Origin of the sequence: Streptomyces galbus (assembly GCF_005280195.1) — a bacterium.
In the GTDB taxonomy this organism is placed as follows: Bacteria; Actinomycetota; Actinomycetes; order Streptomycetales; family Streptomycetaceae; genus Streptomyces; species Streptomyces galbus.
The window spans coordinates 340584-452837 of sequence record NZ_SZPR01000008.1 but is presented as its reverse complement, the minus strand read 5'-3'; the positions used below and the strand labels follow the sequence as shown (position 1 = coordinate 452837).

105 protein-coding genes and 2 pseudogenes (2 of these 107 running past the window's edge) are annotated in these 112254 nt (G+C 74.8%); 54 read left to right on the top strand and 53 right to left on the bottom strand.

Annotated elements, in window-relative coordinates; all coding sequences use genetic code 11:
• The 4 genes in view from E4U92_RS06465 to E4U92_RS06450 are tightly spaced (at most 14 nt apart) and all read right to left on the bottom strand, a layout consistent with a single transcriptional unit that may run on beyond the window.
• A protein-coding gene (locus E4U92_RS06465) for an aldo/keto reductase family protein (protein ID WP_137299271.1) crosses the window boundary here: on the bottom strand, positions 1-53 show its 5' portion. It extends 949 nt beyond the left edge of the window; only the first 53 of its 1002 coding nucleotides appear in the window; it begins with the start codon at positions 51-53; its stop codon lies off the left edge, out of view.
• Between the two features lie 13 nt (positions 54-66).
• Positions 67-696 (bottom strand): 2OG-Fe(II) oxygenase, encoded by a 630-nt coding sequence (locus tag E4U92_RS06460; RefSeq protein WP_137299270.1) that lies wholly within the window; start codon positions 694-696, stop codon positions 67-69.
• A gap of 14 nt (positions 697-710) precedes the next feature.
• Positions 711-2357 (bottom strand): MBL fold metallo-hydrolase, encoded by a 1647-nt coding sequence (locus tag E4U92_RS06455; protein WP_137299269.1) that lies wholly within the window; start codon positions 2355-2357, stop codon positions 711-713.
• Positions 2354-3328, bottom strand: coding sequence for a class I SAM-dependent methyltransferase (locus E4U92_RS06450; RefSeq protein WP_137299268.1), 975 nt, complete (start codon positions 3326-3328; stop codon positions 2354-2356). The genes E4U92_RS06455 and E4U92_RS06450 overlap by 4 nt, the downstream gene beginning before the upstream one ends.
• 144 nt (positions 3329-3472) lie before the next feature.
• On the opposite strand from E4U92_RS06450, the gene E4U92_RS06445 reads away from it, so the two are divergent.
• Positions 3473-4036 (top strand): histidine phosphatase family protein, encoded by a 564-nt coding sequence (locus E4U92_RS06445; RefSeq protein WP_168725049.1) that lies wholly within the window; start codon positions 3473-3475, stop codon positions 4034-4036.
• Positions 4037-4136: 100 nt separating this feature from the next.
• Here the strand turns inward: E4U92_RS06445 and E4U92_RS06440 are convergent, their stop codons facing one another.
• The 12 genes from E4U92_RS06440 to E4U92_RS06395 all read right to left on the bottom strand — a co-directional run bounded on the left by E4U92_RS06440 (position 4137) and on the right by E4U92_RS06395 (position 16471).
• The gene (locus E4U92_RS06440) at positions 4137-5303 is read right to left on the bottom strand and encodes a phosphotransferase (protein WP_137299266.1); all 1167 of its coding nucleotides are present in this window, start codon (positions 5301-5303) and stop codon (positions 4137-4139) included.
• Positions 5304-5314: 11 nt separating this feature from the next.
• On the bottom strand, positions 5315-6295 hold the full coding sequence (locus tag E4U92_RS06435; protein WP_168725048.1) for an aKG-HExxH-type peptide beta-hydroxylase: 981 nt from the start codon (positions 6293-6295) through the stop codon (positions 5315-5317).
• A 29-nt stretch (positions 6296-6324) separates the two neighbouring features.
• Positions 6325-7287 (bottom strand): hypothetical protein, encoded by a 963-nt coding sequence (locus tag E4U92_RS35805; RefSeq protein ID WP_168725047.1) that lies wholly within the window; start codon positions 7285-7287, stop codon positions 6325-6327.
• A gap of 13 nt (positions 7288-7300) precedes the next feature.
• The gene (locus E4U92_RS06430) at positions 7301-8455 is read right to left on the bottom strand and encodes a radical SAM protein (protein ID WP_137299264.1); all 1155 of its coding nucleotides are present in this window, start codon (positions 8453-8455) and stop codon (positions 7301-7303) included.
• Positions 8456-8560: 105 nt separating this feature from the next.
• Complete coding sequence (locus tag E4U92_RS06425; RefSeq protein WP_137299263.1) at positions 8561-9553, bottom strand: NAD-dependent epimerase/dehydratase family protein; 993 nt, start codon at positions 9551-9553, stop codon at positions 8561-8563.
• 90 nt (positions 9554-9643) lie between these two features.
• Positions 9644-10681, bottom strand: a complete 1038-nt coding sequence (locus tag E4U92_RS06420) for a phosphotransferase family protein (protein WP_137299262.1) — start codon at positions 10679-10681, stop codon at positions 9644-9646.
• Entirely contained in the window at positions 10659-11813 is a 1155-nt protein-coding gene (locus E4U92_RS06415) for a hypothetical protein (protein WP_137299261.1), read from the bottom strand. Before E4U92_RS06415 ends, E4U92_RS06420 begins: the two co-directional genes overlap by 23 nt.
• Positions 11810-12694, bottom strand: a complete 885-nt coding sequence (locus E4U92_RS06410) for a glycosyltransferase family 2 protein (RefSeq protein ID WP_137299260.1) — start codon at positions 12692-12694, stop codon at positions 11810-11812. Before E4U92_RS06410 ends, E4U92_RS06415 begins: the two co-directional genes overlap by 4 nt.
• Complete coding sequence (locus E4U92_RS06405; RefSeq protein WP_168725046.1) at positions 12691-13359, bottom strand: AAA family ATPase; 669 nt, start codon at positions 13357-13359, stop codon at positions 12691-12693. The genes E4U92_RS06410 and E4U92_RS06405 overlap by 4 nt, the downstream gene beginning before the upstream one ends.
• A gap of 26 nt (positions 13360-13385) precedes the next feature.
• Positions 13386-14750, bottom strand: a complete 1365-nt coding sequence (locus E4U92_RS06400; protein ID WP_137299258.1) for a protoporphyrinogen/coproporphyrinogen oxidase — start codon at positions 14748-14750, stop codon at positions 13386-13388.
• 112 nt (positions 14751-14862) lie between these two features.
• The gene (locus E4U92_RS35800; RefSeq protein WP_168725045.1) at positions 14863-15018 is read right to left on the bottom strand and encodes a hypothetical protein; all 156 of its coding nucleotides are present in this window, start codon (positions 15016-15018) and stop codon (positions 14863-14865) included.
• Between the two features lie 193 nt (positions 15019-15211).
• Positions 15212-16471 (bottom strand): nucleotide sugar dehydrogenase, encoded by a 1260-nt coding sequence (locus tag E4U92_RS06395; protein WP_206666465.1) that lies wholly within the window; start codon positions 16469-16471, stop codon positions 15212-15214.
• A gap of 265 nt (positions 16472-16736) precedes the next feature.
• On the opposite strand from E4U92_RS06395, the gene E4U92_RS06390 reads away from it, so the two are divergent.
• On the top strand, positions 16737-17417 hold the full coding sequence (locus E4U92_RS06390; RefSeq protein WP_137299257.1) for a hypothetical protein: 681 nt from the start codon (positions 16737-16739) through the stop codon (positions 17415-17417).
• Here E4U92_RS06390 and E4U92_RS06385 read toward each other — a convergent pair.
• Genes E4U92_RS06385 through E4U92_RS06365 form a run of 5 tightly spaced genes read right to left on the bottom strand, consistent with a single transcriptional unit; the run spans position 17411 to position 21965 of the window.
• A complete protein-coding gene (locus E4U92_RS06385; RefSeq protein ID WP_137299256.1) occupies positions 17411-18211 on the bottom strand; it encodes an ABC transporter permease in 801 nt (266 codons plus the stop codon). The genes E4U92_RS06390 and E4U92_RS06385 overlap by 7 nt on opposite strands.
• A 7-nt stretch (positions 18212-18218) precedes the next feature.
• Positions 18219-18986 carry an ABC transporter permease gene (locus tag E4U92_RS06380; protein ID WP_137299255.1) on the bottom strand — a complete coding sequence of 256 codons (768 nt, stop codon included), beginning with the start codon at positions 18984-18986 and terminating at the stop codon, positions 18219-18221.
• Entirely contained in the window at positions 18986-20008 is a 1023-nt protein-coding gene (locus E4U92_RS06375) for an ABC transporter ATP-binding protein (protein WP_137299254.1), read from the bottom strand. The genes E4U92_RS06380 and E4U92_RS06375 overlap by 1 nt, the downstream gene beginning before the upstream one ends.
• Positions 20002-20790 carry a hypothetical protein gene (locus E4U92_RS06370; protein ID WP_137299253.1) on the bottom strand — a complete coding sequence of 263 codons (789 nt, stop codon included), beginning with the start codon at positions 20788-20790 and terminating at the stop codon, positions 20002-20004. The genes E4U92_RS06375 and E4U92_RS06370 overlap by 7 nt, the downstream gene beginning before the upstream one ends.
• Positions 20787-21965 (bottom strand): M16 family metallopeptidase, encoded by a 1179-nt coding sequence (locus E4U92_RS06365; RefSeq protein ID WP_137299252.1) that lies wholly within the window; start codon positions 21963-21965, stop codon positions 20787-20789. The genes E4U92_RS06370 and E4U92_RS06365 overlap by 4 nt, the downstream gene beginning before the upstream one ends.
• A 393-nt stretch (positions 21966-22358) precedes the next feature.
• Here E4U92_RS06365 and E4U92_RS06360 point away from each other — a divergent pair, with 393 nt between their 5' ends.
• On the top strand, positions 22359-23414 hold the full coding sequence (locus E4U92_RS06360; RefSeq protein WP_137299251.1) for a nucleotidyltransferase family protein: 1056 nt from the start codon (positions 22359-22361) through the stop codon (positions 23412-23414).
• A 31-nt stretch (positions 23415-23445) separates the two neighbouring features.
• Positions 23446-24399, top strand: a complete 954-nt coding sequence (locus tag E4U92_RS06355; RefSeq protein WP_137299250.1) for a JmjC domain-containing protein — start codon at positions 23446-23448, stop codon at positions 24397-24399.
• Between the two features lie 21 nt (positions 24400-24420).
• Here the strand turns inward: E4U92_RS06355 and E4U92_RS06350 are convergent, their stop codons facing one another.
• Positions 24421-25656 carry an ROK family protein gene (locus E4U92_RS06350; RefSeq protein WP_137299249.1) on the bottom strand — a complete coding sequence of 412 codons (1236 nt, stop codon included), beginning with the start codon at positions 25654-25656 and terminating at the stop codon, positions 24421-24423.
• A 137-nt stretch (positions 25657-25793) separates the two neighbouring features.
• Positions 25794-27038 carry an FAD-binding protein gene (locus E4U92_RS06345; protein ID WP_137299248.1) on the bottom strand — a complete coding sequence of 415 codons (1245 nt, stop codon included), beginning with the start codon at positions 27036-27038 and terminating at the stop codon, positions 25794-25796.
• Positions 27039-27281: 243 nt separating this feature from the next.
• Here E4U92_RS06345 and E4U92_RS06340 point away from each other — a divergent pair, with 243 nt between their 5' ends.
• The 8 genes from E4U92_RS06340 (at position 27282) to E4U92_RS06305 (ending at position 37098) form a co-directional block, all read left to right on the top strand.
• Entirely contained in the window at positions 27282-28175 is an 894-nt protein-coding gene (locus tag E4U92_RS06340; protein WP_137299247.1) for an alkaline phosphatase family protein, read from the top strand.
• 5 nt (positions 28176-28180) lie between these two features.
• Entirely contained in the window at positions 28181-29476 is a 1296-nt protein-coding gene (locus E4U92_RS06335) for an MFS transporter (RefSeq protein ID WP_137299246.1), read from the top strand.
• Complete coding sequence (locus tag E4U92_RS06330) at positions 29473-30495, top strand: TolB family protein (RefSeq protein WP_137299245.1); 1023 nt, start codon at positions 29473-29475, stop codon at positions 30493-30495. The genes E4U92_RS06335 and E4U92_RS06330 overlap by 4 nt, the downstream gene beginning before the upstream one ends.
• Positions 30496-30602: 107 nt before the next feature.
• Positions 30603-31958, top strand: a complete 1356-nt coding sequence (locus tag E4U92_RS06325) for a radical SAM protein (RefSeq protein WP_137299244.1) — start codon at positions 30603-30605, stop codon at positions 31956-31958.
• Positions 31959-32253: 295 nt separating this feature from the next.
• On the top strand, positions 32254-33747 hold the full coding sequence (locus E4U92_RS06320) for a cellulose-binding domain-containing protein (RefSeq protein WP_137299243.1): 1494 nt from the start codon (positions 32254-32256) through the stop codon (positions 33745-33747).
• Positions 33748-34052: 305 nt separating this feature from the next.
• Positions 34053-35120: a ribosome small subunit-dependent GTPase A gene (rsgA, locus tag E4U92_RS06315; RefSeq protein ID WP_373311462.1), complete on the top strand. Its 1068-nt coding sequence runs from the start codon at positions 34053-34055 to the stop codon at positions 35118-35120.
• 77 nt (positions 35121-35197) lie between these two features.
• A complete protein-coding gene (locus tag E4U92_RS06310; protein ID WP_168725044.1) occupies positions 35198-36598 on the top strand; it encodes a DNA-3-methyladenine glycosylase 2 family protein in 1401 nt (466 codons plus the stop codon).
• Positions 36598-37098, top strand: coding sequence for a methylated-DNA--[protein]-cysteine S-methyltransferase (locus E4U92_RS06305; RefSeq protein ID WP_137299240.1), 501 nt, complete (start codon positions 36598-36600; stop codon positions 37096-37098). The genes E4U92_RS06310 and E4U92_RS06305 overlap by 1 nt, the downstream gene beginning before the upstream one ends.
• Here the strand turns inward: E4U92_RS06305 and E4U92_RS06300 are convergent.
• The 3 genes from E4U92_RS06300 to E4U92_RS06290 all read right to left on the bottom strand — a co-directional run bounded on the left by E4U92_RS06300 (position 37095) and on the right by E4U92_RS06290 (position 39140).
• Positions 37095-37469, bottom strand: coding sequence for a PPOX class F420-dependent oxidoreductase (locus tag E4U92_RS06300; protein ID WP_137299239.1), 375 nt, complete (start codon positions 37467-37469; stop codon positions 37095-37097). The genes E4U92_RS06305 and E4U92_RS06300 overlap by 4 nt on opposite strands.
• Before the next feature lie 148 nt (positions 37470-37617).
• Complete coding sequence (locus tag E4U92_RS06295) at positions 37618-38100, bottom strand: DUF456 domain-containing protein (RefSeq protein ID WP_137299238.1); 483 nt, start codon at positions 38098-38100, stop codon at positions 37618-37620.
• A 53-nt stretch (positions 38101-38153) separates the two neighbouring features.
• Positions 38154-39140, bottom strand: a complete 987-nt coding sequence (locus E4U92_RS06290; protein WP_137299237.1) for a TrmB family transcriptional regulator — start codon at positions 39138-39140, stop codon at positions 38154-38156.
• 1169 nt (positions 39141-40309) lie between these two features.
• On the opposite strand from E4U92_RS06290, the pseudogene E4U92_RS06285 reads away from it, so the two are divergent.
• From E4U92_RS06285 to E4U92_RS06275, 3 genes and pseudogenes are all read left to right on the top strand, one after another.
• Positions 40310-41638: pseudogene (locus E4U92_RS06285) on the top strand (protein phosphatase 2C domain-containing protein); the annotation flags it as partial.
• A gap of 57 nt (positions 41639-41695) precedes the next feature.
• A complete protein-coding gene (locus E4U92_RS06280; protein WP_137299235.1) occupies positions 41696-43438 on the top strand; it encodes a pyruvate dehydrogenase in 1743 nt (580 codons plus the stop codon).
• Positions 43439-43736: 298 nt separating this feature from the next.
• Entirely contained in the window at positions 43737-44234 is a 498-nt protein-coding gene (locus tag E4U92_RS06275; protein WP_137299512.1) for an ATP-binding protein, read from the top strand.
• 116 nt (positions 44235-44350) lie between these two features.
• On the opposite strand, the gene E4U92_RS06270 is transcribed toward E4U92_RS06275, so the two are convergent.
• On the bottom strand, positions 44351-45388 hold the full coding sequence (locus E4U92_RS06270; RefSeq protein ID WP_137299234.1) for a DUF2637 domain-containing protein: 1038 nt from the start codon (positions 45386-45388) through the stop codon (positions 44351-44353).
• Positions 45389-45703: 315 nt separating this feature from the next.
• Positions 45704-46579 (bottom strand): (2Fe-2S)-binding protein, encoded by an 876-nt coding sequence (locus E4U92_RS06265; protein ID WP_137299233.1) that lies wholly within the window; start codon positions 46577-46579, stop codon positions 45704-45706.
• Positions 46580-46741: 162 nt separating this feature from the next.
• Here E4U92_RS06265 and E4U92_RS06260 point away from each other — a divergent pair, with 162 nt between their 5' ends.
• The 3 genes from E4U92_RS06260 (at position 46742) to E4U92_RS06250 (ending at position 48886) form a co-directional block, all read left to right on the top strand.
• Entirely contained in the window at positions 46742-47608 is an 867-nt protein-coding gene (locus E4U92_RS06260) for a GntR family transcriptional regulator (protein WP_137299232.1), read from the top strand.
• A gap of 290 nt (positions 47609-47898) precedes the next feature.
• Positions 47899-48540, top strand: a complete 642-nt coding sequence (locus tag E4U92_RS06255; RefSeq protein ID WP_229861956.1) for a DUF6461 domain-containing protein — start codon at positions 47899-47901, stop codon at positions 48538-48540.
• Between the two features lie 40 nt (positions 48541-48580).
• Positions 48581-48886 carry a hypothetical protein gene (locus tag E4U92_RS06250; RefSeq protein WP_137299231.1) on the top strand — a complete coding sequence of 102 codons (306 nt, stop codon included), beginning with the start codon at positions 48581-48583 and terminating at the stop codon, positions 48884-48886.
• Positions 48887-48944: 58 nt separating this feature from the next.
• Here E4U92_RS06250 and E4U92_RS06245 read toward each other — a convergent pair whose 3' ends face one another.
• Positions 48945-49733, bottom strand: coding sequence for a hypothetical protein (locus E4U92_RS06245; protein ID WP_137299230.1), 789 nt, complete (start codon positions 49731-49733; stop codon positions 48945-48947).
• A 167-nt stretch (positions 49734-49900) separates the two neighbouring features.
• Positions 49901-51604, bottom strand: a complete 1704-nt coding sequence (locus E4U92_RS06240; RefSeq protein WP_137299229.1) for a PucR family transcriptional regulator — start codon at positions 51602-51604, stop codon at positions 49901-49903.
• Positions 51605-51980: 376 nt separating this feature from the next.
• Here E4U92_RS06240 and E4U92_RS06230 point away from each other — a divergent pair, with 376 nt between their 5' ends.
• The 5 genes from E4U92_RS06230 to E4U92_RS06210 all read left to right on the top strand — a co-directional run bounded on the left by E4U92_RS06230 (position 51981) and on the right by E4U92_RS06210 (position 58675).
• Complete coding sequence (locus tag E4U92_RS06230; protein WP_137299227.1) at positions 51981-52874, top strand: FAD binding domain-containing protein; 894 nt, start codon at positions 51981-51983, stop codon at positions 52872-52874.
• Positions 52874-53458: a (2Fe-2S)-binding protein gene (locus E4U92_RS06225; protein ID WP_137299226.1), complete on the top strand. Its 585-nt coding sequence runs from the start codon at positions 52874-52876 to the stop codon at positions 53456-53458. Before E4U92_RS06230 ends, E4U92_RS06225 begins: the two co-directional genes overlap by 1 nt.
• A 1-nt stretch (position 53459) precedes the next feature.
• On the top strand, positions 53460-55856 hold the full coding sequence (locus tag E4U92_RS06220) for a xanthine dehydrogenase family protein molybdopterin-binding subunit (protein WP_137299225.1): 2397 nt from the start codon (positions 53460-53462) through the stop codon (positions 55854-55856).
• 162 nt (positions 55857-56018) lie between these two features.
• A complete protein-coding gene (locus E4U92_RS06215) occupies positions 56019-57476 on the top strand; it encodes an NCS2 family permease (protein ID WP_137299224.1) in 1458 nt (485 codons plus the stop codon).
• Between the two features lie 47 nt (positions 57477-57523).
• Positions 57524-58675 carry an XdhC family protein gene (locus tag E4U92_RS06210; RefSeq protein ID WP_137299223.1) on the top strand — a complete coding sequence of 384 codons (1152 nt, stop codon included), beginning with the start codon at positions 57524-57526 and terminating at the stop codon, positions 58673-58675.
• Between the two features lie 42 nt (positions 58676-58717).
• On the opposite strand, the gene E4U92_RS06205 is transcribed toward E4U92_RS06210, so the two are convergent.
• Together E4U92_RS06205 and E4U92_RS06200 are read right to left on the bottom strand one after the other, a co-directional pair.
• Complete coding sequence (locus E4U92_RS06205; protein WP_137299222.1) at positions 58718-59158, bottom strand: SRPBCC family protein; 441 nt, start codon at positions 59156-59158, stop codon at positions 58718-58720.
• Positions 59159-59240: 82 nt separating this feature from the next.
• Complete coding sequence (locus tag E4U92_RS06200) at positions 59241-60023, bottom strand: polysaccharide deacetylase family protein (RefSeq protein WP_137299221.1); 783 nt, start codon at positions 60021-60023, stop codon at positions 59241-59243.
• 129 nt (positions 60024-60152) lie between these two features.
• Between E4U92_RS06200 and E4U92_RS06195 the strand changes: the two genes are divergently transcribed.
• The 12 genes from E4U92_RS06195 (at position 60153) to E4U92_RS06140 (ending at position 72589) form a co-directional block, all read left to right on the top strand.
• Entirely contained in the window at positions 60153-61115 is a 963-nt protein-coding gene (locus E4U92_RS06195) for an NAD-dependent epimerase/dehydratase family protein (protein ID WP_168725043.1), read from the top strand.
• A gap of 231 nt (positions 61116-61346) precedes the next feature.
• Positions 61347-63071, top strand: a complete 1725-nt coding sequence (locus tag E4U92_RS06190) for a carbamoyltransferase family protein (protein ID WP_137299219.1) — start codon at positions 61347-61349, stop codon at positions 63069-63071.
• Positions 63068-64072: a glycosyltransferase family 2 protein gene (locus E4U92_RS06185; protein WP_137299218.1), complete on the top strand. Its 1005-nt coding sequence runs from the start codon at positions 63068-63070 to the stop codon at positions 64070-64072. The genes E4U92_RS06190 and E4U92_RS06185 overlap by 4 nt, the downstream gene beginning before the upstream one ends.
• Complete coding sequence (locus tag E4U92_RS06180) at positions 64069-64683, top strand: D-glycero-alpha-D-manno-heptose-1,7-bisphosphate 7-phosphatase (protein WP_137299217.1); 615 nt, start codon at positions 64069-64071, stop codon at positions 64681-64683. Before E4U92_RS06185 ends, E4U92_RS06180 begins: the two co-directional genes overlap by 4 nt.
• Positions 64680-65666 (top strand): glycosyltransferase family 9 protein, encoded by a 987-nt coding sequence (locus tag E4U92_RS06175; protein ID WP_137299216.1) that lies wholly within the window; start codon positions 64680-64682, stop codon positions 65664-65666. The genes E4U92_RS06180 and E4U92_RS06175 overlap by 4 nt, the downstream gene beginning before the upstream one ends.
• Positions 65663-66595 (top strand): glycosyltransferase, encoded by a 933-nt coding sequence (locus tag E4U92_RS06170; protein WP_137299215.1) that lies wholly within the window; start codon positions 65663-65665, stop codon positions 66593-66595. The genes E4U92_RS06175 and E4U92_RS06170 overlap by 4 nt, the downstream gene beginning before the upstream one ends.
• On the top strand, positions 66592-67818 hold the full coding sequence (locus tag E4U92_RS06165; RefSeq protein ID WP_137299214.1) for a glycosyltransferase: 1227 nt from the start codon (positions 66592-66594) through the stop codon (positions 67816-67818). Before E4U92_RS06170 ends, E4U92_RS06165 begins: the two co-directional genes overlap by 4 nt.
• The gene (locus E4U92_RS06160; protein WP_137299213.1) at positions 67818-68402 is read left to right on the top strand and encodes a D-sedoheptulose-7-phosphate isomerase; all 585 of its coding nucleotides are present in this window, start codon (positions 67818-67820) and stop codon (positions 68400-68402) included. Before E4U92_RS06165 ends, E4U92_RS06160 begins: the two co-directional genes overlap by 1 nt.
• Positions 68403-68461: 59 nt before the next feature.
• Entirely contained in the window at positions 68462-69889 is a 1428-nt protein-coding gene (gene rfaE2, locus E4U92_RS06155; RefSeq protein ID WP_137299212.1) for a D-glycero-beta-D-manno-heptose 1-phosphate adenylyltransferase, read from the top strand.
• Positions 69886-70824 (top strand): glycosyltransferase family 9 protein, encoded by a 939-nt coding sequence (locus E4U92_RS06150; RefSeq protein WP_308433282.1) that lies wholly within the window; start codon positions 69886-69888, stop codon positions 70822-70824. Before rfaE2 ends, E4U92_RS06150 begins: the two co-directional genes overlap by 4 nt.
• Positions 70821-71696, top strand: coding sequence for a glycosyltransferase family 2 protein (locus E4U92_RS06145; protein WP_137299211.1), 876 nt, complete (start codon positions 70821-70823; stop codon positions 71694-71696). The genes E4U92_RS06150 and E4U92_RS06145 overlap by 4 nt, the downstream gene beginning before the upstream one ends.
• Positions 71693-72589, top strand: a complete 897-nt coding sequence (locus E4U92_RS06140) for a glycosyltransferase family 2 protein (RefSeq protein WP_137299210.1) — start codon at positions 71693-71695, stop codon at positions 72587-72589. The genes E4U92_RS06145 and E4U92_RS06140 overlap by 4 nt, the downstream gene beginning before the upstream one ends.
• Positions 72590-72635: 46 nt before the next feature.
• On the opposite strand, the gene E4U92_RS06135 is transcribed toward E4U92_RS06140, so the two are convergent.
• The 5 genes from E4U92_RS06135 to E4U92_RS06115 all read right to left on the bottom strand — a co-directional run bounded on the left by E4U92_RS06135 (position 72636) and on the right by E4U92_RS06115 (position 76507).
• Complete coding sequence (locus E4U92_RS06135) at positions 72636-72962, bottom strand: DUF3040 domain-containing protein (RefSeq protein ID WP_137299209.1); 327 nt, start codon at positions 72960-72962, stop codon at positions 72636-72638.
• A 63-nt stretch (positions 72963-73025) separates the two neighbouring features.
• The gene (locus E4U92_RS06130; protein ID WP_168725042.1) at positions 73026-73940 is read right to left on the bottom strand and encodes a polysaccharide pyruvyl transferase family protein; all 915 of its coding nucleotides are present in this window, start codon (positions 73938-73940) and stop codon (positions 73026-73028) included.
• A gap of 72 nt (positions 73941-74012) precedes the next feature.
• The gene (locus E4U92_RS06125) at positions 74013-74651 is read right to left on the bottom strand and encodes a DedA family protein (protein WP_137299208.1); all 639 of its coding nucleotides are present in this window, start codon (positions 74649-74651) and stop codon (positions 74013-74015) included.
• Between the two features lie 196 nt (positions 74652-74847).
• Positions 74848-75645, bottom strand: coding sequence for an SAM-dependent methyltransferase (locus E4U92_RS06120; protein WP_137299207.1), 798 nt, complete (start codon positions 75643-75645; stop codon positions 74848-74850).
• A gap of 103 nt (positions 75646-75748) precedes the next feature.
• The gene (locus tag E4U92_RS06115) at positions 75749-76507 is read right to left on the bottom strand and encodes a helix-turn-helix transcriptional regulator (RefSeq protein ID WP_229861958.1); all 759 of its coding nucleotides are present in this window, start codon (positions 76505-76507) and stop codon (positions 75749-75751) included.
• Between the two features lie 126 nt (positions 76508-76633).
• Between E4U92_RS06115 and E4U92_RS06110 the strand changes: the two genes are divergently transcribed.
• The 3 genes from E4U92_RS06110 to E4U92_RS06100 all read left to right on the top strand — a co-directional run bounded on the left by E4U92_RS06110 (position 76634) and on the right by E4U92_RS06100 (position 78703).
• Entirely contained in the window at positions 76634-77176 is a 543-nt protein-coding gene (locus E4U92_RS06110) for a DUF2231 domain-containing protein (RefSeq protein ID WP_137299206.1), read from the top strand.
• 35 nt (positions 77177-77211) lie between these two features.
• Complete coding sequence (locus E4U92_RS06105) at positions 77212-77634, top strand: hypothetical protein (protein ID WP_137299205.1); 423 nt, start codon at positions 77212-77214, stop codon at positions 77632-77634.
• 181 nt (positions 77635-77815) lie between these two features.
• Positions 77816-78703: an NAD(P)-dependent oxidoreductase gene (locus tag E4U92_RS06100; protein WP_137299204.1), complete on the top strand. Its 888-nt coding sequence runs from the start codon at positions 77816-77818 to the stop codon at positions 78701-78703.
• Between the two features lie 33 nt (positions 78704-78736).
• Here the strand turns inward: E4U92_RS06100 and E4U92_RS06095 are convergent, their stop codons facing one another.
• A complete protein-coding gene (locus tag E4U92_RS06095; RefSeq protein ID WP_137299203.1) occupies positions 78737-79579 on the bottom strand; it encodes a helix-turn-helix transcriptional regulator in 843 nt (280 codons plus the stop codon).
• Positions 79580-79796: 217 nt separating this feature from the next.
• On the opposite strand from E4U92_RS06095, the gene E4U92_RS06090 reads away from it, so the two are divergent.
• Positions 79797-80744 carry an SDR family oxidoreductase gene (locus E4U92_RS06090; RefSeq protein WP_137299202.1) on the top strand — a complete coding sequence of 316 codons (948 nt, stop codon included), beginning with the start codon at positions 79797-79799 and terminating at the stop codon, positions 80742-80744.
• Between the two features lie 10 nt (positions 80745-80754).
• Here the strand turns inward: E4U92_RS06090 and E4U92_RS06085 are convergent, their stop codons facing one another.
• The 3 genes from E4U92_RS06085 to E4U92_RS06075 all read right to left on the bottom strand — a co-directional run bounded on the left by E4U92_RS06085 (position 80755) and on the right by E4U92_RS06075 (position 85408).
• Positions 80755-81906: a magnesium and cobalt transport protein CorA gene (locus E4U92_RS06085; RefSeq protein ID WP_229861960.1), complete on the bottom strand. Its 1152-nt coding sequence runs from the start codon at positions 81904-81906 to the stop codon at positions 80755-80757.
• Between the two features lie 224 nt (positions 81907-82130).
• Positions 82131-83738 carry an AMP-binding protein gene (locus E4U92_RS06080; RefSeq protein WP_190046382.1) on the bottom strand — a complete coding sequence of 536 codons (1608 nt, stop codon included), beginning with the start codon at positions 83736-83738 and terminating at the stop codon, positions 82131-82133.
• Positions 83735-85408, bottom strand: coding sequence for an AMP-binding protein (locus tag E4U92_RS06075; RefSeq protein ID WP_137299201.1), 1674 nt, complete (start codon positions 85406-85408; stop codon positions 83735-83737). Before E4U92_RS06075 ends, E4U92_RS06080 begins: the two co-directional genes overlap by 4 nt.
• Before the next feature lie 209 nt (positions 85409-85617).
• Between E4U92_RS06075 and E4U92_RS06070 the strand changes: the two genes are divergently transcribed.
• The 3 genes and pseudogenes from E4U92_RS06070 to E4U92_RS06060 all read left to right on the top strand — a co-directional run.
• Positions 85618-86457 (top strand): helix-turn-helix transcriptional regulator, encoded by an 840-nt coding sequence (locus E4U92_RS06070; RefSeq protein WP_168725041.1) that lies wholly within the window; start codon positions 85618-85620, stop codon positions 86455-86457.
• A gap of 140 nt (positions 86458-86597) precedes the next feature.
• Positions 86598-89426: a helix-turn-helix transcriptional regulator gene (locus E4U92_RS06065; RefSeq protein WP_137299200.1), complete on the top strand. Its 2829-nt coding sequence runs from the start codon at positions 86598-86600 to the stop codon at positions 89424-89426.
• Positions 89427-89579: 153 nt separating this feature from the next.
• A pseudogene (locus E4U92_RS06060) lies at positions 89580-89720 on the top strand (trypsin-like serine protease); the annotation flags it as partial.
• 141 nt (positions 89721-89861) lie between these two features.
• Here E4U92_RS06060 and E4U92_RS06055 read toward each other — a convergent pair.
• Together E4U92_RS06055 and E4U92_RS06050 are read right to left on the bottom strand one after the other, a co-directional pair.
• A complete protein-coding gene (locus tag E4U92_RS06055; RefSeq protein WP_137299199.1) occupies positions 89862-90968 on the bottom strand; it encodes a winged helix DNA-binding domain-containing protein in 1107 nt (368 codons plus the stop codon).
• A gap of 77 nt (positions 90969-91045) precedes the next feature.
• Complete coding sequence (locus E4U92_RS06050; protein ID WP_137299198.1) at positions 91046-91756, bottom strand: hypothetical protein; 711 nt, start codon at positions 91754-91756, stop codon at positions 91046-91048.
• Between the two features lie 203 nt (positions 91757-91959).
• Here E4U92_RS06050 and gcl point away from each other — a divergent pair, with 203 nt between their 5' ends.
• Entirely contained in the window at positions 91960-93744 is a 1785-nt protein-coding gene (gene gcl / locus E4U92_RS06045; RefSeq protein WP_137299197.1) for a glyoxylate carboligase, read from the top strand.
• Positions 93745-94001: 257 nt separating this feature from the next.
• Here gcl and E4U92_RS06040 read toward each other — a convergent pair whose 3' ends face one another.
• The 3 genes from E4U92_RS06040 to E4U92_RS06030 form a co-directional block, all read right to left on the bottom strand.
• A complete protein-coding gene (locus tag E4U92_RS06040; RefSeq protein WP_210720167.1) occupies positions 94002-94265 on the bottom strand; it encodes a hypothetical protein in 264 nt (87 codons plus the stop codon).
• A gap of 567 nt (positions 94266-94832) precedes the next feature.
• On the bottom strand, positions 94833-95747 hold the full coding sequence (locus tag E4U92_RS06035; protein WP_137299196.1) for a 2-hydroxy-3-oxopropionate reductase: 915 nt from the start codon (positions 95745-95747) through the stop codon (positions 94833-94835).
• Between the two features lie 84 nt (positions 95748-95831).
• Positions 95832-96671, bottom strand: a complete 840-nt coding sequence (locus E4U92_RS06030) for a TIM barrel protein (protein ID WP_137299195.1) — start codon at positions 96669-96671, stop codon at positions 95832-95834.
• Between the two features lie 153 nt (positions 96672-96824).
• Between E4U92_RS06030 and E4U92_RS06025 the strand changes: the two genes are divergently transcribed.
• From E4U92_RS06025 to E4U92_RS05995, 7 genes are all read left to right on the top strand, one after another.
• On the top strand, positions 96825-97073 hold the full coding sequence (locus tag E4U92_RS06025) for a YkoF family thiamine-binding protein (protein ID WP_137299194.1): 249 nt from the start codon (positions 96825-96827) through the stop codon (positions 97071-97073).
• Entirely contained in the window at positions 97070-97438 is a 369-nt protein-coding gene (locus E4U92_RS06020) for a helix-turn-helix domain-containing protein (protein WP_137299193.1), read from the top strand. The genes E4U92_RS06025 and E4U92_RS06020 overlap by 4 nt, the downstream gene beginning before the upstream one ends.
• 157 nt (positions 97439-97595) lie before the next feature.
• Positions 97596-98108 carry a 2-oxo-4-hydroxy-4-carboxy-5-ureidoimidazoline decarboxylase gene (uraD, locus tag E4U92_RS06015; protein WP_137299192.1) on the top strand — a complete coding sequence of 171 codons (513 nt, stop codon included), beginning with the start codon at positions 97596-97598 and terminating at the stop codon, positions 98106-98108.
• A gap of 4 nt (positions 98109-98112) precedes the next feature.
• Positions 98113-98517, top strand: a complete 405-nt coding sequence (gene uraH, locus E4U92_RS06010) for a hydroxyisourate hydrolase (protein ID WP_137299191.1) — start codon at positions 98113-98115, stop codon at positions 98515-98517.
• 4 nt (positions 98518-98521) lie between these two features.
• Positions 98522-99454 (top strand): factor-independent urate hydroxylase, encoded by a 933-nt coding sequence (gene pucL / locus E4U92_RS06005; RefSeq protein WP_137299190.1) that lies wholly within the window; start codon positions 98522-98524, stop codon positions 99452-99454.
• 137 nt (positions 99455-99591) lie between these two features.
• Positions 99592-100971 carry an 8-oxoguanine deaminase gene (locus tag E4U92_RS06000; RefSeq protein WP_137299189.1) on the top strand — a complete coding sequence of 460 codons (1380 nt, stop codon included), beginning with the start codon at positions 99592-99594 and terminating at the stop codon, positions 100969-100971.
• A 282-nt stretch (positions 100972-101253) separates the two neighbouring features.
• A complete protein-coding gene (locus E4U92_RS05995) occupies positions 101254-102615 on the top strand; it encodes a nucleobase:cation symporter-2 family protein (protein WP_137299503.1) in 1362 nt (453 codons plus the stop codon).
• 36 nt (positions 102616-102651) lie between these two features.
• Here the strand turns inward: E4U92_RS05995 and E4U92_RS05990 are convergent, their stop codons facing one another.
• Positions 102652-103452 carry an AraC family transcriptional regulator gene (locus E4U92_RS05990; RefSeq protein WP_137299188.1) on the bottom strand — a complete coding sequence of 267 codons (801 nt, stop codon included), beginning with the start codon at positions 103450-103452 and terminating at the stop codon, positions 102652-102654.
• 95 nt (positions 103453-103547) lie between these two features.
• Here E4U92_RS05990 and E4U92_RS05985 point away from each other — a divergent pair, with 95 nt between their 5' ends.
• The gene (locus E4U92_RS05985; protein ID WP_137299187.1) at positions 103548-104399 is read left to right on the top strand and encodes an NAD(P)H-binding protein; all 852 of its coding nucleotides are present in this window, start codon (positions 103548-103550) and stop codon (positions 104397-104399) included.
• A 30-nt stretch (positions 104400-104429) separates the two neighbouring features.
• On the opposite strand, the gene E4U92_RS05980 is transcribed toward E4U92_RS05985, so the two are convergent.
• Positions 104430-105869: an MFS transporter gene (locus tag E4U92_RS05980; RefSeq protein WP_137299186.1), complete on the bottom strand. Its 1440-nt coding sequence runs from the start codon at positions 105867-105869 to the stop codon at positions 104430-104432.
• A gap of 110 nt (positions 105870-105979) precedes the next feature.
• Between E4U92_RS05980 and E4U92_RS05975 the strand changes: the two genes are divergently transcribed.
• Together E4U92_RS05975 and E4U92_RS05970 are read left to right on the top strand one after the other, a co-directional pair.
• Positions 105980-106390: a winged helix-turn-helix transcriptional regulator gene (locus E4U92_RS05975; protein ID WP_137299185.1), complete on the top strand. Its 411-nt coding sequence runs from the start codon at positions 105980-105982 to the stop codon at positions 106388-106390.
• Between the two features lie 41 nt (positions 106391-106431).
• Positions 106432-106767: a hypothetical protein gene (locus tag E4U92_RS05970; protein WP_137299184.1), complete on the top strand. Its 336-nt coding sequence runs from the start codon at positions 106432-106434 to the stop codon at positions 106765-106767.
• 27 nt (positions 106768-106794) lie between these two features.
• On the opposite strand, the gene E4U92_RS05965 is transcribed toward E4U92_RS05970, so the two are convergent.
• The 3 genes from E4U92_RS05965 to E4U92_RS05955 all read right to left on the bottom strand — a co-directional run bounded on the left by E4U92_RS05965 (position 106795) and on the right by E4U92_RS05955 (position 109414).
• Complete coding sequence (locus E4U92_RS05965; RefSeq protein ID WP_137299183.1) at positions 106795-107439, bottom strand: hypothetical protein; 645 nt, start codon at positions 107437-107439, stop codon at positions 106795-106797.
• A 146-nt stretch (positions 107440-107585) separates the two neighbouring features.
• Positions 107586-108185, bottom strand: a complete 600-nt coding sequence (locus E4U92_RS05960; RefSeq protein ID WP_137299182.1) for a histidine phosphatase family protein — start codon at positions 108183-108185, stop codon at positions 107586-107588.
• A gap of 20 nt (positions 108186-108205) precedes the next feature.
• A complete protein-coding gene (locus E4U92_RS05955; RefSeq protein ID WP_137299181.1) occupies positions 108206-109414 on the bottom strand; it encodes a pyridoxal phosphate-dependent aminotransferase in 1209 nt (402 codons plus the stop codon).
• Positions 109415-109495: 81 nt separating this feature from the next.
• On the opposite strand from E4U92_RS05955, the gene E4U92_RS05950 reads away from it, so the two are divergent.
• Positions 109496-110122, top strand: coding sequence for a winged helix-turn-helix transcriptional regulator (locus E4U92_RS05950; RefSeq protein WP_137299180.1), 627 nt, complete (start codon positions 109496-109498; stop codon positions 110120-110122).
• Positions 110123-110231: 109 nt separating this feature from the next.
• On the opposite strand, the gene E4U92_RS05945 is transcribed toward E4U92_RS05950, so the two are convergent.
• Both E4U92_RS05945 and E4U92_RS05940 read right to left on the bottom strand, forming a co-directional pair.
• Complete coding sequence (locus E4U92_RS05945; protein WP_137299179.1) at positions 110232-111041, bottom strand: hypothetical protein; 810 nt, start codon at positions 111039-111041, stop codon at positions 110232-110234.
• Positions 111041-112254, bottom strand: partial view of a VWA domain-containing protein gene (locus tag E4U92_RS05940; RefSeq protein WP_137299178.1) — the 3' portion only. The gene runs 49 nt beyond the window's last position; the window shows 1214 of its 1263 coding nt (coding positions 50-1263); the start codon falls outside the window, past its right edge — the gene reads right to left on this strand; the stop codon is at positions 111041-111043. Before E4U92_RS05940 ends, E4U92_RS05945 begins: the two co-directional genes overlap by 1 nt.

The following is a 112254-nucleotide window of genomic DNA, read 5'->3' as shown; positions in this document are numbered from 1 at the left end:
TACACCAGCTCGCTGACGTGCAGACCGCTTCGGCCCAGCCTGCGGTGCCTCACCTCGTGCCCTCCCTCACGCCGCGCCGTCCGCCGCCGGGTCGGTCCAGAAGTGCACGGTCACGGTCCTGCGCAGGACCGGCGACGGGGCCCGCAGCAGGGACACGCCGTGCAGCGAACGGGACGTCGTCTCGATGAGGACGCTGCGGTTGAAGGACGGCATGATCCGGGCCGGGGCCGCGCCGTCGACCGGTTCACCCAGTTCCAGCCAGCCGCCGTCCTCCGGGCGCCAGCCCTCGGTGAGGTAGGTGAACAGCGAGTAACGGCGCAGCCGCCCGGTCTCCGGGTGCCGGTTGGAGCCCACGTGCGCGTGGTGCACGGCGCCGTGACCGGCGAGCCGGTAGCTGCCCCAGTCGCCCTCCGGTTCCGTGTGCAGCCCCTCCACCCCGGTCACCTCGCCGAGGAAGGCGGCGAGGTCGTCGCCGAGCAGGGCCTCGCACAGGTCCCGCAGCGCCGGTCCGGCCAGGTGCCGGTCCTGGGAGTGCCAGCGGGGGATGCCCGGCTTCGCCGTCATCACAGAGGTGTCCGGGTAGGCGTCCGCGGCGGCGCGCAGGGCGTCGGCGGGAAGGATGCCGTCCCACACGTAGTGGGGGAAGGGGTCGGCACGGAAGCAGGGCTCGTGGGCCGCGTCCAACTGCCGTCGCATGGCCGCATAGTCGATCACTGGTGTGCCTGCCTTTCTCGGGGACGCCGCGGGGCGTCCGTCGGGGCGTGTGCCGGGATGTCCGTCGGGCCGTCGGCGTGCGCCGCCGGTGCGGACGGCTGGATGCCGAGCCGTGCCCGGCCGTTGGCGCAGGCGCCGTCCGGCAGGGCGAACCGCCAGCCGTGCTGGGGGCAGACCACCGCGCCCAGCTCAGGGTCGTAGTCCCCCGGGCCGAGCCGCGCGCCCAGGTGGGGGCAGACGTCGGACACGCGGTACGTTCCGTCCGGCGTCCGCAGGGTGAACGTGCCGGCGGGACGCTCGCCGCCCTGGGCCGTCCGCCGCACGTATGCCGCGAGATCGTCGGGATCGCTGCACCGCAGCACCGACATGAGTTCCTCGTTGTACGCGCCGACGCCGGGCCGCCAGGCGGTGAAGCGGAACGAGAAGAAGAACTCCTCCCAGCTCATCCCGCCCCCCAGGATCTCCGGCAGGTACCGCGACGACAGGGTGAAGCGGTAGTCGTGCGCGTCGGTCTCCGGCCCGGTGCCCTCGCGTACCTCCAGCGAGCGGAAGTCGACGAGCCAGAAGCCGCCCCCCGCGCCGCGCACGTCGAAGGCGGCGACGGCGTCGACGGCCCGGCACAGGCTCTCCCCGGCCGCGAACAGTGCCTCGAAGTGGGTGGCGAAAGCGTCGTAGAGGCCGTGCCGCGGCTCGGGGTGTCCGGCGACCACCCCGGCGATGGCGGGAGCGCGTCTGCGGCCGTAGTCCGCGAGGTAGGGCGCGAGGTCCTCCCAGTCGAACCCCTGCCGGATCTCCGGGTCGGCGGTCAACCGGCCCGTGGCCACGTCGAGTTCGTCGCCCGGCAGCGGCGCCACGGTGCGCAGCGCCAGGTCCGGGTGCTCGCGGCGCAGCCACGCGAGCAGTTCGGGCGGTGTGGTGAACACCGAGGACTCGGCGAAGAAGTGCGGAGCGAGCTCCGGATCGAGCAGGGCCGGCGGCCCGGCGAACGCCACGGCGCTGCGCGGAGCGAGGGCCTGCATGTAACGGGCCCACCGGCGCATGGAGTTGGCCTTCTTGCGCCGGGCCGCCGCCACCTGTTCGGCGGCGGGGAAGGAGTAGGCGAACGGGAACCAGGTGGCGCCGGAGAACTGCGCCAGGACGACGTCGATGCGGGGATGGAGCCGGCGGACGGTCCGCAACTGGTCGCGGTCCACCTGGCAGTCGTTGAGGTTGACGACCACCTGGCCGGTGACGGTGTCCTCGATGACCAGCGCCGAGTCCTGGTGCCGGGGCGTGGGGGAGTGGATCAGACGCAGCCGGAGCGGTCCGGCCCGGAAGACCTCCTGGTCGCCGAGGAGGACGGGCGCCGGGCCGCGCAGCGTGCGGACCAGCCGCTTCCAGGTCGGCAGCGGGTAGTCGGGCATCAGCAGCGTGACGGACGGGTCGAGCGCGTCGAGCACCTCGGTGTCGAAGTGGTCCTGGTGGTCGTGCGACACGTACACGTGGGTCGCCCCGTCCACCAGCGGGGCGCAGGAGCTGTTGTCGGGCAACTGGTGCCAGCCCGACAGGAAGGCGCCCTTCTCGGAGAACCACGGGTCGCAGACCAGCTTCACTCCGTCGGCCTCCACGAGGGCACCGGCGTGCCCGAGGAACGTGATCTTCATGGGCGCCTCCAGGGAAGGGTGCGGTGGTCGGTGCGCTGCTTGCGGGCCACGACGAGGTGCCGCGCGAGGTTGGGATCGTCGGATCCGGCGAACGGGCGCCCCCGCACGCACACCTCGAGCCCGGCGGTCGTGAGAGCGGCGGTGAGCTGCGCGGTGGTCGGCACATGCAGCACGGAGTGGAACACTTCGGGCGGCCGGCCGTCGGGGCCGTCGTCCACCGCGACGATGCGGTGCCCGAGCAGGGCGCCGTCGGCGGCGGTGAACCCTTCGCTGAGCAGCAGGTGCGGGCCGTCCCGGAACACCGAGCCGGTCCCGCGCCGGTGCACGCGCCGCCCCTCGTCGAACCCCGCGGTGCCGTCCTCGGCGAGACGCAGGTCCAGGACGGCGGTGCCGCCCGGCCGCAGCCCCCGCACCAGGGAGCCGAGCAGCTCCCGGAAGGCGTGCGGAGCGAAGAAGTTGGCGGCGTCGTAGGTGAGCAGCAGGGTGTCGAAGGGCGGCTCCCCGGGCGGGGCGGCGGTGTCCGTCGCGTCGCCGAGCACGAAGCGGACGTGGTCCTCTCCGGCGAAGCGGCGGCGGGCGTGCCGGACCACCGCGGGGCCCGCGTCGACGCCGACGTACGCGGTCAGGCCGTGACCGCCCAGCGCGGCCGCCCAGGCGCCGGGCCCGCACAGCGGGTGGTGCACACGGCCCGCCCGCCACCGGGGCACCTCCCGTCGCAGCCAGGCGAGCTGCTGCTCGATCACCGCCGGGGGCCGGGAGGAGTCCGTCGTCGTGGTGTCGGTCTGCTCCCGCAGCAGCCGGGCGCTGAACCCCGGATCGCCGTACGGGAGGGGAGGCAGCGCGGCGATACGGTCCGGCGGCAGTCCGGCGAGGTCCGGCAGCTCCGGCCAGAGGAACGGGGCACCGTGCTCGAGGAATTCCCGGGCTATTTCCCGCACACCGCGGTGCGCCGCTGTGTCGACCAATTCCATACCGACTCCATAGCCTGCGGGACGCGCCCGCCCTGCACTCCATTTCGGGTTCAGATTCCGTGCGCCGGATCGGCGTGGTCAACTCTTTTGCGGATACCCGCTAATCCTTGGACTGCGCCGGTCGGCCCGGGCATGATGCGCGTCATGTTCGCGAATTCAGGCACCGTTGTGTTGGATCTGGTTCCGCACTGTTCCTCGTCGCCGCGCGAGGAGTGGAGCGGGGACGACGATCTGCGTCCGCTGAGCGACGAGGGGACGCGGCAGGCGCGCGTCCTCGGCGAGGTGTTCCCGCCGGGGATCGACGCCGTCTACAGCAGTCCCGCGCTGCGCTGCCGGCAGTCCGTCACGCCGCTGGCCGCCTCCGCCGGGGTCCCCGTGGTGGCCGACGACCGGCTGCGGGAGGCACGCGGCTTCGCCGAGCCGGCGGCCTGGACCGAGGGGGTCTTCGCTCCCGTCGGTCCGTCGCTCGGCGGTGCGTGGGCGGCCGGCCGGGCGGTGGGCGCGCTGGTGGAGATCGCCGCCCGGCACGACGGCGGTCACGTGGTGGCCTGTTCGCACGGCGATGCCATCCCCGCCGCGCTGGCGTACCTGTCGGCGGCTCACGACTGCGCGCTGCCGCGCGTCGTGGGCCGGGGGAGCTGGTACCGGCTGCGCCTGGAGCACGGCCGGCTCACCATGACCGGCATGCGCCCGTCGGGCCCCGCCTGACATCGCCGTCCGCGGACGGTTCCCGCCGGGCGGGCTCACCGGGACCCGGTCCCGGTGAGCCCGCCCGGTCGAGAACCGCCCCACCATCCGGACGCCGCCCTCACAGGTCCCGCTGGGCTTGCTCCACCAGCGCCGTCATCACGGCCACCCGCCGCCGCGTGCCGGGATCGGCGGCCGCCTCGGCGCGGGACGCGGCGTCCCGGGCGAGCAGCCGGTCGGCGATCCGCACCACGGGCAGCCCGAAGTGGTAGGCGCCCACGAGGCGGTAGGCGAGGAGCACGTCCTCCGGGTCGCTCGGGCCGCCTTCCTCCGCCATCGCCGTGGCATGGCGTGCGGCGGCGGCGCTCCCGAGGGCGAGCGTGGCGTCGGCGTCCAGGTCCGCGGCCGCCGCGGACGACAGGACGAGGGTGGCCAGGTCCTCCCCGGCCGGTCCCAGCCCCGCCTGACCCCAGTCGACCGCGACCGTGCCCCCCGCCGTCCGGAACAGGTTGCGCGGAGTCAGGTCCCGGTGCACCAGGGCGGCCGGCAAGGACCGCACCGTCCGGACGGCCTCGGCGTGCCGGCGCGCCAGCGACCGCAGCGCCGTGGCGGTCCCCGGCCGGAACAGGCGCCGCACCGCCGGATCGGCACTCGTCTCCGCGGCGGCGACCCGGTCGACGAGGGCGAACCGTCCGCGCAGCGCGGCCTGTTCGAGGAACGGCCTGCACCACCACTCCCGGGGCGGCGGCGGCTGCCGCAGCGAGCGGGCGTGGAACCCGCCGAGGAAGCCGGCGGTGTCGAGCAGCTCACGGGCCGTCCAGTCCTCGCCGGGCGTGCCGGGGGCCCGCTCCAGCCACAGCCGGAGCCGGTCGCCGGGCAGCGGCACGATCCCCAGGCACCGCACGGGGGCGAACCGGCCGGCGACGGCGTACGGGAGCGACGAGCCCAGCACCAGCGCCTCGCGCCGCCAGTACGCCCAGTCCGCCGGGCCGTCACCGCCGTCGTCGATCTGCCGGGCCAGATCGCGCGGGCCCGGCACCCAGGGGCGGTGCCGCACCTGTTTCAGCACCAGCTCCCACGCGCGGTCGCCGCCGTCGCCGCTGGCCGCGCCCCGGACCACGTACAGCCCGTCGCTCGCCCTGCTCCAGCTCTCGTAGCCGATCGGCGCGCCCGTCCAGCCGCTCACCTCGGCCGTGGGGTCGGCCAGCAGCGTCCGCACGGGCCCGCGCAGATCCTCGGCGGTGAGGTCGGGCAGCGGGCCGCGGTGCCGGTAGGGGGGACCCGGCACCGGTGCCGCCGTCAGCCCGCGCGCCGCGCGTCGGCGACGGCGGCGCGCAGGTACGTGCGCAGCGGCTCGCTGGGCACCTGGTCGAAGCAGGCCAGGGCCGCGGCGTGGCCGGACTCCAGCGACTCCAGCTCCGCCTCGAGGCGCCGCCGCAGCACCGCCGCGAGCGGTGAGTCGTCGTCCGGCGCGGGCTGGATCCGGGAGAGGTAGTGGATGACGTTGGCGAAGGCGAGGGCCGCGTGCACGATCCCGAACACCGGGCGGTCCTCGTTCTTCCACGGGGAGTGGAAGCGGGGGCCGTCGTCGGAGAAGGACACACCCTCCGCGCCGAACGACTCGTTCAGCCAGGAGTGCGTGGCCTCGTGCACGAGGGTCTCGCCCAGGCGCAGCGGTTCGTCGGTCCAGTTCAGCACGACGGTGCCGGGCAGGAAGTCGAACGTGTAGCTGCGGCAGGTCGCCCCGAGCGGTACGGCCTCGGTCCAGATGACGACGGCGGTGGAGGAGCGCAGCACCTCCCCGCCGACGGCCAGCGCGGCGTCGACGGCCTCGTTCAGGGTCCGTGCGATGCGCGCCCGCTCCGCCGCGTCCTGCTCGGGCGAGGCGTCGAGCAGGTACATCCGGCTGCCGAGGCGGTCGTCGTCCACGGCGTCGCAGTCCGTCGCGCGCAGCACCAGGACCGGCCCGACGGCCGTCCGCACGGCCTCGGCGCGCAGCCTCGCCCGGTCCTGCCACAGGCGCACGGCCCGCCGGGCCCGGTCCGCGTCGCGGGTCCGTGCGGCGAGGCGCGCCTGCTGGAAGGCGTGGTGCAGGACGGCGTTGTCGAAGGCGTCCGGGGCGCCGTCCGGGCCGTCGAGCCGGATGCCCGGCACGAGACTGCGCAGGCTGGCCAGGAGGGTGCGCGCCCGCTCGGCACGGTGGTGGACCAGCCGCGCGGTCAGCCCGGCCTGGAGCGAGGTGACGGCCGCGGCCGCCTCGACGGTGTCGGCTTCGGTCATGAGGGTCTTCGGTCCTTTCGGGACGGCGGTCAGCGTACGGCGCTCGGGGCGGCCCACCGGGCGAGGTGTTCCGCCTTCTCGGCGTCCGTCAGCGGCCGGATCTCGCGGATGTAGTCGAAGGGGGACTTGACGGCGAACTGCCGCCGGTTCCAACAGGGGTAGGTGGTGCCGATCAGCTCGGCGACGATGCCCATGCCGACCGTCTCGCCGACCCGGCCCGGCAGGACGGCGCGCAGTGCGCGAAGCCCGTCGAGGAGCTCCCGCCGGCGGCGTGCGACGGGTTCCGGGGTGTCCTCGGCGCGGCGGGCGGCGAGCCGGTCGTAGAGCTGGAAGGCGAGGGAGTCGGCGAAGACGCCGGTCAGCCAGGCGCGGTCGGTCCCGGGCAGCGGACCGCCGCGGACGCCGACCGCCTCCTCGGTGCGCAGCCATTGGCCCATCCAGGACGCGGCGCCCTCGCGCAGCAGCGCCTCGGCGCGCGACAGCGCGTCGGACCCGCCCGGTGAGAGCCGCGCCACGTCGCACAGGTCGGCCGGTACGGCGGCGCCCGCCGCGTCACCGAGGACGACGGCGCCCACGGCGAGGTCGAGGACGTACCGCAGGCCGACGCCGTCCAGCACCCGCACGGCGTCGCCCACCGCCGCCCGGTCCGGCGCGGGGGCCGCGGCGAGCCGCAGCCGGCCGCCGCCGGGCACACCGTGCAGGACGGCCGGACGCGGGCCGTCCGGCAGGGGCAGCAGGCCGGTGCGCGCCTCGGCCGGGTCGACGGTGACGTCCGGGACGCCGGCGAGACCCACGAGGGCGCGGGTGAGCGGGTCGGGCGGCTCGGTGGTGTCCGGTGCCCCGGCACCGGCCGCCGCGGCGGCGCGCCGGGCCCAGGCGGTGCTGTACGGCTCGACCCACAGCAGGAACGAGTGGATGGCCCGGCCGTCGAGCGAGGCGTTCCAGTAGCGGTTCTGCGTCTCGTCGTCGTCGATGACGGGGAGGAGGAACATCGCGGTCTCCCTTTCACGCCGCTGCCGGGAGGGCCGCGGCCACGTGGTCGATGACCTTGCGCCGGTGGTCGCAGTACTGCTCCTCGAACCCGGTCCCCTCGAAGCGGAGCCGGTCCGGAAGGGCACCGCCGCGGCACGAGGCCTCGTGCGAGCAGCCCGCGCACTTGTCGAGCAGCGCGGACAGGTCCCGGCGCAGGCCCGGGTTGCTGTCCAGGGTGAGCAGCTCGTCCATCCCGGACGCCGTGTCCACGGAACCCAGCAGCGCGCCGGGCATGCTCAGCTCGTCCGAGCTGCCGATGCGTCCGTCGGGGTAGAGCGTCACCACGAAGGGTTCCTTGCGGTCGCTGAAGCTCGTGTAGCTCGTGGGCAGCCCGGACAGCGACCGGATGACGCTGAAGAACGGCTCCAGCACGTAGGCGCCGTAGGAGCGGGTGGCCGACCAGTGGTCGAACGCCTCGATCAGGAAGTCGGCGTACTCGTCGGGCGTCGTCGCCCAGCCGGGCATGCCGACCCCGTCGGGGTTGAGGATCTGCAGCGACGTGCGGTTCGGCGTGCGGTAGTCCTTGGTCTTCACGTTGAAGTCGAGGCAGCCGGAGAGCTTGACGACCTTGACGGCCTCGAACTTGCTCAGCGAGTCCAGCACGTCCGCGGCCCGGCCGAGGATGCGGCGGGTGACGACGACGATGACACCGACGTCGCGGCCCCGGGCCGCCATCATCTCGAGCGCCTTGGTGACCTTGCGGTAGGTGGGGCGGTCCCGGAAGTCGACGCGGTGCGCGTTGCCCTCCTCGTCCCCGTCCAGGCTGATGCCGATCTCGATGTCCGGCCACTCGCGGTCGAAGAAGTCGAGCCACGCCTCGTTCAGCAGGATGCCGTTGGTCTGCATCGAGACCGTCACCGGGCCCTCGTAGCCGCGCAGCTCGGCGAAGAGGTCGCCCATCTTCCGGCGGCCGATCAGCAGCGGCTCACCGCCGTGCAGTTCGACCGCCAACGGCCGTCCGCCGCACAGGGCGAGGAACTTGCGCAACACCTCCGGCTTCAGCATGAGGGCGTTGGGATACGGCTTGCGCCGTTCGTAGCAGTAATGGCAGTTGATATTGCACATTTCTCCGGGGAGTTTGAGCATCGCCAATATGGTTTCCCCGGGAGCCGGCAGCTTGAGTTCCATGGTGGGCTCCTCCGTGCTGAAAGTGTGGGAAAAGGCTCTCGTGACGGCGGAAACGCGTCAACGAATTGCCGTTCTTCTTGCGTGAACCCGCACGCGGCGAAACCGTCACCGGGCGGCGGGTGTGCCGGCCCGCCGCGCCCGCGCCGTCTTGCGCACCAGGGCCGCGGCGGACAGCCAGTCGGTCTCACCGACGGCCGCGGTCAGCCGGTCCAGGCACGGCACCCGGCCGGTCACGTCGGTGCGGCCGGGGAAGACCGACTCGTACGGCACGTGGACGGAGCCCGCCGTGCTGCCGGTGGCGTCGAGGACCAGGCGGGCCAGGTCGGCGATGGCGGTCTCGGTGCGGGAGCCGATGTTGAACACGCGGGCGTCGGGCCGCCACGCGGCCTCGGTGGCCGCGAGGTCGAGCAGGCGGCGGGCGAACTGGTCGATGTCGGTGAAGCAACGGCGCTGACTGCCGTCGCCGTGCACGGTCAGCGGCTCGCCCGACTCGGCCTGGCGGAAGAACGTCGGCACCACCATGCCGTAGCGCCCCCGCTGGCCGGGGCCGACGACGTTGAAGGGCCGCACCGTGAGCACGGGCCGGTGCCGGGCTGCTTCGCGCCCCAGCCGTTCCATCTCCCACTTGCCGGTGGCGTAGCCCGGGCTGCCGCCGTCGTAGGCCAGCGGGACGGAACGGTCCACGGCCTGCTCCTCGCGCAGCTCGGCGCTCCCGTCGCTGAGTCCGTAGACGGCGGAGCTGGACACCAGCACGACGGGTGCGTCCCCGGTGCGGGCCAGGACGTTCGCCGTCCCCCGGTGGCCCACCGCGTGTGCGAGGTCGGCCTGTTGCGCCGCGAGCCGCATGCCGACGACGCCCGCGAGGTGCAGCACCAGCCCCGTCCCGCGCGCGGCCTCGGCCACCGCGTCCGCGTCGAGCACGCTGCCGCGCACCAGGGTGGCGCCCGCGACCGACGTGACGGACTCGGGCCGGCCCGTCGTGAGGTCGTCCAGGACCCGGATGGGGTGGCCCGCCGCGGCCAGGAGACGGACCAGCCGGCTGCCGATGAAGCCGGCGCCGCCGGTGACGAGGACGGGTGTCGAGGGGGTGGACCACATGGCGGTGTCTCCTTCGGGTGGGAAGCGGGGAGGGCGGGCGACGGGGGCGAGGGGCGCCGTGGGCGGGGACGGCGGCGGGTGGCGGGTGCCTCAGGCGCGTCCGGCGCCGTCCACGGTCCGCAGCAGGGCCCGCGCCCACCAGAGCAGCCGTGGCGCCCAGCCCGGCCGCTCGTGCGGTTCCGCCACGTCGGCGAAGTGCGTGTAGGTGACGAGCTGGTTGAACGCGGCGACCGGTGCGGCCAGTCGCCATGCCTGCCGGCACTCGGCGGCCGACATCAGCGGCGACCAGCTCGCGAAGTACCGGTCGAGGGCGCGGGCCCGGACTGTGGGGTCCGGGCAGCTTCTGAGGGCCGCCGCGACGTCCAGGAAGGGGTGGCCGACGGAGGCCTCCGCCCAGTCGAGGAACACGGTCCGGCCGGCCGCGCGGGTCACGCCCCAATTGCCCGGGTGCAGGTCGCCGTGGACGAGGCTCTCGCCGGGCGGCGCCGTGGCCAGCTCCGCGCACAGCCCGGGCAGCCGGTCGAAGGCACCGGCCAGCCGGGCGGACTCCGCCGCGCTCAGCGCGCCCGGCACACCGGAACCGGGCCCGAACAGGTCGCTCCGCCCCGCCGGCGCTGCCAGGCCGGCCAGTGCGTGCGCGGTGCGCACCCAGCAGCCGGCGGCGGTGAGTTCGGCGGTCCGGCCCAGCCAGTCGCGCTGCACCGCGCCCAGGACGGCCAGCGCCCGGCCCCGTTCCTCCGCGGGCAGCTCCGTGCCCGGCCGCAGGGCGACCTCCCGGGTGCACCAGCCCTCCTCCGGTGGCCCGGGGGAGAGGACCTCGGGCACCAGGCCGGGGTGGCGGCCGGCCAGCAGGGCCAGCACCCGGCCCTCGTGCGCCAGGGACGGCAGCGACTGCTTGTGGAACACCGTGCCCCCGCTGGTCGGGCAGCGCAGGACGGCCGACAGCGCCCAGTGCTTGACGTCCTCGACGGGCCCGGTGCGCCGCAGGCCCGCCGCGGCCAGCCGGGCGTCGATGACGGCCACGGCGCGCGGGCGCCAGCCGGGCAGCCGCCAGGGGCGTACCGGGCCGCCGGTGCCGGGGAGGCGCCTGCCGGGAGCGCCGGTGTCAGTGCCGGAAGAAGCGCTCACCGGTCACGATCCAGCTCATGCCGTGGGCCTCGCAGGCGTCCCGCAGCGCGTCCCTCCCGGTCGAGCCGGCGGGTGTGACGAGCTGGGTGACGCCCAGGCGGGCGGCGATCTCGACGACCTCGACGAACGGGAAGTGGTTGTCGGCCGCCAGGGTCACCCCGGACAGCGGCGGTGTCGTGTCCCAGTCCGGTGTGCGGTCGGCGTGCCGGGGGTCGGCCAGCACCCCGGCGAACTCGGCGCGCACCGAGGGCGTGAGGTCTCCCTCGGCGAGCCGCGCCCGCCACACCGCGCGTTCCGCGGGCCCCACGCCCTCGCGGAACGCGAGCCCCAGGACGTCCGGGTGCCTGCGGCGCTGCCAGGTCCGGGCGCGGGCCGCCGCCAGGCGGGTGCAGTCCAGACGGTTCTGCTGTCCCATGCCGATGCCGATCGTGGAACCGTCCACGACGAAGGCCATGGCGTTCGACTGGGCGTGCCGGACGGCCTCGACGGCGACGGCCAGGTCGTCCGCGCTGCCGGGCGTGCCGCACTCGGTGCGCGTCCCGCCCGCGAACCCCGGCAGCGGTGCGGCCGAGCGCGTCAGCCGGAGGCCCGCCGTCTCGACCGACTCCCGCCCGCCCGTGCTGCGCCCGTCCCGCTCCTCGCCGTGGTGGCCGCGCAGCAGGATGAACCGGCCCTCGTGGAAGCGGGAGAGGGCGGCGAACGCCTCGGGCGTGAAGTCCGGGGCGATCACCCCGATGGCGTTCGCGAACAGCGGTACCTGTATCGCCGTGACCGGCTCCGACACCGCGACGAAGTCCCCGTACGCGCATTTGGGCGCGGTGTTCCGGGCCCGTACGACGGCCCGGCCGAGGGGGTCGTCCGGCAGCGGCCCCCGGTCGTGGAGGGCTTCGTCGCCCGGTGCGACGGGCCCGCCGAGCGCGATGCCCGTGGGGGAGGTGTGCTTGGACGAGGCGCAGGCGGCCGTGCCGGTCCGCTCGCGCAGGGCCCGGACCGCCTCCTGCGCACCGAGTGCGTCGAGCACGTTGATGTACGAGGGGCTGCCGTGCAGGAGGGTGAAGGGGGGCCGGCCGGGGACGACCGGTTCGGCCCAGGCGGTCTCGTGCGGGTTCAGCCCCCGGGACAGGGTGATCATGACGGCTCCGGCGCGGTGCGGGGGGACGGGAGGCGCGGCTCGGACCGGAGGGCGCCCAGGACGCCCGTCTGCCAGCCGAGTTCCCACACCAGGGCGGACAGGGCGGCGGGGGCTCCCGCGCGTGCGGCCGTGACCGGCACGCGCAGCCAGTCCGCCAGGTGGCCGCGCCAGGTGACAGGGGTGGTGCCGTGCGCGGCGAACTTCCGGCGCAGGCGCACGATGTCGTGCCCCTGGAACCGGCCCCGGCGGAACCTGCCGCGGTGCGTGGCGCGGATGCCGACCGACACGACGGTGTCCGCCACGCCGATGGTGCGGCCCGCCAACTGCGCCCGCCAGGACAGGTCGACGTCGGCGAGCGCGGGCAACCGCTCGTCGAAGCCGCCCAGTTCCTCGAACAGGCCCCGGGAGATCCCCATCAGCCCGCCCAGCACATGGGGCTTGAACAGGCTCGCGGTCAGGATGTCGGGGAGCTGGTCGGGTGGCGTCCCGCGCAGCACCCCGGGCGGGTTGAGCCGCCGGTAGTCGATGCCGGCCGTGACCAGTTCGGCCCGGTCGAGCGCCGCCGCCATGGCCGCGACGTGGTCGTCGGCGATCTCGTCGTCGGCGTCCAGGAACAGCAGACGGTCGCCGCGGGCCGCACGCGCGCCGGTGTTGCGGGCGGCGCCGGTGCCCCCGCGCACCGGGCGCGTCACGACACGGGTGTCCGCCGGCAGGTGGGGGCGGTGGTCGTCGACGACGGCCGCGAGGGCGTCGGTCGAGCCGTCGTCGACGACCACCAGACCCCAGTCGGCGTCGGTGCGCTGGCGGCCGAGCGCCGCGAGCTGCCGGCCCACGCAGTGGGCGCCGTTGTGGCAGGGGATCACGACGTCCAGGCGGCTCACGGGGTCTCCAGGAGCGCGCGTCCGGGTGCGGCCACGGCGTCCACGGCCCGGTACAGGGCGCGCATCCGGCCGTCCTCGTGCGCGCCGGCGGTGTTGCGGAACACGTGCACCGGCGGGAGGTAGGGCGGCGGGTCGTCGAGGAGCAGCGCGCGGTAGACCCTGCTGACCTTGTCGAGGGTGTAGCTGTTCTCGTAGTGCCGCATGCTCTTGCCGCGGGAGACGACGCGGTCGGCGGCCAGGCCGACGGGGACGTCGAGGTAGACGATCAGGTCGGGCAGCAGGGTGCCGTGCGCGTGGTGGCGGTCCAGCGTCTCGCGGGCGGGGATGCCGTACAGGACCTCCAGGTAGGCGGCGTCGCTGAAGATGTAGCGGTCCGACAGCACGGTGCGGTCGCGCAGCAGGTCGCCGATCGCGCCGGCCTGCAACTGCTTGTCGCGGAAGTAGGCCTCGGTGATGCGCCGGTGGTCGTGCCGGTGCGGCCGGTCCTCACGGACGTCGATGATGACGCGCGCCGCCTGCGGGTCGAGCCACGAGTGCTGGCCGATGCGCGACAGCGGCCGCCCCTGCGCGCGCACGTGCCCGGCGATGAGCCGTGCGGTCGTCGTCTTCCCGGATCCGTCGACGCCCTCCAGCGCGAGGAATGAGTGGTTCGTGGTGCTGGGCAAGGGGATCTCCCTGTCTGCTGTCCGGATCATGTCGTCGCCGGGGCCGCACGCCGCGACGCCCAGGCGAAGGCCTCCTCCATGACCTGGGACATGGAGGAGTAGGTCCAGGTGCCGTAGCGGCCGAGCGGGGTGATGCCGAGGGACCTGAGGTGGCGGGTGGCCTCGTCGGCGGTCTGCCGGGCCTCGTCGGTGAAGACGACGTAGCCGGGGTCGCTCGTGAACACCCCGGTCGCGACGACCCGGCTGCCGGGGCCGAGCAGTCCGACCGTCCCGACCCCGCGCAGGACGTCGGCGACCAGCGCGTCGTCGGTCGCACGCGGCCCCTCGGAGGGTTCGAGCACCTCGGCGAGCACGCCCCAGCCGTCTGCGGGTGCCATCTCCGGGTCGAACTCGGTCATGAAGACCAGCCGGGTGAACGGCACGTCCTCGCGCGTGTAGTACCGCCAGTGCCCGGTGTCGCGCGGGCGCGGCCCCCGGACGGCGAGCGCCACCGACCGTACGCGGTTGCGGGGCAGCGCACGGCAGCGTTCGACGAGGGCCTCGGGCGCCCGGTGGCACAGCTCGACGGTGGCGGGCAGCGGGAGGGTGGAGACGCAGTCGTGCGTGAAGCGGAAGTCGGTGACGCCCTCGGGCGAACGGGTGCGCACCGTACGGGACGTCGGGTCGACGGCGGTGACGGTGTGCCGCAGCCGCAGGTCGGGCACCTGGTCGGCCAGCGCCCGGGAGAGCACCTCCATGCCGCGCCGGCCGCCGGGAGCGGGCCGCGGGTACCAGCCCCGCGCGTTGTAACCCTGTGCCGGGCGGGCCGAGGCGGCACCGCGCTCGATCTCCGCGACGCTGGGCCGGGTCAGGTTCCAGTGGAAGCCGGACGCCGACAGCGTGCCGAGCGGACGCCGCCACAGCTTGCGGTTGTAGGGGAAGAAGAACAGCTCGCACAGGGTGCGGCCGAAGGCGCTCAGCAGCAGTTCCTCGTAGTCGCCCGGTGCGGTGTCCCGCGCGTGCGCGGCCCGCAGGTCCGCCAGGCACGCGGCGCGTACCTCGGCGGGCAGGCCGTACAGGTTGAGCTGGACGGGGAAGCGGGTGGTGCCCCGGGCCGTCTCGACCCGGGCGTCCGGGGGGCACGGGCGCAGGACGTCACCCAGCAGCGCGCGGACGCGGGCCTCGACGTCGGGATGGCTGAAGTAGAGCAGGTGGATGACGCGGTCGAACCAGTAGTCCCCGACGCGTTCGGTGCGCACCAGGCCACCGGGCCGGTCCGAGGCCTCGACCACGATCGCGCGGTCACCGAGCACGGAGCCGGCGGCCAGTCCGGCCAGACCGCCGCCGAGGACCAGTACCTCGGTCTCCACTTCGTGGTCCGCAGGGTCCGCCCACGGGGACGGGTCGAGCATGGGTGCCACCTCGCAAGGCCGGGAGGACGGGCGCCGGGCCACGGGAGCGTGGCGGGCGCGGGGGTCCCGGCGGGCGGCCGCGCACAGCCGCCCGCCGGTCTGGCGCAGCGGATCAGACGGCGTCCGCGGTCTGCTCGGTGACGTGCTCCCAGGGCTTCACCGAGACCGCCGACGAGTGGGCGGTGTCCTTGGCGCTGACGGATTCCAGGTCGTACGACTTCACGGCGTCGACGAAAGCGTCGAAGGAGATCTCGTTCTTCTCGGACATGATGTACCTCTTTCTTCTGCGTCAAGGAACCAATTGATTCCCCGCAATGAAATTAGCAGCGCCCGGACGACCGGATCAACGAATTGCGGGGCTCATGATTTCCGATATCCGCAGCACGGTTCTCCGGGAATGCCGACGGCCCGGCCGGCTTCCTTTTCCAGGAGGAGGCGGGCCGGGTGATGGTGCGGCCGGGTCAGAGGTGCGCCACGCGTGCGCCGACGGCGCGGCCGGTGGTGTCGAACAGCAGCGGAGCGGTGTCGGCGAGGGCGGCCAGGTCGTAGTCCAGGTGCGCCTGCAGCAGCACGACGAGGTCGGCTTCGGCCACCGCCGCCTCCAGCGACCCGGCCCGGGCGAGGCTCCGCCCGTGCAGCCGCAGGGTGCGCACGTGGGGGTCGTGGAAGCGCACGAGGGCGCCCCGGTCCAGCAGGAGTTCGGCCACGGGCACCGCCGGTGAGCCGCGGTCGTCGGCGATGTCCGCTTTGTAGGTCGCCCCGAGCAGCAGCACCCGGGCGCCGCGGACGCCGCGCCGCCGGCCGTCGAGGAGCCGGGCGACGCGGTCGACGACGTACGCCGGCATCCGGTCGTTCACCTCCTGCGCCAGCTCCGGCAGCCGCAGCGGAAAACCCGCGGCCCGGCCGCTGAAGGCCAGGTACCCGGGGTCCACCGGGATGCAGTGGCCGCCCACGCCCGGGCCCGGCCGGAACGGCTGGAAGCCGAACGGCTTGGTGGCCGCGGCGGCCACCACCTCCCACACGTCCACGCCGAGCCCGTCGCAGTACACGGCGAGCTCGTTGACCAGGGCGATGTTGACCTGCCGGTAGGTGTTCTCCAGCAGCTTGGTGAGTTCGGCCGCCGCGGGCGTGCTCACCGTCACCACCTTCTGCACCATGCGCTCGTACAGCGCGGTGGCGGCCCCGGTGCAGCGGGCCGTGACGCCCCCGACGACCTTCGGGGTGTTGTGCAGCCCGAACGCCGGGTTGCCGGGGTCGATCCGCTCGGGGGAGAAGGCCAGCAGGAAGTCCTCGCCGACCGTCCGCGAGCCCCGCGCGAGGAGGGGCAGCACCACGTCGGTGGTGGTGCCCGGGTAGGTGGTCGACTCCAGGACCACCAGGGCCCCCGGGCGCAGCCGGGGGGCCACCAGGTGCGCGGCGTCCAGGACGGCGCTCAGGTCGGGCACGGAGTCCCGCAGCGGCGTCGGCACGCAGATGGTGACGGCGCCCGCGGCGGCGATCACCTCCGGATCCGAGGACGGGGTGAAGCCCGCGGCCAGCGCCTCGGCGACCTCCCGGTCGGAGATGTCGTCCACGTAGCTGGTCCCGCCGGCGAGGGCGGCGACGCGGCCGGCGTCGACGTCGTAGCCCGCGACCCGCATGCCGTTGCGGGCAGCCGCGACGACCAGCGGGAGCCCGGCATAGCCGAGTCCGACGACGGCCAGGTCGTACTTTTCAGCCACGGCCCCGACTCCTTCCAGTACGGCGGAATGAGGATTCTGTGATCCGCCGTGAGGGCGGCACGTCCAACAGGATGACCGAGCCGCCCGGCCCGCGGCCAAGAAATTGCGGAAATGCGAACGCAGGCAGGCCGCAGTCGTGTCGGAACCCTGCGGAAATGCGCATCCTCAGGCTCCCCGGGAGAAATGCCGGGCCGTTTTCCGGTCTCACGTCGTTAGGATCTCCGACAGCATTCTGAATCCGTGGACCACGAACCGGGAGGGAATTGTGACAGGCATCGAAGAGGGGACGGCGGCGGGCGCGGACTGCCGCACGCTCGCGCACCGGCCCCGGTTCCCGAACGTCATGCCCGACGTCGACGCGTTCCTCGGCCGCTGGGACGCGCCCGCGGCGCCCCGCCGTCCCGCCCGGCTGCTCACGAGCGCGGACGGCAACATCAACACGGTCGGACTCCCGGGCATCCACGAGGCGGACGACGTCGACCCCCTGCACCCCCAGTGGCGGGCCGCCATCGAGGACGGCGTCTGGCCCCTGGTGGACGCGCTCACCACGGGCGCCTGGCGGCTCGTCACCTACGACAGTTGCGAAGGCCACGCCTACCGCTCCGGATCCCTCACGCCCGGCCGGCGCCGCGTCGGCGTGCTGCCCCGCTCCGCACGGGAGTTCGCGCGGGCGGCGGCGGCCCTGTGCCGGGGCGTGCGCGCCGCCGCCCCGGCCGTGCCGGGACCGGTCCGGATCACGCTGAGCACCTGCGACCTGACCTGCGGACGCAGCGGGCGCCGCCACCCCGTCCTCGACCTCGGGCTGGAACCCGCCCCGGGCAGCGGCGACGACGCCTACTTCGCGGCGCTCGGCCCGGCCACCGGCACGCTCGCCGCCGCCCTGCTCGCGCAGCGGCCGGCGGCGGACCGGCCGTGCGGCTGCGCGGCCGCCGGCGGCCGTCAGTAGGACAGGTCCAGGGTGCCCGCCCGGCGGGCGGGCACCGCGACCAGCCAGCGCAGGGTGACGCCCGCCGCGAGCAGCCAGCAGCCGGCCGTCAGCACCGCCGCCCCCACCGGCCCGAACACCTCGGCCGCCGGACGGCCGTCGCTCACCGCCCGCAGCGCCCGCAGCGTATGGGTCAGCGGCACCGCCTGGACCGCCGCCCCGACCCCCCGCGGCCAGAACTCCACCGGCACCTGGACACCGCAGAACGCCATCATCGCCAGATAGGCGCAGTTGGACACCACGTTGCGCAGCCGCGGCGCGTTGAGCACCAGCACGGCCAGGAACAGCCCGACGCAGTACGTGCCCAGCGCGGTGAGCGCGATCAGCAGCAGGACCGGCGCGACCTGCGCCGCGCTCCAGGTGACCCCGAAGAGCGGGCCGAGCCCGAACAGGGCCGCCGACGCCGTGGCGAACCCGCTGAGCGGCCAGTGCAGACTGCGCCCGGCGAACACCCACATCAGGTCCGCCGGGCTCGCCACCAGCAGCGACAGCGTGCCGGCCCGGCGCTCCCCGCTCGTCGTCGCCACCACGGCCATGGTGTCCACGACACAGGTCATCAGCGCGTTGCCGAGCGCCAGGTACCGGACGGCGCCCGGCTGGTCCAGCACCCGGCCGAGACCGGTGAAGAACAGCACCTGGGCCAGCATCCGGCCGAGCCAGCCGAACGACCAACTGCGCCAGGTGTAGGTCGCCTTGAAGTCGGCCACGGCGTTGAGGAAGCCGTAGCGCACGAGATGGAACGCGGTTGGGTACACGTTGCCCCTAGGTGTGCGTGAGGGTGCCGAGCCGGCGGACCCGGCGCAGTACGCGGGACAGCAGCAGCGCCCCGATGAGGTATCCGGACAGCCCGAGCAGGGCGACGACGGCGATCCGCGTCACCGGCCGGGGCACCGCCGGACCGTCCAGGGCGGCCCGCAGCAGGTCGGCGCTCCAGCTCAGGAACACCGCGCGGCCCACCGCCCCGGCCCAGGCCGGCAGCGCCGACAACGGCACCAGGACGCCGCTGAGCAGGTACAGCGGATAGGTGAGCGTGTTCTGCACGATCCGCGCCGACGGCATCAGGACGAACAGGGACGACAGGATGCTCGCGGTCCCGGCCATGGCGGCGGCGTTCGCCAGCAACGCGGCGGCCAGCACGACGGGGTGCGGTACGTCGATCCAGCGGCCGAAGCCGAGCCCCGCGACCAGCCACGCCTCCGCCATGGTGGTGACACCGAGGAGACTGACCGCGAGGATGCGGGCCACGACGACCACCGAGAACCGGCCCGGGGTCGCGATCACCGCCTCCAGGGTGCCCTGGTTGCGCTCCTCCGCGATGATCTCCCCCGCGATGCCGAGGGTCAGCGCCCACTGGCCCATGAGGGTCGGGGCGACGACGGAGAACGACGCGAGGTCGGTGCGGTGCGCGTGTTCGGCGATCGAGAGGAACACCGCCGTGAACAGCGGTGCCGTCGCCCACACCTGCAGGGTGCCGGGGGAGCGCGGCGCGAGGCGCAACTGCAGGCGCAGGGCGGCAAGGAAGAGGGACATCAGGTCACCCCCATGCCCCGGCGGCCCACCAGGTGCAGGTACACCTCGGCCAGGTCCGGCCGCGCGGTGCTCACCTGGTGGACTCCCGCCGCCGCGAGGACGCCGAGGACACGGGCGGTGGCCGACGGCCGCTCCGTCTCGGCCTCCAGCCGGTCCGCCTCGTGCCGTACGGCGACGACGCCCGTCAGCGCCCCCACCCGACGCGCAAGTCCGGCGGACACCCCGTGCGCGACGACCCGCTCGTAGCCGGAGAGCAGCCGGCCGACGGCGTCCGTGTCCTCCGTCATGAGCAGCCGGCCCCGGTCGATCAGCGACACCCGGTCGCAGACCGCCGCCGCCTCGGCCATGTCGTGCGTGGTCAGCAGGACCGTGCGCCCCTCCGCCCGCAGCTCCGCGACGAGCGCCCGGAAGTCCAGCGCGGCCACCGGGTCCATGCCCATCGTCGGTTCGTCCAGGATCAGCACGCGCGGGTCCCCGACCAGGCCGCGCGCCAGGTGCAGCCGCTGCTTCATCCCGCGCGAGAACGTGTCGACCCGCGCGTCCGCCCGGTCCAGCAGTCCCACCCGGTCCAGCAACAGCTCGGTGCGCGCCCGCAGCGCGGAGCGGCGCAACCCGTACATGGCGCACCAGAACCACAGGTTCTCGCGGGCGCTGAGCCGGCCGTACAGTCCCCGGTCACCGCCGAAGACCAGGCCGATGGACCGCCGCACGGCCCGCGACTGCCGGGTCACGTCCAGACCGAGCACCCGCGCCGAACCCGTCGTCGGCTCCAGGGTCGTGGTGAGGATCCTGCACAGCGTCGTCTTCCCCGCGCCGTTCGGGCCGAGCAGACCGTGCACCTCGCCGCGCGCCACCCGCAGGCTGACCCCGCTCAGCGCGGTCACCTCGCCGGCCGCCCGGCCCCGCCGGACGGCGAAGGTCCGCCCGACGTCCTCGACGACGATGGCGTCCGCCGCGGCCGGGTCCGCCGGGCGCTCCGACGCCCCGCGGCGCGCCGTGCCGTACTCCTCGGTGCTCACCATGGGCTCTCCCAGAAACAGTGGTCGACCGACCAGTCGCCCGCCACGAGGGCGCGCAGCACACCGTCCGCACCGCGCGCCGCCCCGGGCTCGTACGGGTGCACGACGTGCCCGCACAGGGGACTCCCCTCGGTGGCGTCCACGGCCGCGGCCACCAGTGCGGCGACGGCGGGCCGCCGGACGCCCGCGTCGTCCACCAGCGTGTCCACCAGCTCCGCGAACTCCTCGCCGGTGACGCTGTCCTGCTGACGGGTGAGCACGGTCGCGTGGCCGACCGGCTCGCCGTGCACCTCGGCGATGAGGGACAGCCGGTCCGGCGCGTCCACGACGTCCGTGACCCCCGGGTGCCGGGGGCCGACCTCGTGCCCCGGGTAGGCGTTCCGGAACGCCTGCGCCAGCCAGTCGCGTACGTGCGGCTCGTCGGCCGGGGTCGCCGGCCGCACCGTGAGCCCGTCGGGGCAGGGGACGCCGGCTGCCGGTGGGCGGGGCGTGCGGTCGTGCCGTACGTACGTCAGCCGCGGCCGCCAGGGCGCGGGCAGCCGCACGTCGCCGACGACGCGAAGGAGCACCACGTCGGCCTCCTCGCCGCCGGCCCGCAGGGCTTTGCGCAGGGCCGCCAGCGCGTCCGCGGAGGCGGGCAGCCGCGGGTCGCAGTACTCGACCAGCACCTGCCGGCGCCCGGTGAACGGGTCGTCGCAGCGGTCGGCGACGAAGCCGAACCCGCCCGCCTCGCGCAGGAGTCCGGCCGCGGCGGCCCGGCCGAGGTACTCCCGGGCGGCCGTCACCGTGCCTCCGGCCGGACCACGGCCCGCCAGCCGCCCAGTACGTGCGCCGCGGCCGCCCGCAGTTCCTCGGCGCCGACCGCGGCGATGTTCGCGACCTCGGCCGCGGGCGACCAGTCGGCGGGGCCGCCGCTGCGCAGCGCGAGGAAGCGCGCGCACTCCAGCGGGGTGTCGACGGAGGTGTGGATCCGCATCTGCGCCTGGCGCCGGGCGGACTCCAGGTCGTCCGGCTTCGGGCCGTCCGCCGCGATCTCCTCCAGCGCGCCGCGGACCACGGCGAGCGCCGCGTCACCGTTGCCGGAGTCCACACCGGCCAGGACCCGCCACGCGCCGGTCTCCCCGTAGCCGCGGTTCCACGACTGGAACGCGTAGGCCAGACCGGCCTCGCCGCGCAGCCGGCGGTACAGCACCGACGACGGGCTCGAACCGAGCAACTGGGCCAGGACGTTGAAGTGGGGGCGGCGCGGGTCGTGGTTGCCGACCGAGCGGGCGCCCGCGCAGACCCAGGCGAACTCGTCCGGCCACGGCACCGGTCCGTGCGGGCCGGGCTCGGGCAGCGCGGACAGGTCGCGCCGGGCCGTGCCCAGCCGCGCCAGCGCCTCCGCCGGGACACCGGCCACCAGCGGGTCCGCCGTCGCGGGGACCGACGGTCCGACGACGATCAGCGACAACGGGGCGGCCAGCAGCCGGTCGCGGTGTCCCGCCGCCATCGCGGCGACGTCGAACGACTCGACGATCTCCCGGGTGCCGCCCACGGGCCGGCCCAGCGGGTGGCCCGGGAACAGGTGCTCAAGGAAGGCGTCCTGCACCACGTCGCTCGGGTCCGCGGCGGCCGCCGCCAGCTCCTGGACGACCGCCGCCTTCTCCTGCGGCAGGGTCCGCTCGTTCCACCGGGGCCGCAGCACCGCCTGCTGGAGCAGTGCGGTGATCTCCTCCGCGTCGTCCGCGTGCACCTGCGCGTAGAACAGCATGCGGTCCAGGCCGGTCTCCGCGTTGGCGTGTCCGCCCAACCGCTCGACGTACTCGCTGAACGACGGTACAGGCCCCACCGGCGCGGACATCAGCACGTGTTCCAGCACGTGGGCGAGACCGCACTCGCGCGCCGGATCGTCCCGCGAACCGTACTTCGAGGCCAGGCAGACCGTGGTCGTGCTCAGCCGTTCGTCCACGACCGCCATGACCGGAAGCGGTCCGTCGAGATTCCGGAATTCGTACAAGGAAAAGCACTCTCCCTCACTGGTCCGTACAAGCGAATGCCGCCCCCCGAAGGCGGCGGCATTCCCCTTCAAGCGGTGATTCAGCGGCTCTGCGGCTTCACCTTGTCGAGACGCGGGCGCAGGATGGAAGCGTGCTTCATCATGTGATGCTCCTTCGTTGGGAGTTGAGCGAACGAAAAGGACTGTAGGCAGGGCCGGATCAGCCGGGCAACGGCTGCTTCCGTAATCCGCACCCCGCCCGCCGGAAACCCGTGGAACGGCCCTGGGATCGGCTTTTCCGGAATACGCACACCGCGGGTCCGGCCGTCGCCCGCGCCGCTACGCTGCTCGGAATTCCGTCCCTGGAGGTGCGCCGTGGAACTGTCGCTGAGGACCGTGCGGGAGGTCATGGGCCTCGACCCGGACATCCGGCTCGGCCTGGTCCTGGAACGGGCCGCGCGGCGCGACCACCGCCTCGCCGCCACCGTGTGCTCGCTGGCCGCGGCCGAGGGCCACCGGATGGGAACGCTCGGCACCGCGCTGCTCGACGTGGAACGCGCCCGCCGCGACGAGCACGAGCGCCTCGTCGCCCTCGTCCGCCGGGAGGGCCCCGCCGACGTCCTCAAGGGAACCGCGCTCCAGGCCTACTATCCACCGGGCGTGCTGCGCACCAGCCGGGACGTCGACCTGCTGGTGCCCGACGAGGACGACCTGTGGGCCGCGGTGGCCGCCGTGGCCCGCGAGCGGCCGGTGGACGAGGCCCGGGTGAGCATGCTGGAGAGCGACGGCCACCGCCACTGGGCCGTGGCCCTCAACTGGCCCTCCCCGGAGTCGGACCTCGACCCCGTGTACGCGGCGGAGTTCCTCTCGGCGCCCTTCGTCGGCAACTCCACGACGGTTCCGCTGCGCCCTCGGTGGCCCGCCAACCCGCTGGTGGCCCATCTGCTGCTCATCGCCGAGGAGTTGTTCCAGCAGCCGCTGCGGGGGCGGGACGTGGTCGACGTCGCCGTCCTGGCCGACGCGATGTCCGAGCGGGACGTGGCGGACCTGCACCGTGATGCCGCGCACTGGATGCTGGCGCCGGAGGTGGTGGAGGCGCTCACCAGGGTCAACGCCGTACCCGGACTGGCGACCGCCACCTCACGGACGCTGGCGCGGGAGCTCGGCGCCGCCGCCGGACGGGAACGGGAGCGACGGTCCGCGGCGGCCGGCGCGGGCGGCGCCGGTGCGGGAACCGCCGCGGTCGTGCACTACGGCTTCCCCCTCGGCCCCGCGCTGAGCAGCCCCACCGTGGTCGTCGAGCAGGACGCCGACATGACCGTCGTCCGCTGCCCCGTGGGCGGATACCTGATGGTCGACACGCTCTCCGTGCCCCTCGAACTCGCCCGGGCGGCAGTGGACCGGCATCCCGGCGCCGTCCTGCCCGGCTGACCGACCGCGCCCCGAAGAAAGGACGACCCGCGTGCACGCGCCGACACTCGCCCGCTGGGTGGGAAATCCCGCCGAATTCCTCACCACTTACTGGAACAAACGCCCGGGCGTCTTCCGTCCGGACGGCGGCGGGCACAGCTCCTTCACCCTCACCGATCTGGACTCCGCCCTCTCCACCGGATTCTTCCGGGAGCCGTACGTGGAGATGTGGGACGGCGACAGACTCCCCGCGAGGAAATTCACCACCACCCGGACCGTCGCCCGCAGCGCTCCGGCCGGATTCGCCGACCCCCGCCGCATACGGGAACTCCTCGACGGCGGAGCCACCCTCCTCCTGCGCTGCGTCGACCAGTGGCACGCGCCCACCCGGACCCTGCTCGCGTCCCTCGCGGCGGAACTCGGACGCCAGGTGGAGGCGTTCTTCTTCGTCACCCCGGCCGGCCGCCAGGGGCTGCCCCTGCACCGCGACGACGCCGACGTCCTGGTCGTCCAGGTGGCCGGCAGCAAGACCTGGCACCTCCACGAGGGCCCCCGGGACGCCGACTGGCACGCGGGCCGCGTCACCGGCCAGGACGGACCCCGGCCGGCCGAGATCCTGCAGACCACCCTGCGCCCCGGCGACGTCCTGTACGTCCCGCGCGGCTTCGCCCACCTGGCCACCGGCGACCAGGGGCTGTCCGCGCACCTGTCCCTGACGATCCGCGAGGTGGGCGCCGCCGATCTGGCCGACACGGTATGGTCCCTGCTCGCCGACGAACAGCCGTCCTCCGAGCGCCCGTTGGGCGAGGAGGCGCTGCTCTCCACCGCGGCCAGCCTGCTGGCCCGCACCGCCGAACGCCTGGCCGCCCTGACCCCGGCCGACCTGCTGGAGCGGGCCAGGGCGCGCGGCCGGGCCACCATGCCCCCGACACCCGCCACCGCCTCCTTCGCGGACCTGGCGGCCCACTGGCCGGCCTCACCGCACAGCGGCACCACAGGAAGGTGACGCCCCCCGGGCGACGGCACGTCAGGACCGCGCGACGGGAGCGCGCGCCGCGCGCCGGGCGGTCCGCCGGCCGACCGGCCGGAGCGCTCCTTCCAGCGCGAACGTCGCCGCGCCCAGGCACACCGGGTCGGTGGGGATGGGGGAGAGGACGATCTCGGTGGCGGCCAGCGGCCGGTGCAGCGCGTGCCGGGCCACGGCCTCGCGCACCTCGTGCAGCAGGGGCTCGCCCAGGGCGGCGGCGACCCAGCTGCTGAGCACCACCACCTCCGGATTGAACAGGTTGACCAGGTTGGCGATCCCGGCGGCGAGGTACCGGACGGTCTCGCGGACCACCGCGAGCGCCACCGGGTCCCGCTCGCGCAGCCCCCGGCCCAGCGCCGCCAGCGTCGCCGTCTGGTCGCTGGGGTGCAGCAGCCCGCTGCCGCCGCCCAGCTCCCGCAGCGTCCGCATGATCCCGGACGCCCCGACGTACGCCTCCACGCAGCCCCGTCCGCCGCAGCGGCACGGCCGGCCGTCCAGCACGATCGTGGTGTGGCCCCACTCCCCGGCGCTGTTGCTGACGCCCCGGTGCAGTCCGCCGCCGAGGACCAGTCCCGCGCCCACGCCGGTGCCGAGGTTGACCACCACGGCGTCCCCGCGCCCGCGCGCCGCCCCGCACCACAGCTCGGCCACCGCGCTCGCCCGCAACGGGTTGTCCAGGTACAGCGGATGGGTGATGTGCTCGGCGAGCAGGTCGAGCAGCGGCACGTCGTGCCAGTCCCAGTTGGGCGCGTACGCGGCGAGCCCCGTCGAGCGGTCGACCTGGCCGGGCACGCTCACCCCGACGCCGAGCACCCGCGCGCCCCCGACCCCGGCCCGGGCGACCACCGCGCCGACGGCGGCGGCGACGTGGCCGGCCACCTGCTCGGGCAGGCTCTCGCCGGGGCTGACGTCCTCGTCGGCCCGGGCCAGCACGTTCAGCGCGAGGTCGAACAGCTCGACGCGGACATAGGTCTCCGCGATGTCGACGCCGATCAGCGCGCCGCCGGACGCGTGCACGGCGACCAGGCCCCGGGGGCGGCCGCCGGCCGAGTCCTCGAAGCCGACCTCCGTGATCATCCGCAGGTCGAGCAGTTCACCGACGAGGGTGGCGACGGTGGCGAGGCTGAGGCCGGTGGCGGCCGCCAGCTCCTGACGGGAGGTGGGCGAGCGGGCGATGATCCGGCGCAGCACCTCGTAGCGGTTCGCGGTGCGGATGTCACGCGAGGTGCGCTTCACCGGGATGCCCCCTGCCGTGCCCCGGCCGGGCCTCGTCGCTCCGGCGCCGCGTCAGGCTATGACGGGCGCCGGAGACACGACAAGCGGTGGGGGAACGGGCTGGACGGCGTGCGGCACCGGGGCGCCGGACCGGTCCGTCAGCCGTCGAGGAGGTCCCGCACGAAGGCGTTGGTGAACTTCCCGGCCGGGTCCAGTTCCCGGACGAGACCGGCGAACTCGCCCATGCGCGCGTACAGTCCGCGGACGACCGGCGACGGCATCGCGAAGACCTTCCCCCAGTGCGGACGCGCCGCGAACGGGGCCAGCGCCTCCTCCACCGCCCGCACCACCGGCAGCACGGCCTGCGTGTCCTCGATCCACGTGAAGTGCAGGGCGACGGAGTCACGGCCGTACGCCGGGCTCAGCCACTGGTCGTCCGCGGCGATCGTCCGCACCTCGCAGGTCTGCAGGACGGGGGCGACGGTCTGCCGTATCCGGTCGACCGCAGACAGCATCCCGGTGGCCGACGACCGGTCCATCAGGTACTCGCTCTGCAGCTCCGCTCCGCTGCTCGGGGTGAACTCCGCCCGGAAGTGCGGCAGCCGCTCGTGCCACGGACCCGGTACCCCGAACTGCTCGGTGCAGTTCTCCGCCGGCATGCCCGGCACCGGGTGCAGCGCGTGCGTCGCGGGCGTGGCCCACGGGAAGGCGCGCAGCGGCTGGTCGGTGCGCCGCTTCAGCCACACCTGGCGGAAGCCCGGCGCCCGCCAGTCCGTGAACAGGCTGACGCTGTAGGCGGCCGCGGCGACCGTCTCGTAGTCCAGTCCCTCCAGCGGCAGTTCGGTGAACGTGTGCTGCTCGACCTCGAAGGCGGGCTCCAGGTCCAGGGTCAGCGCGGTGACCACACCGAGCGCGCCGAGCGAGGTGACCGCCCCGCCGAACCGTGCGTCGCCGCGCGCGATCCGCACCAGGTCCCCGTCGGCGGTGACGATCTCCACCTCCCGCACGGGGGCGGCCAGGGAGCCGTTGGCCACGCCCGAGCCGTGCGTGCCGGTGGCCACCGAACCGGCCACCGAGATGTGCGGCAGGGACGCCATGTTGGGCAGGGCCAGCCCGTGGGCGTGCACCCGGCGGGCCAGTTCCGCGTAGCGGACCCCGCCGCCGACCCGCACGGTACGGGCCGCGGTGTCGACGTCCGCCTCCAGCGGCAGCGCGTCCAGCGCGAGGAGCACCCCGTCCGGGCCGGGCTCGGCGATCCGGTTGAAGGAGTGGCCGCTGCCCAGCACCCGCACCCGGGAGCCGCCCGCCACCACGGCCCGCAGCGCGTCCAGCGAGCGCGGGCGGTGCAGCTCCTTGGCGGCGTAGCTGATGTTGCCCGCCCAGTTGGTCACCGTCTCGGCCATTGCGTGTCCTTCCCTGCCCAGGGGGACGTGGAGGTCCCCACCGGAACCTATCCGACGGCCCGGGCCGCCCGGACACCGCCCGGCGGGGGCTCCTGCGGACGCCCTTGGCACGGCCTTGGGGTGACCTTTGCCCGGTGGGGCCCGCCGTTCGCCTGCTCTTCACCGGGGCTCGGCCGGGGAACCCTAGGGTTACGGCGCTTCCCCGCCCGCGGTACGTCCGTCACCCCTGTCCGGAGGACAGTCATGGCCGCCGTCAAGGCTTCCCAGCGCACCCCCCGACGTCCCCTGTCCGCCCTCGCCGGTGCGCTCGCCCTCACCGGTGCGTCGATCGGCCTGTGGGCCGCCACCGGCGCACCCGCGCAGGCCGCCGGCCTGCCGACGCCCGACCACGTGGTGGTCGTCGTCCTGGAGAACCACGCCTACTCGCAGGTGATCGGCAGCTCCAGCGCGCCCTACCTCAACAACACCCTCAAGGCCGGCGGCGCGAACCTCACGCAGTCCTACGGCCTGACCCACCCCAGCGAGCCGAACTACTACATGCTGTTCTCCGGCTCCAACCAGGGCCGCACCGACGACAGCTGCGTCCCGGTCGGCTCGATCGGCAAGCCCAACCTCGCCTCCGAGCTGATCGCCGCCGGCCAGACCTGGGCGAGCTACAACGAGTCGCTGCCCAGCCAGGGCTCGACGACCTGCAGCAGCGGGAACTACGCGCAGAAGCACAACCCCTGGTTCGGCTTCTCCAACGTGCCGGTCAGCACCGCGAAGACCTTCGCGCAGTTCCCCGCCGACTACACCACCCTGCCGAAGGTGTCGTTCGTCGTGCCGAACCTGTGCAACGACATGCACGACTGCTCGGTCTCCACCGGCGACACCTGGATCAAGAACAACCTGGGCGCCTACGCCACCTGGGCCAAGACCCACAACAGCGTCCTCGCCGTCACCTTCGACGAGGACAACAAGCTGTCCGGCAACCGCATCCCGACCCTGTTCTACGGCGAGCACGTCACCCCGGGCAGCTCCACCGCCACCACGTACAACCACTACAACGTCCTGCGCACGCTGGAGGACCTGGCCGGTCTGAGCGCGCACGCGGGCAACGCCGCCTCCGCGTCCGACGTCACCGGCATCTGGAACTGACGCCGGTGTACCTCGCGGACTCCCGCTCCACGGATTCCCGCGCCACCCGGCCCGCCGCCGTCCCGGACCCCCGTCCGGGGCGGCGGCCGGCCGCCGTGCCCGGCACCGTGCTGGCCCTCGGGGCGGTCAGCCTCGTCACGGACGTCTCCTCGGAGATGGTCACCGCCGTGCTGCCGCTGTACGTGGTCGCGGGCCTCGGCCTGTCCCCGCTCGGCTTCGGGTTCCTCGACGGCGTCAACAACGGCGTCGGGGCGCTGGTCCGGCTGGCCGGCGGGCACCTCGCGGACCGGGGCGGCCGCCGCCACAAGACCGTGGCCGGCCTCGGCTACGGCCTGTCGGCGGTGTGCAAGCCACTGCTGCTGCTCGCCCACACCCTGCCCGTGCTCGGCACGGTCCTCGCCGTCGACCGCACCGGCAAGGGGCTGCGCACCGCCCCCCGGGACGCGATGATCTCCCTCGCCACGGCGCCCGAGCGCCGGGGGCGGGCGTTCGGCGTGCACCGGGCCATGGACACCACCGGCGCGCTGCTCGGCCCGCTCGTCGCCTTCGCCGTCCTGCGCGCCACCGTCGACGGCTACGACGCCGTGTTCGTCGTCAGCGGCTGCGTGGCCGCGCTCGGCGTCCTGCTCCTCGTGCTGTTCGTGCCGCACCGGATCACGCCCGGTCCGGCCGGGGAACCGACCCCGGCCGGGCCCCCGGCGGCGCCCCCGACCCTGCGCGAGGCACTCGGGCTGCTGCGCCGCCGTCCGGTGCGCCGCCTCACCGGGTGCGCGGCGCTGCTGGGCCTCACCACGGTCAGCGACGCCTTCCTGTACCTGCTGCTGCAGCGCGCGGGGGACCTGCCGGCCCACCTGTTCCCGCTGCTGCCGCTCGGCACCGCGGCCGTGTTCCTGCTGCTCGCCGTCCCGCTCGGCGCGCTCGCCGACCGCGTGGGCCGCCGCCGGCTCTTCCTCGCCGGCCACGGCGTCCTGCTCCTCGCCTACGGCCTGGTGCTCTCCCCGTGGCACGGCGCACCGGCCGTGGCCGCCGTCCTGCTGCTGCACGGCACGTTCTACGCGGCCACCGACGGGGTCCTCGCCGCCGCCACCGCCGCGGCCGTCCCCGCCCGCAACCAGGGCGCCGGACAGGCGCTGGTGGGCACCGGCCAGGCGCTCGCCCGGTTCGTCTGCTCGCTGGCGTTCGGCGCGGCCTGGAGTCTGTGGGGCGGGCAGCGCGCCCTCGCCGTCACCGCCGCCGCGCTCGCCGTGGCGGCCGTGACCGTCTCGTTCCTGCTGCGTCCCGCCGACGAGGTGCCCGCATGACCCGGACCGCCCGCCTGATGATCCTGCTGACCGCCGTCCTGCTGCTCGGGGCCGTCGGGACCGGGGCGGTGCTGCACGCCGCCCACCGGGCCGGACAGCGCGACGAGCAGCAGGCCGACGGGCCGGCCGTGCGCACCGGCGACGTCTCGCTGCGCCCGGCGGACGGCCGGACCCTGCTGGTGCGCAACCTCGCCTGGGGCCCGCACCGCGACGAGATCGCCGCCGTGCCCGCGGGCGCCCCGGACGGGCCGCGCACCGCGTCCGGCGTGAAGTGCCTGCGCTTCCACGCGGCGGCCGGCACCGCGGTGTGCCTCCAGGCCGTGCACGGCGCGCTGGAGGACACCTACCGGGCGGTCGTGCTCGACGCGCACCTGCGCGAGCGGCACCGCTTCCCGGCGGCGGGCATCCCCACCCGCGCCCGGGTCTCGCCCTCCGGGCACCTGGTCGCCTGGACGGTGTTCGTCAGCGGCGACTCCTACGCGGGGACGGACTTCTCCACCCGCACCGCCGTCGTCGACACCCGCACCTGGCGGATCGAGGACAACCTGGAGACCTTCCGCGTCGTCAAGGACGGCCGCCCGTACCGCGCGGCGGACGTCAACATCTGGGGCGTCACCTTCGCCGACGACACCCGCTTCTACGCCACCCTCGCCACCGGCGGCCACACCTACCTGGTGCGCGGCGACGTCACCGCCCGCACCCTCACCACCCTGCACGCCAACGTCGAGTGCCCCTCCCTGTCGCCCGACGGCACCCGCGTCGCCTACAAGAAACGCGTGCGGGGCGCCCCGGCCGACGCCCCCTGGCGGCTGTACGTCCTCGACCTGCGCACGATGCGGGAGACCCCGACCGCGGAACGGCGCGACGTCGACGACCAGGCCCTGTGGGCCGACCGCGCCACCCTCGTGTACGCCCTGCCCGGCGACTACGGCTCCGACCTGTGGACCGTCCCCGCCGACGGCACCGGCACCGCCCGCCGGCTGATGGCCTCCGCCGTCGCCCCGGCGTACCTGGGGTGACGGACGCCACCCGCTCGGAACGGCCCGCGGGGGGACCCGGTACCACCGCGGCCCACGCGGGGGCATACCGTGAGGAGTCGTACGTCCGAACCGGGAGGAGACACGGGATGGGCAGCCGTACCGCGCTGGTCGAGGATCTGATGGAGCGCTTCCCGCACGTTCCGCGGGAAGCCGTCTTCAAGGAGGACCTGCTGCGGGGAGGAGTGGCCTTCGACCCGTCGGCCCTGAGCGACAACGAGGACGGCGAGGTCAAGCCGAAGTCGTACTTCATCTTCTCCTTCGACCACGGGACGCTGCCCGAGCTGGGCGAGGCCGCGCTGCGCCGCCCGCCCGAGGAGATCATCCTCACCGGCGGCCCCTACGACCTGCGCCGCACCGTGGTCTCGGTGCGGGTGAACCCGGCCTCGCCGTACCGGGTGGCCGCGGACGACGACGGGGTGCTGGGCCTCTACCTCGACGGGCGGCGCATCGCCGACGTCGGCGTGCCGCCGATGCCCGAGTACTACCGGCACACCCTGTCCAACGGGAAGTCCGTGATGGAGGTGGCCCCCACCATCCAGTGGGGCTACCTGATCTACCTCACGGTGTTCCGGGTCTGCCAGTACTTCGGCGCCAAGGAGGAGTGCCAGTACTGCGACATCAACCACAACTGGCGCCAGCACAAGGCGGCCGGGCGGCCCTACACGGGCGTCAAGGACGTCGAGGAGGTGCTGGAGGCCCTGGAGATCATCGACCGCTACGACACCCAGAAGGCCTCCACCGCCTACACGCTGACCGGCGGCGCCATCACCAGGACCGTCTCCGGCCGCGACGAGGCCGACTTCTACGGCCACTACGCCAAGGCCATCGAGGAGCGCTTCCCGGGACGCTGGATCGGCAAGGTCGTCGCCCAGGCGCTGCCCAAGGCCGACGTCCAGCGGTTCAAGGACTACGGCGTGCAGATCTACCACCCCAACTTCGAGGTGTGGGACGAGTACCTGTTCAAGATGTACTGCCCCGGCAAGGAGCGGTACGTCGGGCGGGACGAGTGGCACCGGCGCATCCTCGACTCGGCGGACGTCTTCGGCGCGCGCAACGTCATCCCGAACTTCGTGGCGGGTGTGGAGATGGCCGAGCCCTTCGGCTTCAAGACGGTCGACGAGGCCATCGCCTCCACCACCGAGGGCCTGCGCTTCTTCATGTCGCACGGCATCACGCCCCGCTTCACCACCTGGTGCCCCGAGCCGACGACCCCGCTCGGCAAGGCCAACCCGCAGGGCGCGCCGCTGGAGTACCACATCCGGCTGCTGCAGGCCTACCGGCAGACCATGGACGACTTCGGGCTCTCCTCGCCCCCCGGCTACGGCCCGCCCGGACCCGGCCGCGCCGTCTTCTCCGTCAGCTCCTTCATGGACAGCCTCCCCGCCCAGGAGCAGCCGGACGGGGAGACCCCGGCGGGGACGACGGCCGTGGCCGCCGGCTGATCCGCTCCGCGCGGCCCCTGTGACCTGAGGGGCCGCTGGGCCGAAAGTGCCGAAGACTGAGCCGCAGGGCGCCCGCATCCGTACTCTGGGCCGGAACCGAGAGGAACCGGCCCGCGGCACGGGGCCGGGCGCCCTGTCGGTGCGGCCACGGCCGGCGAGCCCGCGACTACGACATGTGAACACGGCGCTTGTCAGTTGTGCGGAAGTCGTGAAAAGCTCTGCCCCTGCGGCGAGGTTCCCCCCAACTCCTTTGCCGACATGGTGAGTTGACCTCGCATTTGAATGCAGGAGACCCATGCCCGACCTGCCGACCCCGAAGGACGACGCCGAGGCCGCGCTGTTCTCGGAGTGCTGGGACGCCGTCCTGTCGTACGCCGACCTGTGCACGTCCGGCTCGACCGCGGCCCACCAACTGGCCCGCGAGGCCTTCGCGCTCGGCATCCGGGAGGCCCGCGCCGCCGAGGACGGCTTGCGCCGCGGCACCGGCCGCCGCGCGCCCCGGCTGCCCCGGATCCCGCTGCTGCTGACCGCCGTGCGCACCACGGCCGCCGCCTGGGAGGCCCAGGGCCAGGGCCACAAGCTCGACCCCGACCTGCGCCTGTGGCTCAACTCCGGCAAGGCCGCCCGCTACACCGGGCCGCCCCTGCGCCGCCCCATCGCGCTGCGCGGACTGCGCGACATGCAGGAGCCGGACGCCGCCCTGCTGTGGCTGGCCGAGGTCGAGGCGCTGCCGCTGCGCGCCGTCGCCCGCCGCCAGGGCCTGGACCCCGCGGCCGCGGCGCAGGAACTCGACGAGGTGCGCGGGCTGTTCCGCGACCGCTGCCACCGCAACCACCTCGACACCCCGATGGACGCGGAGTGCCGCAGCTACGTCCGCCTGCTCGACGCGGTCACCCGCTCACCGGTCGCCGACACCCCCGAGGACCTGTCCCGCCACCTGGCCACCTGCCAGGAGTGCGCGGAGGCCGCCGCCTGTCTGCGCCTGCACGGCGGGGGACTGCCCGCCGCCCTGGCCCAGGGCGTCATCGGCTGGGGCGGCCTCGCCTACCTGGAGCGCCGCCGCCGGGCCGCCGAGGTGCGCCTGGGCGCCGGACGCCCCGCCGCGGCCGACCCCGACGCCGAGGCCGCGAAGGCCGCCGCCGGCCGGGCCCGGCTGCTGCGCCACGGACTGCTCGCGGGCGCCGCGCTCATCTCCCTGATCGCGCTCGCCGTCACGCTGCTGCCGTCCGGCGACGGCGGCGACAGCGCCCAGGGCGGCCCCACCGACACCAGCCCGGTGGCCGGCGACGTCTCCGCCGCGCCGCCCGCCCGCGGGGCCACCTCCGCGCCCCGCTCCACCGCCCCCGGACGGCCGTCCGGCGCCCCGGCGCACCGGACCTCGCCGGCCACGGCGCGCGACGAGGACCGCCCCGACCCGGAGCCGCAGGGCACCTCGCAGGCCACCGCGGCCGGCACCGGCGGCACCCCCGACGAGGCGGTCTGCTCGGCCCACTACGACCTGGTCAACCAGTGGCCCGACGGCTTCCAGGCCACCGTCACCGTCACCACCGCCGACGCCCTGGACCACTGGAACGTCGCCTGGACCTTCCGGGACGGCCAGCGGGTCACGCAGATGTGGGACGCGAGCGTCGCCCAGAACGGCCCCCGCGTCACCGCCACGTCCGCCGACTACAACCGCACCGTCGCCCCCGACGGCACCCTGTCCTTCGGCTTCCTCGCGTCCTGGCAGGACCACAACACCGAACCGCGGGACTTCGCCCTCAACGGCAGGGCGTGCAGCCTCACCTGAGGAGCGGGCCGGAAAAACCGGTGGCGCGGGCGACCCGCCCGCGCCTACTGTGACGGACGTCCGGAAGACGTACGAGACGAGACAGGAGGTGTCGACCGATGGCTGTCCTTGCGACGCGTGCTGCCCGCGCACAGAAGCCCACTCCGTCCACCTCCGCGGTCTCCGGCTGACCACCTCAGCCTTCCGCGCGCCCCTGAGCGCGCCGCCGGGACCGCCCCTGTGAAGGGTCCCCCTTGTCTTCCTCGCTCTCTCCTTCGTCGTCTCCTTCCCCCTCTTCTGCCTCTGCACCTTCTTCTCCGTCGCCGCTGTCCCCGTACGGCTGGGACGACGACTGGGACGCGGCGTTCGCGCCGTACGCCGCCCAGGGGCTGGTGCCCGGGCGCGTCGTGCGCGTCGACCGCGGGATGTGCGACCTCGTCACGCCCGAGGGCGTCGTGCGCGCCGACACCGAGTTCGTGGTGCCCCGCGACCCCGCGAAGGTCGTGTGCACCGGCGACTGGGCCGCCGTCGACCCCGCGGGCGCCGACCCGCGCTACGTACGGACCCTGCTGCCGCGCCGTACCGCTTTCCTGCGCTCCACCTCCTCCAAGCGGTCCGAGGCGCAGGTCCTCGCCGCCAACGTCGACCACGCCCTGGTCGCCGTCTCCCTGGCCGTCGAACTCGACCTCGGCCGCATCGAACGGTTCCTGGCGCTCGCCTGGGAGTCCGGGGCGCAGCCCGTGGTCGTGCTGACCAAGGCCGACCTCGTGCCCGACCCGACGGGGCTGTCGTACCTCGTGCAGGACGTGGAGACCACCGCGCCCGGCGTGCCCGTGCTCACCGTCAGCGCCCTGCACGGCGACGGCCTCGACGGGCTCACCGCGCTCCTCGGGCGGGGCACCACCGTGCTGCTCGGGACCTCCGGCGCCGGCAAGTCCACCCTCGCCAACGCGCTCGTCGGCGACGCCGTCATGGACGTGCAGGCCACCCGGGACGCGGACGGCAAGGGCCGGCACACCACCACCACCCGCAACCTGCTCGCCCTGCCCAGCGGTGGGGTCCTCATCGACACGCCCGGCCTGCGCGGCGTCGGCCTGTGGGACGCCGGGACCGGCGTCGGGCAGGTCTTCGCCGAGATCGAGGAACTCGCCCGGGACTGCCGCTTCCACGACTGCGCCCACGACAACGAGCCCGGCTGCGCGGTGCTCGGCGCGGTCGAGGCGGGCGCGCTGCCCCCGCGGCGGCTGGAGAGCTACCGCAAGCTGGTCCGCGAGAACCAGTGGATCGTCGCCAAGACCGACGCGCGGGCGCGCGCCGAGATGAAGCGCGAGTGGAAGCGCCGGGGCGCCATGGGCAAGGCCATGATGCAGGCCAAGCGGGGACGGCAGCGGTGACCGGCCCCCCGGCACCCGCCACGCCCATGTCCGATTTCCGCTAGCAGGACGCCCGCGACCGGCGAAGACTGGGTTCCGTGACGGACGACGAGGACACCAGGTACGAGGCCGTACGCAGCAGGGACGCCCGGTTCGACGGCGCGTTCTTCTTCGCGGTCACCACGACCGGGATCTACTGCCGGCCGAGCTGCCCCGCCGTGACGCCCAAGCGGCGCAACGTGCGGTTCTTCGCCACGGCCGCCGCCGCGCAGGGCTCGGGGTTCCGGGCCTGCCGGCGGTGCCGGCCGGACGCGGTGCCCGGCTCCGCGGACTGGAACGCCCGCGCCGACGTGGTCGGCCGCGCCATGCGCCTCATCGGCGACGGCGTGGTCGACCGCGAGGGCGTCGCCGGGCTCGCCGACCGGCTCGGGTACAGCGCGCGGCAGGTGCAGCGGCAGCTCACCGCGGAACTCGGCGCCGGACCCGTCGCCCTGGCCCGGGCGCAGCGCGCGCACACCGCGCGCGTGCTGCTGCAGACCACGCACCTGCCGGTCACCGAGATCGCGTTCGCATCCGGGTTCGCGAGCGTGCGGCAGTTCAACGACACGATGCGCGCGGTGTACGCGGCCACACCGACCGCGCTGCGGGCGGCCGCGCCCCGCGCCGACCGGCCGCCCCGGCGCACCGCGCCGCCGACCGCCGGGATCCCGCTGCGGCTCGCCCACCGCGGGCCGTACCACGCGCGGTCCGTGTTCGACCTGCTGGAGCGGGAGGCCGTCGCCGGGGTCGAGGAGGTCGCGGGAGCGCCCGGCACCCGCACCTACCGGCGCACGCTGCGGCTGCCGTACGGCATCGGCATCGCCGCCGTCGACGAGCGCACCGAGGGCGTCCCCGGGGCCGCCACCCACCCGGGCGGCTGGCTGCAGGCCCGGCTGCACCTCACCGACCCGCGCGACCTGACCACGGCGGTGCAGCGGCTGCGGCGGCTGTTCGACCTGGACGCCGACCCGTACGCCGTCGACGAGCGCCTCGGCGCCGACGCCCGGCTCGGCCCGCTGGTCGCCGCCCGGCCCGGACTGCGCGCCCCCGGCGCCGCCGACGCCGAGGAGTACGCCGTCCGCGCCCTCGTCGGCCGGGACGCGGCCGCCCGCCTGGTGCAGGCGTGCGGCAAGGTGCTCGACGCGCCCTGCGGCAGCCTCACCCACCTCTTCCCCGAACCCGCCGTCCTCGCCGGCGCCGTACCGCACGGCCCGCTGGGCGCCCTGGCCGCCGCGCTCGCCGACGGCCGCCTGCGGCTCGACGCGGGCACCGACCGGGACGACGCCGAACGCGCGCTGCTGGACCTGCCCGGACTGGACGGCCGCACGGTCGCCGCGATCCGCGCGCGGGCCCTCGGCGACCCCGACGTCGCGCCGCCCGGCGCGGACGTCCCCGACACCTGGCGCCCCTGGCGCACCTACGCCCTGCACCACCTGCGCGCCGAGACACTGGAGCCGTGATGACCGACCCGACCTACGCCACTCACGTGCCGAGCCCGCTCGGGCCGCTGCTGCTGACCGCCGGACCCGACGGCGCGCTGACCTCGCTGTCCGTGCCCGGGCAGAAGAACGGGCGCGAGATGCGCGCCGGCTGGCGCGCGGACCCCGGCCCGTTCCGCGAGGCCGCCGAGCAACTGGCCGCCTACTTCGCCGGCGAGCTGAAGGAGTTCCGGCTGCCGCTGCGCGCCGAGGGCACCGCCTTCCGGGAGCGCGTGTGGGCCGCCCTGGACGACGTGCCGTACGGGGCGACCACGTCGTACGGCGAGATCGCGGCACGGATCGGCGCGCCCCGGGCCGCCGTCCGCGCCGTCGGCGGGGCGATCGGCGCCAACCCGCTGCTCGTCCTGCGGCCCTGCCACCGGGTCATCGGCGCCGACGGCTCCCTGACCGGCTACGCGGGCGGCCTGGAACGCAAGGTCCGGCTGCTCACCCTGGAGGGCTGCCTGCCCGGCACCCCCTAGGAGTCGTCCTCCAGCCCCCAGCTGTGGATGCGGCGCGGGTGGATGCGGATCAGCTCCTCGCTGAGGTGGGCGCCCAGGTCGTGCGGGCCGACGAGCAGCTCGGCCTCGCCGCGGATGTCCACGCCGCGCACCTTCCACGGGCGCAGGGACGCGATGTCGTCGACGACCAGGGCGATCCTCGGGTTCTCGCGCAGGTTGCGCCACTTCTTGGTACGGCCCATCGCATAGCCGCCGATCAGGATGGTGCCGTCGTCCTGGAGCCGGTAACCGACCGGGTTCGCCTGCGGCTGCCCGTGCGGGTCGACCGTGGCCATCCGGCCCAGTCGCTGCGACGCCAGGTACGCCCGCTCGGCCTCACTGAATGCGGTCATGCCGCAAGCCAAACACGGCAGCCGGACCGCGCGCATCGGATCCTCGCCCTACGCCCCCGGGCCTACGCCCGCGAACCCCCGCCCGCCGCGGCCGCCCCGGCGGGGCGGCGCCCCCGGTCCGCCACGGCCGCCCGGGCGGGGCCCGCCGTCAGTCCCACACCACCGCGCCCAGCCACGCGCCCGCGATGAGCAGACAGGTGAACAGCTCCACCAGGACGCCCGTGCCGCCGGAGCGCATCACCGTGCGCAGCGCGGCGCGGGCCTCGCCGTGCCGGCCGAGGCGCAGGCGCTCGCACAGGTAGATCCCGCCCAGGAAGCCGGGAACGGCGCCCAGCACGGGCAGCAGCACGAAGCCCAGGAGCGCGCCGGCCCCGGCGAAGACCGCCATCCGGGACGTGCCGCCGGCCGCCTGGAGCCGGCGCGGGGGCAGCGACCACCGCACCACCTGGGAGACGAACAGCACCACCGTGGCCCCCACCAGCACGCCCCAGGCCACCGGCCGGGGGTCCTCCATCGCCCACCACAGCACCGCCGCCCACACCAGCCACGACCCCGGCACGCCCGGCAGCAGCACTCCGCACAGGCCCAGCAGGATCACCAGACCGACCAGCAGGAGTTCCCACGCTCCCATCCGTCCAGCCTGCCCGAGCCCGGCCGGACCCGCAGATCAGGCCGGTAGGGCGGTCAGCGGTCGCGGGCCACCCAGCCCCGCTCGTGCGCGTGCCAGCCGAGCTGGAGCCGGGTGGTCGCCCCGGTCAGCTCCATCAGCCGCTTCACCCGGCGCTGCACGGTCCGCAGGCCCACGTCGAGCTGCTTGGCCACGCTCGCGTCGGTCAGCCCGGCCAGCAGCAGGGAGAGCACCTCCAGGTCGACGGCGTCCGGACCGTCGGGCGCCTGCTCGGTGACCCGGCCGTCCCCGCCCAGGCGCAGCGGCAGGGCCTCCCGCCACACCGACTCGAACAGGGCCGCCAGCAGCTCCAGCAGCCCCCCGGCGTGTACCACCAGCGCTCCCGGTTCGGCCGAGCGGCCGGTCAGCGGCACCAGCGCCGACGCGCGGTCGGCGACGACCAGCTTGGTCGGCACCCGCTCCACCACGCGCACCTCCTCCTCGCGGCCCAGCGCGGCCGTCAGCTCAGTGACGCCGTCCGGCTGGTCCAGCACCGACCGCTCGATCACCACCCGGTAGCGCACCCCGCGCTCGGCGGCGCGCTCCTCGGCGTCGTTCTGCCCGGCGGTGACCGCGACCGGGGTGCCGGTGACCAGCGCGCACACCTCCTCACCCGCCCCGAGCTGGAGCTGCAGGAACCGCTGGGTGACCGCCGCCGCGCCGGTCACCACCTCGACCAGGTCGTGCACGGACGGCTCGGCCGCCGCCGCCCGGTACTCCTCGGCGAGCAGGGCCGCCGCCAGCTCCGCCCGCTCCAGCTCGTGCCGCTGCTGGGTGAGCAGCGCGCCCAGCGCGACGCCCGGGGGAGCGGCGACCCAGCGGCCCGGCCGGCCCGGCGACTGCGCGGCCAGGCCCTGCCGCTCCAGGTGGCGCAGCGCCCGTTCGGTGGCCTGTTCGCCGAGCGTCAGCCGGCGCGCCAGGGCCGGCACGTCGGCGGCGCCCACGGACACCAGCGCCCGGTACGCCGCCTCGTGCGTCTCGTCCAGCCCTATCGCTCCCAGCATCCGGGGCGTCCCTCCTGACCTCGTCCGACCTCGTCCGGCCTCGTCCCGCCTGCCGGTCGTCACGCGGGCGGCCCGGCTGCGGCCCGTCGCCCGTCGTCGTGGCGGGAAACGGTCATGGCGTGAACCCGCCGCCGCACATCATCGCCGCGGAACCCTCCCCTCTGCCAAGGTGTGGCGTCGGCGCCGACCACATGATCTCCGTCGCAGCGGACGGTCAGGGGAGCCCGTCGCCCGGCCCACGGCCGTGACGCCCTGGTCTCCCGGTCGGCCCGAACGGTGATCCGGGCCCGGAACGCGCGGGGGCGCACGGAGTCCGGGCCGGGTCACCCGGCGCGCCGGGCGGTTCTCCCGTGGGGGGTGGAACCGCCCGGCGCGGCGTACCGCAATTTCCCGATGCCCCGTTTCCGCCCGGCCCCTGCGGTCAGAATTGCGGCATGAGCCAGCAGGGGGGAAGGTCCACCGGTCCCGACGACGACTGGTGGGGCGAGCTGTACGACGACGCCACCGCGGACACCGGCCCCACGGCCGCCGCCGACTCGCTGGACGACCGGTTCGCCTCCGCGATGGGCACGGTGAACGCGACACCCGGCAGGCGCCCGCCCCGCGAGCAGCCCGAACGGGACCCGTGGAGCCCCTGGGACCCCCACGAGGAGGCACCGACACCCGCGGAGGAGCCGCGGGACGCGGTCACGGGAGACGGCGGCGGGCACGGCGGGCCCCCGCGGGACGCGGTCGCGGGAGACAGTGGCGGGTACGGCGGGCCCCCGCGGGACGCGGCGCCGGAGGACGCCGGCCGGTACGGCGCGGTCCCGCGGGACGCGGCGCCGGGAGGCGGGGCTGCGCCGCCGGACGTGCCCGCGCAGCGACGCTCGGAGTCCGCGTCCGAGCCCTGGTCGGCTCCCGGTGCCGGGTCCCTCCCGGCGGGCCCGCTCCCGCCCGGCTTCACCGAGCGTCCGGCCTCGCGGGGCGATGCCCCGCCGCCCGACCGTCCCCCCGCACCGCAGCCGCCCCAGCAGCCCACCGGCTCGACCGCCCGGACCACCGGAAGCGCCAGGACCCCGCAGCCCGAGCCGACTCCACCGGTCCCGCCCGCTGACGCGCCGGCGTCTGCGCCCGGTCCGGCCGACCCGCCGGCTGCACCGCCCCAGCCCGCCGATGCGCCGGCGTCTGCGTCCGGCCCGCCCGCTCCACCGACGGCCCCACCGCCCTCGCCCGCCGAAGCGCTGAGGCCTGCGCTCGGTCCGGCCGACCCGCCGGCTGCACCGCCCCAGCCCGCCGATGCGCCGGCGTCTGCGTCCGGCCCTGCCGACCCGCCCGCTGCACGGACGACTCCACCGGTCCCGCCCGCTGACGCGCCGGCGTCTGCGTCCGGCCCTGCCGACCCGCCCGCTCCACCGACGGCCCCGCCGGTCCCGGCCTTCCCGCCTGCCCCCACGAACCCGCCCGCCCCGCCCCCGCCTCCCACGGCTCCCGCGGACGCGGCGCCCCCTCCCGTCCCGCCGGGTCGTGCCCCGGGCCTCGCGCCGGGGGCCATCCCCGCCGCCCGTACCGCTCCTGACTCGCTGCCGCCCCCGGCCCTGCCGATCGTGCCGCCGCCGGGGCGGGACCACGTCGGGGCCCGGCCGCCCACCTACGAGGCCGAGCCCACCGCCCTCCCGGCCGCCGACCCCGACGACCTCGCGGACCTGGTGCCGGACACCGTGCTGGACGGCGCCCGGTACGGGGCCTGCACGCTGCGCGCGGCCTCGCTGCGCGGGGACTCGGCGCGCTACCGCGGCGAGCCGCGCCGGGACGCGCTGCTGACCGCCCGGTTCGGCGCCGGCGAGCAGGCGCTGGTGCTGGTCGCCATGGCGACCGGGGCCCGGGCCACGCCCGGCGCGCACCGGGCGGCCGCCGAGCTGTGCCGGTGGATCGGGCGGGCCGTGGGCCGCAGCCATGCCCGGCTCGTCGAGGACCTCCGGGCGGCCCGGCGCGGCGAGCTCAAGTCGGGCCTGCACCGCCTCACCGACCGCAGCCTCGGCCGGCTGCGCGCCGAAGCCGCCGAACAGGGCCTGGACCCCGCGGAGTACGCGGCCGACCTGCGCTGTCTGCTGCTGCCCGCCGACCCCGAGTGCCGCACGCGGGTGTTCTTCGGCGTGGGCGCCGGGGGACTGTTCCGGCTGCGGGGCGGGCAGTGGCGGGACATCGAACCGGCGGCCGGCGAGGCCACCGTGGACCCCGGCGTCACGGCCCCGCCGGGCCCCGGCGACCTCCCGCCCGCGCCGCCCCGCCCGCCCTTCCGCTTCCGGGCCTCGGTCGCCCGTCCGGGTGACACCCTGCTGATGTGCACCGCGGGCCTCGCCGACCCGCTGCGCGGCGAGCCCGAGCTGTCCGCGTACCTCGCCGCACGCTGGGCCGCGCCGCAGCCGCCGGGTCTCACCGCCTACCTGGCCGACGTCCAGGTCCGGGCCACGGGGTACGCCGACGACCGTACGGCGGCCGCCGTCTGGGAGGCGTGAACCGCACCCGAGCGGTCATGGTGGTCCTGGGACCCGAGACCGAAGGGGCAGTGGACCATGGCCAAGCAGAACGTCGCCGAACAGTTCGTCGACATCCTCACCCGCGCCGGGGTCAAGCACCTGTACGGCGTCGTCGGCGACAGCCTCAACCCCGTGGTCGACGCGGTCCGCCGCCACCGGGGCATCGACTGGATCCACGTCCGCCACGAGGAGACCGCCGCGTTCGCGGCCGGCGCCGAGGCGCAGGTCACCGGGCGGCTGGCGGCCTGCGCGGGCTCCTGCGGGCCCGGCAACCTGCATCTGATCAACGGCCTGTACGACGCCCACCGCTCCATGGCGCCGGTGCTCGCGCTCGCCTCGCACATCCCGTCCAGCGAGATCGGTCTCGGCTACTTCCAGGAGACCCACCCCGACCAGCTCTTCCGCGAGTGCAGCCACTACAGCGAGATGATCTCCAACCCGCAGCAGATGCCCAGGCTGCTGCAGACCGCCATCCAGCACGCCGTCGGCCGCGGCGGCGTCAGCGTGGTCACCCTGCCCGGCGACATCGCCGGCGAGCCCGCCCCGGACCGGGCCGCCGAGACCGCACTCGTCACCGCCCGGCCCACCGTGCGCCCCGGCGACGCCGAGCTGGACGCGCTCGTGGAGCTGATCGACGGGGCCCGCAAGGTCACCCTGTTCTGCGGCAGCGGCACCGCCGGGGCGCACGCGGAGGTCATGCAGTTCGCCGAGCGGATCAAGTCCCCGGTCGGCCACGCCCTGCGCGGCAAGGAGTGGATCCAGTACGACAACCCGTTCGACGTCGGCATGAGCGGTCTGCTCGGCTACGGCGCCGCCTACGAGGCCACCCACGAGTGCGACCTGCTGATCCTGCTCGGCACCGACTTCCCGTACAACGCCTTCCTGCCCGACGACGTGAAGATCGCCCAGGTCGACGTGCGGCCCGAACACCTCGGCCGGCGCTCCAAGCTGGACCTCGCGGTGTGGGGCGACGTGAAGGAGACCCTGCGCTGTCTCATCCCGCGGGTGCGGGAGAAGACCGACCGCCGCTTCCTCGACCGCATGCTGAAGAAGCACGCGGACGCCCTGGAGGGCGTGGTGAAGGCGTACACGCGCAAGGTCGACAAGCACGTGCCCCTGCACCCGGAGTACGTGGCGTCGGTGCTCGACGAACTCGCCGACGACGACGCGGTGTTCACCGTCGACACCGGTATGTGCAACGTGTGGGCCGCCCGCTACGTCTCGCCCAACGGCCGCCGCCGCATCATCGGTTCCTTCTCGCACGGCTCGATGGCCAACGCCCTGCCGATGGCGATCGGCGCCCAGTTCGCCGCGCCGGGCCGGCAGGTCGTGGCGATGTCGGGCGACGGCGGCTTCTCCATGCTGATGGGCGACTTCCTCACCCTCGTCCAGTACGACCTGCCCGTGAAGATCGTGCTGTTCAACAACTCCTCGCTCGGCATGGTGGAGCTGGAGATGCTGGTCGCGGGGCTGCCGTCGCACGGCACCGCCAACAAGAACCCCGACTTCGCGGCGGTGGCGCAGGCCTGCGGGGCGTACGGCGTGCGGGTGGAGAAGCCCAAGGACCTCGCCGGGGCGCTGAAGTCGGCCTTCAAGCACAAGGGCCCGGCCCTGGTCGACGTGGTGACCGACCCCAACGCCCTGTCCATCCCGCCGAAGATCAAGGCGGAGATGGTGACCGGCTTCGCCCTGTCCGCCTCGAAGATCGTGCTGGACGGCGGCGTGGGCCGCATGCTCCAGATGGCCCGCTCCAACCTCCGCAACGTGCCGCGGCCTTGACCACCGGCGATGGATTCCGGCCAACTTCGCTTCGCCGCGGAGGCCCACGCCCCCCGCGTACCACGCCGACGACCGGCCCCATCCGGGTCGCATGACCACGTCGGGACGCCGTGCGGGGGGCCGCTCGTGCCCGAACGGGCGGGCCGGCGGCTCCGGGCCGCGGCACCCGGTGCCCGGATCGTGGCCGAACACCCGGGTGTCGCGCGGGCCGGATGACTGGCCCCGGTCCGGTCGGGCAAGGATCCCCGTGAACGTGTTCGAGCTGAGGGGAACCGACATCGGCGCACGGGCGGGGGTCATGAAGAGGCAGGCACGAAGAAGCGGTTCCACGGCGATCGCGGACACGCCGACGGCAACTCGGACGGGGCAGGAGGACGAAGGCATCGGTCGCACGGAGGGCACGGAGCACCGCCACCACCGGCTGCGGCGCCGGCTCGGCAGGGCGGACCTGCGGGCGGTGCCCGAGGCGCGGCGCGCCCTGCGGGAACTCCTGCGCCCCTGGGGCGGCCCGGAGCAGTCGGCGATCGCGGAACTGCTCACCAGTGAACTCGTCACCAACGCACTCGTCCACACCGACGACGACGCGGTCCTCACCGCCACCGTCGCACCGGACCGACTGCGCGTCGAGGTGCGGGACTTCGTGGCCCGCAGGCCGTGCCCGCGGGTGCCGGTCGCCGACGACGGCACGAACGGCAGAGGGCTGATGCTCGTGCAGTCACTCGCCGACGCGTGGGGGGTCCACGCGCACGGCGTCGGCAAGGCCGTCTGGTTCGAACTGGGCGCGCAGGCCGCCTGACGCCGGTCCGCGGGCCGCGACGTACGGCAACGGGACGGGGCGCGGCCCGCATCGGCCGCGCCCCGTCCCGTCATGTGCCGTGCTCCGTCACCGTTCCCCCGGAGCGAAGGGCCCGGTCAGCCGAACTGCTGCTCCAGGTCCTTGAGCTTGCGCTCCAGGGAGTCCAGGCGCGGCAGGGCCATTGTGTCGTCCTCCGCGGTGAGGTCGACGGTGATCGGGTCGGAGCCCTTGCGGACCGGCTGGAGCGAGGGACGGGCGCGCACGGGAAGCTGTTCCGCCGATATGGCAGGCTCCGCGGGGACCCGCTCCGCACCCCGCTCCACGGCGGGGATCTCCACCTGGCGCCCGCTGCGGCCCGGCAGACCGCGGTGGCCGCGGCTGAGCGCCTTGAGCTGGGCCCGCTCCATGCGCTGCTGCTCGCGGCGGCGCATCCGGGACTGCTCCTTCTCCCGCTTGTCCTCGCGCACCTCGTCCACGGCCTCGTCCAGCGTGCGCACGTTCTCCAGCAGCATCAGCGACCACGCCTTGTAGGTCTCGCGCGGGGCGCGCAGCCAGCGGACCACCCGGATCTGCGGCAGCGGACGCGGCACCAGACCCTGCTCGCGCAGGGCGGCCCGGCGGGTCTGCTTCAGCGCGCGGTCGAACAGCACCGCCGCGGACAGGGACATGCCCGCGAAGAAGTGCGGCGCGCCGTCGTGGCCGAGGCCCCGGGGCGCGTGCACCCAGTTGAACCAGGCCGCGGCGCCCGCGAACGTCCACACGAGTATGCGCGAGCCCAGCGCCGCGTCACCGTGGCTGGCCTCCCGCACCGCGAGGACCGAGCAGAACATGGCCGCCCCGTCCAGACCGAAGGGGACGAGGTACTGCCAGCCGCCCGTCAGGCCCAGGTTCTGCTCGCCGAACCCGACCAGGCCCTTGAAGGACAGCGCGGCCGCGACCGCGGCGCAGCAGAAGAGCAGGGCGTAGGAGGCGGTGCCGTAGATGGCCTCCTTGCGCCGGCGGCGCTCCTCGAGGCGCTCCCACGAGTCGTCTGCGCTCGCGTCCTTCCCCGCGGGGTTCTTGCCGCGCCTGAGCACCGCCACCGCCGCCAGCATGCCCAGGAGCAGAACGGCGCCCGGAAGCAGCCAGTTCAGCGATATGTCGGTCAATCTCATCTGGGGTCCCTTGCCTTGGGATAGGGCGTAACGCCCGCCATAGTGACCCAATCGAACCGGCCCTCAGGGGGTTTCGGGGCAAGAGGCCGCCAAGGAGGTGCAAGGGGATGCCCAGGGCGACGTTCTGCTCGAACTGCCGCTTGAGGGGCGGGAGTTGAGTTCGAATAAGACTACCCGTACGGGTGGTGCCACGGAAAGTTCCTGCGGCGCGTGAGGAAAGTGTGCCCTTCCCGTGACCGTGCGGGAGTCCCGTGCGTGGATGATCTTACGGGAGGCGGGGCGGTGCTCCGGCCCGGGGTGGCTCCTGATGCCCGGTCAACTCGCGGCGGACGCGACGAGCTTGGAGACACGGTCGGCGTCGCAGGTGCGCGGGCAGGTGGCGCAGGTGTCCTGCGGGCGCACGGTGTAGAACATGCAGCAGCTCGCCCGGTCGCGGGTGGGCAGCGCCTCGCCGTCGGGTCCGGTCAGCTCGCGGAAGGCGGCCGAGCCGACGTAGGGCCGGGTGGCGCCCGGCAGCAGCAGCTCCAGCTCCCGGCGGGCCCGCTCCTGCTCGCCGTCGCCGAACAGGTGGGCGACGTACCAGAGTCCCTCGACGACCTCGTCGGTCACCATGCCCCACAGGGCCCGCCCGCGGCGGCGCATGCGCGGGCCGAAGCCGGCGAGCAGCGGCTCGTGGTGCTCGGCGACCGCCGCGCGCACCTCGGCCCGCAGCGCCTCCTCGTCCGCTACCACCCGGGCGCCGGGCAGCGCCGCCGCCGGGTCGCCGGGCAGGCACGCGAAGGACTCCGGCTCCCGGACCGCCAGGCGCATGTCGCCGGCCGTGCGGTCGTACGAGACGTGCGTCACGGGCAGCCGGGGCACCCGGCGGTGCAGGAACCACGGCACGGTGATCAGCAGGCACACCGGCCAGGCGTAACGGTGCAGGGCGAAGCTCGCCACCACGTCCGGGCGGGCCCGGGTGCCGTAGTCGCGCAGCACCTGGGCGTCGTCCCAGGCCAGGAAGGCGTCCAGGGCGGCTCCGCCGCCGGCCAGCTCCTCGGCCCCGACCCAGCCGCCGCCCCGGGGGGCCGGCTGGTCGGCGGCCAGCCCGGTGACGCTCAGGGTGGGGAAGACCTCGGTGAGGCGGGCGTAGGCGTCCGCGGTCACCGAGCGGGCCAGGGCGGGAGCCGGGGCGAGCGGGGACAGGGGCATGCGGACCGCCGATCTCTCCGTGATCAAAGGTAAGCCTAACCTTAGCAATAGTGGTCGCAATTGGAAGTGGCGGCCGGTGCGCCTAAGGTGCTTGACGGACCAGTAACAACCGGACGTAATGACCCCGAGTACCGACAAGCCCGGAGCCCGCAGGAGGACCCCGTGACACAGGGCACGCACGGCTCCCCGGGGACGGGAGTGCCTGAGGGCGCGGCGGGCGCGCCGCGGGTTCCCGCGCAGGGGCGGGCCGCGGACGGCGGCGGACGGGGCCGGCCGGTGGAAAGTGCGGCCGGGGCCCACGGGCCCGGTGGTACGGGCGGTGGCGGTGGTACGGGCGTCAGGGGGGAACACGTCCACTCCGAGACGCCGCTGCCGCGGCCCGGCGTCCCGCGGCCCGCCGTGCAGCGCTCCTCCGTGCGCGGGCAGGTGCTCGACGCGCTGCGCACCGCGCTGGTCACCGGTGACCTCGCCCCCGGCGAGGTCTACTCCGCCCCGGCGCTCGGGGAGCGGTTCGGAGTGTCCGCGACACCCGTGCGCGAGGCGATGCAGCAACTCGCCCTGGAAGGCGCCGTGGAGGTCGTCCCCAACCGGGGGTTCCGCGTGGTCCGGCGCGGGGCGCGGGAGCTCGCCGAACTGGCCGAGGTGCGGGCGCTCGTCGAGGTGCCGGTGATGCTGCGGCTCGCGCGGACGGTGCCGGCCGAGCGGTGGGCCGAACTGCGGCCGCTCGCGGAGGCGACGGTGCGGGCGGCGGCGTCGGGGTGCCGGGCGTCGTACGCCGAGGCCGACCGGGCCTTCCACCGGGCGGTGCTGGCGCTGTCCGGCAACGAGCAGTTGGTGCGGATCGCGGAGGATCTGCACCGGCGGGCGCAATGGCCGTTGGTGGGTGGGGCCGGGGGACGCAGTGGGCGCGAGCGGGCGGAGCTGATCGCTGACGCGGCGGAGCACGGCGCGTTGCTGGACGCGCTGGTGGTTCGGGATCTCGAGGTGGTCGGGGCGTTGGTGCGGGAGCACTTCGCGGGGGCGGTCTGATTCCCGCGGTGGGTTGTCGCGTCGGTCGCTCGCCGTTGCCGGGGGCTGCCGCCCCCGGACCCCCGCTTCGGCCCTGGAGGGGCCTCGTCCTCAAACGCCGGACGGGCTGGATGCACCGGGCGCTCGCCGACGAGTCCCGCCGGACGGGCTGGATTTCGCGCGCCACCTTCCCCGAGGCCGGTGACCCGCTGCTGGGTTGTCAGTCCCCGCTGGCAGGATGACCGACAGGACGATCAAGGACGTGAACCGGTCACCATCACCGGGCGTCCCGTGAGCCACGGAGGCAGGACATGGCTGCAGGCACGGATGTGCGATCGCTCACCTGGGCGACGGCCGGGATGTGTGTCACCTTCACCCGGGGGGTGGACCCCGAGGAGGTGTTCGCCCGGTACGGAGCCGATCCCCGCCAGGCGCGTCCGCTCGACGCGGACGGGGCCTCGCAGCTCCTTGCGGACGACTCCCATGACGGGGCTGTCTCCCTGCTCCGGGCCGGCCGGCTCGGCGACTGGACGTTCTGCGTCGAGGAGGACGGCGCCGTCGGATCCTGGACCGAAGCGCTGGCACACCTGTCCCGCGGCACCGAGACGTACAGCGTGCTGAGCACCGACGGACTCGAGGTGTTCCAGTACTGGCGCGACGGCGAGTGCGTCGAGAACTTCGAGCCGGGCATGGAGCACACCCGGCCCGAGCGGACGGCGTCCTGGTGGGACCGGGTGGAAGCGGCGCTCGCCGCGCACGAGGGCGAGGACGCCGGGCTGGCACCGGTGGTGGCCCTGCTCCTCGGCCACCTCGGCATCGCTCTGGACGACGACGCCCTCACCGGCCCCTGGCCCACGCTGACGCTCGCCGAGGACGACGCGCCGTCGACGCCACGAGGCGACACCTACGCGGGCGAGGGCCCGGTCCCACCCCAGCCGCCACTCACCGCCTGACAACGCTCCCCCCCCCGGGGCTGTCGGTAGGACTACTTCCGTGACGGCATCACTGACGTGCAGGAAGACTCATCTTCTGGAAGCGGGATCCGTCTACGCCTGGGAAACCGCGGACGGCATCACCGGAAACATCGTGATCACCGCGGACGGGTCAGTCGCCCGCCCCTGTACACCCCAGGGGATACCCCTCGGTGACATGCTCCTCGACAAGAACATCGGAGATGTGGAACATCCCGACCCGGACCCGAAAGTCCGCCGTGCTTTCCTGATCACGGCTTCGGCGATCTTCCAGGAACGGGAACGGCAGGGGCACCTGCCTGACGTGATCACCCGTACCTACTGGTAGACGCCCACGCCACCACCCGAGAGACCGCTGGACATCCGGCCCCCCGCCCGGCCGTCCGCTAAGCCGTCGCCGCCCCCGGCGGGGCCAGTTGGGCTGCCAGCCAGGTCGGGACGCCTCCCAGGAGGCGGAACAGGCGGCGGGCCTCCTCGCGGAGGCGGGAGGCCTGGGGTTCTGTCTCGGCGTCCGCGAGGGAGACCAGGGCCGGGGCGGTGCCGACCAGGTAGCCCAGTTCCTCGCGGATGCGCAGGGACTCGGTGAAGCCGTGCCGGGCCTCGGCCAGTTCCCCCTCGCGCAGGGCCAGGCCCGCCAGGTGGCGCCAGGTGAAGGAGAGCAGGAGCAGGTCGCCGTGGGCGGTCGCGCCGGCGTGGGCGCGGCGGAAGGCTGCCCGGGCCGCCTGGGGGGCCTCGGCGACGTTCTGGGCGACCAGGCCGCGCCGGAAGTCCAGCAGGGCCCGCGCGGCGGCGCCCGGAGGGATCAGCGCGGCGGCGCGGCCCAGGGCGGCGCGGGCCTCGTCGGCGCGGTCGCGCACGCCGTGCAGGGTGGCGGCGTAGGCCAGGTACCCGCGTTCGCAGGCGGCGGCGCCGCGCTCGTCGTCGGTGTGGGTGAGGGCCTCGGCGGTGCGCAGGGCGTCCTCGGCCTCCTCCCAGCCGTGCTCGGTGTACAGGCACCGTTCGACCAGCAGGGACGCCCGCTGCAGGGCGGTCGCGGCGGTGTCGGCGGGGAGCAGGGCCGCCGCGTCGGCCCAGCAGGCCCGCGAGCGCAGCCGCCACACCGCGGTCTGGAGCGGATCGTCCCCGGCGGTGCCTGCCGTACCTGATCCCGTACCGGACATGGCGGGTTGCGCCACGTTGCCCTCCCGTAGGCCGTGTCCAAGCCTTGTCGTGCGCCGGCACCCGTGGAGCTCATGAGTGGGTGGCCGCATCTCAGCACGGATCACCGGGCCGGGCCAAGGGGGCGGGTGAAGGATTTCACAAAGTCGTGGGACTCCGCGGTGGCGGGAAGGCGCGGGCGGCGTCAGCTCATCCGCAGCGCCAGGAAGAAGTCCAGCTTGTCCTCGAGGCGCGAGAGGTCACGGCCCGTCAACTGCTCGATTCGCCCGACCCGGTAGCGCAGCGTGTTGACGTGCAGGTGGAGACGGGTGGCGCAGCGGGTCCAGGAGCCGTCGCAGTCGAGGAACGCCTCCAGCGTGGGGATCAGCTCGGCGCGGTGGCGGCGGTCGTAGTCGCGCAGCGGGTCGAGCAGGCGGGCGGTGAAGGCGCGGCGCACGTCGTCGGGGACGAACGGCAGCAGCAGGACGTGCGAGGCCAGCTCCTGGTGGCCGGCGGCGCAGACCGGGCCGGGGCGGGCGGCCGCGACCCGGCGGGCGTGCCGGGCCTCCTCCAGCGCCCCGCGCAGTCCCTCGGCCGAGAGCACGGCCGCGCTCACGCCGAGGGTGACCCGGCCGTCGCCGTCGAGCCCGGCCGCCAGCGGGTCGCGGACGGCGGCCAGCAGGGCGTCGGCCTGGACGCCGGTCTCCGAGCCGTCGTGCTCGCCGGCCACCGCGGGCAGCGGCACCAGGGCGACGGCCTCCTCGCCGGTGTGGGCGACGGCGATGCGGTCGGCGGGCTCCGCGCCGGGCGAGGAGGCGGGGCCACCGGCGCCGGTGGCACCCGTGGCGTCGGCGAGGACCTCCTCCAGCAGCGCCTGCGCCGCCGTGCCGCCGTCGAGGCCGGCGCCGTCCCACTCGACGCGCGCGACCACCACCTGCCAGTGCGGGGCGGCGCCGAGGCCGGGCAGCAGCACCGGGGCGGCGACCCGCAGGCGGGCCGCGATCTCGGCCGGTGCGGCGCCCGTCTGCACCAGCTCCAGGACCTCCTGGGCCAGCCGGCGGCGCACCGTGCGGGCCGCGTCCCGGCGGTCGCGCTCGACGGCGATGAGCTGGGCGACGCCGTGCAGCAGGTCCAGGCGCTCCTCGGGCCAGTCCCCGGCATCCGCCTCCACGGCCAGCAGCCAGTCCGACAGGACCGTCTCGCGCACGTCCCGCGCGGCCTGCGGGCCGCGGCCGCCGGCGCGCACCGGGAACAGCGAGTAGGTCTGCGCGCCGAGCGTCACCCGGGACGGGGCGCGCCGGCCCGCGCGCACCGCGGCCAGGTGCTCGGCCGCGAGCGCCGCGCCCAGGTCGGCCGGCAGCGTCGCGCCCGCCGCCTTGGGGCCGGCGATGAGCCGCCCGGTGGGGGAGAGCACCCAGGCGCGCAGGTCCAGGTCGGAGCCGAGCAGGTCCAGGACCACGTCGGGGCCGCCGCCCGCGGGGCCGGAGGTCATCATGCGCCGGTGCCGGTCGACGACCGCCGCCAGGTCCCCGGCGCGCTCGCCGCTCACCTGGCGCACGACGTGCTCGGTGATCGTGGCGAAGGCCACCGACTCGTGCACCGCGAACAGCGGCAGGCGGTGCTTGACGCAGGCGGCGACCAGGTCGTCGGGCACGTCGCCCAGCTCGGCCTCGCCGGCCGCCAGCGCGGCCACCCCGGCGTGCGCCAGGATCCGTACGAACGGCTCGGAGTCGGCGGCGTCGCGCCGCCAGGCCAGACCGGTGAGGACCAGTTCGCCGCCGGAGAGGTAGCGGCTGGGGTCGCGCAGGTCGGTGGTCATCACCCCGCGCACGGTGCGGTCCAGCTCGTCCTCGCCGCCGAGCAGCCGCAGCCCGAGCGCGTCGGTGTCCAGCAGTGCGCGCAGCCGCATTCTCGTCGCCGCCGTTCTCTGTCTCGAAATCTACGATGGGTGCTGTGGGGTCGTGAGGGGTGCCGTCGGACGGGACCCGTCGCGGGGGCGCCGGTCGCCCGCCCGGGCGGTCGTGGTCCGCGTTCGGTGCGGGCCGGGGTGTTTCCCGCGTTTCCGCAGGAGAACCAGGAGGTTTCTGATGACCTCCGTTCATATGAATCTACAAGATGGCTGACGTGGCCAGCCAACTCCTTCATGGTTTCGGTGACTGACCCCGTCGGAGCACACCGCTGTGTACTGAGCCCACTCCGCGTGAACACCACATGAACGAGCCGGGCCCGCCGCACCGATTCTGGCTCGATCCGTACGCCCCACGAGACGAAGAAGAGAGCCGGTCATGGACTTCCTTCGCCCCGCCAGCTGGGAGGAGGCGCTCGCCGCCAAGGCCGAGCACCCCGCCGCTGTGCCGATTGCGGGTGGCACCGACGTGATGGTCGAGATCAACTTCGACCACCGCCGGCCCGAGTACCTGCTCGACCTCACCCGCGTCGGCGATCTCTACGAGTGGGAGGTCGGCGAGGACAGCGTGCGGCTCGGTGCCTCCGTCCCCTACACGAGGATCATGGAGAACCTGCGCGCCGAACTGCCCGGCCTCGCCCTCGCCTCGCACACGGTCGCCTCCCCGCAGATCCGCAACCGCGGCGGCGTCGGCGGCAACCTCGGCACCGCCTCCCCGGCCGGCGACGCCCACCCCGCCCTCCTCGCGGCCGGCGCCGAGGTCGAGGTGGAGTCCGCGGCCCGCGGCACCCGGCTCATCCCGATCGACGCCTTCTACACCGGCGTCAAGCGCAACGCGCTCCAGCCCGACGAGCTGATCCGCGCCGTGCACGTGAGGAAGGCGGACGGGCCCCAGCAGTTCTCCAAGGTCGGCACCCGCAACGCCATGGTCATCGCGGTGTGCGCGTTCGGTCTGGCGCTGCACCCGGACACCCGGACGGTGCGCACCGGCATCGGCTCGGCGGCGCCCACGCCCGTGCGGGCCACGACCGCCGAGGAGTTCCTGAACGCGGCGCTGGAGGAGGGCGGCTTCTGGGACAACGGGAAGATCATCACCCCGTCCGTCGCCAAGCAGTTCGCCGACCTGTGCTCCGCCGCCTGCAACCCGATCGACGACGTCCGGGGCACCGCGAGCTACCGCCGGCACGCGGTGGGCGTGCTGGCCCGCCGGACGCTGACCTGGACCTGGGAGTCGTACCGCGGCACCCACCGCGCCACCGAGGGAGCTGCGTGATGCGCGTCAATCTCACCGTCAACGGACGGCCGCAGGAGGCGGACGACGTATGGGAGGGCGAGTCCCTGCTGTACGTGCTGCGCGAGCGGCTCGGCCTGCCGGGCTCCAAGAACGCCTGCGAGCAGGGCGAGTGCGGCTCCTGCACGGTCCGCCTGGACGGCGTGCCGGTGTGTTCCTGCCTGGTCGCGGCCGGCCAGGCCGAGGGCCGGGACGTGGTGACCGTCGAGGGGCTCGCGGACTTCGCCCGGCAGCGGGACGGGGGCGGCTGCGCCTCCGGCGCCTGCGGCGGCACCGGCCTGGACGAGGCGAAGGCGTGGCGGGCCCGGGGCACCGACTCCCAGACCGGCGAGGGCACCGAACTCTCGCCGATCCAGCAGGCGTTCATCGACGCGGGCGCCGTGCAGTGCGGCTTCTGCACCCCCGGCCTGCTGGTCGCCGCCGACGAGATGCTGGAGCGCAACCCCACCCCGAGCGACGCGGACATCCGCGAGGCGCTGTCGGGCAACCTGTGCCGCTGCACCGGCTACGAGAAGATCATGGACGCGGTCCGGCTCGCGGCCGCCCGGCAGGGAGAGGCGGTCTGACATGTCTGCTCCGACCACTCCCAACGGCACCCCCACCAAGATCACCCAGGGCGCGCAGACCCGGGGCGGCATCGGCGAGTCCACGCTCCGCCCGGACGGCACCCTCAAGGTCACCGGCGAGTTCGCGTACTCCTCCGACCTGTGGCACGAGGACATGCTGTGGGGCCAGATCCTGCGCTCCACCGTCGCCCACGCCGAGATCGTCTCGATCGACACCTCCGAGGCCCTCGCGCTGCCCGGCGTGTACGCCGTGCTGACGTACGACGACCTGCCCACCGAGGTGAAGCACTACGGCCTGGAGATCCAGGACACCCCGGTCCTCGCGCACGGCAAGGTCCGCCACCACGGCGAGCCCGTCGCGATCGTCGCCGCCGACCACCCGGAGACGGCCCGCCGCGCCGCCGCCAAGATCAAGGTCGACTACCGCGAGCTGCCGGTCATCACCGACGAGGCCTCCGCGACCGCCCCGGACGCGATCCTCGTCCACGAGAACCGCGACGACCACCACATCGGCCACGTCCCCCACCCCAACATCGTCCACCGCCAGCCGATCGTCCGCGGCGACGTGGTGGCCGCCCGCGCGCGGGCCGACGTGGTCGTGACCGGCGAGTACTACTTCGGCATGCAGGACCAGGCGTTCCTCGGCCCCGAGTCCGGTCTCGCGGTCCCCGAGGAGGACGGCGGCGTCCACCTCTACATCGCCACCCAGTGGCTCCACTCCGACCTGCGCCAGATCGCGCCCGTCCTCGGCCTGCCCGAGGACAAGGTGCGCATGACGCTGGCCGGCGTCGGCGGCGCGTTCGGCGGGCGCGAGGACCTGTCGATGCAGATCCACGCCTGCCTTCTCGCCCTGCGCACCGGCAAGCCCGTCAAGATCGTCTACAACCGCTTCGAGTCCTTCTTCGGGCACGTCCACCGCCACCCCGCCCGCCTGTACTACGAGCACGGCGCCACCCGCGACGGCAAGCTGACCCACGTCAAGTGCCGCATCGTGCTGGACGGCGGCGCGTACGCCTCCGCCTCCCCGGCGGTCGTCGGCAACGCCTCCTCGCTCGGCGTCGGCCCCTACCGGGTCGACGACGTGGAGATCGAGGCCATCGCCCTCTACACCAACAACCCGCCGTGCGGCGCCATGCGCGGCTTCGGCGCGGTCCAGGCGTGCTTCGCCTACGAGGCGCAGATGGACAAGGTGGCCAAGGAACTCGGCCTGGACCCGGTGGAGTTCCGGCAGCGCAACGCCATGGAACAGGGCACGCTGATGCCCACCGGCCAGCCCGTCGACTCACCCGCCCCGGTCGCCGAACTCCTGCGCCGCGTCAAGGCGATGCCGATGCCGCCGGAGCGCCAGTGGGAGTCCAGCGAGGGCGCCGACGTACGGCAGCTGCCCGGCGGCCTGTCCAACACCACTCACGGCGAGGGCGTCGTCCGCGGTGTCGGCTACGCGGTCGGCATCAAGAACGTCGGCTTCTCCGAGGGCTTCGACGACTACTCCACCGCCAAGGTGCGCATGGAGGTCGTCGGCGGCGAGCCGGTGGCCACCGTGCACACCGCGATGGCCGAGGTCGGCCAGGGCGGCGTCACCGTCCACGCCCAGATCGCCCGCACCGAGCTGGGTGTCGCCCAGGTGACGATCCACCCCGCCAACACCGAGGTGGGCAGCGCCGGTTCGACGTCCGCGTCCCGGCAGACCTACGTCACCGGCGGCGCCGTGAAGAACTCCTGCGAGCTGGTGCGCGAGCAGGTCCTTGAGCTGGGACGGCGCCGGTTCGGCGCCGCCCACCCGGCCTGGGCGACGGCGGAGCTGCTGCTGGAGGGCGGCAAGGTCGTCACCGACGGCGGGGAGGTGCTCGCCGACCTGGTGGACGTCCTCGGCGACGAGGCCGTGGAGGTCGAGGCGGAGTGGCGGCACCGGCCGACCGAGCCCTTCGACCTGCGCACCGGCCAGGGCAACGGCCACGTGCAGTACTCCTTCGCCGCGCACCGCGCCGTCGTCGAGGTCGACACCGAGCTCGGCCTGGTCAAGGTCGTCGAACTGGCCTGCGCCCAGGACGTCGGCAAGGCGCTCAACCCCCTGTCGGTGGTCGGCCAGATCCAGGGCGGCACCACGCAGGGCCTGGGCGTGGCGGTCATGGAGGAGATCGTCGTCGACCCGAAGACCGCGAAGGTCCGGAACCCCTCCTTCACGGACTACCTGATCCCCACCATCCTCGACACGCCGACCATCCCGGTCGACATGCTCGAACTCGCCGACGACCACGCGCCGTACGGGCTGCGCGGCATCGGTGAGGCCCCCACCCTCTCCTCGACCCCGGCCGTCCTCGCGGCGATCCGCAATGCGACGGGCCGGGAACTGAACCGCACGCCGGTCCGGCCGGAACACCTCACCGGCACCGCGTGACAGACCCTCCGGGCGGCGCCGGCGCCAGTCACCGCGCCGCCCGGAGCAGAGATCGTTCGTCTCGGGCCGTCCCCCGGGTCGTGCGGCCGATGCACCTTCCCAAATCCCGTATCCGCAGCCGCGCAAGACGGGTGCCCCTATGAACCTTGGGAGTAGGCCCACATGACCCAGCAGTCACTGGAGCCGAGGACCGCAGCCGACGACGCGGGCGACGGCTCCCGCGTCCCGGCCGGCAGATCCTGGCTCGACCGGTACTTCCACATATCCCGGCGCGGTTCGAGCGTCGCGCGCGAAGTGCGCGGTGGCGTCACCACCTTCATGGCGATGGCGTACATCCTGCTGCTCAACCCCCTGATCCTGTCCGGCAAGGACGTGGCCGGGGACACCCTGGGCCGGCAGGCCCTGATCACCGCGACCGCGTTCGCCGCGGCCGCCACCACGCTGTTGATGGGCTTCGTCGGCAAGGTGCCGCTCGCCCTCGCGGCCGGCCTGTCCGTGTCCGGGGTGCTCTCCTCGCAGGTCGCCCCGCAGATGACCTGGCCGCAGGCGATGGGCATGTGCGTGGTCTACGGCGTGGTCATCATGCTGCTGGTCGTCACCGGCCTGCGCGAGATGATCATGAACGCGATCCCGCTCGCCCTCAAGCACGGCATCACCATGGGCATCGGCCTGTTCATCGCCCTGATCGGCTTCTACAAGGCCGGCTTCGTGCACCAGGGCAAGGCCACCCCCGTCACCCTCGGCCCGGTGGGCGAACTCGCCGGCTGGCCCGTGCTGCTGTTCGCCGGCACCCTGCTGCTGATCTTCATGCTCCAGGCCCGCAACGTCCCCGGCGCCATCCTCATCGGCATCGTCACCGGCACGGTCGTCGCCGCCCTCCTCAACGCCGGCGGGGTCGTCGCCTCCGGCGCCTGGGCCAACGGCGCGCCCGAACTGCACGGCAGCGCCGTGTCGATGCCCGACTTCTCGCTCTTCGGCCACGTCGACTTCGGCGGCTGGGGCCAGGTCGGCGCGATGACCGTCGGCATGATCGTGTTCACCCTGGTGCTCGCCGGGTTCTTCGACGCGATGGCGACCATCATCGGCGTCGGCACCGAGGCGCAGCTCGCCGACGACAAGGGGCGGATGCCGGGCCTGTCCAAGGCGCTGTTCATCGACGGCGCGGGCGGCGCGATCGGCGGCGTGGCCGGCGGCTCGGGCCAGACCGTGTTCATCGAGTCGGCGACCGGCGTCGGCGAGGGCGCCCGCACGGGCCTCGCCTCGGTGGTGACGGGCCTGTTCTTCGCCGCGTGCCTGTTCTTCACCCCGCTGACGGCGATCGTCCCCCAGGAGGTCGCGTCCGCCGCGCTGGTGGTCATCGGCTCGATGATGCTGATGAACGCGCGGCACGTCGACTGGGCCGACCGCGCCACCGCGGTCCCGGTGTTCCTGACCGTGGTGATCATGCCGTTCACGTACTCCATCACCGCGGGCGTCGCCGCCGGCGTGATCTCGTACGTCGCCATCAAGACCGCCCAGGGCCGGGCGCGGGAGATCGGGGCCTTCATGTGGGGCCTGACGGCGATCTTCCTCGTCTACTTCGCCCTGCACCCGATCGAGAGCTGGCTGGGCGTCCACTGACGGCCCGCCGGAGCCCCGTCCACCGCAACCCGTTGAGGAGACCGAGCATGCTGGACATCGCCGAGGAACTGCACCGGTGGGTCGAGCAGGGGCGAGAGTTCGCCGTGGCCACCGTCGTGGCCGTGGGCGGCAGCGCGCCCCGCCAGCCGGGCGCCGCCCTCGCGGTGGACGCCGACGGCACGGCGGTCGGCTCGGTCTCCGGCGGGTGCGTGGAGGGGGCGGTGTACGAGCTGTGCCGGCAGGCGCTGGAGGACGGCCGGACCGTCCTGGAGCGCTTCGGCTACAGCGACGACGACGCCTTCGCCGTCGGCCTGACCTGCGGCGGCGTCATCGACGTGCTCGTCACCCCGGTCCGGGCGGGCGACCCCGCCCGCCCGGTCGTCGCCGCCGCCCTCGCCGCCGCCACGGACGGCGGGGCGGCGGCCCTCGCGCGGATCGTCTCCGGACCGGACGAGCTGCGCGGACGCGCCATGCTGGTCCGCCCCGACGGCTCCCACGAGGGCGGCTTCGGCGCCCATCCCGAGCTGGACCGCACCGTCGCCGCGGAGGCCGGCGCCTTCCTGGACGCGGGGCGCACCGGAACCCTGGAGATCGGCGAGCGCGGCTCGCGCTGCGGCAGTCCGCTGACGGTCCTGGTGGAGTCCTCGGTGCCGCCGCCCCGGATGATCGTCTTCGGCGCGATCGACTTCGCGGCCGCCCTGGTGCGCGTCGGCCGGTTCCTCGGCTACCGGGTGACCGTGTGCGACGCCCGGCCGGTGTTCGCGACACCGGCCCGCTTCCCCGAGGCCGACGAGGTCGTCGTGGAGTGGCCGCACCGGTACCTGGAGCGCACCGAGGTCGACGGCCGCACGGTCCTGTGCGTCCTCACCCACGACGCCAAGTTCGACGTACCGCTGCTGGAACGCGCCCTGCGCCTGCCGGTCGCCTACGTCGGCGCGATGGGCTCGCGCCGCACCCACCTGGACCGCAACCGCCGGCTGCGCGAGGCCGGCGTCACCGACCTGGAACTGACCCGCCTGCGCTCCCCGATCGGCCTCGACCTCGGCGCCCGCACGCCGGAGGAGACGGCCCTGTCGATCGGCGCGGAGATCGTCGCGAACCGCCGCGGCGGCAGCGGGGTGTCACTCACCGGCGTCCACACCCCGATCCACCACGACCGGACCCCGCATCCCACGCGACGCATCGACTCGGTGGCCTGAAACCCACGCCGACGGCCCGCCGTCGGCCACCACCCCTCGCCCCTAAGGCGTCTCCAGCAGCCGGTCCGCCGCGCGGCCGAAGACCCAGCGGCCCGCGCTGCGCAGCACCGGGTCGAAGAAGGCGGGCAGGAGGCGGACGCCGATGTCCTCGGTCCACCGCACGCGGGTCCGCCCGCCGGGCCTCGGGCCCACCTCGATCTCCGCCCAGCCGAGGACCACCCGGCCCCGTTTCTCCAGACGGCACACGCCCGGGGTGTCGCCCGCCGGGGGCCGCCACACGGTGACCTCCATGCGGTCGTCGACGCGCAGCGGGCCGAGCACCGTACGGGCCACGAAGACGGTGCCCTGCCCGGTGGGCGGGGGAGTCTCCACCACGACCCGGGTCAGCGGGACCACGTCGCCGTGCCTCGACCACAGCGTGAGGCGGCGCCACACCTCCTCGGGCGGGAGGGGGGCCGTGCGTTCGAGACGGAAGAGGGCCACGGGACGATCGTAGGGAACGCGACGGGACCCGGCCCGTCGTCCGTGCCCGACCCCCGTGTGGCCGCGTGGCGCGGTGGCCGGCTCAGCGGTACACCTTCCCCGGCTGCGCCGCCCCCGGCGCCAGCAACTGGGGCACCGTGACGAAGACGAAGCCCCGCTCCTTGAGGGCGTCGATGATGCCTGGCACGGCCGGCACCGTCCCGTCGTACAGGTCGTGCAGCAGGATGATCCCGTCCCGGTCGGCCCCGGCCAGCACCCGGCGCCGGATGAGCGCGGGGTCGGAGGTCCGGTAGTCCTTGGCGGTCACCGTCCACAGCACCTCCGCCAGCCCGAGCTCGCGGCAGACGGCGTGCACGGTGTCGTTCGTGCGGCCCTGCGGCGGGCGCATCAGGGTGGGGCGCCGGCCGGTCAGGCGCTCTATGGCCGCGTTGGTGCGCTCCAGCTCCGCGCGTATCTCATCGGGCCGGATGCGGGTGAGGATGCGGTGGTCCCAGGTGTGGCTGGCCACCTCGTGCCCCTCGGCCGCCATCCGGCGCACCAGGCCGGGGTACTTCTCGATGTGCCGCGCGCCCAGCAGGAAGAAGGTCGCCGGGACCTCCTTGTCCCGCAGGACGTCCAGCAGGCGGGCGGAGTGCTCGCTCGGCCCCGCGTCGAAGGTCAGCGCTATGCACGTGACCCGTCGGCAGTCCACGCTCCCGAACCGCGGCTGGGCGGTGGGGCCCGGGGCGCCCTGGGCGCGGGCGCTGCTGGGACGGGTCGTCGCGGCCCCGCCGCACCCGCTCAGCGCCGACGCCAGACACAGGGCCAGTAACCCCCCGAGCAACGCGTTCCCCGTCTTTTTCGTCCTCTTGGTCAGAGAAGGCATGCCGGGACTATACACAGCGTGTATACACACCGTGTGCGGTCGACAGTCATGTCCGGATTCGAGGCATGTGTCCCTTTCTCCTGGTTACTCGCGTCGTCACCCCGTGTAGGCGAGAGCAAGGAGGGCCCCATGAGCGCACGCACCTGGCGCCGGGCACTGGTGACCGGCGGGGCCGGATTCGTGGGATCGCACCTGTGCGGACGGCTGCTCGACGACGGCGTCGACGTCGTCTGCCTCGACAACCTGTCCACCGGCTCCCGGGCCAACGTGGTCGCGCTGGAGCAGCGCCGGGGCTTCGCCTTCGCGCACGGCGACGCCACCGACCCCGCTGCCTGGCGCACCCTGCCCGGCCGCTTCGACCTGGTGCTGCACTTCGCGTGCCCCGCCTCGCCGGTCGACTACCTGCGCCTGCCGCTGGAGACGCTCGACGTCGGCAGCACCGGCACGCGGTACGCCCTGGAGCGGGCCCACGCCGACGGCGCCCGCTTCCTGCTCGCCTCCACCTCCGAGGTGTACGGCGACCCGCTCGAACACCCTCAGCAGGAGGGCTACTGGGGCAACGTCAATCCCGTCGGCCCGCGCAGCGTCTACGACGAGTCCAAGCGGTTCGCCGAGGCCCTGGTCACCGCGCACCGCCGGGTGCGCGGCACCGACACCGCCATCGTGCGGATCTTCAACACCTACGGGCCCCGCATGCGCACCGGCGACGGCCGCGCCGTGCCCGCGTTCGTCGCCCAGGCCCTCGACGGCGCCCCGCTCACCGTCGCCGGCGACGGCAGCCAGACCCGCTCCCTGTGCTACGTCGACGACACCGTCGACGGCGTCCTCGCGCTGGCCGCGTCCGGCGAGACCGGCCCCGTCAACATCGGCGGCGGCGAGGAGATCACCATGCTCGAGCTGGCCCGCCGGATCATCGAGCTGACCGGCTCCGCCTCCCGGATCCGCTTCGTCGAACGCCCCGTCGACGACCCCGGCCGGCGCCGCCCCGACACGCGGCTGGCCCGCGAGCGCCTCGGCTGGGCGCCCCGGGTCGACTGGAGCGAGGGCCTCGAGCGCACCATCGGCTGGTTCACCCACGCCCAGGCCGCCTGAGCGGGTCCGTCCCGCGGGCGGTCGGCGCAGGCCCGTGAACGCAACCGCACCCCGGCCGGCGGGCGGCGCCCGTCGGCCGTCGCGCAGGGTCACGGTCGACTACCGAGAGTAATAACCTGGTCCCTTCCCGCGGAAGTTGCCTCCAAGTGTTTGAGACAGCTCTCTTCAGGCACTCGCAAGGTGCAAAAGCCGCATTCCCGACACAACGCTGCACGGGACGGAGTCACCCCCATGCGCATCCTCGGCATCAACGCACTCTTCCACGACCCGGCCGCCGCCCTCGTCGTCGACGGACAGGTGGTCGCCGCCGCGGAGGAGGAGCGCTTCAGCCGGCGCAAGCACGGCAAGCGGCCGGTGCCGTTCTCCGCCTGGGAGCTGCCCGAGCTGTCCGCCCGCTGGTGCCTGGAGCACGCCGGGGTCCGCCCGGCCGAGCTGGACGCCGTGGCCTACTCCTTCGACCCCCGGCTGGCCCGCCCGGCCGCCGACATGGGCCTGTTCGACCCGTGGGACGCGCTGCGCCTGGAGTACGCCCGGCGCGCCCCCGAGTTCCTCGCGGAGGCCCTGCCCGGACTGGACCCCGACCGGGTCGTGCACGTCCCGCACCACGTGGCGCACGCCGCCTCCGCCGGACCGGCCTCGCCCTACCCCGACAGCGCCGTCCTCGTCCTCGACGGACGCGGCGAGTGCGCGAGCCACCTCGCGGGCCGTTACCGCGACGGCAAGCTCGACACCCTCGCCACCCAGGCGCTGCCCCACTCGCTCGGCCTGGTCTACGAGGACCTCACCGCCCACCTGGGCTTCCTGCGCAGCAGCGACGAGTACAAGGTGATGGCCCTCGCCTCCTACGGCACCCCCCGCTTCCTGCCGGAGCTGCGCACCCACGTCCACGCCACGGGCGACGGCGGGTTCCGCGCCCACGGCGTCGACTGGGCCGCCCTCGCCCCGGAGCGCGCGCCCGGCGAGCCCTGGACCCGCGACCACGCCGACCTCGCCGCCAGCACCCAGGCCGTGCTGGAGGAGACCCTGCTCGACCTCGTGCACTGGCTGTACCGCACCGCGGGCGGCGACGCCCTCGCCCTGGCCGGCGGGGTCGCCCTGAACTGCGTCGCCAACTCCAAGATCGCTGCCCGCGGCCCCTACGGGCACGTGTGGGTGCAGCCCGCCGCCGGGGACGCCGGCACCGCGCTCGGCGGCGCCCTGCACCTCGCCGAGGACCCGCGGCCCATGCCGGGCGCCGACCTCGGCCGCGGCTGGAGCGAGGAGGAGCTGCGCGCCTGGCTCGACTCCGCGGCCGTCCCCTACGAGCGGCCCGACGACATCGCCGAGACCGTCGCCGAGGAACTGGCCCGGGACGGGATCGTGGCCTGGTTCCAGGGCCGCAGCGAGTACGGGCCGCGTGCCCTCGGCCACCGCTCGCTGATGGCCCACCCGGGGCGGGCCGAGAACCTCGAACGGCTCAACTCCGTCAAGGGCCGCGAGGAGTTCCGCCCCGTCGCCCCGATGGTCCTCGCCGACCGGGCGCACGAGCTGTTCGCCGGGCCGCTGCCCAGCCCGTACATGCTGTTCGTGCACGACGTGGCGCCCCGGTGGCGCGACCGCATCCCCGCCGTGGTGCACGTCGACGGCACGGCCCGCATCCAGACCGTCGCCGAACGCCAGGAGCCGCTGGTGGCGCGGATGCTGGCCGCCTTCGAGCGCCGCACCGGACTGCCCGTCGTCGTCAACACCAGCCTCAACACGGCCGGCCGGCCCATGGTCGACGACCCGCGCGACGCCCTGGAGTGCTTCGGCTCCGCGCCGGTCGACCTGCTGGCCATCGGCCCGTTCGCGGTGCGGCGCGGCCGCATGTACGACGGCCGTGAGGCACCCCGGCCCGCCCGGGCGGCGCACCAGCACCCCGCGCCGGTCGAACGGCCGGGGGAGCACTCCGCGCCCGAGGGCGAGGCGGCCGTATGAGCAGCCCCGCCTACACCGTCGTCGTCCCCACCCTCGTGCGGGACACCCTCGCCGACTGCCTGGCCGCGCTCGTCGCCGCCCACGGCCCGCGGCCCGAGGCGATCGTCCTCGTCGACGACCGCCCGGCCCCCGACCCGGCGGCGCTGGAGCGCGCGCTGGCCGTCCTCGGCGAACTCACCGACCGCACCACGGTCCTGCCCGGCGGCGCCCGCGGACCGGCCGCCGCCCGCAACACCGGGCTGCGCGCCGTCACCACCCCGTGGGTCGCCTTCCTCGACGACGACGTCCAGGTGGGCCCGCACTGGTGCGACCAGCTCGCCCAGGACCTCACCGACGCCGGGCCCGACACCGCCGCCGTGCAGGGCGTGCTCGCCGTGCCGCTGCCCGGGGAGCGCCGCCCCACCGACTGGGAGCGCACCACCGCCGGTCTCGTCCGCGCCCGCTGGATCACCGCCGACATGGCCTACCGCACCGACGCCCTCAAGCAGGTCGGCGGCTTCGACGAACGCTTCCCCCGCGCCTTCCGCGAGGACGCCGACGTCGCGCTGCGCGTCCTGGACGCCGGCTGGCGCGTCCAGCGGGGCCGGCGCACCACCCGCCACCCGGTCCGGCCCGCCGACCGCTGGGTCTCCCTGCGCAACCAGCGCGGCAACGCCGACGACGCGCTGATGCGCGCCCTGCACGGCCCCGACTGGTGGGAGAAGGCGGCCGCCCCCCGCGGCCGCATCCGCACCCACCTCGCGGTCACCGCGGCCGGGCTCGCCGCCTGCGCGCTGGCCGCGGCCGGCCGGCCCCGCGCCGCCGCCCTCGCCGGGCTCGGCTGGGCGCTGGGCACCGCCGAGTTCGCCTGGGCCCGCATCGCGCCCGGACCGCGCACCCGGCACGAGGTGACCACCATGCTCGCCACCAGCGTCCTCATCCCGCCCGCCGCGAGCTGGCACCGGATCAGCGGCGCGTGGCGGCACCGCGCCGCCCTGCCCTGGCGGGAGGTGGCCAAGTGAACCGTCCCGCACCCCACGACCGCCGCATCCGGCTGGTCCTGTTCGACCGCGACGGCACCCTCGTCGAGGACGTCCCCTACAACGGCGACCCCGACCTGGTCCGCCCCGTCCCGCACGCCCGCGAGGCCCTGGCCCTGCTGCGCGCCCGGGGCATCGGCACCGGCGTCGTCACCAACCAGTCGGGCGTGGCCCGCGGACTGCTGAGCATGGCCGACGTACGGCGTGTCAACGAGCGCGTCGACGCACTCGTGGGCCCGTTCGACGTGTGGGCCGTCTGCCCGCACGGCCCGGACGACGGGTGCCACTGCCGCAAGCCGCAGCCCGGCATGGTCCTGCAGGCGGCCGCGCGGCTGGGCGTGCCGCCCGAGGAGACCGCCGTCGTCGGCGACATCGGCGCCGACGTCGAGGCCGCCCGCCGGGCCGGCGCCCTGGGTGTCCTGGTGCCCACCCCGGTGACCCTCCCCGAGGAGACGGCCGCCGCCGAGCACGTCGCCCCGGACCTGCTCACCGCCGTACGCGCCCTGCTGCCGCCCGAGCCGCCGCGCGGGCACCTCCTCGCCGACGAACGGCCCCCGGCCGCCGCGTCCGCATCCGACCGGAGGCCGCTATGAGAGCCCTGGTCACCCGGCTCGACAGCTTCGGCGACGTCCTGCTCGCCGGGCCCGCGATCCGCGCCGTCGCCGCCCGCGCCGACCACGTCACCCTGCTGTGCGGCCCCCTCGGCGCGCCCGCCGCCCGCCTGCTGCCCGGCGTCGACGAGGTGCTGGTCTGGGAGGCGCCGTGGGCCGGCCTCGCGCCGCCGCCCGTGCGCCGCGCGGACGTCGAGGGGCTGATCGCCTCCGTCCGCGCCGACACCGCGCTGGTCCTGACCTCCTTCCACCAGTCCCCGCTGCCCACCGCGCTGCTGCTGCGGCTGGCCGGCGTCGCCCGGATCGCCGCCGACAGCGAGGACTACCCCGGCTCCCTCCTCGACGTCCGCCACCACCGCGCCCCGCACGCCCACGAGGTGGACGCCGCCCTCGACCTCGCCGAGGCCGCCGGCTTCCCCCGGCCCGCCGACACCCGGCTGCGCATCCTGCCCCCGCCGGACACCACCGCCCTCACCGGCGCCGGCCCCTACGTCGTCGTGCACCCCGGCGCGAGCGTCCCCGCCCGCGCCTGGAGCCCCGCGCGCTGCGCCCAGGCCGTCCGCGCGCTCGCCGACGCCGGACACCGCGTGGTGGTGACCGGCGGCCCCGGCGAACGCGAGCTGACCCGCCGCGTCGCCGGCGCCGACGGCGTCGACCTGGGCGGGCGCACCGGCGCCCCCGAGCTGGCCGGCGTCCTCGCCCGCGCCGACGCCGTCGTCACCGGCAACACCGGCCCCGCCCACCTCGCGGCCGCCGTCGGCACACCCGTGGTGTCGCTGTTCGCCCCCGTCGTACCGGCCGAGCGCTGGCGGCCCTACGGCGTCCCCTGCGTGCTGCTCGGCGACCAGCACGCCCCCTGCGCCGACAGCCGCGCCCGGCAGTGCCCCGTCCCCGGGCACCCGTGCCTGGAGTCCGTGACCGCCCACGACGTCCGACTGGCCGTGGAGAAGGTGAGGCAGGCGTGAGGATCCTGATCTGGCACGTGCACGGCTCCTGGACGACGTCGTTCGTCCAGGGACCGCACACCTACCTCGTCCCCGTCACCCCCGACCGCGGACCCGACGGCCTCGGCCGCGCCCGCACCTGGGACTGGCCGGACAGCGTCGTCGAGGTCCCCCCGGAACGCCTGCGCGACACCGAGGTCGACCTCGTGGTCCTCCAGCGCCCGCACGAACTCGCCCTGGTCGACCGGTGGCTGGGGCGCCGCCCGCCGCTCGTGTACGTCGAGCACAACGCCCCGCACGGCGACGTGCCGGACACCCGGCACCCGGTCGCCGACCTGCCCGGCGTCACCCTCGTGCACGTCACCCACTTCAACCGGCTGATGTGGGACAACGGCCGCGCCGAGACCGAGGTCGTCGAGCACGGGATCATCGACCCCGGGCACCGCTGGACCGGCGAGGTCGCGCACGGCGCCGTCGTCGTCAACGACCCGGTGCGCCGCGGCCGCACCACCGGCACCGACCTGCTGCCGGTGTTCGCCGGCGTCGTACCGCTGGACGTCTTCGGCATGCGCGCCGATCAGCTCGACGTGCCCGGCACCACCACGCACGACCTGCCCCAGCACGCCCTGCACGCGGAGATGGCCCGCCGCCGGGTCTACATCCACCCGGTCCGCTGGACCTCCCTGGGCCTGTCCCTGCTGGAGGCGATGTTCCTGGGCATGCCGGTGGTCGCGCTCGCCACCACCGAGGTGACCGAGGCGGTGCCCGAGGGCGCCGGGGTGGTCTCCAACCGCCTCGACGTCCTGACCGACGCCGTACGGGACTTCGTCGCCGACCCGCTGCACGCCCGCCTGATCGGCGAGGGTGCCCGGGCCGCGGCGCTCGCCCGCTACGGGCTGACCCGCTTCCTGAACGACTGGGAGCGGCTGCTGAAGGAGGTGACCCGATGAGGATCGCCATGGTGTCCGAGCACGCGAGCCCGCTGGCCGCGCTCGGTGGCGTCGACGCCGGCGGCCAGAACGTGTACGTCGCGCGGCTGAGCGAGGAACTCGCCCGCCGCGGCCACGACGTCACGGTCTACACCCGCCGCGACTGCACCGACCTGCCCGACCGGGTGCCGCTGCCCGGCGGCGGTGTCGTCGAGCACGTCCAGGCCGGCCCGCCCGAACCGGTGCCCAAGGACGAACTCCTGCCGTACATGCCCGGCTTCGGCGCCCGGCTGGCCGCCGCCTGGCGGCACGAGCGGCCCGACCTGGTGCACGCCCACTTCTGGATGTCCGGCATGGCCGCCCGGACCGGCGCCCGCCCGCACGGCGTGCCGGTCGTGCAGACCTTCCACGCCCTCGGCACGGTCAAGCGCCGCCACCAGGGCCGCCGGGACACCAGCCCCGGCGAACGCATCGGCATCGAGCGCCAGCTCGGCCGCGGCTGCGCCCGGGTCCTGGCCACCTGCACCGACGAGGTGTACGAACTCGCCGACATGGGCGTCCCGCCGCAGCACGTGTCCGTCGTGCCGTGCGGCGTGGACGCCGAGCACTTCCGGCCGGGCCTGCCCGGCACCGGGGTGCCCGCACGGCGCGAACGCCACCGGCTGCTGGCCTGCGGCCGCCTCGTGCGCCGCAAGGGCTACGACCGTGCCATCCGCGCCCTGACCCGGATACCCGACGCCGAACTCCTCGTCGCCGGCGGCCCGCCCGCCGGCCTGCTGGAGGCCGACGACGAGGCGGAGCGCCTGCTGCGGTTCGCCGAGGAGAGCGGCGTCGCCGACCGGGTGCGGCTGCTCGGCGCGGTCGACCCGGCCCGGATGCCCGCCCTCATGGGCAGCTCCGACCTGGTGCTGTGCACCCCCGACTACGAGCCGTTCGGCATCGTCCCGCTGGAGGCCATGGCCTGCGCGGTGCCCGTCGTCGCCACCGACGTCGGCGGCCACCGCGACTCCGTCGCCGACGGCACCACCGGCCGGCTCGTGCCCACCGGCGACCCCTCGGCGCTCGCCGCGACGGTGCGCGAACTCCTCGCCGACGAACGGCTGCGCCGCCGCTACGGCGCCGCGGGCCGCGACCGGGTGATGGCCCGCTACACCTGGCAGCGCGTCGCCGACGGCGTCGAACAGGTCTACCGGCAGGTCGTGGTCGGCCACACCCTGTCCTCGGAGTCCACGGAGGTGGCGTGATGAGCGTCCAGGAGACCACGGCCGTCGCCCACTGCGACCGGCTCGCCCAGGCCATCCGCGCGTTCCGCGGCTCCGCGCACCGCACGGAGCACTGGGGCGAACGGCTCGCCGAGGTCCTCGGCGGCGGCGGCCGGCTGCTCGCCGCGGGCAACGGCGGCAGCGCCGCCCAGGCCCAGCACCTGACCGCGGAGATCGTCGGCCGCTACCGCGACGACCGGCCGCCCTTCTCCGCGATCGCCCTGCACGCGGACACCTCCGCCACCACCGCCATCGCCAACGACTACGGCGTCGACGAGGTGTTCGCCCGGCAGGTCCGCGCCCACGGCCGCCCCGGTGACGTGCTGATGCTGCTGTCCACCTCCGGCGCCAGCGCCAACCTGCTGTCCGCCGCCGCCGCGGGCCGCGGCGCCGGACTGCGCGTGTGGGCGCTGACCGGGCCCGCGCCCAACCCGCTGCTCGCGGGCAGCGACGAGGCCCTGTGCGTGGCGGCCCCCGCCGCCGCGACCGTCCAGGAACTGCACCTGGTGGCCGTGCACATGATCTGCGCGGCCTTCGACGCGGCCCTGGAACGGCGCCACGGGTGACGCCCCCGCGCCCGCGCCGCGGCCCGCGGCGCGCCGACCGCACCCCGACCGGAGGTGACATGACCGTGAACGCCCCGCTGGTCGTCGTCGGAGACGCCCTGCTCGACCGTGACCTCACCGGCACCGCCGACCGCCTCGCCCCCGACGCGCCCGTCCCGGTCGTCGCCGACTGCGCCGAACACCTGCGGCCCGGCGGCGCCGCCCTCGCCGCCTGCCTCGCCGCGCGCGACGGCCGCCCGGTCACACTGATCACCGGCATCGGCGACGACGAGGCCAGCCGGGCCCTGCTGCGCCTCCTGGACGGGCGCGTCGAGGTGATCGCCCTGCCGCTGACCGGGCCGCTGTCGCAGAAGACCCGGGTGCTGGCCCGCGGCCGGCCCGTCGTCCGCCTCGACGCGGGCTCCGGCCGGGTCCGCCACGCCACCGCCGAGGCCCGCGAGGCCCTGCGCGGCGCCCGCGCCGTCCTGGTCTCCGACTACGGCCGCGGCGCCGCCGACGCCGTACGGGACGTGCTGACCGAGCACCCCCCGCTGGTCTGGGACCCCCACCCGCGCGGCGGGCCGCCCGTGCCCGGCACCCGGCTCGTCACCCCCGCCGAGAAGGAGGCCCGGGCCGCCGCCGACGGCGGCGAGAGCCTGCGCGACCTGGCCCGCGCGGCCGCCGACCTGGTACGGCGCTGGCGGGTCCCCGCCGTCACCGTCACCCTCGGCGCCCGCGGCGCGCTCCTGTCGTACGGCGAGAACCCGCTGCTCGTGCCCGCGCCCGCCGCGCACCACGGCGACCCCTGCGGCGCCGGCGACCGGTTCGCCGCCGCCGCGGCCGGGCTGCTCGCCGACGGCGCGCTCGTCGAGGAGGCCGTCGAGGGCGCCGTCCGCGCCGCGACCGAGTTCGTCGGCGCCGGAGGAGCGGGCGCCGCCCTGGACCCCGCCGACACGCCACCCCCCGTGGACGACCCGCGCGCCCTCATCGAGGCCGTCCGCGCCCGGCAGGGCACCGTCGTCGCCGCCGGCGGCTGCTTCGACCTGCTGCACGCCGGCCACGTGGGCCTCCTCCAGGCGGCCCGCCGGCTCGGCGACTGCCTCGTGGTGTGCGTCAACTCCGACGCCAGCGTGCGCCGCCGCAAGGGCGAGGGCCGCCCGGTCACCCCGCTCGCCGACCGGGTCCGGGTGCTGCGCGCCCTCGCCTGCGTCGACGCGGTGGCCGTCTTCGACGAGGACACCCCCGAACGGCTCCTGGCCGACCTGCGTCCCGACATCTGGGTCAAGGGCGGCGACTACGCCGGCGCCGAACTCCCGGAGGCGGCCCTGCTCCAGGAGTGGGGCGGCCAGGCCGTCCTGCTGCCCTACCTCGACGGCCGGTCCTCCACCGCCCTGATCGAGCGCGCCGCCGAGGGCCTCACCCGCACCGGGGCACCCGACGGCGCCCCCGGGCCCGCGGACCGCACCGTCTCCGGGACCGGCTCCTGGACCGCGGGGGGCGTGCGGTGACCGGACGCGTCCTGGTCCTGCGGGCCCTCGGCCTCGGCGACCTGCTCGCCGGGGTGCCCGCCCTGCGCGCCCTGCGCCGCGCCTTCCCCGGCCACGAACTGGTCCTCGCCGCGCCCGCCGAGCTCGCGCCGGTCGCCGGGGCCACCGGCGCCGTCGACCGGCTGCTGCCCGCCGGTGCCCCCGGCCGCGCCGTGCCCCGCCGCCTCGACTGGACCGGGCCCCCGCCCGACGTCGCCGTCGACCTGCACGGCAACGGCCCGCCCAGCCACCGCCTGCTGCAGGCCCTGCGCCCGCGGCGCCTGCTCGCCTTCGCGCACCCCGGGACCCCGGAGATCGAGGGCCCGCCCTGGTACGCCGAGGAACACGAACGCGCCCGCTGGTGCCGCCTGCTGGAGGCGTACGGCATCCCCGCCGACCCCACCGACCTGCGCCTGCCCCGCCCGCCCGGCCCCTCCCCGGCACCCGGCGCGGTCGTGCTCCACCCCGGCGCGGGCGCCCCCTCCCGGTGCTGGCCGCTCGACCGGTACGCGGCCGTCGCCGAGGCCCTGCGCGAGCGCGGCCTGCGCGTCGTCGTCACCGGGGGACCGGGCGAGGACGACCTGGTCGCCGGGCTGGCCAAACGGGCCGCCCTGCCCGACACCGACCTGTTCGGCGGCGGACTGCCCTTCCCGCGGCTGTCCGCGCTCGTCGCCGGCGCCCGGGCCGTGCTCAGCGGCGACACCGGCATCGCCCACCTCGCCGTCGCCCACGCCACCGCGTCGGTGACCCTGTTCGGACCCACCCCGCCCAGCCGCTGGGGCCCGCCGGACGACCCCCGCCACCAGGCCCTGTGGCACCCGGGCCCGGACGGCGACCCGCACGGCACCGAGCCCGACCCGGCCCTGCTGCGCATCCGGCCCGAAGACGTCCTGACCGCACTGGACCGCCTGCCATGACCCACTTCCGCACCGGCGTCGTCATCGCCACCCGCGACCGCGCCCCCCGCCTCGCCCGCACCCTCGACCACCTCCTCGCGCTGCCCGAGCGGCCCGAGATCCTGGTCGTCGACAACGCCTCCCGCGACGACACCCCGGCCCTCCTCGCCCGCCACCACCCCCGGGTGCGCACCCTGCGGCTGCCCGTCAACCGCGGCGCCCTCGCCCGCACCGAGGGCGTCCGCGCCCTCGACACCCCCTACGTCGCCTTCAGCGACGACGATTCCTGGTGGGCGCCCGGCGCCCTGGACCGCGCCGCCCGCCACCTGGACGCCCACCCGCGGCTGGGCCTGCTCTCCGCCCGCACCCTGGTCGGACCCGCCGCCGAGCCGGACCCGCTGAACGACGTCCTCGCCCGCTCCCCGCTGGGCCCCGCCGAGGACCTGCCCGGCGTGCAGGTCCTCGGCTTCCTCGCCTGCGCCTCCGTCGTGCGGCGCGACGCCTACCTCGACGCCGGCGGCTTCCACCCGGTGCTGTTCTTCGGCGGCGAGGAGACCCTGCTCGCCTACGACCTGGCCGCCCGCGGCTGGGGCGTCACCCACTGCCCGGACGTCGTCGCCCACCACCACCCGCCCCCCGCGCCCCCGGCGACGCGCGCGGGCCGCAGCGCGCTGTTCCGCCGCAACGCCCTGCTCACCGACTGGCTGCGCCGCCCCCTGCCGCACGCCCTGGCCCGCACCCGGGACCTGGCCGCCGAGGCCCGCCACGACCCGCAGGCCCGCAGCGCCCTGCGCCAGACGCTGGTCCGGCTGCCCGCCGCGCTGCGCGCCCGCCGCCCGCTGCCGCCGTACCTCGAAGAGGCCGCCCGCGCCCTGGACGGAGCCCCCCGATGACCGACCCGCGCCTGACCGTCGTCGTCATCACTCACAACCGGCGCCCCGAACTCCTGCGCACCCTCGACCGGCTCGCCGACCTCCCCGAGAGACCCCCGGTGATCGTCACCGACAACGGCTCCACCGACGGCACCGCCGAGGCCGTCGCCCGCCGCCACCCCCGGGTGACCCTGCTGCGCCCCGGCCGCAACCTCGGCGCGGTCGGCCGCAACCTGGCGGTCCGTCAGGTCCGCACGCCCTACGTGGTGTTCTGCGACGACGACACCTGGTGGGACCCCGGCTCACCGGCCGGCGCGGCCGACCTGCTGGACCGGCACCCCGCGCTCGCCTGCGTCACCGCCCGGATCGTCGTCGAGCCCGGCGGCACCGAGGACCCCATCGTCGAGGAACTGCGCACCTCCCCGCTGACCCGGCCGTCCTGGATGCCCGGCCCGGCCCTCGGCTCGTTCCTCGCGGGCGCCAGCGTGCTGCGCACCGACGCCTTCCGCGCCGCCGGGGGCTTCCACCCCCGGCTGTGGCTGGGCGGGGAGGAGGAGCTGCTGGCGGCCGACCTCGCGGCGAGCGGCTGGTGGCTCACCTACGCCGAGCACCTGACGGTCCACCACCAGGCGTCCACGGTGCGCGACCCCACGCTGCGCCGGGCGCACGGCATCCGCAACACCCTGTGGTTCACCTGGCTGCGCCGCCCGGTCCGGCCCGCCCTGCGCCGCACGCTGTTCCTGGCCCGCACCGTCCCGCGCGACACGGTCTCCCTGCGCGCCTTCGCCGAGGCCGCGGCCGCCCTGCCCTGGGTGCTCAGGGAACGACGCGTGCTGCCCGTCGAGGTGGAGGAGCGGTTCCGGCTGCTGGAGGACGTCCAGCGCCGGTCGACGGCGCGGCAGTACACGGGGTGACGGCGGCGGCGCGGAGGCCCGAGGGGCCCGTGCTGCGGGCGTCGGCTCAGCCGTGGGAGCGGGGGCCGCCCGGTGGCTCCGTCCACCGGCACAGCAGCCGGAACGCCGCGAACAGCGAGAACGGCCAGACGCCGGCGAACGCCCAGATCACCCCCGGTGCGCCGGTGACGATCCCGGCCACCATCAGGCCGACGGCGACGGCGAGCCAGACCGCCACGGTCCAGGCCCGCGGGGACCACGCGGCCACCCGGGCCAGCCGGGGATGTCGGCAATGGGTGCGCAGCCGCCGGTCGAGCCGGCGGTCGCGGCGCAGCACGCGCTCCATCTCGTCCAGGATGCGCTGTTCGTGATCGGGAAGCCGGCCGGTGGTCACTGGGCCCTCCTGATGCTCCGGGCGGGTGCGCACCCGGAGCGAGTGCCCCGTGGACCCGCGGGACTAACCGGTGCGGGCCGGCAGAAGAAGCGCCGCGAGCGCGTCCGCGCCGTCGCGTGCGGTGCCGTCGCGCAACGCGTCGCGGATCCGCGCGGCCGCCGCGGGCCCGTGGGTCAGGCACCAGTCCCACCACCGCCGCAGCTCCGCGGTGTCCAGGGCGTCGGCGGGCACCAGCGCGGGCCACCCGTGGGCACGGGCCTGCGCGGTGACCTTCGCGCCGCCCGCGACCGGGTCCACGGCCAGCGCGGGCACCCCCGAGCGCAGGGCGAGCACCAGCCCGTGCAGCCGGTCGGTGACCACCAGGTCCAGCCGGGCGAGCACCGCCTCCACCTGGGCGGCGGTCGCCGCGAGCCGCCAGTCGTGGGCGTCGAGCCGGGTCTCCAGCTCCAGGCGGGCGCAGTCGAGCCCGGCCAGCCAGCGCGTCACGTGCCCGGCCACGTGCCCGTGGCGCCGCCGGTCGCCGTACTCGTGCTGGCCGTGGGTGAGGACGACGCCGACCACGGGCACCGCGGACGGGGGACGCGGGGCCCGGGCGGCGAGGTCGAGGGAGGGCTCGGTGCCGGGGGCGTCCCGCGGCAGCACCCGGTGGAAGCCGCGCGCGGCGGGCCCGTCGGGGGCGAGGACGGAGGTCCCCACCGCGATGCGCACGCACCCCGCGAACCGCCGGTGCAGCGCCTCGACCTGGGGTCCGTGGACGGGCCCGCAGACGAACACCACGTGCGAGTAGTCCTGCGGCCGGGCGTCGTCCAGGTGGAGCGCGTCCGGCCGGAACCCGGGGCTCCAGGCGACGTCGTGCGCGACGCCGGCCCCGTCCAGCACCTCCCGCACCCGGTCCAGGGCCAGCACGTCCCCGGCGGTCGCCTCCCCGTGCAGGAAGCTGAACCACCCGGTCAGCAGGACGCGCCGTACCGACTCCATCGCGGGGCCGAGTGCCCCACCGGCCGCAGGCCATGCGGCGGCACCGGGGGCGGCGGGAGCGGCGGGGGCGGCTCAGTCCCGGGACGAGCGGCGCCGGCGCCGCTCGCGCCAGACCTCCACCAGCAGGGGCAGCAGGGAGAGCAGCACCACGAGCGCCACCAGCGGCAGCAGCCAGTCGTCGACCTGCGGCACCGACGCGCCGAGGGTGTACCCGGCCAGCACCAGGCTCTGCGACCACAGCAGCCCGCCCACGACCTGCCAGAACGTGAAGGGCCGCACGGGCACGCCGAGGGCGCCGGCCGCCGGGTGCAGCACGGTGCGCAGCAGCGGCACGAACCGGCCTATCACCAGGGCCTTGCCGTAGCCGTAGCGGGCCAGCAGCCGCTCCGCGCGGCCCGCGGCCTCCTCCAGGCGCCGTCCCGGGGAGCGGGCCAGCAGCGCCCGCCCGCCGTGCCGCCCGATCAGGAACCCCACCTGGCCGCCGGCGACCGCCCCGACGGCCGCGCACAGCAGCACCTGCCACAGCTCCAGCGGCGCCCGGCCGCCCGTGCCGCTCGCGCACAGCACCCCGGCCGGGAACAGCAGGGTGTCACCGGGCAGGAAGAAGCCGACCACGAGCAGCCCCGACTCGGCGAAGATCACCGCCAGCACCCCGAGCGCGCCGAAGGCGGCCAGTACCGAGGAGCTGTCCGTCGGGTTGACGGCGATCACCGCGCTCGCCTCCCGGCTGCCTCGTCGACTGGTCCCGCGCCGTGGCCCGTCCCGTGCCCGGCCCTCTCGCGCTCTGTGTCCAGCATCGCGTGCGGACGGCGGACCCGCCCGTCCCGGCACGCGGACCGGGTCCGGCGGACGGGGGCGGGGACGGACGGGGCGGGGAAGGACAGGGCGGGGACGGGGCGCCCGCGGGTCAGCCGTTCTTGCGGGCCACGCCCGCGTAGAAACCGATCAGCTCGGAGCCGGCGGGCGGCGGGGTGTCCGGGCGCCAGTAGGGGACCTGGGCCAGACCGGGCTCGACCAGCTCGAAACCGTCGAAGAGCCGCTCGACCCGGTCCCGGGTGCGCAGGTTCAGGCTGGCGGTGGCCCGCTGGTAGACGGCCTGGGCCTCGCTGCGGTCGGCGAAGTCGCCGGTGGCGTGCGACAGCACCAGGTAGCTGCCGGCCGGGAGCGCGTCGCGCAGGGTGGCGACGACCCGCTCCGGCTCGTCGGCGTCGGTGAGGAAGTGCACGATCGCGACGAGGAGCAGCGCCACGGGCCGGTCGAAGTCGATGATGTGGCGGACCTCCGGGTGCTCCACGATGCCCCGCGGGTCGCGCAGGTCGGCCAGCACCACCGAGTTCGTGCCGGAGGCGCTGAGCAGCGCGCCGGCGTGCGCGGCGACGATCGGGTCGTTGTCGACGTACGCCACCCTGACGTCAGGCGCCGCCGCCCGGGCGATCTCGTGGACGTTGGGCGAGGTGGGCAGCCCGGTGCCGATGTCGAGGATCTGCCGGACGCCCTTGCCGACGACGTACCGCACGGCGCGCTGGAGGAAGGCGCGGTTGGCCCGCAGCCCGGGCCGCACCTCGGGCGCGGCGGCCTCGAGCCGCTCGGCGGCCTCCTGGTCCACCTCGTAGTTGTCCTTGCCGCCCAGCAGGTAGTCGTAGATCCGGGCCGGATGCGGCCTGCTGGTGTCGATGTCCTCGGCGCGGAAGCCGTCCTGTGTCACCCTGCGCTCCTCTCGACGGCCGCCCCGTCCCGCTCCCGGACGGCCGAGCACAGCTTCCCACACCAACTGGCCTGCTGAGGACGTGGGTTGTGCCTCCGGATCGTCAGCCGTCGGCACCGCCCGCCGCGTCCCGGGCGCAGGGCGCGCCGTCCGCGTCGGGGCGGCCGGCGGTGGCCGTGCGGGCAGGGCCGTGTCGCAGTTCCACGCAGCAGGCGCCCTCGCGGGGGGCCAGGACGGCGGAGGTCTCCCGGTCGTCGCCGGAGGCGGCGAGGTACCCGCACAGGAAGGCGTGGTTCATTCCGCACACCAGCTCCGGGTGACGCGCGGCGACCGGGTGGAAGGGGCAGTTGTGCAGCACCGTGCGGCCGTCGCCCTCGTCCGCGGGCTCGAAGCCGACGTCCTCCAGGAACGCGGTCAGGCCGGCGTCCGCGGCCTGTGCGCCCACCGCCTCCCCGTGCGCGCGGGCGAGGCGCACCGCCGCCTCCCGGGCGCTCTCGCCGGGCCGCTGCGCCATGACGGCCTCGGCCAGCAGGGAGGCCAGCAGGTCGGACCGGCGCGGCGGGAGGCTCACCACGACCGGGTGCGGGCTGGGCCGGTACACCTTGGGCGCGCGGCCCACCCGGCGCGGCCCGTGCCCGCCGTGCCCCGCCTCCAGCAGGCCCGACGCCACCAGCTTGTCCAGGTGGAAGGCGGCCAGCTTGCGGGAGATCCCGACCGCCGCCGACGCCTCCTCGCGCGTCACCGGCCGGCGGGCCCGCCGGACGAACTCCAGCAGCCGGCGCCGGGACTCGTCGCCCAGGACGGCGAGCGCGGCCATGGCGTCGGCACCGGCCCGCGGGGCGGTGCTGGATTCGGAAGTCACGCGCTCACGGTAACTCCGCGCGGCCCGCCGGTGCCGCACCACCCGTCCGGGTGCTTGACCCGGCCACCGAATAAGACCAAGAATCGTTGGTGAAACTCATCGGGCGGCTGCAAGCGGAGGTGCGCCATGGCGGTCGACGACGACCTGCGGCAGGCCAAGCAACCGGTCAGTGGGGCACTGGCGGGGCCGTACGGGCACCCGTTCCACCCGATCCTGGTCACCGTGCCGATCGGGGCGTGGGTGTCCAGCCTGGTCTTCGACATCGCCTCACGGATCGTCGGCCGGCCCGGCTTCCTGACCCACGGGTCGGCCTGGCTCATCGCCATCGGCGTGCTCGGCGCTCTGGCGGCGGCCTGTGTCGGCTTCCTCGACCTCGTCGCGATCCCGAGCGGCACCCCCGCCTTCCGCACCGGCCTGGTGCACATGTCCCTCAACCTCGCCCTCACGGCCGCCTACGCGGGCGGCTTCGCCTGGCGGCACGCCGACGGCTACGCGGCCGGCCGCGCGGTGACTCCCGGTCAGCTCGCCCTGTCCGCGGTCTGCCTCGCCGCCCTGGGGCTCTCCGGCCACCTCGGCGGCAAGCTCGCCTACCGCTACGGCGTCCGCGTGGCCGACGAGAGCGTGCAGGCCGAGGGCTACCGCACCCGCCCCCCGTCCCCGTCCTCCTGACCCCCGGTCACGGATCACTGACACTGGAGCCCGCCATGGACATCGCCGCCCTCGTCGCCTGGGTCGTCACCGCCCTGGGGGGATTCGTCCTCCTGGCCCGCTGGATCGCTCGCGGAGGCATCCGCCAGCAGCGCGGCGGCCCGACGCGTCTCCCGGCGCCGGTCGTCTTCGGCCACTTCCTGCTGGCGGCCGCCGGACTGGTCCTGTGGATCGTCTACCTGGCGGTCGACAAGGACGCCCTGGCCTGGATCTCGTTCGCCGTCCTCGCCGTCGTGGCGCTGCTCGGCTTCACCCTGTTCGGCCGCTGGCTCCCCGTCGTACGGGCCACCGCCCCGGACGCCGGCGCCGAGACCCCGGCGGAACGGCACCTGCCCGTCCCCGTGGTGGCCGCCCACGGCCTGTTCGCCGCGGCGACCCTCGTCCTGGTACTGCTGGCCGCGCTGGGCGTGGCCGGCTGACCGACCCGCGGTCCCGCCCGTCCGCTCCCCACCGGCCACGGCGTGCCCGGACGGCCCGTCGTGGCCCGCGTCCGGCAGGATCGGACTCCGGCGACCCGCGGATCCCGGGTGTGCCCCGCGCCCGCGCGGTGTACCCGGGTCCCCGTCGTCCTTCGACCGCACGGACAGGGAAGTGGACACCATGACCGACCAGCTCACCGTCAGCGTCCTCGGCACCGGCATCATGGGCGCCGCGATGGCCCGCAACCTCGCCCGCGCCGGGCACACCGTGCGCGCCTGGAACCGCAGTCGCGCCAAGGCCGAGCCGCTGGCCGCCGACGGTGTCACGGTCACCGGCACGCCGGCCGAGGCCGTCGCGGACGCGGACGTGGTGCTCACCATGCTCTACGACGGTCCGGCCGTCCTGGACGTCATGCGCCAGGCCGCGCCCGGCCTGCGCGAGGGTGCGGCCTGGGTGCAGTCGACGACCGTGGGCGTCGAGGCGACCGAGGACCTGGCCGGCTTCGCCCGCGAGCACGCGCTGGTCTTCTTCGACGCCCCCGTGCTGGGCACCCGCCAGCCCGCCGAGGCCGGCGAGCTGCTGGTCCTGGCAGCCGGCCCCGAGGCGGGGCGCGCGGCGGTGGCACCGGTGCTGGACGCGGTGGGGGCACGCACGGTGTGGGCCGGGGAGGACGGCGCCGAGGGCGGCGCGACCCGGCTCAAGCTGGTCGCCAACAGCTGGGTCATCGCATCCACCGCCGCGCTGGGCGAGGTGCTGGCCCTGGCGCGCGGGCTCGGCGTGGAACCGCAGCACTTCTTCGACGCGATCGCGGGCGGCCCGCTGGACATGGGCTACCTGCGGGCCAAGTCCTCGCTCATCCTGCACGACCAGCTCACCCCGCCGCAGTTCGCGGTGGACACGGCCGCCAAGGACGCGCGGCTGATCGTGCGGGCGGGGGAGACGAGCGGTGTGCGCCTGGACGTGGCCGAGGCGGCCGCCCGGCGCCTGGAGCGCGCGGCCGCGCAGGGCCACGCCGACGAGGACATGGCCGCCGCGTACTTCGCCAGCTTCCCCGAGGACGGCGCGTGACCCCGGACGCCGCCCGGGGTGGCGACCCGGTCGTCAGCGCACCGTCCGCGGCGCGATGACGGAGAGGAGCTGCAGCCGCTCGTAGCTCTCACTGCCCGGGACCGCCGTGTAGACGAGCAGCATGTGCGACTGGTCCGGGTCCAGCAGCCGCTGGCAGTTCAGTTCCAGCAGTCCGACCTCGGGGTGGACGAAGCGCTTGACCTCGTGCGGGTGGATGCCGATCTCGTGCCGCTCCCACAGGGCCCGGAACTCCTCGCTCCGCTCACGCAGCAGCTCGACGCAGTGCGCGGCGCGGGAGCCGGCGCCCCGTAGCGTGGCCAGCTCCCGCAGGCCGGAGACGAACATGCGGGAGAGGAACGGATGCTCCTCGGCCGCGTACAGCGACCGGGTGGCCGGGTCGGTGAACCAGCGGTAGCCGAGGCTGCGGGCGAGGCCCTCGTAGCGGGTCGTGTCGCCGGTCAGCGCGACCCCGAGCGGGCTCTGGCGCAGGGTCTCGCCCAGTTCGGTGACGATCTCGGCAGGGGTGTCGTCCAGGCGGTCGAGGATGCGGAGCAGCCCCGGGCTGACGTGTTCTCCCGTCGTGCCCCGGGCGGGCGGGGCGTGCCCGGAGAGCCGGAAGAGGTGGTCGCGCTCGTCCAGGGAGAGGTGCAGGCCCTGGGCGATGGAGGCGATCATCTGCTCGGACGGCTGGGGACCGCGTGCGCGTTCCAGCCGGGCGTAGTAGTCGGTCGACATGTGGCACAGCGCGGCGACCTCCTCGCGGCGCAGTCCGCTGGTCCTGCGGCGCTGTCCGCGGGGCAGGCCCACGTCCTCCGGTTGCAGCAGTTCCCGGCGGCGCCGCAGGAACGCGGCCAGCCCGGCGCGGTCGATCTCCATACCCGTCCCTCCGCAGCACTGATCTCTTTTGTACCGCCCGGCGCCGCCGCCAGCCACGGCCTGCCGATCCACCCCTCCGCCCGTCCGGGCACGCGGGCCGGGCACTGGCAGCGCCGTCGCAGCCGCGGCCCGCGCATCAGTGGATCGGCAGGCCCTGTTCGGCCCGGTGCTCCCTCGTCACTGTGGAGGCAAGCGGACCGAACGGAAGTGAACCCCTATGCCACGCCAGACCACCGACATCCCCCTGCCCGACCTCTCCGGCAGGCGCGCCGTCGTCACCGGAGCCAGTGACGGCATCGGACTCGGCATCGCCACCCGGCTCGCCGCCGCGGGCGCCGAGGTCGTCCTGCCCGTCCGCAACCCGGCCAAGGGTGAGGAGGCCGTCGCCGCGATCCGCCGCCAGGTCCCCGGCGCGCAGGTCTCGCTGCGCCGACTCGACCTGTCGTCACTGGACTCCGTCGCCGCTCTCGGCGACGCCCTGCTCGCCGAGGGCCGTCCCGTCCATCTCCTGGTCAACAACGCCGGGGTCATGACACCGCCCGAGCGGCGGACGACCGCCGACGGTTTCGAGCTGCAGTTCGGCACCAACCACCTCGGGCACGTCGCCCTCGTCGGCCGGCTGCTGCCGCTGCTGCGCGCCGGACGCGCCCGGGTGACCTCCCAGCTCAGCGTCGCGGCGAACCAGCACTCCATCAACTGGGCAGACCTGAACTGGGAGAAGTCCTACGACGGCATGAAGGCGTACAGCCAGTCGAAGATCGCCTTGGGTCTCTTCGGCCTCGAACTCGACCGTCGCAGCCGGAGCCAGGGCTGGGGCATCGAGAGCAACCTCTGCCACCCGGGGGTCGCCCCCACGAGCCTGCTGGCCGCGCGCCCCGAGATCGGCCGGTCCAAGGACACCCTGAGCGTCCGGGCCATCCGCTTCCTGTCCGCCCGGGGGATCCTCGTCGGCACGGTGGAGAGCGCGCGGCTGCCCGCCGCGTACGCCGTCGCCTCGGCCGACGCCGGGGGCGGCACGCTGTACGGCCCGAGCGGCCCCGGCCACCTCGGGGGACCGCCCGCGGAACAGAGGATGTACTCCCGCCTGACCGGCACCGAGGAGGCCCGGCGGGTGTGGGAGGTCTCCGAGGAACTCTCCGGCGTGCGGTTCACCGTCTCCTCGTGAGAGCCCGGGCTCAGAGCCAGCCCCGCCGCTTGAAGATCAGGTACAGGCTCACGCAGATGACGCCCATCAGGCCGATCGCGAAGGGGTAGCCGAGGGGCCAGTCCAGTTCGGGCATGTCACGGAAGTTCATGCCGTAGATGGTGCCGACCAGCGTCGGCGCGAACAGGATCGCCGCCCAGGACGAGATCCGTTTGATCTCCTCGTTCTGCTCGAAGCCCGCCTCCGCCAGCGCGCGCATCTCCGCGTTCTGCTGCTGGGTGACGAGGGTCGCGTTCACCGTGAGGATCTCGGTCAGCGCCTGGCGGAAGCCGTCGACGCGCTCGCTGGTGTGGGTGACGTGGTCGGCGACGTCCCGCAGGTAGCGCTGGAGTTCCTCGTCGGTGCCGTACTTGGAGAACCCGGCCATCAGGCCGTGCAGCATGCCGACCAGGGGCCGGGTCGCGCGCTGGAACTCGACCATCTCGCGGGAGAGTTCGTAGATGCGGCGGGAGACCTCCGGGTCGCCCCGGAAGACCTCGGTCTCGATCTCGTCGATGTCGTTCTGCACCCCGGCCACGACCGGGGCGTAGCCGTCCACGACCGCGTCCAGGATGGCGTAGAGCACGGCTTCCGGGCCCAGCCTCAGCAGCTCCGGCGTCTCCTCCATGCGGCGGCGCACCGCCGAGAGGTCGGGGGCCGCGCCGTGGCGGACCGTGAGGACGAAGTCGGGGCCGACGAACACGTGCAGCTCGGCGAAGTCGATCTCCTCGGGCGCGTCCAGGTAGCGGGCCGCCCGCAGGACCACGAACAGCGTGTCGCCGTAGCGCTCCAGCTTCGGCCGTTGGTGGGCCTCCTTGGCGTCCTCCACGGCGAGCGGGTGCAGGTCGAACTCGGCGGCCAGCGACTGCAGTTCGCCCTCGGTGGGGCGGGCAAGACCGATCCACGCCATGCCGGCCGGCTGCTCGCGCAGCTCCCGGTAGGTCTCGGCGAGCGAGCCGGGGGAGGAGACCCGCACACCGTCCCGGTACAGGGCTGCCTCCACGACGCTCGCGATCCCGGCCGGCTCCGCGGGGGCCGCCCCGGCGCGCTCCGGCTCCGGCCGCGGGTCCCGGGGCGGCGCCGCGGACGGGCCGCGGCGCCAGGCGGACGGGCGCGCGGCGCGGCGGATGGGTCGCTGGGGCATCGCGGCCGCCTCTCGCTCGGATCGGTCCCGCCCTCGGGCGGCTTGCGGGCGCGGGCCGCGTCCGCCGGTCCACCGTAACGAATCACCGCACACCCGGACGGACCGGCCACGCACCACCGCACGCCGGGACGGACCCGGCCGCGTACACCGCCGACTGCGTACGTGACCGGACCGCCACCTGTACGGCCCTGCCGGATCCGGCCCTGCGGGCGCTCCGTGCGCCCCTACGCGCCGTACGTCTCCCGCAGTTCCACCTTGCGCACCTTCCCCGAGACCGTCATCGGGAACGCGTCCAGCACCTGCAGCCTGCTGGGGACCTTGTAGTGGGCGAGCCGTCCCGCGCAGAACGCGCGCACCTCCTCCAGGGTCGGTGGGTCGGCCGGGTCGCGCGGGATCACGCAGGCCAGCACCTCCTCGCCGTACGTGGCGTGCGGCACGCCCACCACCTGCACGTCCCTGACCTGGGGGTGGCCGTAGAGGAACTCCTCGATCTCGCGCGGGTAGACGTTCTCGCCACCCCGGATGATCATGTCCTTGATGCGGCCGACGATCTCGACGTACCCGTCCGGGCGCATCACCGCGAGGTCGCCGGTGTGCATCCAGCGGGCCGCGTCGACGGCCTCGGCGGTCTTCTCCGGCTCCTGCCAGTAGCCGAGCATCACGCTGTAGCCGCGGGTGCACAGCTCGCCCGCCGTGCCGCGCGGCCGGGTGACGCCGGTGACCGGGTCGACGACCTTGACCTCCAGGTGCGGCAGCACCCGGCCGACGGTGGCCGTGCGGTGCTCCAGGCCGTCGTCGACGCGGGTCTGCAGCGACACCGGCGAGGTCTCGGTCATGCCGTAGCAGATGGAGACCTCCTCCATGTGCATCTCCGCCATCACCCGCTTCATCACCTCCACCGGGCAGGGCGAGCCCGCCATGATGCCGGTGCGCAGGGACGACAGGTCGTACGACGCGAAGTCCGGCAGGTTCAGCTCGGCGATGAACATGGTCGGCACCCCGTACAGCGAGGTGCAGCGTTCCCGCTGGACGGCCTCCAGGGTCGCCCCGGGGTCGAAGGACGGCGCCGGGATGACCAGGCACGCGCCGTGCGAGGTGGCCGCCAGGTTCCCCATGACCATGCCGAAGCAGTGGTAGAAGGGCACCGGCACGCACACCCGGTCCTGCTCGGTGTAGGAGATCAGCTCCCCGACGAAGAAACCGTTGTTGAGGATGTTGTGGTGGGAGAGGGTGGCGCCCTTGGGGAAGCCGGTGGTGCCCGAGGTGTACTGGATGTTGATGGGGTCGTCGCACGACAGCTCGTCGTACGTCACGTCCGGCCGCGCCCGGCCGAGCAGCGCCTGCCAGCTCGGGTCGCCGATGTACACCACCTCGCGCAGCGCGGGGCACCTGCCGCGCACCTGGTCGACCATCGCCCGGTAGTCGCTGCTCTTGTGGCTGAGCGAGGAGAACAGCAGGCGCACACCGGACTGGTTGAGGACGTACTCCACCTCGTGGGTGCGGTAGGCCGGGTTGATGTTCACCATGATCGCGCCGATGCGGGCGGTGGCGTACTGGACGAGCACCCACTCGGGGCAGTTGACGGCCCAGATGCCCACCCGGTCGCCCTTGGCGACGCCGGTCACGCGCAGCGCCCGCGCCAGCTCCTCGACCGCGGCCCCGAACTCCGCGTACGTCCAGCGCCGCCCCGAGGGCACGTCGACCAGCGCCTCGCGGTCCGGCCAGGTGGCGACGGCCCGGTCCAGGTTGGCCCCGATGGTGTCGCCTAGCAGGAGGGTGTCGCTCGTGCCGTGGGCGTACGACAGGGGCGACGGGGTGGTGGGGGCGCTCACCGGAAGTCCTCCTCGCGGTACTCGCCGTCCGACCCGGCGGCCGTGGCCTCGCGCAGCTCGATCCGGCGGATCTTGCCGGACACCGTCTTGGGCAGCGGGGCGAACTCCAGCCGCCGGACGCGCTTGTAGGGCGCCAGCACCTGGCGGGAGTGCTCGAACAGCACCTTCGCGGTGTCCGGGCCCGGCTCCCAGCCCTCGGCGAGCACCACGTACGCCTTCGGCACGGCGAGCCGCACCGGGTCCGGCGCGGGCACCACCGCCGCCTCGGCGACCGCCTCGTGCTCCAGCAGCGCGCTCTCCAGCTCGAACGGGCTGATCTTGTAGTCGGAGGCCTTGAAGACGTCGTCGGCGCGCCCGACGTAGGTGATGTAGCCGTCCTCGTCCCGGGAGCCGATGTCGCCGGTGCGGTAGTAGCCGCCGGCCATCACCTCCGCCGTGCGGTCGGCGTCGCCGTGGTAGCCGGCCATCAGGCCGACCGGGCGCTCGGACAGGTCCAGCGCGATCTCGCCCTCGTCGGCGCCGGGCGCGCCGGAGACCGGGTCGAGGAGTTCCACCCGGTAGCCGGGGCTGGGGCGGCCCATGGAGCCGGTCTTCAGCGGCTGGCCGGGCGGGTTCGCGACCTGCACGGCCGTCTCCGTCTGCCCGAACCCGTCCCGGACGGTCACGCCCCAGGCCTGCCGCACCTGCTCGATGACCTCCGGGTTGAGCGGCTCACCGGCCGCCACCACCTCGCGCGGCTTGGTGCGGAGCTGGGTCAGGTCGGCCTGGATGAGCATGCGCCACACAGTCGGCGGCGCGCAGAACGTCGTCACGCCGGCCCGGTCCATCTCGGCCATCAGCCGGGCCGCGTCGAAGCGGGTGTAGTTGTGGATGAAGACGGTCGCCTCGGCGTTCCACGGCGCGAACAGGTTGGACCAGGCGTGCTTGGCCCAGCCGGGTGAGGAGATGTTCAGGTGCACGTCGCCGGGGCGCAGCCCGATCCAGTACATCGTGGCCAGGTGGCCGATCGGGTACGAGGTGTGGGTGTGCTCGACCAGCTTGGGGCGGGCGGTGGTGCCCGAGGTGAAGTACAGCATCAGCGGGTCGTCGGCCAGGGTCGGCCCGTCCGGCAGGAACTCGGCCGGCGCCGCGTAGACGTCCTCGTACGGCTCCCAGCCCTCCCGGGGCAGGCCGCCGACGCTGATGCGGGTGTACGTGCCCGGCACCTCGTCGAACTTGCCGGTGTCCTCGGCCCGCACGATCACGTGCGCGACCCGGCCGCGCTCGACCCGGTCACGCAGGTCGGCGGGGCCCAGCAGCGGGGTGGCCGGGATGACGACGGCCCGCAGCTTCATCGCCGCGAGCGCGGTCTCCCACAGCTCGACCTGGTTGCCGAGCATCACCAGGATGCGGTCCTCGGCGCCCACGCCCCGGTCGCGCAGCCAGTTCGCGGCCCGGTCCGAGCGCTCGGCCATCTCCGCGAAGGACACCCGGACCTCGGAGCCGTCCTCCTCCACGATGTGCAGGGCGGTGCGGTCGTTGCCGGCCGCCACGACGTCGAACCAGTCCAGGGCCCAGTTGAACCGCTCGGGCCGGGGCCAGGTGAACCCCTCGTAGGCCGTGGCCCAGTCCGCGCGGTGTTCCAGCAGGAAGTCCCGTGCCCTGCGGAAACTCTCCGTCGCCGTCGTCATCCGTCCTCCTCGTTCAGGTGGCCGCCCGTGTCCGGGACGCCCGCCGGTGCCCGGCCGGTCCCGGTGCCCGCCGACGCACTCCCGCGGTGCCGGACCATTGCCGGACGGCGCTGCCATCGTGTAATCCGTGATGCAGGTCTCACTACCCCCGAACGGGGGGGGTGCGCGGCGCAACGACACGGCCCGGCCGCGGAGAGAGGGCGGAACAGGTGGCAGCAGACGCGTCCGGAACGGTGTTGATGCGCGGCGCGCTGGCGCGGCTGCGGCGCGCCACGGGACTGCCGGTCGCCTTCGGCGGGCTGGTGGAGCCCGGACAGCGGCGCGTGCGGCTGAGCGAACTGAGCGGCGCGGCCACGTTCGCGCTGCGCGGCCTCGCGGTGACCTCGGGCAACGGCCTGGGCGGCAAGACCCTGGCGCTGTCCCGGCCGTGCGCGGTGACGGACTACTCCCTGTCCCGGCAGATCAGCCACGAGTACGACGCGGCGGTCGCCGAGGAGGGATTGCGCTCCGTGGTCGCGGTCCCCGTCGTCGTACGGCGCCGGGTGCGCGGCGTGCTGTACGGCGCCCTGCGCACCGCCCAGCCGCTGGGCGACCGCACGCTGGGCGCGGCGGTGGACGCGGCGCGCGACCTGGAGCAGGCGCTGGTGGTCCAGGAGCAGGCGCACGACCTGCTGGCGGCGGCCCGCCCGCCGGACCCGCCGGCCGGGGCGCCCGGTCCGGTGCCCGGCTGGGAGCAGGTCCGCGAGGCGCACGCGGCCCTGCGCGCGCTGGCGCCGCGCATCCCCGACCCCGCGCTGCGCGAGGAGCTGCTCGCCGCGTGCGGCCTGCTGACCACCGGTGTCCCGGACGACGGCGTGACGCTCGCGCCGCGCGAGCTGGACGTGCTGTCCTGCGTGGCGTCCGGCGCGACCAACGCGGTGGCCGCCGCCCGGCTGGGGCTGCGCCCGGAGACCGTCAAGGGCTATTTGCGCTCGGCCATGCGCAAGCTGGGCGCCCACACCCGGGGGGAGGCGGTGGCCGCGGCACGGCGGGCGGGACTGCTGCCCTGATTCCCCGGACCCGTGACCGGTGGCAGGTGACCGAATTACTCCCCGCGGCCGCCTGTTATATCCCTCACCACACCGTGCCTCCGAAATTCAATGAGACGTTGCCTAGAATTTGGCTCGAACACGACACACGGAGGGGAGCGGTGACCGTGCGACGGGACTTCCAGGAGTCTGCCCGATGCCGCTCCGACCTGGTCATCGGCCGGGACGAACTGGTGACCGCGGCCCGTGACCAACTGGCCCGCGGCGGCAGCGTGCTGCTCCACGGCCCGGCCGGAATAGGAAAGTCCACCGTCCTGCGCGCTTTGGCCGCGGATTACGGCGAGAGCGCCCGCGTGTTGCGCTGCTCGGCGACCGAGTCCGAATCCCACCTGCCCTTCCTGGCGCTGGCGGACCTGCTCGGCCTCGTCCTGGAGGAGGTGGCCGGCAAGCTCCCCACGGCCCAGCGCACCGCGCTGGAGTCGGCGCTGACCGGACGAGGCGAATCGACTCTGCAGAACGACGGGCTCGCCCTGCGTCTCGCCGTGCTCTCCGCGCTGCGCGCCCTCGCCGCCGACGGCCCCGTCCTGGTCGTCGCCGACGACCTGCAGTGGCTGGACGCCGCCAGCGCCGAACTCCTCGGCTTCGCCGCCCGCCGCCTCGGCGACACCCCCGTCCAGCTCCTGTGCGCGGTGCGCACCGAGGGCCAGGAGTACGACCGCCACCTGCGCGCCTCTCCGCCGGACACCCTGGCCGTCCGCCTCGACCCGCTCTCCCGCGCCCAGATCTCCGCCCTGCTCGACCACCGCGGCTACACCGACCTGCCCCGCTCCACCGTCCGCGAGATCCACCGCACCAGCGGCGGCAACCCGCTGTTCGCCCTGGAGCTCGGCCGCGCCCTCGGCGAGAACCCCACCCCGCCCCGCCCCGGCGAGCCGCTGCCGGTGCCGACCTCGCTGCGCGCCCTGGTGCTCAGCCGTCTCGACATGCTCTCCGCCGACGCCCGCCGCACCCTGCTCGTCGCCAGCGCCGGCGCCCGCCCCACCCTGGGCCTGCTGCGCGCGGCCGGCCGCGAGAACGCCGAGGCCGAGACCACCCAGGCCGCCGCCCTGGGCCTGCTCGCCACCGAGCCCGAGGGCCCGGCCGTACGGTTCGCGCACCCGCTGATCTCCGCCGCCCTGTACGCCGAGGCGCCCGCGCGGGAACGGCGGGCCGCGCACGCCGCGCTGTCCACCGCGGCCTCCGACCCCATCGAGCGGGCCCGCCACCTCGCCCTCGCCACCACCGGCACCGACCCGGACGTCGCCGCCCGCCTGGCCGGCGCCGCGGCCCTGGCCCGGGAGCGCGGCGCGCCCTCCGTCGCCGCCGCGCTCGGTCTGCTCGCCGCCCGGCACACCCCCGCCGAGGGCACCCCCGGCCCCGACGAGCGGCGCCTGCTGGCCGCCGAGGACGCCATCACCGCCGGCGAGACCGACCTCGCCCGGGACATCGCGCACGACGTGCTGGGCCGCGCCACCGCGGGCCCGGCGCGGGTGCGGGCCTGGATGGTGGTCATCGAGTCCGCGGGGCAGTCCCTCGGCGACGTCGACGCGGTCTTCCCGCAGGTGCTCGCCGACGCCGGCGACGACCCCCGGCTGCTCGCGCTGGTCCACTACCAGCTCGCGTGGCGCGGACTGGTCGTCGAGGGCGACTTCGCCGAGGCCCGCCAGGAGGCCGCGCACGCGGCGGAGCTGGCCGCCCGCGGCGGCGACCGGCGCACGGAGCTGATGGCGCTGTCCTTCCAGGCGTCGACCGAGACCCTGATGGGCCACCCGGACGCCCCGGCCACCATCAAGAAGGCCCTGCGCGAACCCCAGGACCCCTACGTCGCCTGCCACCACAACGGCGCCGGCGCCGCCCGCTTCCGCTGGCTGCTGATGAGCGACCAGCTCCCCGAGGCCCGGACGACCATCACCGCGCTGCTGCGCGAGGTGCGCCGGCGGGGCATGGTCGAGAGCGAGGTCCACTTCCAGCGCTTCCTCGCCGACACCGAGCTGCGCTCCGGGCACTGCGGACGCGCCCTGGACCTGGCCCGCGAGAGCCTGCGCCTGGCCCGCGACTCCGGCATCGGACTGGGCGCCTCCGCCATGCTCGCCTCGCTCGCCGAGGCGTCCGGCGGCGACGTCGACCGGGCCCTGGTCCTGGCCCGCGAGGCCGCGGCGCGGGCCGAGGAGGACGGCGACCAGATGTATCTCTCGCGCGCCCTGGCCGCCCTCGGCTACGCCCAGCTCGTCGCCGGCGACGCGGCGGGCGCCGTGGGCTCGCTGCGCCGGGTGCGCGAGCTGGAGCACGGCCTCGGCATCAACGACCCCGCGCGCGGCCGCTGGCAGGGCGACCTCGCCGAGGCGCTGGTGCGCACCGGCGAGATCGGCGAGGCGCAGGACCTCATCGACATCACCCGGGCGCACGCGCTGCGGCTCGGCCGGGAGAGCGTGCTCGCGGTGCTTGACCGCGCCGAGGCGCTGGTGCGGGCGGCGCGCGGCGAGAGAGAGGACGCCGTCGACCGCCTCACGTCCGTCCAGGACCGGCTGGCCAAGCTGGGCTACGGCCTGGAGGAGGCACGGGCCGCGTTCGCGCTGGCCCGGCTGCGCTCCGTTCCCGGGTCCGGTACGGCGCCGTACGACGAGGCGGCCCGGCTGTTCCGGCGCTGCCGCGCGCTGCCGTGGCTGCGGCAGGTGGAGCGGGCCGCGTCGGCGGACGCCGCACCGCAGCCCCCGGTGCCGGCCGCCGTCGCCGCGTCCGCGCCCGCCTCGGACGCGCTGGACGGGCTGGCGGCGATGGAGCGGCAGGTGGCGGCGCTGGTGATGGAGGGCGCCACCAACCGGGAGATCGCCGCCCGCCTGTTCATCAGCGTGAAGACGGTCGAGGCGACCCTGACCCGCGTCTACCGCAAGCTCGGCATCCGCTCCCGCGTCGACATCGTCCGCCTGGCGGCGGGCCGGCACGCCACGTAACGGGCGGAGGCCGGCCGGCGGGTCCGACCGAGGGTTTTCCCTGCCCCAAGTCCCTTAGGGGGTTCCCTCATTGGGGTGCCGCCGGGCCGGCCCTAGGTTGTGTGATGTGCCGCTCGCCCGGGCACACGGGAGCCGGTCCCGCGGTCCCCGTGCACACGCTCCGCACCACCCGCGCGACGCACCGACGACCACAGCACACGCCGATCCACTTCCGGCGGCCCAGTCTCCTGCCAGGGCGACAGCGGCGGTCCCCTGTTCCTCGGGGGCGTCCTGGCAGGGATCACTTCCCGTGGCGCCCTCCGGCCCGCGCCATCGGGACGCACGACTCCTGAGCACGCCTCAGGTGACGAACCAGGGGGCGCTGCGGGCCTCCACGAGCGGCCCGCAGCGCCCCCTCTCCACGTGCGGCCCCGTCTTCGCCCCCGGGCGGCCCTTTCAGGTCCTGACCGTCCCGAACCGGACGTCGTACGACACCCCCGGGTGGAGCGCCGCCAGCATCCGCTCGGCCTCCGTCACGACCTCCGCGCGCGCCTGCCGCGTGAGCGCGTCGAAGGGCTCGACGACCATGGTCTGCCCGTCCAGCTTCCACACGCCCGCCAGGAAGCCGTCGACGAGCAGCGTGCGGTACGCCTGGTTGCCCTGCCAGTGCCGGCCCCGGTGCGCCGGCGGGACGACCCGGGTGCGGTCGGCGTGGGACAGCAGCAGGTTGTCGAACTCGGGCAGGAAGCGCGGCGGGGCCGGGGTGTCCGGGTCGGGGCGCGGGGCGTCGGGGAGGTCGAACAGCTCGGTGCCGTCCTCGGCGCGGAAGGTGACGAGGCCGGGCCGCAGCCGTTCGAACACCTCCCGCAGCCGGGTCAGTCCGGCCCAGGTCTGCATGTCCTTCACCGAGGCGGGACCGAACGCGGCCAGGTAGCGCAGGACGACGGCGTCCGGCTGCGGGGCCGGGCCGGCCGGGCGGCCCAGCCAGTGCTCGGCCGTGGTCAGGGCGACCTGGCCGCTGCGGCCCCACAGCCCGCGCGGGGTGACCTGGACGAGCGGGAGCCGGCAGCGGGCCGCGACGGCGAGGGACTGCGGGTCGGCGTCCGGCCACTCGGCGCTCAGGGCCGCGCGCAACTGCGCCATGGTGCGCGGCTCGCTCTCCACCAGTTCGCGGGTGAGCGCGGCGAGGCGGTCGAGGTCGACACCGGCCAGCCCCGTGCGGAAGGAGGCCAGCTCGCGGTCGCGGGCGGGCTGCACCAGCGGGCGCAGGGTGAGGCAGTCGTCGGCGGTGTGGGTGTGGATGGTCGAGCGCAGGGTGACGATGCGGACGACCTCGCGGTCGGCCATCAGCCGCGAGAGCGCCTCCGGGGCGAAGCCGTCGAGCCGGGCGGCCAGGGCGTAGTACGGCGGCCGGACGTTCTGCGCCTGGAGCCCGACGAGGTGGTGCACGGCGGCCGACGCGGACAGCGGGGAGCGGCGCAGCAGCAGTTGCCGCTCCAGGGTGGCCCGGTTGAGGGCGCGGGTGCCGAGCACGGGGACCGGTGCGGACGTCGTCTTCGTCATGGACGGCACGCTAGCGAGCGTTGCGGACAGGTTCCGTCCGCGAGGCGGACGCGTCCGGTGGGTCCGGTCCCGACGGCTCAGGCGCCGTCGGTGTCGAGGGTGCCGGCGGCGGGGTTGACCGGCCGGGGGGTGCCGGTCAGGTCGAGCACGAAGAGGGGGACGCCGAGGCGGTCGGCGCCGGCGCGGGCGTCGTCGGCGTACCCGGCGAGGGAGAGGTAGACGCAGCGGGCCGACTCCGTCATGGCCGTCAGCCACAGGCACTCCACGTCCCGCAGCGAGGCCGGCCGCGCGCTCGGGTCCACCTGCGCGAGCAGGCCGGGGGCCGCGAGCCCGATCCCGGCGGTCGGCCGCTGGTCGGCCCGCCGGATGTCCCGGAAGCCGAGCGAGCGCAGGTAGAGCACGGTGGCGGTGACGGCGTCGCGGGCGGTGCGGATGGTCGGGGGGTGCGGGGGGCGGCCGGCCCGGGGGAGCGCGGGCCGGGCCGTCGGCGCGGTGTCCGGGCTGCCGCTGTCCGCGTCCACGGGTGCCGCTTCGGTCACCGGCAGGCGCAGGACCGTGCCGCACGGGCAGCCCAGCTCCGGGCGGGGCCACTGGGCGGGGCGGGCGCAGCGCGGGCAGCGCAGGGTGATCCACTCCTCGGCCCAGGCGCGGTGGACCACGACGGCCGGGGGCGCCGCGCCGTCCAGGACCAGGGTGACGGTGGTCCCGCACGCGCAGGGCCAGGCCGGCACGGCGTACAGGCGCTCGCATCGGCAGGCCGGGCAACGCACCGGCACGCTCTCGGACATGGCCCACTCCAGGGCGTCGCGGCGGACAGCGGTCCCATCGTGCTCCACCGGGCGCCGTCCTGTCCGACTCTTGACGCCCTTGACCGGCCCCCCTACATTGCTTCCAGATAGTAGAAGTTAGTTTCCGCTATACGGAAGTGCTGAACCGTAGGGCGCGACGGAAGAGCTCATCCGGCAGCCGACAGTCGAAGCAGGAGTACGCGATGGCTCGAATGACCGCTGCCCGCGCGGCAGTTGAGATCCTCAAGCGGGAGGGCGTCACGGCCGCGTTCGGCGTCCCGGGCGCGGCGATCAACCCCTTCTACGCGGCGCTCAAGGCGTCCGGGGGCATCACCCACACACTCGCCCGCCATGTCGAGGGCGCCTCGCACATGGCCGAGGGCTACACCCGCACCCGGCCGGGCAACATCGGCGTGTGCATCGGGACCTCGGGACCGGCCGGCACCGACATGATCACCGGCCTGTACTCCGCCATCGGTGACTCGATCCCGATCCTGTGCATCACCGGCCAGGCCCCGACCGCGGTGATCCACAAGGAGGACTTCCAGGCCGTCGACATCGCCTCGATCGCGCGGCCCGTCACCAAGATGGCGGTGACCGTGCTGGAGGCCGCACAGGTCCCCGGCGTGTTCCAGAAGGCGTTCCACCTGATGCGCTCCGGTCGCCCCGGCCCCGTCCTGATCGACCTGCCGGTCGACGTCCAGCAGACGGAGATCGAGTTCGACCCGGAGACGTACGAGCCGCTGCCGGTCTACAAGCCGGCCGCGACCCGCGCCCAGATCGACAAGGCGCTCGCCATGCTGAACGCCGCCGAGCGCCCGCTGATCGTGGCCGGCGGCGGGGTCATCACGGCTGACGCGAGCGAACTGCTCGTGGAGTTCGCCGAGTTGACGGGCGTCCCGGTGGTCCCGACCCTGATGGGCTGGGGGGTGCTGCCCGACGACCACGAGCTGAACGCCGGCATGGTCGGCCTGCAGACCTCGCACCGCTACGGCAACGCGACGTTCCTGGAGTCGGACTTCGTCCTCGGCATCGGCAACCGCTGGGCCAACCGGCACACCGGCAAGCTGGACGTCTACACGGCCGGCCGCACGTTCGTCCACGTCGACGTCGAACCGACCCAGATCGGCCGGATCTTCGCCGCCGACTACGGCATCGCCTCCGACGCCGGGGCCGCCCTGGAGCTGTTCGTGGAGGCGGCCCGGGAGGCGCGGGACGCGGGCCGGCTGCCCGACCGCGCCGACTGGGCGGCCGCCGCACAGGAGCGCCGGGCCACGCTCCAGCGCCGTACGCACTTCGACGACGTGCCGATCAAGCCGCAGCGCGTCTACGAGGAGATGAACAAGGCGTTCGGACCCGAGACGCGCTACGTCTCCACCATCGGGCTCTCGCAGATCGCGGGCGCCCAGATGCTGCACGTCTACCGGCCCCGGCACTGGATCAACTGCGGTCAGGCGGGCCCGCTCGGCTGGACGATCCCGGCGGCGCTGGGCGTCGCGGTGGCCGACCCGGAGGCGCAGGTCGTGGCCCTGTCGGGCGACTACGACTTCCAGTTCATGATCGAGGAGCTGGCGGTCGGCGCGCAGCACCGCATCCCGTACGTCCACGTGCTGGTCAACAACTCCTACCTCGGCCTGATCCGCCAGGCGCAGCGGGCCTTCGACATCGACTTCCAGGTCAACCTGGAGTTCGAGAACGTCAACTCGCCCGAGCTGGGCGTCTACGGCGTCGACCACGTGAAGGTCGCCGAGGGCCTCGGCTGCAAGGCGATCCGGGTGACCGACCCCGGGGAGCTGGGCGCCGCCTTCGAGCAGGCCAAGAAGCTCGCCGCCGAGTTCCGGGTCCCGGTCGTGGTCGAGGCGATCCTGGAGCGGGTCACCAACATCGCGATGTCCACCACCAACGACATCGGCAACGTCGTCGAGTTCGAGGAACTGGCCACGGAGCCGTCCCACGCCCCGACGTCGATCAGGCCCCTGAAGTCCTGAGCCGGCGAGCGGCCCACCGCACGAGGAGCCCACAGCACCGCCCCGGGGACGAAGCGTCCCCGGGGCGGACGTGTGCCGGGCCGGGCGGCGGTGCCCGCCCGGACGGCGGGCGCGGAGCCCGCCTCCCCCGTGTCGGCGGGCCCCGCATGACAGCAAAATGCCCCGGGGGACGGCCGGTTGAAGCGCGTTCCCCGGGGTTCAGAGGTTGATTTGAGGTTGGCGTAGGAGCGGCTACGGCCCTTGCCGTAGACGGTGTCTCACGGCCCGGTGCCGTGCCGCTCGTGGGGCGCGGACAGGCCCGGCCAGTCGTCGGGGCCGCCGCCCTGCCATTCGACGAGGTCGTCGTGCGCCACGTCGGTGACGTAGAGGTCGGCCAGACGCAGGATCTCGGCGACGTCGTCCTCGTGGCCGGCGGTCCCCAGGGTCTCGCCGTCCGCGGTGACCCGCCGCGAGCCGTCCAGGGCCGGGGGGTGCACCACGACGTGCGGGTGCTCCGTGCGGTGCGGGATGCCTTCGGACATGCCTACAGAGTGCGGCGGGCGGGGCCCGCGCGCACTCCGGGAGGTGGAACGTGGTGACCGTCCGACGGCGCGAGGCTGGGCGCGACAGGACGTTCGCGCCGCCGGACGGGGCTCGGTGGGGGAGGAGGACGGAGGGGGAGGAGGACAAGGGGGGTGGGGAGAAGGGGCGGGACCGCGGCGGCCGCGACGGACGCGCCGGTCCCCTCCCTCTGGTCGAGAGGAGAGCCGCCGGTCCTTCACCACCGCACTGGCTCGCGCACCGCCGCGGTCCGCGCCCTGCCCGCCGTGCCGGGCGATCACCCCTCATCCGGATCGCCCGGCCGCGGGTCGTTCGCGCCCGGGTCCCGGCCTCCCCGCCGGGTCCCGGACGCGGCCTCGTGGCCGGTCGGCGCGCGCGGCGCGGACCGGCTCCCCACGCGCAGGCCGCGGGAGCGGCGGCGTGGGAGGGGCCTGGTCGTTCTCACGCCCTACGTCGGCGGTGGGCCGACGCGGGTGTCCCGGGCGGTGCCGGCGCCTGGGCGCGACACGACAGATGTCGGCACCGGCACCGCCCGGAGTTCAGGGGGTTCAGACCTGGGCGCCCGACAGGCGCTCCACGGCCCGCAGCAGGGCCGAGTGGTCCAGGCCGCCGTCGCCCTGGGCGCGCAGGGAGGCGACCAGCTGGGCGACCACCGCGCCCACCGGCAGGGCCGCGCCGACGGAGCGGGCGGCGTCGGTGACGATGCCCATGTCCTTGTGGTGCAGGTCGATGCGGAAGCCCGGCTTGAAGTCGCGCCGCAGGAAGTTGTCCCTCTTGCGGGTCAGCACGGTCGAGCCCGCCAGACCGCCGTTGAGCACGTCCAGCGCGGCCCGCAGGTCCACGCCCGACTTCTCCAGGAAGACCACGGCCTCGGCGCACGCCTGGATGTTGACGGCGACGATGAGCTGGTTGGCGGCCTTCACGGTCTGCCCGGAGCCGTGCGGACCGCACAGCACGATGGTCTTGCCGAGGGCCTCGAAGAGCGGCTCGGCCTCCTCGAAGTCGGCCCGCTCGCCGCCGACCATGATGGACAGCACGGCCTCGATCGCGCCGGCCTCACCGCCGGACACCGGGGCGTCCAGCACCCGGATGCCCTTGTCGCGGGCCCGGGCGGCGAGGTCGACCGAGGTCTGCGGGGTGATCGAGGACATGTCGATCAGCAGGGCGCCGGAGCGGGCGTTCTCCAGGATGCCGTCGGGACCGTAGGCGATGGCCTCGACCTGTGGGGACGCGGGGACCATCGTGATGACGACGTCGGCGTCCCGCACCGCCTCGGCGACGGAGCCGGCGGCCCGGCCCCCGGCGGCGGCCAGCCGGTCCAGCTTGTCCTGCTCCAGCGTGAAGCCGGTGACGTCGTACCCGGCCTTGATCAGATTCTCGGCCATGGGGGAGCCCATGATGCCGAGGCCGATCCAGGCGATCTTCGGGAGCTCCCGGCGGGAGGAGTCGGTGGGCGTGCTCATGAGGGTGCCTCTCTGGTGTGCTGCGGGAGGGGGCGGGGGTGCGGGCGGCCGAAGGGCTGCCAGGGGCTCGGGGCGCGGGTGCCGCTAGCGCGCGGGGCGCCGGTCCGCCGGCAGCCAGTCGAACGCCTCGGCGCTCGGACGGTCGCCCGGCTTGTACTCCAGGCCGACCCAGCCCTCGTAGCCCGCCTTCGTCAGCCGGTCGAGGAGGTCCTCCAGCGGCAGCGACCCCGTGCCCGGCGCGCCGCGCCCCGGGCTGTCGGCGATCTGCACATGGCCGGTCTTCGCGGTGTACCGCTCGATCACCGACGGCAGGTCCTCGCCGTTCATGGCCAGGTGGTACAGGTCCATCAGGAAGCGGGCGTTGCCCAGCCCCGTCGCCTCGTTGACCCGGTCGACGACCGCGACCGCGGCCGGCGCCGACACCAGTGGGTAGCGCGGGGACTCGGGGGCGTTGAGCGCCTCGATCAGCAGGACCGCGCCGATCCGGTCGGCGGCCCGGGCCGCGCGCACGAGGTTCTCCAGCGCGAGGGCGTCCTGCTCGGCCGGGTCGACGCCGTCGACGCGGTTGCCGTACAGGGCGTTGAGCGCCGTGCAGCCCAGGGACCGCGCGAAGTCGGCGGCCACGTCGATGTTGGCGCGGAACCGCTCGGACTCCTCGCCCGGCACCGACAGGGCGCCGCGGTCCGGGCCGGGCAGCTCACCGGCGTAGAAGTTCAGCCCCGTGAGCCGGACGCCGGCGTCCTCGATCGCCCGCCTCAGGGCGTCGAGCTCGGAGCGCTCGGGGGTGGGGGTGTCGATCCAGGGCCACCACAGCTCGACCGCGGTGAAGCCGGCCGCCGCGGCGGCCGCGGGGCGCTCCAGGAGCGGGAGTTCCGTGAAGAGGATCGACAGGTTGACGTTGAAGCGCTGGTCTGCGAATCCCATCGGATGCCGCGCTCCCTTCCGTGTCGATATTCTCGATGTACTCAGTTTCCGTATTGCGGAAGTTTCTTTCTGCTTATTGGAAGACTGCCGTCGGTGTCCCCGGGTTGTCAAGAGGCCTCGGCGGATGCCGTCGCCGCGGGTTAGGTTGAGCGCGTGCGATTGCGAGTGGAGTTCACGACCGAGCCCTTCGACCTGGACGAGGCGCCCGCGCACGCCCTGGTGGCGCGCGAGGTCATCGAGGCGGCCGGGCTGGACGCGGTGGACGTGGGGCCGTTCGGCAACACCGCCGAGGGGGGTGCCGACGCCGTCCTGACGGCCCTGGACGCCGTGCTGCGCAGGACGCTGGAGGCCGGCGCCACGCGGATCTCCCTCCAGGTCAACGTCCTCGGGGAGGAGCGGTGAGCGGCGCCGCCGACGAACCCTTCATCACGGCCGTGAAGCCGCTGGTCGACGCCATGGGCGGGGAGATGCTCCCGCCGGACGAGGCCGGCCCCGACGACGTGGTGCTCTCCTGGCAGGGGTCCGAGGCGGTCGCCGTGCGCCTGCCCCAGCTCGCCGACTCCCTCGACCACATCCTCGCCGCCATGGAGCGCAAGCGCGGCAAGCCGCTGGCCGACCTGGACCGCAAGGCCAAGCAGGAGGTGGTGCGCATACTCGAGGCCCGCGGCGCCTTCTCGGTGCGCCACGGCGTGGAGACCGTGGCGAGCGCCCTCGGCGTGAGCCGCTTCACCGTCTACAACTACCTGAACCGCGAGAAGGGCGGCTGACGGACGGGAGTCCGGGTCCGGCGCCGTCACGTGGGGGTGCCGTGGGCGGCGGGTGTTGTCACGGCGAATTTTCAACAAAGTGTTGACGTCGTCACACGAGGGGCGTTAGCTAGCCGCAGCCCGTTCCGACCAGGCCGAGACGGCCACGGAGGCTCCCGTGACTTCCCCTTCCACGCCCCCGGGCCTCGCCCGCTTCAACGGTCTCCCCGAGGCCGCGGCCCGCGCCGCACTCCACGAGACCTGCGCCAGCACGGCCTGGGTGGACCGGCTGCTCGCCGCCCGCCCCTGCGCCACCCCCGAGGACCTCTACGCCGCGAGCGACGCCGCCCTGGCCGAGCTGACCGCCGACGACCTCGACGAGGCGATGGCCGGGCACCCGCCCATCGGACGCCCCCGGCCCGGCGACCCGACCTCCGCCCGCGAACAGCGCGGCATGGCCGGCGCCTCCGAGGACCTCAAGGCGCGGATGCTGGAACTGAACCTGGCCTACCAGGACCGGTTCGGCCACGTCTTCCTCATCTGCGCCACCGGCCTGAGCGCCGAGCAGATGCGCGCCGCGGTCGAGGAGCGGATCGGCAACGCGCCGGAGAAGGAGCGGGAGATCGTCCGCACCGAGCTGGGGAAGATCAACCGCATCCGCCTGGCCCGACTCGTCGAAGAGGACGCCTGACACCATGAGCACCAGCACCACCGCCTCCGTGTCCACGCACATCCTGGACACCTCGATCGGCCGCCCCGCCGCGGGCGTCGGGGTCCGGTTCGAGGCCCGCGCCGGCCGCGACGCCGACTGGCGGGAGCTCGGCGGTTCGGCGACCGACGCCGACGGCCGGTGCAAGGACCTGCCGGCCCTGCCGGAGGGCACCACCCACGTACGGCTCCACTTCGCGGTGGAGCCCTACTTCGCCACAGTCCAGCCCCAGCAAGCCGATGCGCAGCAGGACGCCCCCGCGACTCGGGACAGCGGTGCCGGCGTGTTCTTCCCGGAGGTGGCGATCACGTTCGCCGTCGTACCGGGCGAGCACTACCACGTACCGCTGCTGCTCAACCCGTTCGGCTACTCCGTTTACCGAGGGAGCTAGCTACATGACCGTTCAGCCCAGCCCGTCCCGCCCCGGCGGCCGCCCCGTGCTCCTCGGCCAGAACCAGTACGGCAAGGCCGAGAACCGGGTCGTCAGGATCACGCGCGACGGCGACACCCACCACATCAAGGACCTCAACGTCTCGGTGGCGCTCAGCGGCGACATGGACGACGTCCACTACTCCGGTTCCAACGCGCACGTGCTGCCGACCGACACCACCAAGAACACGGTGTACGCGTTCGCCAAGGAGCACGGCATCGCCTCCGCCGAGCAGTTCGGCATCCACCTCGCCCGGCACTTCGTCACCAGCCAGGAGCCCATCCACCGGGCCCGCATCCGCGTCGAGGAGTACTCCTGGGAGCGGATCGAGCACCACGGCCGCGGCGCCCACTCCTTCGTCCGCGCCAACCAGGAGACCCGGCTGGCGCAGATCACCTACGACGGCACGTCGTGGGAGGTCGTCTCCGGGCTGAAGGACCTGGTCGTGATGAACTCGACCGACTCCGAGTTCCACGGCTTCGTCAAGGACAAGTACACGACCCTGCCCGAGGCCCACGACCGCATCCTCGCCACCCAGGTGTCCGCCCGCTGGCGGTTCAACTGGACCGACGACGCCGAGCAGGCCCCCGACTGGGAGACCTCCTACGTCGAGACCCGCCGGCACCTGCTGGAGGCGTTCGCCGAGACCTACTCCCTCTCGCTGCAGCAGACGCTGTACGAGATGGGCGCCCGCATCGTGGAGCACCGCGACGAGATCGACGAAGTGCGCTTCTCCCTGCCGAACAAGCACCACTTCCTCGTCGACCTGGAACCCTTCGGGCTCAAGAACGACAACGAGGTCTACTTCGCCGCCGACCGCCCCTACGGGCTGATCGAAGCGACCGTCCTGCGCGAGGGCCGCCCGCAGCTCATCCCGGCGGACCTCACCAACCTCTGAGCGCCCCCCCCGCGACCGACCCCGGTCCCTCGGCACCCGTGGCCGGGCAGCCCGCGCTTCCCGGCCACGGCACTCAAAACTCCCCAGGGTCCTGCCGTGCCCTAGCCCTACAGTCCAGTGAGCGAGAAGGACGCACCATGGCAGCAGCCCAGCGCACCGTCATAGAGAACTGCGCGATCGCCACCGTCGACGCCCACGACACCGAGTACGCGAGCGGTCACGTCGTCCTCGCCGGCGACCGCATCGAGTCGCTCGGCGCGGGCCCGGCCCCCGAGGGCCTCCAGGACGTCGTACGGCGGATCGACGCCACCGGGCACCTGGTCACCCCCGGCCTGGTCAACACCCACCACCACTTCTACCAGTGGATCACCCGGGGTCTGGCCACGGACCACAACCTCTTCGACTGGCTGGTCGCGCTGTACCCGACGTGGGCGCGCATCGACGAGCCGATGGTCCGCGCCGCCGCCCAGGGCTCCCTGGCGATGATGGCCCGCGGCGGGGTCACCACCGCCATGGACCACCACTACGTCTTCCCGCACGGCTCCGGCGACCTGTCCGGCGCGATCATCGGCGCCGCCCGCGACATGGGCGTACGGTTCACCCTCGCCCGCGGCTCCATGGACCGGAGCGTCAAGGACGGCGGCCTGCCGCCGGACTTCGCCGTCGAGACCCTCGACGGCGCGCTCGCCGCCACCGAGGAGACCGTCCGCCGGCACCACGACCCCTCCTTCGAGGCGATGACCCAGGTCGCCGTCGCGCCCTGCTCGCCCTTCTCCGTCTCCACCGAACTGCTGCGCCAGGGCGCCGAGCTGGCCCGCCGCCTCGGGGTCCGGCTGCACACCCACGGCTCGGAGACGGTGGAGGAGGAGAAGTTCTGCCACGAGCTGTTCGGGATGGGCCCGACCGACTACTTCGAGTCCACCGGCTGGCTCGGCGAGGACGTGTGGATGGCGCACTGCGTCCACATGAACGACTCCGACATCGACGCCTTCGCCCGCACCCGCACCGGTGTCGCCCACTGCCCCTCGTCCAACGCCCGGCTCGCCGCGGGCATCGCCCGGGTGCCGGACATGCTCGCGGCCGGCGTCCCGGTCGGCCTCGGCGTCGACGGCACCGCGTCCAACGAGTCCGGCGAACTGCACACCGAACTGCGCAACGCGCTGCTGATCAACCGCCTCGGCGCCCACCGCGAGGCCGCGCTGACCGCCCGGCAGGCGCTGCGCCTGGGCACCTACGGCGGCGCGCAGGTCCTCGGCCGCGCGGACGCGATCGGCTCCCTGGAGCCGGGCAAGCTGGCCGACCTGGTGCTGTGGCGGATGGACACCCTCGCCCACGCCTCCATCGCCGACCCGGTCGCCGCGCTCGTCCTCGGCGCGGCGGCCCCGGTCACCGCGTCCTTCGTGAACGGCCGTCAGATCGTCGAGAACGGACGGCTGTTGATCGTCGACGAGGACGCCGTCGCCCACTCGACACGTGAGCAGGCCCGGCGCCTGGCGCGGATCTCCGCCCAGAACTGACCTGCCCAGAACTCCGGCCGGGAGGGACGGCTCCCGGCCGGCGGCCGTGGACCCCAGCGGGGCCCATGGCGACCGGCTCCGGGGCGTGCGCACGCGTGCGCCCCGGAACGGTCACCGTCGCCCCCTCCCGCGGGCCCCTGTCCGGCCCGCCCCGGTCCCGCACGACCACACCCGCACCACCTCCCTGACACCCACGGCGTGGCTCCGCACGCCGTGTAACCGACCGGAGGAGCAGCAGTGGCCGCACCCCATCCCGTCGACGAGAAGCTCCCCCCGCTCAAGATGGCCACCACGGGCCTGCAGCACGTGGCCGCCATGTACGCGGGCGTCGTCGCCCCACCCCTGATCGTCGGCGCGGCCATCGGCCTGTCCGCCACCGACCTGACCTTCCTCACCGGCGCCTGCCTGTTCACCGCGGGCCTCGCCACGTTCCTGCAGACCCTGGGCGTCTGGAAGATCGGCGCCCGGCTGCCGTTCGTCAACGGCGTCACCTTCGCGGGCGTCGCCCCCATGACGGCGGTCGTCGCCTCCACGCACGACAAGTCCGACGCGCTGCCCGTCATCTTCGGCGCGGTGATCGTCGCCGGACTCCTCGGCTTCCTCGCGGCGCCCGTCTTCTGCAAGGCGGTCCGCTTCTTCCCGCCCGTCGTCACCGGCACGGTCATCACCCTGATCGGCGTCTCCCTGCTGCCGGTGGCCTTCAACTGGGCCCAGGGACCCGACCCGGCGGCGGACGACTACGGTTCGGGCACCCATCTGGGCCTGGCCGGCGGAACCCTGCTGATCGTGCTGCTGCTGCGCCGCTTCACCCGGGGCTTCGTCAAGCAGATCGCCGTCCTGCTCGGCCTGATCGCCGGCACGCTGGTCGCGATCCCGTTCGGGGCCACCGACTTCGGGCCCGTCACGGACGCGGCCGTGGTCGGTTTCCCGACGCCGTTCCACTTCGGCACCCCGCAGTTCCACCTCGCGGCGATCCTGTCGATGTGCGTCGTCATGGTCGTCTCGATGACCGAGTCCACCGCCGACATGCTGGCGTTGGGCGAGATCGTCGAACGCCCGGCCGACGAGCGGACCATCGCCGCCGGCCTGCGCGCCGACACCCTCGGCTCGGCGCTGAGCCCGCTGTTCAACGGCTTCATGTGCAGCGCGTTCGCCCAGAACATCGGCCTGGTCGCGATGACGCGCATCCGCAGCCGGTACGTCGTCGCCACCGGCGGCGGGTTCCTGGTGCTGATGGGCCTGTGTCCGATGGCCGCGTCGCTGATCGCGGTCGTGCCCCGGCCGGTGCTCGGCGGCGCCGGAGTGGTCCTGTTCGGCTCGGTCGCCGCGAGCGGCATCCAGACCCTGGTCCGGGCCGGCCTCGACAAGGACAACAACGTCCTGATCGTCGCGGTCTCCCTGGCCGTGGGCATCGTGCCGATCACCGCGCCGGAGTTCTACCACGCCTTCCCGGAGACCGCGCGGATCGTCCTCGACTCGGGCATCTCGACCGGCTGCGTGGCGGCCGTCCTGCTCAACCTGGTCTTCAACCACCTGGGCCGGGACACCGACGCCGCGGACGTCACGCACCCGATGGAGGCGGGGACGGAACTCACCGGTGCGGCCACGGGAACCGCGGCGCCGCACGCCCCGGCCACGCCCTGAGGCTCGCTCCTCGACCTCCGGGGCCGCCCGCGCCTCTCACCCGAGAGCGGCGCGGGCGGCCCGGCAGGGGGTGGTCGAGGGCAGCCGGCCCGTGAAGTACGAGCGGGGCGGCACGCCCATCAGAGTGCGGAAGTCGGCCGTCATGTGCGACTGGTCGTAGTAGCCGCTGGCCGCGGCCAGCTCCCCCCAGGGCGAGGTCGGCCCGTACGCGAGGACGTGGCGCACCCGGTCGATGCGGGCGAAGTGCTTCGGCGAGACACCCACGCCGTCGGCGAACAGGTTGCGCAACTGCCGTTCGCTCACCGCCAGTTCGCGCGCCACGTCGGCCACCCGGGCCGGGGGCAGGCCCGGCCGGACGGACAGCGCGGCGACCCCGGCCCGCAACAGCCCGGCCCGCTCCGCCTCGGCGCGGGACGGGCCCTCGGGCAGCACCCGGACCAGGTGGTCCGCCCACTCCTCGGGCGCCAGGTCGCGCCCACCGTGCACCAGCCGGCGGGCCACACGGCCGGGCAGCTCGGCCAGCGCCACCGTACGCCCGGCCAGGTCGGCGGCCGCCACCCCGAGCAGCGGCCGCGCCGCGCCCGGCGCCAGCGCGAACCGCGCACAGGACGCCGGGCGTTCGCTCGCGTGGTACGCCGCCCGGGTGCGCGGGCCGATCACCAGGGCCCCGGGCCGGCCGCCGGCCGCGACGCGCACCACGAGCTGCACCGCCGGCTCCGGGACGTAGGTGTACGGCTCGCCGGGAGCGCCGTCCGTCGCCGACACCGCGAACCGGGTGACGTAGTCCCGCAGTTCCTCGGGCAGGGGCTGGACACGCTCGGCGACGGCGGAGGTCATGTCCCCACCGTACGCGCGCCCCCGCCCCGCACGGGCCGCGCAGCCGTGCCGGAATTTCCTAGCGGCGCACCGCCCGGGCCGCGCACGGTGAGGGCATGATCCTCGTGACCGGTGCCACGGGCTCCATCGGCAGTGAACTGGTACGACTCCTCACCACGCGCGGCGAGAAGGTGCGCGCCCTCACCCGGGACCCCGCGGCGGGCCGGGTACCGCCCGGGGCCGACGTGGTGCCCGGCGACTACCGCGACGCGGCCTCGCTGCGGGCGGCCATGGACGGGGTCGCGGCCGCCTTCCTGGTGGGCGTGCCGGGGCCGGACACGCGGCACGACGAGGCGCTGGTGTCCGCGGCCCGCGCGGCGGGCGTCGGCCGCCTGGTCAAGCTGTCCGCCATCGGCACGGGCGACCCGGACCTGGGCTCGTTCGGCGGCTGGCACGTGCCCGGCGAGCGGGCGGTGCGCGGGAGCGGGGCCGAGTGGACCGTGCTGCGGCCGTCCTCCTTCGCCTCCAACACCCTGGGCTGGGCGGGGGCGATCGGCGCGGGCGAACCGGTGCCCAACATGTCGGGCGACGGGCGACAGGGCGTGATCGACCCGCGCGACGTGGCCGAGGTGGCCGCGCGGGCCCTGCTCGACGCCGGGCACAGCGGGCGGACGTACACGCTGACCGGCCCGGAGGCGATCAGCGTCCCCGGGCAGGCGGCGGTCCTCGCCGACGTGCTCGGCCGCCCGGTCACCGCGCGGGACCTCTCCCCGGAGGAGACCCGGGCCCACCTGGCCGCCTGGGGGCTGGCCGAGCGGGCGGCCGAGGACGTGCTGGCCGGCATGGCCTACGTCCGCGCGGGCCGCAACGCCGTCGTCACCGAGGACGTGCCGGCCGTGCTGGGCCGCCCGGCACGCACCTATCGCGCGTGGGCGCGGGATCACCGGGCGGCGTTCGACGGGGCGTGAGGCCGGGGCGCGGGTGGGGTGAGCGGGGGCTCAGGCGTGCTCGGCCGCCCGTCCCCGCAGCACCGCCGCCGCCAGGGCCAGCGCGCCCAGGGCGACGAAGGAGGCGACCCGGAAGGCGAGCCGGTAGCCCTCGGCGGTGGCGGGGACCAGCGCGGCCCCGTCGTCCAGGAGGGCGTCCGTGCGGCCGGCGGCCAGGGTGGACAGCACCGCCAGGCCCAGGGAACCGCCCACCACCTGCGTGGTGTTGAACAGGCCGGAGGCGAGGCCGGCGTCCTCCTCCCGGGCGCCCGCCATCGCGAGGCCGGTCAGCGCGGGCATCGCGGCGGCGAACCCGACGGCCAGCAGGAGCAGGGGCGGCAGGACGTCGGTGGCGTAGCGGCCGTCTGCCGGGGCCCGGCCCAGCAGGGCCATGCCGGCCGTGATGAGGATCAGGCCGCCCAGCAGCACCCGGTACGCCCCGAACCGGCCGACGGTCCGCGCCGACAGGCCCAGCATCAGCGCCCCGATCACCAGCGGCGCCGGCAGGAACGCCAGCCCGGTGGTCAACTCGTCGTAGCCGAGGACGCGTTGCAGGTACAGGGCACCGATGAACTGGAAGCCGTACATGGTGGCGACCATCAGGACCTGGACGGCGTTCGCGCCGCTGACCAGCCGGGAGCCGAACAGCCGCAGGCGCAGCAGCGGGCGCGGTGCGCGGGCCTGGCGCAGGGTGAACGCCGCGAACAACGCCGCCGCGAGCACTCCCAGCAGGGCCGTCGTGCCCGCTGCCCGCCCGGCCGAGCCGACGATGACGTACACGGTGAGCATCAGCGCGCCGGTGATCAGGGCGGCGCCGGGATAGTCGGCGTTCCGGCCGAGGCCCTCCCCGGGGTCCGGGGCGAGCACCCGGACCGCCGCGGTCAGGGCGGCCACGCCGATCGGCAGGTTGATGAGGAAGATCCAGTGCCAGCCCGCCAGGTGGGTGAGCGCCCCGCCGAGGAACGTGCCGAGCGCGCCGCCCGCCGCGCCGACCGCGCTGAACACCGCGATGGCGCGCGCCCGTTCACGCGGCTCGGGGAACAGCGCGACCAGCATCCCGAGCACCACCGCGGAGGTCATCGCCCCGCCGACGCCCTGCAGTGCGCGCGCCGCGACGAGCAGACCCCGGCCGGTGGCCAGCCCGCACAGCACGGACGCGGCGGTGAACACCGCGAGGCCCGCGGCGAACATCCGCTTGCGGCCCACCAGGTCCCCGAGCCGGCCGGCCAGCAGGAGCAGCCCGCCGAAGGGGATGAGGTAGGCGTTGACGACCCAGGCGAGCCCGGCGCCGCTGAACCCCAGGTCGCTCTGGACGGCCGGCATCGCCACGGTGACGATGCTGCCGTCCAGGATGGTCATCAGGGTGCCCGCGCACAGGACGGCCAGGGACGCCCAGCGGGACCGGGTGGGGGACGGGGAGAGGACGGTCGGGGGACCGGCGGTGGTGGACATGGCCTGCGGGCCTCCGCATGCTCGACGGGAACCGTTCGTGCCCTTGGTGCACGACTTGTAACGGGACCCATCGTCGGTGACCATGGGAGGCGGTGTAAGGAGGCAGTCGGATGTCCCGGAGGAACACGGGTGTTACCCCGCAGGTCGTGAACGCGCACGCCTGTCCCGTCCGTGAGGTTCTTGACAGGGTCGCGGGCAAGTGGAGCGTGCAGATCCTGGTCGCGGCGGCGCACGGCCCGATCCGCTTCACCGAACTGGAGCGCGGCATCGAGGGCATCAGCCGCCGCATGCTGACGCTGACCCTGCGCAACCTGGAGCGCGACGGACTCGTCACCCGCACGGTCCATCCGACCGTCCCGCCCCGGGTGGAGTACGAACTCACGCCGGTCGCCCGCGAGTTGCACGAAACACTGCAACGGCTCACGGCCTGGGCGGAGCGCAACCGCACCTACGTCGCCGAGTCCCGCGCGACCTACGACGAACGGCACGCACGGGACCTGGTCGACGGGGGCGGCGTCTGAGGGAGGTCTTTCCGATCATCCGATGGCTGGGTTGGGAACGAATGACCGGCATGGGCCCAGACGTGAATGCTCCTGAACCCGGCGCCGAGCAGGCGGCCACGGGTCGTCTGCTCGATCTCGTCAGCTCCTTCGTCACCACGCAGGTGTCGTGGAAGCCGTTGTTCATCGGGGCGGTCATCACGGGCGAGGACCGTATGCGGCTCTACTTCCGTTCGCCTGAGCGGGACCGCACCTACGGTGCGGATGTACTGATCACCCGTACGGGGCCCGGCCTGCTCGGTGCCCTGGTCTCCCCGGCGTTCCTGGCGAACGAGCAGATGCATCGGCCGTCCGACGATCCGCACTGCGATGTGATCGTGGACCTGACCGACTACTGATGGTCGTCGTCCGGCACCGTGACCCGGTCACGCCCGGCGGGGTGAGGCCAGGAGGTAGCGGGTGCGGGTGCGGGGGTCGGTGTGTTCGCCGGTCTGCCAGCCCGCCGCCTCCAGGGTGGCCGCGCAGGCCCGCAGGGCCGCCGCGTCGGGAGCGTGCACGGCGACCGCCTCCGGCTGCGGGGTGGCGCGCACCCGGTAGCCGTCCGTGGCGTCCGGGCCGGCCGGGCGGTGACCGGCCGCCTCCAGGGCGAGCGCGGCGGCCTGCACCAGGTGCGCGCGCTCCCAGTCGCAGGGCCGGTCCGTGGCCCCGTCGCGCCGGGTCATCCGGCGCAGCTCCAGCAGGCCCTGCCAGGCGCTGTGCACCTCACGGGCCCGGCGGGGCGAGGCGTCCGTCGTCTCCTCGCCCCCGATGCGGGCGCTGAACACCCCGCTGTCCGCGGCGGGCGCGGACTGCCGGGCCGGGGCGACGGGGTCGGGCGGCCGGGTGAGGGACTCCCGCATCCGGTGGCCGGCCGGGGTGAGGAAGTGGTCGTGCGGCGGCCGGGGGTGCCGGAAGGCCAGCCCGCGCCCGACCAGCGCCGCGAGCTGCGCGGGCGTCCCGGTCAGCCGCCCCGTGACCGGATCGGCGCCCTCGATCATCCGCCGCTGGGCGGCGGTCGGCGGACGGCTCACGACACGCTCCCTCCGGGCCCGTCCCGCCCCTCCCGGCGCGACCTCTTCGTCCGAAGGCTACGGCGCGGGTCTGACAACCGGGGTGGGCGTACGCCTGTGGAGGGGGCCGCACACGCCCCCGCCCGCCGTTCCGCCGGTCCGGGACGCTACTCCGGCGGCCGGATGTTCCACCCCGCGATCACCGGGCGCCCGTGCTCCGTGCTCAGGCGGCACAGGGTGCCCGTGGCCAGTTGGAACAGGGCGCCGGAGGACGGCGGCAGGCCCAGCCGGCGGGCGGTCAGCACGCGCAGGAAGTGGCCGTGGGCGACCACCACCACGCAGCCCTCGGTGTTGGCGAACGCCGCGTCCACCTTCGCCAGCGCCCGGTCGGCACGGCGCCCGACCTGTTCCGGGCTCTCCCCGGGGTGGTCCGGCGGGCCGGGGGCGACCCCGTCGTCGAACAGGAACCAGCCCGGCCGCTCCCGCTGGATCTCGACGGTGGTGACGCCCTCGTAGCCGCCGTAGTCCCACTCGCGCAGGTCCGAGTCGATCCGCACGTCGTGCAGGCCGATCAGCTCGGCCGTCTCGCGCGCCCGCTGCAGGGGGCTGACGAACGCGGCGCCGATGCGGTGGGAGCGGATGAGCGGCACCAGCCGCCGCGCCTCCTCCCGCCCGCGCTCGGTAAGGGGGACGTCCGTCCACCCGGTGTGCCGTCCGGACCGCGACCACTCGGTCTCGCCGTGCCGGACCAGGAAGAGATCACTCATGGCCCCAGGCTAGACGGGCGTCACTGCCGGTACCCGCCGAGGAACCGCCCGATCCGTCCGATCGCCGCCTCCAGGTCGTCCGCGTGGGGCAGGGTCAGGATGCGGAAGTGGTCGGGGGAGGGCCAGTTGAAGCCGGTGCCCTGCACCACCTGGATCTTCTCGCGCAGCAGCAGGTCGAGGACGAACCGCTCGTCGTCGTGGATCGGGTGGACCTTGGGGTCAAGGCGCGGGAAGGCGTACAGCGCGCCCTTGGGCTTCACGCACGTCACGCCGGGGATCTCGTTCAGCTTCTCCCAGGCCACGTCGCGCTGTTCGCGCAGCCGGCCGCCGGGCGCGGTGAGTTCGCCGATGGACTGCCGGCCGCCCAGCGCGGCCTGGATGGCGTACTGCGCGGGCGCGTTGGCGCACAGCCGCATGGAGGCCAGCATCGTCAGGCCCTCCAGGTAGTCGCGGGCGTGCTGCCGGGGGCCGGTGACCACGAGCCAGCCGGAGCGGAAGCCCGCCACCCGGTAGGTCTTGGACAGTCCGCAGAAGGTGAGGACCACCAGGTCCGGGGCGAGGGCGGCGGCCGAGTGGTGCACCGCGTCGTCGTAGAGGATCTGGTCGTAGATCTCGTCCGCGAAGACCATCAGGCCGTGGCGGCGGGCGAGGTCGAGGACGCCCTCGACGATCTCCTTCGGATAGACCGCGCCGGTGGGGTTGTTGGGATTGATGAGGACGACCGCCTTCGTGCGGTCGGTGACCTTCGACTCCATGTCGGCCAGGTCGGGGTACCACTCGGCCTGCTCGTCGCACAGGTAGTGGACCGCCTTGCCGCCCGCCAGCGTCGTCACCGCCGTCCACAGCGGGAAGTCCGGCGCGGGGATGAGGATCTCGTCGCCGTCCTCGACCAGCGCCTGCACGGCCATGGAGACCAGTTCGGACACGCCGTTGCCGAGGAACACGTCGTCGACGTCCACCGCGAGGCCGAGCGTCTGGTAGCGCTGGGCGACCGCCCGGCGGGCCGACAGGACGCCGCGCGAGTCGGTGTAGCCGTGCGCCCGGGGCAGCATCCGGATCATGTCCTGGAGGATCTCCTCCGGCGCCTCGAAGCCGAACAGCGCGGGGTTGCCGGTGTTCAGGCGCAGCACACTGTGCCCCGCCTCCTCCAGCGCGTTGGCCTGCTCGATCACCGGGCCGCGGATCTCGTAGCAAACCTCGCTCAGCTTGTTCGACTGCCGGAACTCCATGCGCCCCTCCGGGAACTCGTGTTGCTTGGTTTTACCAAGTGCGAGCTTGGAAAGTCCAACGACTTGTCTAGACTGCGTCGCATGTCACCTCGCCGAAGCTACGACCAGTACTGCTCCGCCGCCCGGGCCCTCGACGTCGTGGGCGACCGCTGGACCCTGCTGATCGTCCGGGAACTGCTCGCCGGTCCGCGCCGCTACACGGACCTGCACGCCGACCTGCCGGGCGTCAGCACGGACGTACTCGCCTCGCGGCTGAAGGACATGGAGAGGGACGGCCTGACCACCCGCCGCCGGCTGCCCCCGCCCGGCGCCGCCTACGTCTACGACCTCACCCCCCGCGGCCGGGAACTGCTGCCCGTCCTCCAGGCCCTCGGGGCATGGGGACAGCCCGAGTTGGGGGAGCGGCGGCCCACCGACGCGGTGCGCGCCCACTGGTTCGCCCTGCCCCTGCTGCGCGCCCTGGAGGGCCAGGGCCTGGTGGAAGTCCGGCTGGAGGAGGGCGAGTTCCACCTGCACGTCGGCGCCGGGGACGGCCCGGTCTACGGCGACGGGGCCGCGTCCGCCGAACCCGACGCCCGGCTGGTGCTGGACACCGCCACCTGCACGGCCGTCGCACGGGGCGAGGTGAGCGTGTCCGACGCCGTGCGCGCGGGCCGGATCGAGGTGACCGGCGAGGGCACCCTCGCCAAGGCCCTGCGCGAGGGGTGACCGGTCGCAGGGGCGCGCCCGGACGGGGTCCCCGAACAGCGGGAAGGGCCCACCGCGTCGTGCGGTGAGCCCTTCTGACGGCACATCAGAGGTGTGGCCTACGGCCTCGTCACGCCCCCGGCGGCACCCGGGACGGGCGGCCCGTGCCCCGTGTGAGGACGTAGCCGCCGATGCCGGCGAGCGCGGCCAGCACCGCGCCGATGCCCGTCCACACCCAGCGGTCCGACCACCAGCCGGACGACCAGCCGCCGTCCGGCTCGATGCTCGACAGCACCGCCGTCCTCCTCGAGTCGTCGTCCTTGCCGTCGTGCTGCGAGGCGACCGCGACACCCGGCACGAGCGGCTCCGCGAGCCACCCGTCGACCGCGGCCGACCCGCCGATGTCCTTGGACTCCACCCGGACGGAGGCGTCGACCGGCTGGCCCAGGTCCGCCGTCTGCAGGCGCACGGTCGTCAGCCGCACGTAGTACGTGCCCGGCAGCGGGTCGTCGGCCCACGGCTCCGACCAGGCGCGGACGGTGCGCAGCACGCACTCCACCTCGACCTCGGCCGTGCCCTGGGCGGCGGTGCGCGTCTGGGCGCCGTACTGGCACGCCTGGCGGCGGCGCAGCCCGTCGTACACGTCGACCTGCCAGGTCTGCGCCGCGTGGGACGCGGGCAGTTTGACCGTCGCCCTCACCGTGGGCCGTTCCAGCACGTCCGCCGCGAACGACCAGTACAGGTAGTCGCCCGTCGAGGCGCTCGCCGTCGCCGTGCGCCCCTGGTCGATCTCCGTCGCCGTACGGAACGACGTGCCCGCCGACGTGGGCGCCGAGGCGTCGCCCGAGGGGCTCGCCGAAGGGGTCGAGTCGGCCGCGGCGGGACCCGCCGCCAGCCCCAGAACCAGCAGGGCCGCGCCCCACACCGTGGTCATCCGCATCAGTTGGTCCTCCAGACCGCGACACGCCAGCGCGACAGCCAGCCCCACACCAGACCCGCGAGGAAGCTGAACAGCACCAGCGCGCCGAGCAGCCACCACCCGCGGCCGAGCCCGAACGACGCCACGTCGTCGGCCTGCGACGGGCCGTCGACCACGTCCACGGTCAGCTCGACCGGCATGCCGGGCGTGGTCTTCACCCCGGAGGCGGCCGAGAAGGAGTTCGTCACCAGCAGGCACACGGTCTCGGCCGGCGCGTCGTCGTCGTCGGAGTCGGCCTTCGGGTAGCGCAGGCCCGTCGATATGACGTCGGTGCGGCCGCTGCCGGCCGCCTCGCCGCGCACGATCTCCCGGCCGTGCGTGGTGAACGCCCGTACCAGCAGCCCGTGGTCGGGGTTCATGGTGCGGTCGGCCGCCACGCTCACCGAGGCGCGCAGCTCCTTGCCGGGGTCGACGTCGACCCGGTACCAGCGCTCCTGCCCGAACTCCTCGCGGTCCGTGTACAGGCCCGACTTCAGCGTCGGCGCCTTCGGGCAGGAGGAGCCGCCCTCGGTGGCCACCGGGGTGACCACCGGGTCGGCCGCGCGGTCCACCAACTGGTTCACCTTGTCGGTGAGTTCGTCCGTGTGCTCGACCGAGGTGTAGGTGCCGCCGGTGGCCTCCGCGATGCAGCTGAGCTGCGCCCGCATCTTGGTGTTGGGCACCAGGCCGAGCGTGTCGATGGTCAGGCCGATGCCCTTGGCGGCTATCTCGCGGGCCACCTCGCACGGGTCGAGCGGGGCGCAGGTGTCCTCGCCGTCGCTGATCAGGACGATGCGCTTGGAGCCCTCGCCGCCCTCGAGGTCGTCGGCGGCCTTCAGCAGCGCCGGGCCGATCGGCGTCCAGCCGGTGGGCGACAGGGTTGCCACGGCGGACTTGGCCTCGGTGCGGTCCAGCGGGCCCACGGGGTAGAGCTGCGCGGTGTCCTTGCAGCCCGTCCTGCGGTCGTCGCCGGGGTAGGTCGCGCCCAGCGTGCGGATGCCGAGCTGCACCTCCTCGGGCGTGGCGTCCAGCACCTCGTTGAACGCCTGCTTGGCCGCGGCCATCCGCGTCCCGCCGTCGATGTCCTTGGTGCGCATCGAGCCGCTCACGTCGAGGACGAGGTCGACCTTCGGCGCCAGGGCGGTGGTCTCGTCGGCCACCGCCCCGGCCGGGAACGCGATCCCGGACGCGAGCG

What these genes read in the sequence shown, in the direction of transcription:
- E4U92_RS06460 (WP_137299270.1), bottom strand. Translation starts at nt 696, where the DNA reads ATGCGACGGCAGTTGGACGCGGCCCACGAGCCCTGCTTCCGTGCCGAC.
- E4U92_RS06455 (WP_137299269.1), bottom strand. Translation starts at nt 2,357, where the DNA reads ATGAAGATCACGTTCCTCGGGCACGCCGGTGCCCTCGTGGAGGCCGAC.
- E4U92_RS06450 (WP_137299268.1), bottom strand. Translation starts at nt 3,328, where the DNA reads ATGGAATTGGTCGACACAGCGGCGCACCGCGGTGTGCGGGAAATAGCC.
- E4U92_RS06445 (WP_168725049.1), top strand. Translation starts at nt 3,473, where the DNA reads ATGTTCGCGAATTCAGGCACCGTTGTGTTGGATCTGGTTCCGCACTGT.
- E4U92_RS06435 (WP_168725048.1), bottom strand. Translation starts at nt 6,295, where the DNA reads ATGACCGAAGCCGACACCGTCGAGGCGGCCGCGGCCGTCACCTCGCTC.
- E4U92_RS35805 (WP_168725047.1), bottom strand. Translation starts at nt 7,287, where the DNA reads ATGTTCCTCCTCCCCGTCATCGACGACGACGAGACGCAGAACCGCTAC.
- E4U92_RS06430 (WP_137299264.1), bottom strand. Translation starts at nt 8,455, where the DNA reads ATGGAACTCAAGCTGCCGGCTCCCGGGGAAACCATATTGGCGATGCTC.
- E4U92_RS06425 (WP_137299263.1), bottom strand. Translation starts at nt 9,553, where the DNA reads ATGTGGTCCACCCCCTCGACACCCGTCCTCGTCACCGGCGGCGCCGGC.
- E4U92_RS06415 (WP_137299261.1), bottom strand. Translation starts at nt 11,813, where the DNA reads ATGATCACCCTGTCCCGGGGGCTGAACCCGCACGAGACCGCCTGGGCC.
- E4U92_RS06400 (WP_137299258.1), bottom strand. Translation starts at nt 14,750, where the DNA reads ATGCTCGACCCGTCCCCGTGGGCGGACCCTGCGGACCACGAAGTGGAG.
- E4U92_RS35800 (WP_168725045.1), bottom strand. Translation starts at nt 15,018, where the DNA reads ATGTCCGAGAAGAACGAGATCTCCTTCGACGCTTTCGTCGACGCCGTG.
- E4U92_RS06380 (WP_137299255.1), bottom strand. Translation starts at nt 18,986, where the DNA reads ATGTCCCTCTTCCTTGCCGCCCTGCGCCTGCAGTTGCGCCTCGCGCCG.
- E4U92_RS06375 (WP_137299254.1), bottom strand. Translation starts at nt 20,008, where the DNA reads ATGGTGAGCACCGAGGAGTACGGCACGGCGCGCCGCGGGGCGTCGGAG.
- E4U92_RS06365 (WP_137299252.1), bottom strand. Translation starts at nt 21,965, where the DNA reads ATGGCGGTCGTGGACGAACGGCTGAGCACGACCACGGTCTGCCTGGCC.
- E4U92_RS06345 (WP_137299248.1), bottom strand. Translation starts at nt 27,038, where the DNA reads ATGGCCGAGACGGTGACCAACTGGGCGGGCAACATCAGCTACGCCGCC.
- E4U92_RS06340 (WP_137299247.1), top strand. Translation starts at nt 27,282, where the DNA reads ATGGCCGCCGTCAAGGCTTCCCAGCGCACCCCCCGACGTCCCCTGTCC.
- E4U92_RS06330 (WP_137299245.1), top strand. Translation starts at nt 29,473, where the DNA reads ATGACCCGGACCGCCCGCCTGATGATCCTGCTGACCGCCGTCCTGCTG.
- E4U92_RS06325 (WP_137299244.1), top strand. Translation starts at nt 30,603, where the DNA reads ATGGGCAGCCGTACCGCGCTGGTCGAGGATCTGATGGAGCGCTTCCCG.
- E4U92_RS06320 (WP_137299243.1), top strand. Translation starts at nt 32,254, where the DNA reads ATGCCCGACCTGCCGACCCCGAAGGACGACGCCGAGGCCGCGCTGTTC.
- E4U92_RS06305 (WP_137299240.1), top strand. Translation starts at nt 36,598, where the DNA reads ATGACCGACCCGACCTACGCCACTCACGTGCCGAGCCCGCTCGGGCCG.
- E4U92_RS06300 (WP_137299239.1), bottom strand. Translation starts at nt 37,469, where the DNA reads ATGACCGCATTCAGTGAGGCCGAGCGGGCGTACCTGGCGTCGCAGCGA.
- E4U92_RS06295 (WP_137299238.1), bottom strand. Translation starts at nt 38,100, where the DNA reads ATGGGAGCGTGGGAACTCCTGCTGGTCGGTCTGGTGATCCTGCTGGGC.
- E4U92_RS06290 (WP_137299237.1), bottom strand. Translation starts at nt 39,140, where the DNA reads ATGCTGGGAGCGATAGGGCTGGACGAGACGCACGAGGCGGCGTACCGG.
- E4U92_RS06280 (WP_137299235.1), top strand. Translation starts at nt 41,696, where the DNA reads ATGGCCAAGCAGAACGTCGCCGAACAGTTCGTCGACATCCTCACCCGC.
- E4U92_RS06275 (WP_137299512.1), top strand. Translation starts at nt 43,737, where the DNA reads ATGAAGAGGCAGGCACGAAGAAGCGGTTCCACGGCGATCGCGGACACG.
- E4U92_RS06270 (WP_137299234.1), bottom strand. Translation starts at nt 45,388, where the DNA reads ATGAGATTGACCGACATATCGCTGAACTGGCTGCTTCCGGGCGCCGTT.
- E4U92_RS06265 (WP_137299233.1), bottom strand. Translation starts at nt 46,579, where the DNA reads ATGCCCCTGTCCCCGCTCGCCCCGGCTCCCGCCCTGGCCCGCTCGGTG.
- E4U92_RS06255 (WP_229861956.1), top strand. Translation starts at nt 47,899, where the DNA reads ATGGCTGCAGGCACGGATGTGCGATCGCTCACCTGGGCGACGGCCGGG.
- E4U92_RS06240 (WP_137299229.1), bottom strand. Translation starts at nt 51,604, where the DNA reads ATGCGGCTGCGCGCACTGCTGGACACCGACGCGCTCGGGCTGCGGCTG.
- E4U92_RS06230 (WP_137299227.1), top strand. Translation starts at nt 51,981, where the DNA reads ATGGACTTCCTTCGCCCCGCCAGCTGGGAGGAGGCGCTCGCCGCCAAG.
- E4U92_RS06225 (WP_137299226.1), top strand. Translation starts at nt 52,874, where the DNA reads ATGCGCGTCAATCTCACCGTCAACGGACGGCCGCAGGAGGCGGACGAC.
- E4U92_RS06220 (WP_137299225.1), top strand. Translation starts at nt 53,460, where the DNA reads ATGTCTGCTCCGACCACTCCCAACGGCACCCCCACCAAGATCACCCAG.
- E4U92_RS06215 (WP_137299224.1), top strand. Translation starts at nt 56,019, where the DNA reads ATGACCCAGCAGTCACTGGAGCCGAGGACCGCAGCCGACGACGCGGGC.
- E4U92_RS06210 (WP_137299223.1), top strand. Translation starts at nt 57,524, where the DNA reads ATGCTGGACATCGCCGAGGAACTGCACCGGTGGGTCGAGCAGGGGCGA.
- E4U92_RS06200 (WP_137299221.1), bottom strand. Translation starts at nt 60,023, where the DNA reads ATGCCTTCTCTGACCAAGAGGACGAAAAAGACGGGGAACGCGTTGCTC.
- E4U92_RS06195 (WP_168725043.1), top strand. Translation starts at nt 60,153, where the DNA reads ATGAGCGCACGCACCTGGCGCCGGGCACTGGTGACCGGCGGGGCCGGA.
- E4U92_RS06190 (WP_137299219.1), top strand. Translation starts at nt 61,347, where the DNA reads ATGCGCATCCTCGGCATCAACGCACTCTTCCACGACCCGGCCGCCGCC.
- E4U92_RS06185 (WP_137299218.1), top strand. Translation starts at nt 63,068, where the DNA reads ATGAGCAGCCCCGCCTACACCGTCGTCGTCCCCACCCTCGTGCGGGAC.
- E4U92_RS06175 (WP_137299216.1), top strand. Translation starts at nt 64,680, where the DNA reads ATGAGAGCCCTGGTCACCCGGCTCGACAGCTTCGGCGACGTCCTGCTC.
- E4U92_RS06165 (WP_137299214.1), top strand. Translation starts at nt 66,592, where the DNA reads ATGAGGATCGCCATGGTGTCCGAGCACGCGAGCCCGCTGGCCGCGCTC.
- E4U92_RS06160 (WP_137299213.1), top strand. Translation starts at nt 67,818, where the DNA reads ATGAGCGTCCAGGAGACCACGGCCGTCGCCCACTGCGACCGGCTCGCC.
- rfaE2 (WP_137299212.1), top strand. Translation starts at nt 68,462, where the DNA reads ATGACCGTGAACGCCCCGCTGGTCGTCGTCGGAGACGCCCTGCTCGAC.
- E4U92_RS06145 (WP_137299211.1), top strand. Translation starts at nt 70,821, where the DNA reads ATGACCCACTTCCGCACCGGCGTCGTCATCGCCACCCGCGACCGCGCC.
- E4U92_RS06140 (WP_137299210.1), top strand. Translation starts at nt 71,693, where the DNA reads ATGACCGACCCGCGCCTGACCGTCGTCGTCATCACTCACAACCGGCGC.
- E4U92_RS06130 (WP_168725042.1), bottom strand. Translation starts at nt 73,940, where the DNA reads ATGGAGTCGGTACGGCGCGTCCTGCTGACCGGGTGGTTCAGCTTCCTG.
- E4U92_RS06110 (WP_137299206.1), top strand. Translation starts at nt 76,634, where the DNA reads ATGGCGGTCGACGACGACCTGCGGCAGGCCAAGCAACCGGTCAGTGGG.
- E4U92_RS06105 (WP_137299205.1), top strand. Translation starts at nt 77,212, where the DNA reads ATGGACATCGCCGCCCTCGTCGCCTGGGTCGTCACCGCCCTGGGGGGA.
- E4U92_RS06100 (WP_137299204.1), top strand. Translation starts at nt 77,816, where the DNA reads ATGACCGACCAGCTCACCGTCAGCGTCCTCGGCACCGGCATCATGGGC.
- E4U92_RS06095 (WP_137299203.1), bottom strand. Translation starts at nt 79,579, where the DNA reads ATGGAGATCGACCGCGCCGGGCTGGCCGCGTTCCTGCGGCGCCGCCGG.
- E4U92_RS06090 (WP_137299202.1), top strand. Translation starts at nt 79,797, where the DNA reads ATGCCACGCCAGACCACCGACATCCCCCTGCCCGACCTCTCCGGCAGG.
- E4U92_RS06085 (WP_229861960.1), bottom strand. Translation starts at nt 81,906, where the DNA reads ATGCCCCAGCGACCCATCCGCCGCGCCGCGCGCCCGTCCGCCTGGCGC.
- E4U92_RS06075 (WP_137299201.1), bottom strand. Translation starts at nt 85,408, where the DNA reads ATGACGACGGCGACGGAGAGTTTCCGCAGGGCACGGGACTTCCTGCTG.
- E4U92_RS06055 (WP_137299199.1), bottom strand. Translation starts at nt 90,968, where the DNA reads ATGACGAAGACGACGTCCGCACCGGTCCCCGTGCTCGGCACCCGCGCC.
- E4U92_RS06050 (WP_137299198.1), bottom strand. Translation starts at nt 91,756, where the DNA reads ATGTCCGAGAGCGTGCCGGTGCGTTGCCCGGCCTGCCGATGCGAGCGC.
- gcl (WP_137299197.1), top strand. Translation starts at nt 91,960, where the DNA reads ATGGCTCGAATGACCGCTGCCCGCGCGGCAGTTGAGATCCTCAAGCGG.
- E4U92_RS06040 (WP_210720167.1), bottom strand. Translation starts at nt 94,265, where the DNA reads ATGTCCGAAGGCATCCCGCACCGCACGGAGCACCCGCACGTCGTGGTG.
- E4U92_RS06035 (WP_137299196.1), bottom strand. Translation starts at nt 95,747, where the DNA reads ATGAGCACGCCCACCGACTCCTCCCGCCGGGAGCTCCCGAAGATCGCC.
- E4U92_RS06030 (WP_137299195.1), bottom strand. Translation starts at nt 96,671, where the DNA reads ATGGGATTCGCAGACCAGCGCTTCAACGTCAACCTGTCGATCCTCTTC.
- uraH (WP_137299191.1), top strand. Translation starts at nt 98,113, where the DNA reads ATGAGCACCAGCACCACCGCCTCCGTGTCCACGCACATCCTGGACACC.
- pucL (WP_137299190.1), top strand. Translation starts at nt 98,522, where the DNA reads ATGACCGTTCAGCCCAGCCCGTCCCGCCCCGGCGGCCGCCCCGTGCTC.
- E4U92_RS06000 (WP_137299189.1), top strand. Translation starts at nt 99,592, where the DNA reads ATGGCAGCAGCCCAGCGCACCGTCATAGAGAACTGCGCGATCGCCACC.
- E4U92_RS05995 (WP_137299503.1), top strand. Translation starts at nt 101,254, where the DNA reads ATGGCCACCACGGGCCTGCAGCACGTGGCCGCCATGTACGCGGGCGTC.
- E4U92_RS05990 (WP_137299188.1), bottom strand. Translation starts at nt 103,452, where the DNA reads ATGACCTCCGCCGTCGCCGAGCGTGTCCAGCCCCTGCCCGAGGAACTG.
- E4U92_RS05985 (WP_137299187.1), top strand. Translation starts at nt 103,548, where the DNA reads ATGATCCTCGTGACCGGTGCCACGGGCTCCATCGGCAGTGAACTGGTA.
- E4U92_RS05980 (WP_137299186.1), bottom strand. Translation starts at nt 105,869, where the DNA reads ATGTCCACCACCGCCGGTCCCCCGACCGTCCTCTCCCCGTCCCCCACC.
- E4U92_RS05975 (WP_137299185.1), top strand. Translation starts at nt 105,980, where the DNA reads ATGTCCCGGAGGAACACGGGTGTTACCCCGCAGGTCGTGAACGCGCAC.
- E4U92_RS05970 (WP_137299184.1), top strand. Translation starts at nt 106,432, where the DNA reads ATGACCGGCATGGGCCCAGACGTGAATGCTCCTGAACCCGGCGCCGAG.
- E4U92_RS05960 (WP_137299182.1), bottom strand. Translation starts at nt 108,185, where the DNA reads ATGAGTGATCTCTTCCTGGTCCGGCACGGCGAGACCGAGTGGTCGCGG.
- E4U92_RS05955 (WP_137299181.1), bottom strand. Translation starts at nt 109,414, where the DNA reads ATGGAGTTCCGGCAGTCGAACAAGCTGAGCGAGGTTTGCTACGAGATC.
- E4U92_RS05950 (WP_137299180.1), top strand. Translation starts at nt 109,496, where the DNA reads ATGTCACCTCGCCGAAGCTACGACCAGTACTGCTCCGCCGCCCGGGCC.
- E4U92_RS05945 (WP_137299179.1), bottom strand. Translation starts at nt 111,041, where the DNA reads ATGCGGATGACCACGGTGTGGGGCGCGGCCCTGCTGGTTCTGGGGCTG.